At 71.0% G+C, this 112,535-nt stretch carries 108 protein-coding genes and 4 pseudogenes (1 of these 112 only partly in view); 44 read left to right on the top strand and 68 right to left on the bottom strand.

The window, feature by feature from the left end:
• Window positions 1-33: 33 nt before the first annotated feature.
• Complete coding sequence (locus tag QSK32_RS32605; RefSeq protein ID WP_045746680.1) at window positions 34-900, bottom strand: peptidylprolyl isomerase; 867 nt, start codon at window positions 898-900, stop codon at window positions 34-36.
• Between the two features lie 144 nt (window positions 901-1,044).
• On the opposite strand from QSK32_RS32605, the gene QSK32_RS32600 reads away from it, so the two are divergent.
• The 3 genes from QSK32_RS32600 to QSK32_RS32590 all read left to right on the top strand — a co-directional run bounded on the left by QSK32_RS32600 (window position 1,045) and on the right by QSK32_RS32590 (window position 4,092).
• On the top strand, window positions 1,045-1,731 hold the full coding sequence (locus tag QSK32_RS32600; RefSeq protein WP_045746679.1) for an MBL fold metallo-hydrolase: 687 nt from the start codon (window positions 1,045-1,047) through the stop codon (window positions 1,729-1,731).
• Between the two features lie 8 nt (window positions 1,732-1,739).
• Window positions 1,740-3,062 (top strand): histidine--tRNA ligase, encoded by a 1,323-nt coding sequence (hisS, locus tag QSK32_RS32595; protein ID WP_285474008.1) that lies wholly within the window; start codon window positions 1,740-1,742, stop codon window positions 3,060-3,062.
• A gap of 829 nt (window positions 3,063-3,891) precedes the next feature.
• Entirely contained in the window at window positions 3,892-4,092 is a 201-nt protein-coding gene (locus QSK32_RS32590) for a hypothetical protein (protein WP_285474007.1), read from the top strand.
• Window positions 4,093-4,479: 387 nt separating this feature from the next.
• Here the strand turns inward: QSK32_RS32590 and QSK32_RS32585 are convergent, their stop codons facing one another.
• From QSK32_RS32585 to ruvC, 8 genes are all read right to left on the bottom strand, one after another.
• Window positions 4,480-6,879, bottom strand: a complete 2,400-nt coding sequence (locus tag QSK32_RS32585; protein ID WP_045746213.1) for a RelA/SpoT family protein — start codon at window positions 6,877-6,879, stop codon at window positions 4,480-4,482.
• 180 nt (window positions 6,880-7,059) lie between these two features.
• The gene (locus tag QSK32_RS32580) at window positions 7,060-7,620 is read right to left on the bottom strand and encodes an adenine phosphoribosyltransferase (RefSeq protein ID WP_045746212.1); all 561 of its coding nucleotides are present in this window, start codon (window positions 7,618-7,620) and stop codon (window positions 7,060-7,062) included.
• 68 nt (window positions 7,621-7,688) lie between these two features.
• A complete protein-coding gene (gene secF, locus QSK32_RS32575; RefSeq protein WP_045746211.1) occupies window positions 7,689-8,873 on the bottom strand; it encodes a protein translocase subunit SecF in 1,185 nt (394 codons plus the stop codon).
• Between the two features lies 1 nt (window position 8,874).
• Complete coding sequence (gene secD / locus QSK32_RS32570) at window positions 8,875-10,761, bottom strand: protein translocase subunit SecD (protein WP_045746210.1); 1,887 nt, start codon at window positions 10,759-10,761, stop codon at window positions 8,875-8,877.
• 165 nt (window positions 10,762-10,926) lie between these two features.
• A complete protein-coding gene (gene yajC, locus QSK32_RS32565; RefSeq protein ID WP_045746209.1) occupies window positions 10,927-11,334 on the bottom strand; it encodes a preprotein translocase subunit YajC in 408 nt (135 codons plus the stop codon).
• A gap of 146 nt (window positions 11,335-11,480) precedes the next feature.
• A complete protein-coding gene (gene ruvB, locus QSK32_RS32560) occupies window positions 11,481-12,524 on the bottom strand; it encodes a Holliday junction branch migration DNA helicase RuvB (protein ID WP_045746208.1) in 1,044 nt (347 codons plus the stop codon).
• Entirely contained in the window at window positions 12,521-13,123 is a 603-nt protein-coding gene (gene ruvA, locus QSK32_RS32555) for a Holliday junction branch migration protein RuvA (protein ID WP_045746207.1), read from the bottom strand. The genes ruvB and ruvA overlap by 4 nt, the downstream gene beginning before the upstream one ends.
• Window positions 13,120-13,635 (bottom strand): crossover junction endodeoxyribonuclease RuvC, encoded by a 516-nt coding sequence (ruvC, locus tag QSK32_RS32550; protein WP_045746206.1) that lies wholly within the window; start codon window positions 13,633-13,635, stop codon window positions 13,120-13,122. Before ruvC ends, ruvA begins: the two co-directional genes overlap by 4 nt.
• A 116-nt stretch (window positions 13,636-13,751) precedes the next feature.
• Here ruvC and QSK32_RS32545 point away from each other — a divergent pair, with 116 nt between their 5' ends.
• Window positions 13,752-14,270, top strand: coding sequence for a SigE family RNA polymerase sigma factor (locus QSK32_RS32545; RefSeq protein WP_285474006.1), 519 nt, complete (start codon window positions 13,752-13,754; stop codon window positions 14,268-14,270).
• Window positions 14,271-14,319: 49 nt separating this feature from the next.
• On the opposite strand, the gene QSK32_RS32540 is transcribed toward QSK32_RS32545, so the two are convergent.
• Together QSK32_RS32540 and pdxT are read right to left on the bottom strand one after the other, a co-directional pair.
• Window positions 14,320-15,072, bottom strand: coding sequence for a YebC/PmpR family DNA-binding transcriptional regulator (locus QSK32_RS32540; RefSeq protein WP_045746204.1), 753 nt, complete (start codon window positions 15,070-15,072; stop codon window positions 14,320-14,322).
• 15 nt (window positions 15,073-15,087) lie between these two features.
• Entirely contained in the window at window positions 15,088-15,693 is a 606-nt protein-coding gene (gene pdxT / locus QSK32_RS32535) for a pyridoxal 5'-phosphate synthase glutaminase subunit PdxT (protein WP_045746203.1), read from the bottom strand.
• Between the two features lie 121 nt (window positions 15,694-15,814).
• On the opposite strand from pdxT, the gene pdxS reads away from it, so the two are divergent.
• On the top strand, window positions 15,815-16,711 hold the full coding sequence (gene pdxS / locus QSK32_RS32530) for a pyridoxal 5'-phosphate synthase lyase subunit PdxS (protein ID WP_285474005.1): 897 nt from the start codon (window positions 15,815-15,817) through the stop codon (window positions 16,709-16,711).
• A 118-nt stretch (window positions 16,712-16,829) separates the two neighbouring features.
• On the opposite strand, the gene QSK32_RS32525 is transcribed toward pdxS, so the two are convergent.
• The 4 genes from QSK32_RS32525 to pgsA are packed head-to-tail and all read right to left on the bottom strand — an operon-like array spanning window position 16,830 to window position 20,040.
• Entirely contained in the window at window positions 16,830-17,381 is a 552-nt protein-coding gene (locus QSK32_RS32525) for a hypothetical protein (RefSeq protein ID WP_045746201.1), read from the bottom strand.
• Window positions 17,382-17,417: 36 nt separating this feature from the next.
• Window positions 17,418-18,548 carry a glycosyltransferase family 4 protein gene (locus QSK32_RS32520; protein WP_045746200.1) on the bottom strand — a complete coding sequence of 377 codons (1,131 nt, stop codon included), beginning with the start codon at window positions 18,546-18,548 and terminating at the stop codon, window positions 17,418-17,420.
• Window positions 18,549-18,556: 8 nt separating this feature from the next.
• Entirely contained in the window at window positions 18,557-19,423 is an 867-nt protein-coding gene (locus QSK32_RS32515) for a phosphatidylinositol mannoside acyltransferase (RefSeq protein WP_045746199.1), read from the bottom strand.
• Window positions 19,420-20,040, bottom strand: coding sequence for a phosphatidylinositol phosphate synthase (pgsA, locus tag QSK32_RS32510; RefSeq protein ID WP_285474004.1), 621 nt, complete (start codon window positions 20,038-20,040; stop codon window positions 19,420-19,422). The genes QSK32_RS32515 and pgsA overlap by 4 nt, the downstream gene beginning before the upstream one ends.
• A 176-nt stretch (window positions 20,041-20,216) precedes the next feature.
• Here pgsA and QSK32_RS32505 point away from each other — a divergent pair, with 176 nt between their 5' ends.
• On the top strand, window positions 20,217-22,379 hold the full coding sequence (locus QSK32_RS32505) for an elongation factor G-like protein EF-G2 (RefSeq protein WP_045746197.1): 2,163 nt from the start codon (window positions 20,217-20,219) through the stop codon (window positions 22,377-22,379).
• Between the two features lie 264 nt (window positions 22,380-22,643).
• On the opposite strand, the gene QSK32_RS32500 is transcribed toward QSK32_RS32505, so the two are convergent.
• From QSK32_RS32500 to QSK32_RS32490, 3 genes are all read right to left on the bottom strand, one after another.
• Window positions 22,644-23,099, bottom strand: a complete 456-nt coding sequence (locus tag QSK32_RS32500; RefSeq protein WP_245674213.1) for an HIT family protein — start codon at window positions 23,097-23,099, stop codon at window positions 22,644-22,646.
• Between the two features lie 134 nt (window positions 23,100-23,233).
• Window positions 23,234-25,231: a threonine--tRNA ligase gene (gene thrS / locus QSK32_RS32495; protein ID WP_285474003.1), complete on the bottom strand. Its 1,998-nt coding sequence runs from the start codon at window positions 25,229-25,231 to the stop codon at window positions 23,234-23,236.
• Between the two features lie 93 nt (window positions 25,232-25,324).
• The gene (locus QSK32_RS32490; RefSeq protein ID WP_285474002.1) at window positions 25,325-26,242 is read right to left on the bottom strand and encodes an ADP-ribosylglycohydrolase family protein; all 918 of its coding nucleotides are present in this window, start codon (window positions 26,240-26,242) and stop codon (window positions 25,325-25,327) included.
• A gap of 96 nt (window positions 26,243-26,338) precedes the next feature.
• Between QSK32_RS32490 and QSK32_RS32485 the strand changes: the two genes are divergently transcribed.
• The 4 genes from QSK32_RS32485 (at window position 26,339) to QSK32_RS32470 (ending at window position 31,089) form a co-directional block, all read left to right on the top strand.
• Window positions 26,339-27,028 (top strand): response regulator transcription factor, encoded by a 690-nt coding sequence (locus tag QSK32_RS32485; protein ID WP_045746194.1) that lies wholly within the window; start codon window positions 26,339-26,341, stop codon window positions 27,026-27,028.
• Window positions 27,029-27,030: 2 nt separating this feature from the next.
• Window positions 27,031-28,452 carry a HAMP domain-containing sensor histidine kinase gene (locus QSK32_RS32480; protein WP_285474001.1) on the top strand — a complete coding sequence of 474 codons (1,422 nt, stop codon included), beginning with the start codon at window positions 27,031-27,033 and terminating at the stop codon, window positions 28,450-28,452.
• A 386-nt stretch (window positions 28,453-28,838) separates the two neighbouring features.
• The gene (locus QSK32_RS32475) at window positions 28,839-30,911 is read left to right on the top strand and encodes an RICIN domain-containing protein (RefSeq protein WP_285474000.1); all 2,073 of its coding nucleotides are present in this window, start codon (window positions 28,839-28,841) and stop codon (window positions 30,909-30,911) included.
• A gap of 19 nt (window positions 30,912-30,930) precedes the next feature.
• Window positions 30,931-31,089, top strand: a complete 159-nt coding sequence (locus tag QSK32_RS32470; protein WP_169792521.1) for a hypothetical protein — start codon at window positions 30,931-30,933, stop codon at window positions 31,087-31,089.
• Here QSK32_RS32470 and QSK32_RS32465 read toward each other — a convergent pair.
• On the bottom strand, window positions 31,079-32,098 hold the full coding sequence (locus QSK32_RS32465) for an adenosine deaminase (protein WP_285473999.1): 1,020 nt from the start codon (window positions 32,096-32,098) through the stop codon (window positions 31,079-31,081). The two genes, QSK32_RS32470 and QSK32_RS32465, sit on opposite strands and share 11 nt — an antisense overlap.
• 19 nt (window positions 32,099-32,117) lie before the next feature.
• Window positions 32,118-32,888, bottom strand: coding sequence for a trans-aconitate 2-methyltransferase (locus QSK32_RS32460; protein ID WP_285473998.1), 771 nt, complete (start codon window positions 32,886-32,888; stop codon window positions 32,118-32,120).
• A gap of 72 nt (window positions 32,889-32,960) precedes the next feature.
• On the opposite strand from QSK32_RS32460, the gene QSK32_RS32455 reads away from it, so the two are divergent.
• Both QSK32_RS32455 and QSK32_RS32450 read left to right on the top strand, forming a co-directional pair.
• On the top strand, window positions 32,961-33,938 hold the full coding sequence (locus QSK32_RS32455; RefSeq protein WP_045746190.1) for an aldo/keto reductase: 978 nt from the start codon (window positions 32,961-32,963) through the stop codon (window positions 33,936-33,938).
• 41 nt (window positions 33,939-33,979) lie between these two features.
• Window positions 33,980-34,180, top strand: a complete 201-nt coding sequence (locus QSK32_RS32450) for a hypothetical protein (RefSeq protein WP_245674210.1) — start codon at window positions 33,980-33,982, stop codon at window positions 34,178-34,180.
• 226 nt (window positions 34,181-34,406) lie between these two features.
• Here the strand turns inward: QSK32_RS32450 and QSK32_RS32445 are convergent, their stop codons facing one another.
• From QSK32_RS32445 to QSK32_RS32415, 7 genes are all read right to left on the bottom strand, one after another.
• The gene (locus QSK32_RS32445; RefSeq protein WP_013732668.1) at window positions 34,407-34,610 is read right to left on the bottom strand and encodes a cold-shock protein; all 204 of its coding nucleotides are present in this window, start codon (window positions 34,608-34,610) and stop codon (window positions 34,407-34,409) included.
• 348 nt (window positions 34,611-34,958) lie between these two features.
• A complete protein-coding gene (locus tag QSK32_RS32440; protein WP_045746188.1) occupies window positions 34,959-35,231 on the bottom strand; it encodes a DUF4235 domain-containing protein in 273 nt (90 codons plus the stop codon).
• Entirely contained in the window at window positions 35,231-35,527 is a 297-nt protein-coding gene (locus QSK32_RS32435; RefSeq protein WP_045746187.1) for a DUF3618 domain-containing protein, read from the bottom strand. Before QSK32_RS32435 ends, QSK32_RS32440 begins: the two co-directional genes overlap by 1 nt.
• Window positions 35,524-35,958 (bottom strand): phage holin family protein, encoded by a 435-nt coding sequence (locus QSK32_RS32430; protein WP_045746186.1) that lies wholly within the window; start codon window positions 35,956-35,958, stop codon window positions 35,524-35,526. Before QSK32_RS32430 ends, QSK32_RS32435 begins: the two co-directional genes overlap by 4 nt.
• 85 nt (window positions 35,959-36,043) lie before the next feature.
• Window positions 36,044-37,219 (bottom strand): mechanosensitive ion channel family protein, encoded by a 1,176-nt coding sequence (locus QSK32_RS32425; protein ID WP_425394681.1) that lies wholly within the window; start codon window positions 37,217-37,219, stop codon window positions 36,044-36,046.
• Between the two features lie 133 nt (window positions 37,220-37,352).
• Complete coding sequence (locus tag QSK32_RS32420; protein WP_045746185.1) at window positions 37,353-38,177, bottom strand: DUF1206 domain-containing protein; 825 nt, start codon at window positions 38,175-38,177, stop codon at window positions 37,353-37,355.
• A 77-nt stretch (window positions 38,178-38,254) separates the two neighbouring features.
• Window positions 38,255-38,581, bottom strand: coding sequence for a hypothetical protein (locus QSK32_RS32415; protein WP_045746184.1), 327 nt, complete (start codon window positions 38,579-38,581; stop codon window positions 38,255-38,257).
• Between the two features lie 43 nt (window positions 38,582-38,624).
• On the opposite strand from QSK32_RS32415, the gene QSK32_RS32410 reads away from it, so the two are divergent.
• Entirely contained in the window at window positions 38,625-38,912 is a 288-nt protein-coding gene (locus QSK32_RS32410) for a GNAT family N-acetyltransferase (protein WP_045746183.1), read from the top strand.
• Between the two features lie 70 nt (window positions 38,913-38,982).
• Here the strand turns inward: QSK32_RS32410 and QSK32_RS32405 are convergent, their stop codons facing one another.
• Complete coding sequence (locus QSK32_RS32405) at window positions 38,983-40,542, bottom strand: glycoside hydrolase family 3 protein (protein ID WP_045746182.1); 1,560 nt, start codon at window positions 40,540-40,542, stop codon at window positions 38,983-38,985.
• A gap of 136 nt (window positions 40,543-40,678) precedes the next feature.
• Here QSK32_RS32405 and QSK32_RS32400 point away from each other — a divergent pair, with 136 nt between their 5' ends.
• Window positions 40,679-40,807: a hypothetical protein gene (locus QSK32_RS32400; protein ID WP_281179112.1), complete on the top strand. Its 129-nt coding sequence runs from the start codon at window positions 40,679-40,681 to the stop codon at window positions 40,805-40,807.
• Window positions 40,808-40,865: 58 nt separating this feature from the next.
• Complete coding sequence (locus QSK32_RS32395) at window positions 40,866-42,521, top strand: RecQ family ATP-dependent DNA helicase (RefSeq protein ID WP_045746216.1); 1,656 nt, start codon at window positions 40,866-40,868, stop codon at window positions 42,519-42,521.
• Between the two features lie 101 nt (window positions 42,522-42,622).
• Here the strand turns inward: QSK32_RS32395 and QSK32_RS32390 are convergent, their stop codons facing one another.
• Complete coding sequence (locus QSK32_RS32390) at window positions 42,623-43,204, bottom strand: helix-turn-helix domain-containing protein (RefSeq protein ID WP_285473997.1); 582 nt, start codon at window positions 43,202-43,204, stop codon at window positions 42,623-42,625.
• Between the two features lie 66 nt (window positions 43,205-43,270).
• Here QSK32_RS32390 and QSK32_RS32385 point away from each other — a divergent pair.
• Together QSK32_RS32385 and QSK32_RS32380 are read left to right on the top strand one after the other, a co-directional pair.
• Window positions 43,271-43,882 (top strand): annotated as a pseudogene (locus QSK32_RS32385) (SAM-dependent methyltransferase); the annotation flags it as partial.
• Complete coding sequence (locus QSK32_RS32380; protein ID WP_342669814.1) at window positions 43,865-44,392, top strand: DinB family protein; 528 nt, start codon at window positions 43,865-43,867, stop codon at window positions 44,390-44,392. The pseudogene QSK32_RS32385 and the gene QSK32_RS32380, both read left to right, overlap by 18 nt.
• A gap of 51 nt (window positions 44,393-44,443) precedes the next feature.
• Here QSK32_RS32380 and QSK32_RS32375 read toward each other — a convergent pair whose 3' ends face one another.
• Window positions 44,444-45,475 carry a LacI family DNA-binding transcriptional regulator gene (locus QSK32_RS32375; protein ID WP_045746179.1) on the bottom strand — a complete coding sequence of 344 codons (1,032 nt, stop codon included), beginning with the start codon at window positions 45,473-45,475 and terminating at the stop codon, window positions 44,444-44,446.
• 100 nt (window positions 45,476-45,575) lie between these two features.
• On the opposite strand from QSK32_RS32375, the gene QSK32_RS32370 reads away from it, so the two are divergent.
• The 7 genes from QSK32_RS32370 to QSK32_RS32340 are packed head-to-tail and all read left to right on the top strand — an operon-like array spanning window position 45,576 to window position 53,096.
• Window positions 45,576-46,799 carry an amino acid ABC transporter substrate-binding protein gene (locus QSK32_RS32370; RefSeq protein WP_285473996.1) on the top strand — a complete coding sequence of 408 codons (1,224 nt, stop codon included), beginning with the start codon at window positions 45,576-45,578 and terminating at the stop codon, window positions 46,797-46,799.
• Between the two features lie 7 nt (window positions 46,800-46,806).
• Window positions 46,807-47,694, top strand: a complete 888-nt coding sequence (locus QSK32_RS32365; protein ID WP_045746178.1) for a branched-chain amino acid ABC transporter permease — start codon at window positions 46,807-46,809, stop codon at window positions 47,692-47,694.
• Window positions 47,678-48,712, top strand: a complete 1,035-nt coding sequence (locus QSK32_RS32360; protein WP_045746177.1) for a branched-chain amino acid ABC transporter permease — start codon at window positions 47,678-47,680, stop codon at window positions 48,710-48,712. The genes QSK32_RS32365 and QSK32_RS32360 overlap by 17 nt, the downstream gene beginning before the upstream one ends.
• Window positions 48,709-49,437: an ABC transporter ATP-binding protein gene (locus QSK32_RS32355; protein ID WP_285473995.1), complete on the top strand. Its 729-nt coding sequence runs from the start codon at window positions 48,709-48,711 to the stop codon at window positions 49,435-49,437. The genes QSK32_RS32360 and QSK32_RS32355 overlap by 4 nt, the downstream gene beginning before the upstream one ends.
• Window positions 49,427-50,167 carry an ABC transporter ATP-binding protein gene (locus tag QSK32_RS32350; protein WP_045746175.1) on the top strand — a complete coding sequence of 247 codons (741 nt, stop codon included), beginning with the start codon at window positions 49,427-49,429 and terminating at the stop codon, window positions 50,165-50,167. Before QSK32_RS32355 ends, QSK32_RS32350 begins: the two co-directional genes overlap by 11 nt.
• Window positions 50,164-51,012, top strand: a complete 849-nt coding sequence (locus tag QSK32_RS32345; protein ID WP_285473994.1) for a LamG-like jellyroll fold domain-containing protein — start codon at window positions 50,164-50,166, stop codon at window positions 51,010-51,012. The genes QSK32_RS32350 and QSK32_RS32345 overlap by 4 nt, the downstream gene beginning before the upstream one ends.
• Window positions 51,013-51,059: 47 nt before the next feature.
• On the top strand, window positions 51,060-53,096 hold the full coding sequence (locus tag QSK32_RS32340) for a PQQ-dependent sugar dehydrogenase (RefSeq protein WP_285473993.1): 2,037 nt from the start codon (window positions 51,060-51,062) through the stop codon (window positions 53,094-53,096).
• Window positions 53,097-53,204: 108 nt separating this feature from the next.
• Here QSK32_RS32340 and QSK32_RS32335 read toward each other — a convergent pair whose 3' ends face one another.
• From QSK32_RS32335 to QSK32_RS32315, 6 genes and pseudogenes are all read right to left on the bottom strand, one after another.
• A complete protein-coding gene (locus tag QSK32_RS32335) occupies window positions 53,205-53,879 on the bottom strand; it encodes an MBL fold metallo-hydrolase (protein ID WP_285473992.1) in 675 nt (224 codons plus the stop codon).
• Between the two features lie 32 nt (window positions 53,880-53,911).
• Complete coding sequence (locus QSK32_RS32330) at window positions 53,912-55,126, bottom strand: tetratricopeptide repeat protein (RefSeq protein ID WP_285473991.1); 1,215 nt, start codon at window positions 55,124-55,126, stop codon at window positions 53,912-53,914.
• On the bottom strand, window positions 55,123-57,369 hold the full coding sequence (locus QSK32_RS32325; protein ID WP_285473990.1) for a CHAT domain-containing protein: 2,247 nt from the start codon (window positions 57,367-57,369) through the stop codon (window positions 55,123-55,125). Before QSK32_RS32325 ends, QSK32_RS32330 begins: the two co-directional genes overlap by 4 nt.
• Before the next feature lie 20 nt (window positions 57,370-57,389).
• Window positions 57,390-57,551 (bottom strand): annotated as a pseudogene (locus QSK32_RS45590) (effector-associated constant component EACC1); the annotation flags it as partial.
• A gap of 24 nt (window positions 57,552-57,575) precedes the next feature.
• Complete coding sequence (locus tag QSK32_RS32320) at window positions 57,576-58,655, bottom strand: tetratricopeptide repeat protein (protein WP_285473989.1); 1,080 nt, start codon at window positions 58,653-58,655, stop codon at window positions 57,576-57,578.
• A 48-nt stretch (window positions 58,656-58,703) separates the two neighbouring features.
• Entirely contained in the window at window positions 58,704-61,295 is a 2,592-nt protein-coding gene (locus QSK32_RS32315) for an ATP-binding protein (RefSeq protein ID WP_285473988.1), read from the bottom strand.
• Window positions 61,296-61,392: 97 nt separating this feature from the next.
• On the opposite strand from QSK32_RS32315, the gene QSK32_RS32310 reads away from it, so the two are divergent.
• Entirely contained in the window at window positions 61,393-62,448 is a 1,056-nt protein-coding gene (locus QSK32_RS32310; protein WP_285473987.1) for a class I SAM-dependent methyltransferase, read from the top strand.
• 80 nt (window positions 62,449-62,528) lie between these two features.
• On the top strand, window positions 62,529-63,032 hold the full coding sequence (locus QSK32_RS32305; RefSeq protein WP_045742113.1) for a hypothetical protein: 504 nt from the start codon (window positions 62,529-62,531) through the stop codon (window positions 63,030-63,032).
• A gap of 18 nt (window positions 63,033-63,050) precedes the next feature.
• Here QSK32_RS32305 and QSK32_RS32300 read toward each other — a convergent pair whose 3' ends face one another.
• Window positions 63,051-64,214 (bottom strand): FAD-dependent monooxygenase, encoded by a 1,164-nt coding sequence (locus QSK32_RS32300; RefSeq protein WP_285473986.1) that lies wholly within the window; start codon window positions 64,212-64,214, stop codon window positions 63,051-63,053.
• A 329-nt stretch (window positions 64,215-64,543) separates the two neighbouring features.
• On the opposite strand from QSK32_RS32300, the gene QSK32_RS32295 reads away from it, so the two are divergent.
• Window positions 64,544-64,975: a VOC family protein gene (locus QSK32_RS32295; RefSeq protein WP_285473985.1), complete on the top strand. Its 432-nt coding sequence runs from the start codon at window positions 64,544-64,546 to the stop codon at window positions 64,973-64,975.
• 840 nt (window positions 64,976-65,815) lie between these two features.
• On the opposite strand, the gene QSK32_RS32290 is transcribed toward QSK32_RS32295, so the two are convergent.
• The 5 genes from QSK32_RS32290 to QSK32_RS32270 all read right to left on the bottom strand — a co-directional run bounded on the left by QSK32_RS32290 (window position 65,816) and on the right by QSK32_RS32270 (window position 70,662).
• Window positions 65,816-66,469, bottom strand: coding sequence for a response regulator (locus QSK32_RS32290; protein WP_285473984.1), 654 nt, complete (start codon window positions 66,467-66,469; stop codon window positions 65,816-65,818).
• Window positions 66,466-67,719 (bottom strand): sensor histidine kinase, encoded by a 1,254-nt coding sequence (locus QSK32_RS32285; protein WP_285473983.1) that lies wholly within the window; start codon window positions 67,717-67,719, stop codon window positions 66,466-66,468. The genes QSK32_RS32290 and QSK32_RS32285 overlap by 4 nt, the downstream gene beginning before the upstream one ends.
• Before the next feature lie 13 nt (window positions 67,720-67,732).
• Window positions 67,733-68,473 carry an ABC transporter permease gene (locus tag QSK32_RS32280; protein WP_045742109.1) on the bottom strand — a complete coding sequence of 247 codons (741 nt, stop codon included), beginning with the start codon at window positions 68,471-68,473 and terminating at the stop codon, window positions 67,733-67,735.
• Window positions 68,470-69,369 carry an ABC transporter ATP-binding protein gene (locus QSK32_RS32275; RefSeq protein ID WP_045742108.1) on the bottom strand — a complete coding sequence of 300 codons (900 nt, stop codon included), beginning with the start codon at window positions 69,367-69,369 and terminating at the stop codon, window positions 68,470-68,472. The genes QSK32_RS32280 and QSK32_RS32275 overlap by 4 nt, the downstream gene beginning before the upstream one ends.
• 87 nt (window positions 69,370-69,456) lie before the next feature.
• Window positions 69,457-70,662 carry a glycosyltransferase gene (locus QSK32_RS32270; protein ID WP_045742107.1) on the bottom strand — a complete coding sequence of 402 codons (1,206 nt, stop codon included), beginning with the start codon at window positions 70,660-70,662 and terminating at the stop codon, window positions 69,457-69,459.
• 125 nt (window positions 70,663-70,787) lie between these two features.
• Here QSK32_RS32270 and QSK32_RS32265 point away from each other — a divergent pair, with 125 nt between their 5' ends.
• Complete coding sequence (locus QSK32_RS32265; protein ID WP_045742106.1) at window positions 70,788-71,234, top strand: SRPBCC family protein; 447 nt, start codon at window positions 70,788-70,790, stop codon at window positions 71,232-71,234.
• Here QSK32_RS32265 and QSK32_RS32260 read toward each other — a convergent pair.
• A complete protein-coding gene (locus tag QSK32_RS32260; protein ID WP_285473982.1) occupies window positions 71,225-72,814 on the bottom strand; it encodes a phytoene desaturase family protein in 1,590 nt (529 codons plus the stop codon). The two genes, QSK32_RS32265 and QSK32_RS32260, sit on opposite strands and share 10 nt — an antisense overlap.
• 86 nt (window positions 72,815-72,900) lie before the next feature.
• Between QSK32_RS32260 and QSK32_RS32255 the strand changes: the two genes are divergently transcribed.
• Window positions 72,901-73,365, top strand: a complete 465-nt coding sequence (locus QSK32_RS32255; protein ID WP_045742104.1) for an SRPBCC family protein — start codon at window positions 72,901-72,903, stop codon at window positions 73,363-73,365.
• Between the two features lie 119 nt (window positions 73,366-73,484).
• On the opposite strand, the gene QSK32_RS32250 is transcribed toward QSK32_RS32255, so the two are convergent.
• On the bottom strand, window positions 73,485-74,081 hold the full coding sequence (locus tag QSK32_RS32250) for a hypothetical protein (RefSeq protein WP_245673923.1): 597 nt from the start codon (window positions 74,079-74,081) through the stop codon (window positions 73,485-73,487).
• 241 nt (window positions 74,082-74,322) lie between these two features.
• Between QSK32_RS32250 and QSK32_RS32245 the strand changes: the two genes are divergently transcribed.
• Window positions 74,323-74,532 carry a hypothetical protein gene (locus QSK32_RS32245; RefSeq protein ID WP_045742102.1) on the top strand — a complete coding sequence of 70 codons (210 nt, stop codon included), beginning with the start codon at window positions 74,323-74,325 and terminating at the stop codon, window positions 74,530-74,532.
• Here the strand turns inward: QSK32_RS32245 and QSK32_RS32240 are convergent.
• A complete protein-coding gene (locus QSK32_RS32240) occupies window positions 74,520-74,903 on the bottom strand; it encodes a hypothetical protein (protein ID WP_045742133.1) in 384 nt (127 codons plus the stop codon). The genes QSK32_RS32245 and QSK32_RS32240 overlap by 13 nt on opposite strands.
• 424 nt (window positions 74,904-75,327) lie before the next feature.
• Here QSK32_RS32240 and QSK32_RS32235 point away from each other — a divergent pair, with 424 nt between their 5' ends.
• Entirely contained in the window at window positions 75,328-75,684 is a 357-nt protein-coding gene (locus QSK32_RS32235; protein ID WP_045742101.1) for a DUF6401 family natural product biosynthesis protein, read from the top strand.
• A gap of 277 nt (window positions 75,685-75,961) precedes the next feature.
• Here QSK32_RS32235 and QSK32_RS32230 read toward each other — a convergent pair whose 3' ends face one another.
• Together QSK32_RS32230 and QSK32_RS32225 are read right to left on the bottom strand one after the other, a co-directional pair.
• On the bottom strand, window positions 75,962-77,329 hold the full coding sequence (locus QSK32_RS32230) for a mechanosensitive ion channel family protein (RefSeq protein ID WP_045742100.1): 1,368 nt from the start codon (window positions 77,327-77,329) through the stop codon (window positions 75,962-75,964).
• A gap of 530 nt (window positions 77,330-77,859) precedes the next feature.
• Window positions 77,860-78,975, bottom strand: a complete 1,116-nt coding sequence (locus tag QSK32_RS32225; RefSeq protein ID WP_285473981.1) for a cellulose binding domain-containing protein — start codon at window positions 78,973-78,975, stop codon at window positions 77,860-77,862.
• Window positions 78,976-79,163: 188 nt separating this feature from the next.
• Between QSK32_RS32225 and QSK32_RS32220 the strand changes: the two genes are divergently transcribed.
• The 7 genes and pseudogenes from QSK32_RS32220 to QSK32_RS45780 form a co-directional block, all read left to right on the top strand.
• Window positions 79,164-81,395 carry an ATP-binding SpoIIE family protein phosphatase gene (locus QSK32_RS32220; RefSeq protein ID WP_083448970.1) on the top strand — a complete coding sequence of 744 codons (2,232 nt, stop codon included), beginning with the start codon at window positions 79,164-79,166 and terminating at the stop codon, window positions 81,393-81,395.
• A 22-nt stretch (window positions 81,396-81,417) separates the two neighbouring features.
• Complete coding sequence (locus QSK32_RS32215; RefSeq protein WP_045742097.1) at window positions 81,418-82,668, top strand: cation:proton antiporter; 1,251 nt, start codon at window positions 81,418-81,420, stop codon at window positions 82,666-82,668.
• Between the two features lie 84 nt (window positions 82,669-82,752).
• Window positions 82,753-83,529, top strand: a complete 777-nt coding sequence (locus tag QSK32_RS32210; protein WP_353051001.1) for a VOC family protein — start codon at window positions 82,753-82,755, stop codon at window positions 83,527-83,529.
• Between the two features lie 24 nt (window positions 83,530-83,553).
• Complete coding sequence (locus QSK32_RS32205) at window positions 83,554-83,763, top strand: DUF3072 domain-containing protein (protein WP_285473980.1); 210 nt, start codon at window positions 83,554-83,556, stop codon at window positions 83,761-83,763.
• A gap of 103 nt (window positions 83,764-83,866) precedes the next feature.
• Window positions 83,867-84,103 carry a hypothetical protein gene (locus QSK32_RS32200; RefSeq protein ID WP_045742095.1) on the top strand — a complete coding sequence of 79 codons (237 nt, stop codon included), beginning with the start codon at window positions 83,867-83,869 and terminating at the stop codon, window positions 84,101-84,103.
• A pseudogene (locus QSK32_RS45585) lies at window positions 84,104-84,313 on the top strand (Clp protease N-terminal domain-containing protein); the annotation flags it as partial. It lies immediately after the preceding gene.
• Window positions 84,314-84,487: 174 nt separating this feature from the next.
• Window positions 84,488-84,715, top strand: a pseudogene (locus QSK32_RS45780) (Clp protease N-terminal domain-containing protein); the annotation flags it as partial.
• A 37-nt stretch (window positions 84,716-84,752) separates the two neighbouring features.
• Here QSK32_RS45780 and QSK32_RS32190 read toward each other — a convergent pair.
• Window positions 84,753-85,220: a GNAT family N-acetyltransferase gene (locus QSK32_RS32190; RefSeq protein ID WP_045742093.1), complete on the bottom strand. Its 468-nt coding sequence runs from the start codon at window positions 85,218-85,220 to the stop codon at window positions 84,753-84,755.
• A gap of 66 nt (window positions 85,221-85,286) precedes the next feature.
• Here QSK32_RS32190 and QSK32_RS32185 point away from each other — a divergent pair, with 66 nt between their 5' ends.
• On the top strand, window positions 85,287-85,727 hold the full coding sequence (locus QSK32_RS32185; protein ID WP_045742092.1) for a MarR family winged helix-turn-helix transcriptional regulator: 441 nt from the start codon (window positions 85,287-85,289) through the stop codon (window positions 85,725-85,727).
• Between the two features lie 155 nt (window positions 85,728-85,882).
• Window positions 85,883-86,833: a pirin family protein gene (locus QSK32_RS32180; RefSeq protein WP_045742091.1), complete on the top strand. Its 951-nt coding sequence runs from the start codon at window positions 85,883-85,885 to the stop codon at window positions 86,831-86,833.
• Window positions 86,834-86,845: 12 nt separating this feature from the next.
• On the opposite strand, the gene QSK32_RS32175 is transcribed toward QSK32_RS32180, so the two are convergent.
• On the bottom strand, window positions 86,846-87,130 hold the full coding sequence (locus tag QSK32_RS32175) for a hypothetical protein (RefSeq protein ID WP_045742090.1): 285 nt from the start codon (window positions 87,128-87,130) through the stop codon (window positions 86,846-86,848).
• Between the two features lie 186 nt (window positions 87,131-87,316).
• Window positions 87,317-87,442 carry a hypothetical protein gene (locus QSK32_RS32170; protein ID WP_281179057.1) on the bottom strand — a complete coding sequence of 42 codons (126 nt, stop codon included), beginning with the start codon at window positions 87,440-87,442 and terminating at the stop codon, window positions 87,317-87,319.
• A gap of 84 nt (window positions 87,443-87,526) precedes the next feature.
• On the opposite strand from QSK32_RS32170, the gene QSK32_RS32165 reads away from it, so the two are divergent.
• Window positions 87,527-89,062: a phospholipase D family protein gene (locus QSK32_RS32165; RefSeq protein WP_045742130.1), complete on the top strand. Its 1,536-nt coding sequence runs from the start codon at window positions 87,527-87,529 to the stop codon at window positions 89,060-89,062.
• On the opposite strand, the gene QSK32_RS32160 is transcribed toward QSK32_RS32165, so the two are convergent.
• From QSK32_RS32160 to allB, 4 genes are read right to left on the bottom strand one after another with little or no spacing between them, the layout of a single operon-like run.
• Window positions 89,011-90,111 (bottom strand): protein-L-isoaspartate O-methyltransferase family protein, encoded by a 1,101-nt coding sequence (locus QSK32_RS32160; RefSeq protein WP_285473979.1) that lies wholly within the window; start codon window positions 90,109-90,111, stop codon window positions 89,011-89,013. The genes QSK32_RS32165 and QSK32_RS32160 overlap by 52 nt on opposite strands.
• 5 nt (window positions 90,112-90,116) lie before the next feature.
• Entirely contained in the window at window positions 90,117-91,289 is a 1,173-nt protein-coding gene (locus QSK32_RS32155; RefSeq protein WP_285473978.1) for an aminoglycoside phosphotransferase family protein, read from the bottom strand.
• Complete coding sequence (gene alc / locus QSK32_RS32150; RefSeq protein WP_285473977.1) at window positions 91,286-92,272, bottom strand: allantoicase; 987 nt, start codon at window positions 92,270-92,272, stop codon at window positions 91,286-91,288. Before alc ends, QSK32_RS32155 begins: the two co-directional genes overlap by 4 nt.
• A complete protein-coding gene (allB, locus tag QSK32_RS32145; protein ID WP_285473976.1) occupies window positions 92,272-93,576 on the bottom strand; it encodes an allantoinase AllB in 1,305 nt (434 codons plus the stop codon). The genes alc and allB overlap by 1 nt, the downstream gene beginning before the upstream one ends.
• 95 nt (window positions 93,577-93,671) lie before the next feature.
• Between allB and QSK32_RS32140 the strand changes: the two genes are divergently transcribed.
• A complete protein-coding gene (locus QSK32_RS32140; RefSeq protein WP_045742085.1) occupies window positions 93,672-94,097 on the top strand; it encodes a glutaredoxin domain-containing protein in 426 nt (141 codons plus the stop codon).
• Here the strand turns inward: QSK32_RS32140 and QSK32_RS32135 are convergent.
• Window positions 94,094-94,387: a hypothetical protein gene (locus QSK32_RS32135; RefSeq protein WP_083448968.1), complete on the bottom strand. Its 294-nt coding sequence runs from the start codon at window positions 94,385-94,387 to the stop codon at window positions 94,094-94,096. The two genes, QSK32_RS32140 and QSK32_RS32135, sit on opposite strands and share 4 nt — an antisense overlap.
• Before the next feature lie 249 nt (window positions 94,388-94,636).
• Here QSK32_RS32135 and QSK32_RS32130 point away from each other — a divergent pair, with 249 nt between their 5' ends.
• Window positions 94,637-94,963 (top strand): hypothetical protein, encoded by a 327-nt coding sequence (locus tag QSK32_RS32130; protein ID WP_285473975.1) that lies wholly within the window; start codon window positions 94,637-94,639, stop codon window positions 94,961-94,963.
• A 4-nt stretch (window positions 94,964-94,967) separates the two neighbouring features.
• Here QSK32_RS32130 and QSK32_RS32125 read toward each other — a convergent pair whose 3' ends face one another.
• From QSK32_RS32125 to uraD, 6 genes are read right to left on the bottom strand one after another with little or no spacing between them, the layout of a single operon-like run.
• Window positions 94,968-96,104, bottom strand: coding sequence for a DUF6986 family protein (locus tag QSK32_RS32125; protein WP_285473974.1), 1,137 nt, complete (start codon window positions 96,102-96,104; stop codon window positions 94,968-94,970).
• Window positions 96,105-96,112: 8 nt separating this feature from the next.
• Complete coding sequence (gene aceB, locus QSK32_RS32120) at window positions 96,113-97,648, bottom strand: malate synthase A (protein WP_045742129.1); 1,536 nt, start codon at window positions 97,646-97,648, stop codon at window positions 96,113-96,115.
• Between the two features lie 25 nt (window positions 97,649-97,673).
• Window positions 97,674-99,017: an 8-oxoguanine deaminase gene (locus tag QSK32_RS32115; RefSeq protein ID WP_285473973.1), complete on the bottom strand. Its 1,344-nt coding sequence runs from the start codon at window positions 99,015-99,017 to the stop codon at window positions 97,674-97,676.
• A complete protein-coding gene (gene pucL / locus QSK32_RS32110) occupies window positions 99,008-99,859 on the bottom strand; it encodes a factor-independent urate hydroxylase (RefSeq protein ID WP_245673925.1) in 852 nt (283 codons plus the stop codon). The genes QSK32_RS32115 and pucL overlap by 10 nt, the downstream gene beginning before the upstream one ends.
• A gap of 12 nt (window positions 99,860-99,871) precedes the next feature.
• Entirely contained in the window at window positions 99,872-100,204 is a 333-nt protein-coding gene (uraH, locus tag QSK32_RS32105; RefSeq protein ID WP_045742080.1) for a hydroxyisourate hydrolase, read from the bottom strand.
• On the bottom strand, window positions 100,194-100,691 hold the full coding sequence (gene uraD / locus QSK32_RS32100) for a 2-oxo-4-hydroxy-4-carboxy-5-ureidoimidazoline decarboxylase (protein ID WP_045742079.1): 498 nt from the start codon (window positions 100,689-100,691) through the stop codon (window positions 100,194-100,196). Before uraD ends, uraH begins: the two co-directional genes overlap by 11 nt.
• Window positions 100,692-100,779: 88 nt before the next feature.
• Between uraD and hrpB the strand changes: the two genes are divergently transcribed.
• On the top strand, window positions 100,780-103,254 hold the full coding sequence (gene hrpB, locus QSK32_RS32095) for an ATP-dependent helicase HrpB (RefSeq protein WP_285474023.1): 2,475 nt from the start codon (window positions 100,780-100,782) through the stop codon (window positions 103,252-103,254).
• 8 nt (window positions 103,255-103,262) lie between these two features.
• Here hrpB and QSK32_RS32090 read toward each other — a convergent pair whose 3' ends face one another.
• The 7 genes from QSK32_RS32090 to treY form a co-directional block, all read right to left on the bottom strand.
• Window positions 103,263-105,680 carry a putative bifunctional diguanylate cyclase/phosphodiesterase gene (locus tag QSK32_RS32090; RefSeq protein WP_045742126.1) on the bottom strand — a complete coding sequence of 806 codons (2,418 nt, stop codon included), beginning with the start codon at window positions 105,678-105,680 and terminating at the stop codon, window positions 103,263-103,265.
• A 55-nt stretch (window positions 105,681-105,735) separates the two neighbouring features.
• Window positions 105,736-106,458 (bottom strand): PP2C family protein-serine/threonine phosphatase, encoded by a 723-nt coding sequence (locus QSK32_RS32085; RefSeq protein WP_045742078.1) that lies wholly within the window; start codon window positions 106,456-106,458, stop codon window positions 105,736-105,738.
• Between the two features lie 81 nt (window positions 106,459-106,539).
• Complete coding sequence (locus tag QSK32_RS32080) at window positions 106,540-107,568, bottom strand: hypothetical protein (RefSeq protein ID WP_045742077.1); 1,029 nt, start codon at window positions 107,566-107,568, stop codon at window positions 106,540-106,542.
• Window positions 107,565-108,752 carry a transporter substrate-binding domain-containing protein gene (locus QSK32_RS32075; RefSeq protein WP_052720400.1) on the bottom strand — a complete coding sequence of 396 codons (1,188 nt, stop codon included), beginning with the start codon at window positions 108,750-108,752 and terminating at the stop codon, window positions 107,565-107,567. The genes QSK32_RS32080 and QSK32_RS32075 overlap by 4 nt, the downstream gene beginning before the upstream one ends.
• A 46-nt stretch (window positions 108,753-108,798) precedes the next feature.
• The gene (gene yidD, locus QSK32_RS32070) at window positions 108,799-109,023 is read right to left on the bottom strand and encodes a membrane protein insertion efficiency factor YidD (RefSeq protein WP_045742076.1); all 225 of its coding nucleotides are present in this window, start codon (window positions 109,021-109,023) and stop codon (window positions 108,799-108,801) included.
• 4 nt (window positions 109,024-109,027) lie between these two features.
• Window positions 109,028-110,752 (bottom strand): malto-oligosyltrehalose trehalohydrolase, encoded by a 1,725-nt coding sequence (gene treZ / locus QSK32_RS32065; RefSeq protein WP_045742075.1) that lies wholly within the window; start codon window positions 110,750-110,752, stop codon window positions 109,028-109,030.
• Window positions 110,749-112,535, bottom strand: partial view of a malto-oligosyltrehalose synthase gene (gene treY, locus QSK32_RS32060; RefSeq protein ID WP_285473972.1) — the 3' portion only. It continues 484 nt past the right edge of the window; 1,787 of the gene's 2,271 nt are visible here — the last part of the coding sequence; its start codon lies off the right edge, out of view; the stop codon is at window positions 110,749-110,751. The genes treZ and treY overlap by 4 nt, the downstream gene beginning before the upstream one ends.

The following is a 112,535-nucleotide window of genomic DNA, read 5'->3' as shown; positions in this document are numbered from 1 at the left end:
GTTCCTCCTGCTGGGTCTTAAGCCTTCACGAAGTCAGGACTGGGCGCTGGCCGACGGGGCCGCACCGGCGGCGCTCGCGCCGACGGTCAGAGTCTGGATGGTGATCTTCTCGGACGGCTTGACCTCGTCACCGGCGCTGTTCGCCTCGGTTTTGATCTTGCCGATCTTGTCCAGGGTGGCGACACCGCCGGTCACGTGACCGACGATCGAGTACTCCGGCTCGACGTCGGCGGCGGGCGCGAAGTCCTTGAAGAAAACGAGGAACTGGCTGCTGTTCGCCCCCGGCGGGTTGCCGATCAGGGCGACGGTGCCCTTGGGGTAGAGCACCGTGTTCGTCGTGCCCGTCGCCGCGCTCGCGCTGGGCTCCGGGCGCACCGGCACGTTCTCGTCGTAGAACGAGTAGGTCGGACCGCCCTGACCGGTGCCGGCCGGGTCGCCGCAGCGCAGCGCGCCGTCGGCGGTGATCTCGTGACACTCGGTGTTGTCGTAGAAGCCCTTGCCCGCCAGGTAGGACAGGCTGGCCGCCGCGCACGGCGCGCTCGCCACGTCGAGGGCCACCGAGATCGGCTCACCCTTGTCCGTGGAGATCGTCATGGTCTCGGTTCCCGTCTCCGGGATGTCCTTGGTGGGCGGTTCACCGACGTCCTTGAGGGCCGGGTTGCTGCCCGCGTCCTGTGGCGTCCAGGCGCAGATGTCCACCGCCTCGGTGCTACCGCTGTCGTCGCTGTCGAAAGCGCCACCGATCCAGGCGCCACCAGCCGCGATGAGCACGACGGCGAGGCTGATGCCGACGCCCGCCGTGACCCTGCGACGGCGGCGCTCCCGCTCGGCCCGGCGGACCTGTTGCCGGTCGAATTTCGCGCGCGCGAGCTTGCGCTGCCGGTCCTTGCTGGAAGCCACCGAACGCTGTCCTTCCCTGTGCATGTCAAGGGGTGCGGCACGCCACACGCCCGCAAGAGTGTACGGGTACCTCCTGAGAAAGTGGTGTGCGGCCGCCCGGCTAGGCTCGTTACGATTTGCACCCGCTCCAGAGAGGTCGCCACCGTGCTCGTCACCGGCTTCCCGGCCGAGGCCTTCGGCACCAACTGCTATGTGGTGGCCGCAGGTCCGGGCGAGCAGTGCCTGATCGTCGATCCGGGCATCGGCGTGCTCGACCGCCTCGACGAGGTGCTGGCCCAGCACCGGCTGTCCCCGGCGGCCGTGCTGCTCACCCACGGCCACCTCGACCACACGTTCTCGGTCGCCCCGGTCTGCGGCGCCCGCGGAGTCACCGCATACGTGCACCCGGCCGACCGGGAGATGCTGGCCGACCCGTCCAAGGGGCTGAGCGCCGACCTGAGTTCACTCTTCGGTGGCCGGCTGGAATATTCCGAACCCGACGACGTCGCCGAGCTGACCGACGGCGCGACGCTGTCGATCGCCGGACTCGAGATCACCGTCGACCATGCGCCCGGCCATACCGGCGGGTCGGTGCTGTTCCGCCTGCCCGGCGACGAGGAGTCCGAGGTGTGTTTCTCGGGCGACGTCCTCTTCGCCGGCTCGATCGGGCGCACCGACCTGCCGGGCGGCAGCACCCCGACGATGATGACCAGCCTGCGGGACAAGATCCTGCCGCTGGCCGACGACACCGTCGTGCTGCCCGGCCACGGACCGGCCACCACCATCGGCCGTGAGCGCGCGTCTAACCCGTACCTGCGGGATCTGACCGCCGCGCCCGGCCGCTTCCTGTAGGAGTTCCAGTGCCCATTTCCGGTTTCCCCGAGTGGCTGCCGTCGCAGCGCATGATCGAGCAGTACACGCTCGACAAGATCCGTTCCACCTTCGAGCTCTACGGCTTCGCACCGCTGGAGACCCGGGCCGTCGAGCCGCTGGACACGCTGCTCTCCAAGGGCGAGACGTCCAAGGAGGTCTACCTCCTGCGCCGCCTGCAGGAGGACTCCGGCGCTGCGTCGTCCGGCTCCTCCGATGATCAACTCGGTCTACACTTCGACCTGACCGTCCCGTTCGCACGGTTCGTCACGGAGAACCACGGGAAGCTGCAGTTCCCGTTCCGGCGCTACCAGATCCAGAAGGTGTGGCGGGGCGAACGCCCGCAGGAGGGCCGCTACCGCGAATTCCTGCAGGCCGACATCGACGTGATCAACCGGGACACCCTGCCGTTCCACTTCGACACCGAGATGCCGCTGGTGATCGGGGACGCGTTCCGGTCGCTGCCCATCCCCGCCGCGACCATCCAGGTCAACAACCGCAAGGTGTGCGAGGGCTTCTACCGCGGACTCGGACTCGCCGACACCGCCCAGGTGCTGCGCACCGTCGACAAGCTGGACAAAATCGGCCCGGACAAGGTCGCGGCCGCTCTGGTCGAGACGGCCGGTGCGACCGACGCGCAGGCAGCGGCATGTCTGAAATTGGCCGAGATCTCGGCATCCGATGGTTCGTTCGTGGACCGGGTGCGGGCGCTCGGCGTCGACGACCCGCTGCTCGACGAGGGACTGTCCGAGCTGCTCCAGGTGGTCGAGACCGCCGCCGAACACTCCCCCGGCCTGGTCCGCGCCGAGCTGAAGATCGCGCGCGGGCTGGACTACTACACCGGCACCGTCTACGAGACCCAGCTGCAGGGATATGAGCGTTTCGGCTCCATCTGCTCGGGTGGACGCTACGAGAACCTCGCCTCCGTCGGCAACACCCGCTTCCCCGGCGTCGGCATCTCCATCGGCGTCTCCCGCATGCTCGGCCTGCTCTTCGGCCAGAACGCGCTGACCGTCTCCCGCTCCGTACCGACCTGCGTGGTCGTGGCCCTCCCCAGCGAGGACAAGCGCACCGACTGCGAGCGCATCGCCACCGCCCTGCGCCGCCGCGGCATCCCCACCGAAGTAGCACCGTCAGCCGCCAAATTCGGCAAGCAGATCCAGTTCGCCGACCGGCGCGGCATCCCCTACGTCTGGTTCCCCGGCGACCCCGACACCGTCAAGGACATCCGCACCGGCGACCAGCTCGAGGCCGACCCGGCAACCTGGACCCCGCCGACCGCGGACCTCCACCCCAGCATCACCGGAGCCTGACCCCTTCCGGTCCAGCAAGGCGCGCTTCTCCCGCTCCTCATCCTGTACGCCCACACCCACCACAAACGCATCCGAGCCGTCGCGGGGCTACCCGCGGCGGCTCGTCCCGTACCACGACCACAGGCCGGACCGCCGTCCCGCAGACGGTGCCGCTCTCTGCCCGTGCCCAGCCGGCGGCCGGACGGCTGCGTTCCCACGGTCGAATACCGGAGCAACTGGTCAGCGGCACACGGTGACGTCACGTCCAGTCCCGGCCTACGCGGCAACACGGCACAGCGGCGGCGCGGCGCGGGGCGCGGCACCGCAGCGCGGGGCGCGGCACCGCAGCGCGGGGCGCACGGCGTGGCACGCAGCGCGGGGCGGCACGGGGCAAAGCAGCACGGCACGGCACGGCACGGCACGGCGCACGGCACGGCACGGCACGGCGCGGCACAACGGCGCGGCACGGCGCGGCACAACGGCGCGGCACGGCGCGGCACAACGGCGCGGCACGGCACAGCGCCCCCGGAGCCGCCGCCAAGATCGGAAGAGGTCAAGTGGCGTTCCGGCCATCCCGGCCGTCGCCCACGGTCCACCCGAGAGCCGAAAACAACCGCAGACGACGGCCGGGTGACCCCGAGCCGTCGCTCACGGCTGATTCCCACCCTCCCGAACAGCCGTGTCCGACGGCTCGACCAGCTCGGCCGTCGGCTGTGGTCCATCCGCGAGCCGAAAACAACCCTGAGCGACGGCCCAGCAGCCGCACCATGCCACCCAGCAAAAGTTGACCTTGGACGTGACCACGCGCTGCGACAAACGGCTGAGCTGCGCTAATGCGACCGCTGGGGGATTGCTGGAAGTAGGGCAGGAAGTCGCCACCACCACCGCCACCGCTGTCGCCACCACCACCGCCACCGCTGTCACCACCACCACCGCCACCGCTGTCACCACCACCACCGCCACCGCTGTCACCACCACCGCTGTCGCCGCTGTCACCGCTGTCACCGCTGTCACCGGCCGACGACTTGCCACGGCGAAGGGGACCGCATAGTTACTGGTCACGGCTTTGATCAACTTAAACCAAGCGGCATTGTCGGTGCGCCGACCACCGTCCCCGGTGGCAAGAGCACCACGATCGGCGACTGGGGTGGGCCGTCGCACCACGAACAATCAGCCGAAGCGGGGAGCGAAGGCGGCGACCCTATTCACGCCGACGAGCGCCGACGAGCGTTGACGAGCGTTGACGAGCGCCGACGAGCGTTGACGAGCGCCGACGCAAGGCACGCCGCCGCCCACCAACAGGAGCCGCGTAGTGCCACCAGGAGGAGGTCAGCCGGCCCACCCCGGGAAGGTACCGAAACGGCCGCTTACCCCGTACAACGGAAAGAGCGTGCGGAAAGCACGCACCTCGACCGAGATGCGCGCTTTCCGCGACAGGTCAGGCCCCGGACGTCACCCGGTACGCGTCGAACACGCCGTCCACCTTGCGCACCGCCGCGACCAGATGCCCGAGGTGTTTGGGGTCGGCCATTTCGAAGGTGAAGCGGCTCACCGCCACCCGGTCGCGGGTCGTGGTGACCGTGGCGGACAGGATGTTGACGCGTTCTTCGGAGAGCACCCTCGTCACGTCCGCCAGCAGTTTGTGACGGTCGAGGGCTTCCACCTGGATGGCGACCAGGAACGTCGACGCGGACGTCGGTTTCCAGCTGACTTCGACGACGCGTTCGGCCTGGTCGCGCAGGTCTTCGGCGTTGGCGCAGTCTTCGCGGTGGACGCTGACACCGCCGGAACGGGTGACGAAGCCGAACACGGCGTCGCCGGGCACCGGGGTGCAGCAGCGGGCCAGTTTGACCCAGACGTCGGAGACGCCCTTGACGACGACGCCCGGGTCCTGCGCGGAGCCGCGGTTGCGGGGCGGGCGGGTCGCGACGGCCGTCTCGGCGATGTCCTCGACCGCGCCCTCCTCGCCGCCGAACCCGGCGACGAGTTTCTGCACCACGGACTGGGCGGAGACGGTGCTCTCACCGACCGCGGCGTAGAGCGAGGCCACGTCGGGCAGGTGCAGGTCGCGCGCGATGGTGTTGAGGTTCTCGCTGGTCAGCATGCGCTGCAGGGGCAGGCCCTGTTTGCGCATCGCCTTGACGATCGCCTCCTTGCCGACCTCGATCGCTTCTTCGCGGCGTTCCTTGTTGAAGTACTGCCGGATCTTGGTGCGGGCGCGGGGGCTCTTGACGAAGCCGAGCCAGTCCTGGGTCGGGCCGGCGGTGGCCGATTTCGACGTGAAGATCTCGATCACGTCGCCGTTGGAGAGGGTCGACTCCAGCGGGACCAGTTTGCCGTTGACCCGGGCGCCGATGCACTTGTGGCCGACCTCGGTGTGCACCGCGTAGGCGAAGTCGACGGGCGTGGACCCCGTCGGCAGGGGAATGACGTCGCCCTTGGGGGTGAAGACGTACACCTCCTGGCTGGACAGGTCGAAGCGCAGCGCGTCCAGGAACTCGGACGGGTCGCTCGCCTCGCGCTGCCAGTCGAGCAGCTGCCGCAGCCAGGTCATCTCGTCGATGTGCGCCGGCGGGCCGACGATCGTCGCGCCCTTCTGCTCCTTGTACTTCCAGTGCGCGGCGATGCCGAACTCGGCGGTGCGGTGCATCGCGAAGGTGCGGATCTGCATCTCGACCGGCTTGCCGGTCGGGCCGATGACCGTCGTGTGCAACGACTGGTACATGTTGAATTTCGGCATCGCGATGTAGTCCTTGAACCGGCCCGGCACGGGCTGCCAGTTCGCGTGGATGACGCCCAGCGCGGCGTAGCAGTCGCGGACCGTGTCGACCAGGATGCGCACGCCGACCAGGTCGTAGATGTCGTTGAAGTCGCGGCCCCGCACGATCATCTTCTGGTAGATCGAGTAGAGGTGCTTGGGGCGGCCGGTGGTCTCCGCCTTGATCTTCGCGGACTTGAGGTCGAGGCTGACCCGGTTGGTCACCTGGCGCAACAGCGCCTCACGCTGCGGCTGGTGCTCCCCGATCAGGCGGTTGATCTCCTCGAACCGCTTCGGGAACAGCGTGCCGAAGGCGAGGTCCTCGAGCTCCCACTTGATCGTGTTCATGCCGAGGCGGTGGGCCAGCGGCGCCAGGATCTCCAGCGTCTCCTTGGCCTTCTGCTCCTGCTTGGCGCGGGGCAGGAAGGTCAGGGTGCGCATGTTGTGCAGCCGGTCGGCGAGCTTGATGACGAGCACCCGTGGGTCCTTGGCCATCGCGACGACCATCTTGCGGATCGTCTCGGCCTTGGCGGCGTCGCCGAGTTTCACCCGGTCGAGTTTCGTCACGCCGTCGACGAGCAGCGCCACCTCGGGACCGAAGTCGGCGCGCATGCTCTCCAGGGAGTAGTCGGTGTCCTCGATCGTGTCGTGCAGCAGCGCCGCCACCAGCGTCGTGGTGTCCATGCCCAGGTTGGCCAGGATCGTCGCCACGGCGAGCGGATGCGTGATGTACGGGTCGCCGGACTTGCGGTATTGCCCCGAGTGCCAGCGGGCGGCCACGTCGAACGCCTTCTGCAGCGCGCGGGCGTCCGCCTTGGGGTGGCTGGCGCGGTGCGTGGCGATCAGGGGCTCGAGGACCTCGCTGACCTGGGTGCTCTGCCACGGCGCGTTGAACCGGGCCAGACGGGCCCGGACCCGGCGCCCGGTCGGCGCGCTGGCCAGACCGAAGCCGCTGCCCGAGTCGTCGGAAGGTGACAGAGGCTGAGTGCTCTCGTCATCGGGGCGGGCCTGATCACCGGTCCGCGCGTTCTCGGTCGGTTGCACCGTGCCCTCCGCCGGAGGGGCGACGTCGCTGGACACCGGTCTCCTCACACCATCGCCGCGTGCCCCGTCGCCAGGATCCCCAGCCGGGGACGGCCCGTTGCCAGAGCCAGGGTTAGTCACCTTGGAACGTCCATCCTACCCGCACCGCCCTACGGAGTGGCCCGGCCGAACCTACGAATAAGCAGGCCCGACCGGGCGAAGAACATCGAAGACGGATCAAACGGTCAGCAGCGCGTGCACACCGCGCGGGCTGAGCCGTTCCCGCCCGTTGAGGAAGCCCAGCTCCATCAACACCGTGAAGCCGCTGACGGTTCCGCCGGCCTGCTCCACGAGGTCCATCGTCGCCGCCGCGGTGCCGCCGGTCGCCAGAACGTCGTCGACGACCAGAACGCGCTGTCCGGCCACGAAAGCGTCCTCGTGCACCTCCAGGGTGGCCTCGCCGTATTCCAGCGCGTACGAGGCGGAGAAGGCCGGTCGCGGCAGCTTGCCGGCCTTGCGGACCGGCACCACGCCGGCACCGGTGGCGTAGCCGATGGCGGCCGCGATCAGGAAGCCGCGCGCCTCCACACCGGCCACCACGTCGAAGGATCCGGCGCCGTGGTGCGCGACGATGCCGTCCACCACCTTGCGGAAGGTCGGCCCGTCCCCGAACAGCGGCATCAGGTCCTTGAAGAGGACGCCCGGCTTGGGGAAGTCCGGCACGTCGACGGTGCCGGAGGCCACCAGCGCGGCCAGCTCCGGCCCGCTGTCCCCGGTCACCTGAATCTCGGTAGTCACGGCGAACAGCGTAGTGAAAGACGAACGGCCCGCCACTCGAAGGTGGCGGGCCGTACCGACAGTCACTCTCAGCGGCGCTTGCCGCCCCCGCTGGGACGGTTGCCGGCGCCGCCACCACGGTTGGTGGTGTTGCGCTTGACGGCCGGGCGGGCGCCCGGACGCGGGGTGGTGCCGCCGACGAACGCCGGCTCGTCGGAGTCGGTCGCGTCGGCCGAGCGGGTCCGCTCGGCGCGCGGCGCCACGTCGTCGGAGCGGGACGCCCGCTTGGCCAGCACCCGGGCGTTGTGCGCCTTGATCTTCGGCTCCTGGTCCTTCAGCGCGCTGAGCACCGGGGCCGCGAACACGATCGAGGAGATGACGCCGAGGCCCATACCGACGAAGAGCACCAGGCCGAGGTCCTTCAGCGTGCCGGCGCCGAGCAGGCCGGCGCCGATGAAGAGCAGACCGCCGACCGGCAGCAGCGCCACCAGGCCGGTGTTCAGCGACCGCATCAGGGTCTGGTTGACCGCGAGGTTGGTCGCCTCGGCGTAGGTGCGCCCGGAGCCCGCCGTGATGCCGCGGGTGTTCTCCTGCACCTTGTCGAAGACCACGACCACGTCGTACAGCGCGTAGCCGAGGATCGTCAGGAAGCCGATCACCGTCGACGGGGTGACCTCGAAGCCGACCGCCGAGTAGATGCCGGCGGTGAGGGTGAGGTCGAGCAGCAGGGAGGCCAGCGCACCGACCGCCATCCGCCACTCGAACCGGACGATGAGGTAGGCGACCACCAGGATCAGGAAGATCACCAGACCGAGGATGGCCTTCTCGGTGACCGCCCCGCCCCAGGCCGACGAGACCTGGTTGTCGCTGACCTGGTCGGCGGTGAGGCCGAGCTCGCCGACGATCGCGGTCTTGGCCTTCTCGACCTCGGGGGCCGACAGGGCCGAGGCCCGCACCGTGAAGCTGGAGCTGTCGCCGGTGCCGATCTGCTGGGCCGCGAGGACCGTGGCGTCCGGCTGGACGGCGTGGATCGCCCGGGTGACGACGTCTTCGGCGTCGTCCTGGGTCAGCGTCTTGCCCGCGGCCGCGGCCGGGAGCGTGAACGAGGTGCCGCCGGAGAACTCGATGCCGAGGTGGAAGCCGCGGATCGCGATGGTGCCGATGGAGAAGACGACGAGCAGAGCCGCGACGAGGAACCACGTCTTACGGCGCCCGACGATGTTGATGTTCGCCTCGCCCTGGTACAGGCGGGTGGCGAGACCCGGACGGGCCATCTCAGGCCTCCTTCACGCGCGAGGAGGGGGTCTCCTCGGTCTGGGCCGTCCGCAGGACGCGGCCGAGGCCACTGACCCGCGGCGACATGAACGCCTTGGTGTTCGCGAACATCGTCATGATCGGGTGCCGGAAGAGGAACACCACGAGCAGGTCGAGGACGACGGAGAGACCCATGGCGAAGGCGAAGCCCTGCACGGCGCCGATCGAGACGATGTAGAGCACCGCGGCACAGAGGATCGTGATCGTGTTCGCCGAGATGATCGTGCGACGGGCCCGGTTCCAGGCACGCGGCACCGCACTGCGCGGCGACCGGCCCTCGTGGATCTCGTCCTTGAGTCGTTCGAAGTAGATGACGAACGAGTCGGCCGCGACACCCAGTGACACGATGAAACCGGCGATGCCGGCGAGCGTCACGGTGAAGCCCATCGTCCGGCCCAGGAAGACCAGCGCGCCGAAGGTGAGCAGCGCGGAGAGGCCGAGGCTGAGGAAGATGACCGAGCCGAGCAGGCGGTAGTAGAAGAACGCGTAGACCGCCACCAGGCCGAGGCCGATCGCGGCGGCCAGCAGGCCCGCCTCGAGCTGCTCGTAACCGAGGGTCGCGGAGACGGTCTGCGCCGGGCCGGCCTCGAAGTTGACCGGGATCGCGCCGAAGTTGAGCTGGTCGGCGAGCTTCTTGGCGGAGACCGCGTTGAAGTCACCGGTGATCTGCGAGGAGCCGGTCAGCACACCCTGGATCTGCGGTGCGGAGAGGATCTCCTTGTCCAGCACCACGGCCACGGCGCAGTGCTCGGCGGTGCCGTAGAGCGAGGTCACCGCGGTGTAGCAGGCGTCGGTGGTGGTCGCGTTGAACGCCTTGCGGGTCAGCTCGGCCCACTTGGTCTGGCCCTCGCTCTTGAAGTCGAGGGAGACGACCCACTGGTTCTGCGTGGTGTCCAGCTGCGGGCTGGCTTCCTTGATGTCGTCGCCGATGACCTCGGCCTTGTCCAGCGTCACCTTCGCGGCGCCCTGGTAGCAGGCCACCACCTCGGAGCTGATGTCGTCGATCGAGCCGTTCGGCCGGGCGTTGAGCTGGGCACAGCTGATCGTCGGCACGTTGAACTGCATCTGCGGCGACAGCGCGGCCACCTCGGGCCCGCTGAGCGTCGAGAACGCCTTGAACGGCAGGCCCGCCTCGGGGTCGGTGCTCAGGTCGACCGGCGCGGACAGCTTCTCGGCGAGGGCCCAGGTCTCGGCGCCGACCTTCTCCTTCGCGGCCGCGAGGTTCGCGGCCATGTCCCCGGTCTGCGGCGCGGGCGCGGCGGCCGGCGCGGAGGCCGAGGTGGACGGAGCGGGGCTCGGGCTGCCGCTCGGCGCCGGCGCTCCACCGCCCTGGCCACCGGTGGACGGGCTGGCGCCGACCTCGGGCGCCGCACCGCTGGCCGCCGCCGACGGTTCGGCCGACGGGGCGGCACTGCCGCTCGCCGACGCGCTCGGCGTGGGCGAGGCCGGGTTGAGCGCCGACGCGGAGACGTCGCCGGTCACACCGGTGAGCAGGCGGAACCGCATGTTCGCCGCCTGCGAGAGGTCCTTGAGCTGGTCCTCGGCCTCACCGGCGAGCGAGACGACGATGGTGTTGTTGCCCTGGATCACGACCTCGGCCTCGGAGACGCCGAGAGCGTTGACGCGGCTCTCGATGATCTCCTGTGCGGTCTTCATCGCCTCCTGCGTGGGCGGGGCGCCCGCCTGGGAGGCGATGTAGGTCGCCTGGGTGCCACCGACCAGGTCGAGGCCGAGCTTCGGCTTCAGACGGTCGGTGAAGCTCCCGGACGCGCCGCCCGCGAAGAAGACGGCCAGATAGAGGACGACGAAGACCAGACCGAGCACGGCGAGTTGCCGTCCAGGATGCATCTGTCCCTGTGGTGGTCGTGCCACGGCGTTAGGTCTCCCTGTGTTTCGGCCGCGGGGTGACGCGGCGATGTCTATCGGTGACCGCCGTCGACGTCCGAACAGCGGCCTGACAGACCGACCCGCCGGCGGGAGGCCGCGGGCCGGTCCGGGGTGGAGCTATGCGGGTCAGTCCTTCTTGCCGGTCTCGGTGACCGGGTTCTCCGGCTCCTTCACGTCCGCCGCGACGACCTCGGGCTCCTCGACCTCCGGCTCGACGACCTCGGGCTCCTCGACGATCGCGTCAGCCTTGCGGTGCACGGTCGCGATGGCCGGGCGCGCGAAGCGGACCTGCACGTCGGGGGCGATCTCCAGCACCACGTCCTGATCTTCGATGGCGACGACGGTGCCGTGCAGGCCACCGATGGTGCGGATCTCGTCGCCCGGGCCGAGCGAGTTCTGCATCTCGACCGCCTCACGGCGGCGCTTCTGCTGCGGACGGATCATCACGAAGTACATGAACCCGAAGAGCAGGACGATGATCAGCAGAAACGAGAAATTGCCGCCGCTTGCTTGTTGCTCAGCTGCGTGGAACACGAAGAAAGCCTTCCGTAAGCCACGGGCGCGGGCGTGGGCGGGCGCCGGGGCGATATACAGATTTGCGGTTGAACCGCGGCGAGTCTAATAGGTCAACCTGGAGATAACGAATGCGGCACACGTCACGTTCAGATCACGAGCGATTATCAAGCGTCACGAGCGAACAGGTCGCCCTGGAAGACCCCGGAACGGCCGTCTGCCGGGGGCGTTCTGCCCAGATGTGCCCATCCTGCCTCGGTCGCCACCCGGCCCCGCGGCGTACGCGCCAACAGCCCCGCCCGGACCAGGAACGGCTCGCACACCTCTTCCACCGTGTCGGACTGCTCCCCCACCGCGACGGCGAGCGTGGACAGCCCCACCGGACCGCCCTTGAACGAGTCGATCAGCGCCCGCAGCACCGCCCGGTCCAACCGGTCCAGCCCCAGCGCGTCCACATCGTAGACCTGCAGCGCGGCGCGGGCGACGTCTTCGGTCACCACACCGTCCGCCCGGACCTCGGCGAAGTCCCGGACCCGGCGCAGCAGCCGGTTGGCGATCCGGGGCGTGCCCCGGGACCGGCCGGCGATCTCGGCCGCGCCCTCCGGGGTGATCGGCACGCCGAGGATCTTCGCCGAGCGGTGGAGCAGAGCGTCCAGGTCGGCCGGTGAGTAGAAGTCCAGGTGCGCGACGAATCCGAACCGGTCACGCATCGGGCCGGACAGCAGGCCCGCCCGGGTGGTCGCGCCGACCAGGGTGAACGGTTCCACGTCGAGCGGGATCGCGGTGGCGCCCGGGCCCTTGCCGACCACCACGTCGACCCGGAAGTCCTCCATCGCGCTGTAGAGGAGTTCCTCGGCCGGTTTCGCGATCCGGTGGATCTCGTCGATGAAGAGCACGTCGCCGGGGGCGAGGCCGGTCAGGATCGCCGCCAGGTCACCGGACCGCTCGATCACCGGGCCGCTGGTGGTCCGGATGCCGGTGCCCAGCTCGGCGGCGACGATGTTGGCCAAGGTGGTCTTGCCCAGACCGGGCGGGCCGCTCAGCAGGATGTGGTCGGGTGGGGTGCCCCGGCCCATCGACGCCTTGAGCAGGAGTTCCAGCTGGTCGCGGACCCGGTGCTGTGCGATGAAGTCGGCCAGCCGGCGCGGCCGGACGCTGGCCTCGGCGTCCAGCTCCTCGTCGCGGGCCTCGGGAGAGAGGTCCTCGGTCATCGGTTCTTGCCCAGCAGCCGGATCGCCTGGCGCAGCAGCGCCGGCACCGGCGGCACCTCGCCGTCGATGGTCTCGCCGATCGCGGCGACCGCCTGGTCGGCCTGGGTCGCGGACCAGCCGAGCGCGAGCACGCCCTGGCGGACCTGCTCCTGCCAGGCGCCGTTCAGCACGCCGGCCGCACCGTTCTCGCCGATCGGCATCGGGCCGATCTTGTCCTTGAGCTCGACGATCAGTTTCTCCGCGCCGCGCTTGCCGATGCCCGGCACCTGGGTGAGCACCGCGAGGTCGCCGCCGGCGATCGCGCGCCGCACGGTCTCCGGCTGATGCACCGCGAGCACCGCCTGGGCGATCCGCGGGCCGACGCCGTTGGCGGTCAGCAGCAGGTCGAACAGCTGGCGTTCGGTCTCGTCGGCGAAACCGAACAGGGTCAGCGAGTCCTCCCGCACGATCAGCGTGGTGGAGAGCCTCGACTCGGCACCGACGCGCAGGCCGGCCAGCGTGTTCGGCGTGCAGAGCACCCGCATGCCGACACCGCCGACCTCGACGACGGCGCTGTCCGGAAGGATCGCGGTGACCACACCGCGCACACTTGCGATCATCGGAGACTCCTGCGGGCTGCGGCCTCGATCTTCGCACGGGTGCCCCCGCGCCAGATGTGGCAGATGGCGATGGCGATGGCGTCGGCCGCGTCGGCCGGCCTGGGTGGCGCGGCCAGCCGCAGCAGGCGGGTCACCATCGCGGTGACCTGTGCCTTGTCGGCCGTGCCGGACCCGGTCACGGCCGCCTTGACCTCGCTCGGGGTGTAGGTCTGCACCGGCAGTCCGGCCCGCGCGCCGGCCAGGATCGCGATGCCGCTGGCCTGCGCGGTGCCCATCACCGACCGGGCGTTGTGCTGGGCGAACACCCGCTCGACGGCCACGCTGTCCGGCTTGTGCTCGGCGACCAGCGCGGTGAGGCGCAGGTCCAGGTTGAGCAGGCGCAGGGCGATGTCCTCGTCCGGCTCGCTGCGCACCACGTGGTAGTCGATCAGCGTGCCCGGCCGGCCCGGCATGCCCTCGACGACGCCGACACCGCACCGCGTCAGCCCCGGATCGATGCCGAGCACCCGCACCACGGACCTCCCCTTCGCGAACGCGTGTTCGACACCCTAATACGACTGTCACTTGCGCCCGCCGCCGACACGCCTCGACGATGGGCCGGGAGGCCGCCGTGTACCTCATCGCGCCCATGGACGACGATCCGCCGCCGGACTACGTCGCCTTCGTCACCGAGCACCGTCGTGACCTGCGCGGGGAGGCGTCGCGGCTGGTCGGCGGCGACGCCGTGGCGGCGGAGATCTACAGCGAGGTGCTGATCGATCTGGCCGCGCACTGGCGGCGGCTGCGCTGGTGGGGCCGCATCACACGGACCGACGCGACGAGCGCCTATCTACGCCGGCGGCTCGTCGGCCGGGCCGGCCGGTGGCGCGACGAGCAGATCTATCCGGTCGAGGTCCTCGGCCTGCGCCCACCACCCCCGGTGGTCCCGCCGATCATCGAGGGCGGCAGCCTGGCACTGCGCAAAGCCGAGATCCTTCGGGGTACGACCGGAGCACCGCGGGACGCCGTCGCGGATGCCGGAATAGCCTGGGTGCACGCCTGGCGCCGCAGTCAGTGGCGGCAGATCGTGCTGCGGGCCGTCACCGGAACCGTGCTGATCGTCGGGATGCTCCAGTACTTCACCTGGCTCGGCACCCACGGCCCCTGAGAACACGCCGGGCCGGCCCCGCAGGACCGGCCCGGAACGCGAGGAGGGATCACTCCTCGATGGCCGCCATGACCTCGTCGGAGATGTCGAAGTTGGCGTAGATGTTCTGCACGTCGTCGCAGTCCTCGAGCGCGTCGATCAGCTTGAACACCTTGCGGGCCGGGTCCTCGTCGAGCGGGACCGTCATGGTCGGCACCAGCGACGACTCGGCCGAGTCGTAGTCGATGCCGGCGCCCTGCAGCGCGGTGCGCACCGCGACCAGGTCGGTCGGCGCGGTGACCACCTCGAACGAGTCGCCCAGGTCGTTGACGTCCTCGGCACCCGCGTCCAGGACGGCGAGCATGACGTCGTCCTCGGTCGTGCCGTCCTTCGGGACGATGATCACGCCCTTGCGGTTGAACAGGTAGGACACCGAACCCGCGTCGGCGAACGTGCCGTTGTTGCGGGTCAGCCGGGTCCGGACCTCGGTGGCGGCCCGGTTGCGGTTGTCGGTGAGGCACTCGATCAGGATCGCCACGCCGTTCGGGCCGTAGCCCTCGTACATGATCGTCTGCCAGTCGGCGCCGCCGGCCTCGAGGCCGGAGCCCCGCTTGACCGCGTTGTTGATGTTGTCGTTCGGAACCGACGACTTCTTCGCCTTCTGGATGGCGTCGTAGAGCGTGGGGTTGCCGGAGGGGTCGCCGCCACCGGTCCGGGCCGCGACCTCGATGTTCTTGATCAGCTTCGCGAACATCTTGCCGCGCTTGGCGTCGATGACGGCCTTCTTGTGCTTGGTCGTCGCCCACTTGGAGTGGCCGGACATGCGTAACCTCCGTGTCTACCGAACGGGTGCGGCCTGGCGGACCATCGCGACGAAGTACCGGTGGACGCGGAGGTCTCCGGTGAGCTCCGGGTGGAAAGCCGTGGCGAGCAGGTTCCCCTGCCGAACGGCGACAATCCTACCGGCGGCGGCCCCGTCGGCGACGCGGCCCAGCACCCGCACGTCCGTGCCGACCTCCTCGACCCACGGCGCGCGGATGAAGACGGCGCGAAAATCACCGCCCGCGATGTCGTCGATCGCCACCGGCGCCTCGAACGAATCGACCTGCCGGCCGAACGCGTTGCGCCGCACGGTCATGTCGATCCCCCGGAACGACTCCTGGTCGGGACGCCCGTCCAGCACCGTCCCGGCCAGCATGATCATGCCGGCGCAGGAGCCGTAGACCGGCATCCCGCCGGCGATCCGCTCGCGGATCGGGCCGGTCAGGCCGAAGGCGACCGCCAGCTTGCTGATCGTGGTCGACTCCCCGCCCGGGATCACCAGGCCGTCGACGTCGTCGAGCTCCTCGGGTCGCCGGACCGGCCGGGCCAGCACGTCCGACTCGGCCAGCGCCGCCAGGTGTTCGCGCACGTCGCCCTGCAGAGCGAGCACTCCGATGTTCACGACGCCACTCTAGGCAGGGGTGTTCGAGCAGGCCACCGGGAGGTCGATTGGCTATCGGCGGGCGGGTCACGGCTTCGTAGGATTCCGTTGACCATCACCCTGCGTAAGGAGCCGATTGCTCATGTCCGAAAACCAGTCCGCCGTAGGCACCGCACGCGTCAAGCGCGGCATGGCCGAGATGCTCAAGGGCGGCGTGATCATGGACGTGGTCACCCCGGAGCAGGCGAAGATCGCCGAGGACGCCGGCGCCGTCGCGGTGATGGCGCTGGAGCGGGTCCCGGCCGACATCCGCGCCCAGGGCGGCGTCTCCCGGATGTCCGACCCCGACATGATCGACGGGATCATCGCCGCGGTGTCCATCCCGGTGATGGCGAAGGCCCGGATCGGCCACTTCGTCGAGGCCCGGGTGCTGCAGGCACTCGGGGTGGACTACGTCGACGAGTCCGAGGTGCTGACCCCGGCCGACTACGCGAACCACATCGACAAGTGGCAGTTCACCGTCCCGTTCGTGTGCGGGGCGACGAACCTGGGCGAGGCGCTGCGCCGGATCACCGAGGGCGCTGCCATGATCCGCTCGAAGGGTGAGGCCGGCACCGGGGACGTCTCCAACGCCACCACGCACATGCGCCGGATCCGGGCCGAGATCCGCCGGCTGCAGACGTGCGCGGAGGACGAACTCTACGTCGCCGCCAAGGAGCTGCAGGCGCCGTACGAGCTGGTCAAGGAGGTCGCCGAGGCGGGCCGCCTGCCGGTCGTGCTGTTCACCGCGGGCGGGATCGCCACCCCGGCCGACGCGGCGATGATGATGCAGCTCGGCGCCGAGGGCGTGTTCGTCGGTTCCGGCATCTTCAAGTCCGGCAACCCGGCGCAGCGGGCCGCCGCGATCGTCAAGGCGACCACCTTTCACGACGACCCGGACGTGCTCGCCAAGGTGTCGCGCGGGCTGGGCGAGGCCATGGTCGGCATCAACGTCGAGGCCGAGCCGGTCCCGCACCGCCTCGCCGAACGGGGCTGGTGACCCACCCCGCGCACCTTCCGGTGTGTTGATTCAAGGCGCGCTCCGCGCCCCGAATCAACACACCCCCAACAGCGTGACGACTTCGGGCGCGCTACGCGCCCCAAGTCGACACACCCCGTCAGGCGCCGGAGGCCACCACGGTGGGCGGGTCGGACGGGGAGGCCGGGGCGGGCACGGTCAGCGGCGGCAGGTCGGGCAGCACCGGCTCGACGATGTCGAAGTACTCCGGCTTGCGGTACCGCCGGTTCAGCAGGAGCATCCGGACCAGCACCCGGTCGCGGGCGGTCTGCGCGTCCCGGACCTGGTCGGTGTGCACCTGCCGGGCCAGCACCACCCGGCGGCTGGTGTTGATCAGCGCCCGGGCTGCCGGGTCGGACGGGTCGAGGGTGACCGCCTGCAGCTGGCGGGTCAGGTCGTTCTCCGCGGTCTCCCGGTCACCCGGTTCGGCGTCCAGCGCCAGCCGCGCCGCGGCGTAGAGCTCGACCGACTCGTTCTGCTCGGCGACCACCGCAGCCGCGGCGGCCCGGCGCACCAGGTGCGCGTCGAGGGCACGTTCGGCGGACTGCGCCCGCATGTGCACCCGCTCCACCCGTTGAGCCGTCCAGCCCAGGTACGCCGAGAAGATCGCCGTCAGCGCGACGACTCCCACCACCCACCACATGCCGGGCATCGTAGTGCCCGGCATGTGGACTCACCGTGGTCAGGTTCACTCGTCGTCGAAAACCCGTCCGTCGGTGGCTTCGATCGCCGTCGCGTACACCTCGAGGACCCGGGTGGCCACGCTGGGCCAGTCGAACGCGCCGACTACGATCCGGGCGCACGATGACAGACCGTCCCGGCGTACGGGATCATCCAGCAGCTCGCCGAGCAGGCCGGTGAGGGCGGTGACGTCCCCGTTCGGGAACAGTGCCCCGGCCCGGCCGCCGTCCAGGACCCGGCGGAACGCGTCCAGGTCGCTGGCCGCGATGGCCGCTCCGGCCGCCATCGCCTCGGTGAGGATCATGCCGAAACTCTCGCCGCCGGTGTTCGGTGCCACGTACACGTCGACGCTGCGCAGCATCCGCGCCTTGTCAGACTCGGACACCAATCCCAGGAATTCCACCCTTTCGTGGAGTTCGGGAGGTATGTCCGAGTAGAGCTCGTCGCGGTCGCCCGGCCCGGCCACGAGCAGCCGCAGCCCGGGCCGCTCCTTCGCCAGCCTCACGTACGCCGTACGCAACAGCGGGAAGCCCTTGCGCGGCTCGGTGAAGCGGCCCAGGAAGCCCAGCGTCCCACCCTCGCCGGGCCATCCCGGCAACGGCGCAGCCGAGGCGAACTTGGCCACCGCGACCCCGTTGGGGATCTCCACCGCGCCGCCGCCGAGGTGCTCCACCTGCACCTTGCGGGCCAGCTCGCTGACCGCGATCCGCGCGGTGATCTTCTCGATCACCGGTTGCAGGAACGTCTGCGCAGCCGACAGCGCCCGCGACCGGGTCATCGCGGTGTGGAAGGTGGCCACCACCGGCCCGCGCGCCGAGACCACCGCCAGGAACGACAGGCTCGGCGAGAGCGGCTCGTGCACGTGCAGCACGTCGAACTCGCCCTTGCGCAGCCAACGGCGTACCCGGGCGGTGGAGACCGGGCCGAAGGCGATCCGGGCGACCGAACCGTTGTAGGGCAACGGCAGCGCCCGCCCGGCCGGGACGACGTAGGGCGGGTGCTCGGCGTCGTCGTCGGCCGGTGCCAGCACGCTGACCTCGTGCCCGAGACCGATCAGCGCCTCGGCGAGGTCCATGATGTGGTTCTGGACCCCGCCGGGCACGTCGAACGAGTACGGGGACACGATCCCGATACGCACCGTGCCCCCTAGAGCCAGAGCTTCTGGAGCATGTGCCAGTCCTGCGGGTGCTCGGCGATGCCCGCCGCGTAGGCGTCCGCGAGCAGCTGCGTCGTCTTCTTGACCCGTTCGTCGAGCGGGCCGTCGGTGGGCGGAACGACCTCCCGGGTCCGGGACATGACGCGGTTCTCCTCGAACCAGCAGTCGACGGCGTAGAGCGGCGCGCCGGTGCGGATGGCCAGGATCGCCGGGCCGGCCGGCATCCGGGTCCGCCCGCCGAAGAACTCCACCTCGACGCCGGACCGGGACAGATCACGGTCGGCGAGCAGCGCCACCACCCAGCCCTCGGTGAGGTGTTCGCCGAGCACGTCGAGCGCGGGCCGCTCGCCGCCGGTCAGCGGCAGGACCTTCATGCCGAGCTTCTCCCGGTACGCCAGGAACTGCCGGTACACCGCCTCCGGCTTGAGCCGCTCGGCGACGGTGATCAGCGGCCAGTCGTGTGCGCAGACCCACGCCCCGGCGGCGTCCCAGTTCGCCACGTGCGGCAGGGCCAGGATCGCCCCGGTGCCGCCCTCGGCCGCCTTCTTGAGCTTCTGGTAGCCCTCCGCCTCCATGAAGAAGCCGTCGAGGAAGTCCCGCCGGTTCTTCGACGGCAGGCGGAACGCCTCCATCCAGTAGCGGGCGTAGGAACGCAGCGCGTCCCGGACCAGGTCGTCCGGGGCGTCCGACCCGACCACCTGGCTCAGGTTGCGGCGCAGCCGCTGCACACCCGGCCCGCCACCCCGGAACGCCCGGTCGGCGCCGGCCCGGAACAGGGCCTGGGCCGCGGGCAGGGGCAGGGCGCGGACCAGGCGCCATCCGGCGATGAAACCGAACTCGGTCAGACGTTCCTTCACGCGGCAGGCGCCTTCACATCGGAGCGGGCCGCACTGATCAGCCGCTGCAGGACAGTGACCAGGGAGAGGACGGCGAGGATCCACAGCGCCGCGGGCAGGCCCCAGGTGAGGCCGGCCGCGCCGAGCAGACCGCCGACACCGACGATCAACAGGCGTTCCAGACGTTCGGCGATGCCCACGTCGGCGTTCAGGCCGAGGCTCTGCGCGCGAGCCTTGACGTACGACACGACCTGGCCGGCGACCAGGCTGATCAGGGCGGCGACGACGCCGCCGTACGGGTTGCCCTCGGTGGCGAGGTAGTAGACGGTGGCGCTGAACACGGCACCGTCGGCCAGCCGGTCCATGGAGGAGTCGAGGAGTGCCCCGAATTTGCCGGAACCTCCCCGCATCCGGGCCATTGTGCCGTCCAGGGCGTCGGTGAGAGCGCAGGCGGTTACGATCACGGTGCCCGCCAGAAGATGGCCCAGAGCTCCGAAATACGCCCCGATGAGAACTCCGACGGTGCCCGCGACGGTGACCGCGTTGGGTGTGACGCCGATTCGTAGAAGGAGACGGGCGACCGGCTCGATGCCGTACGCAGCGAAGGCCCGCGCGGTGGTTTGAACGATCTTTGCCATGGCCGTCTCACCATAACGGCGCGCGACCAGCGGCGGTACGGCTCGCCCCCCGGTTGGCCGGATCGTCACCATCCGGCACAGTTCTGGTGCCGGTGGTCCTTGCCGCCGGTACATCCCCGGGTGTGGGATTCAGAGAACAGCGGTGTAACAAACTGGAAACGACAGGAGCGCTCGGCATGGCGCAGAAAACTTCGGAGAGAGGACTTACCGGCGCGAACGCGCCGGTGGTGACAGATCCCGGCAGAGTTCGCAACGTGGTGCTGGTCGGCCATTCCGGCGCGGGGAAGACGACGTTGGTCGAGGCGCTGCTCGCCGCCACGGCCACGATTCCGCGAGCCGGCACGGTGGCCGACGGCACCACGGTGACCGACCACGACCCGGCGGCGGTGCGGCAGCAGCGGTCGGTGGCGCTGTCCTGCGCGCCGCTCGTCCACGAAGGTGTGAAGATCAACCTGCTCGACACACCGGGCTACGCCGACTTCGTCGGGGAGTTGCGAGCCGGCCTGCGGGCCGCGGACGCCGCGCTGTTCGTCGTCTCGGCGGTCGACGGGGTGGACGACTCCACCGTGGCACTCTGGGAGGAGTGCGCGGCGGTGGGCATGCCGCGGGCCGTGGCGATCACCCGCCTGGACCACCCGCGGGCGGACTACGAGCAGGTGCTGCAGGAGTGCCAGGACGCGTTCGGCGAGAACGTCCTGCCGATCTACCAGCCGATGCTCGGCGACGACGGGCAGACGTTCGCCGGGCTGCTCGGGCTGGTCACCCTCCGGGTGCTGGACTACTCGCAGGGCTACCCCCCGCGGACCGGCGAGGCGGAGCGGGAACACATGAACCCGGTCGCCGACGACCGCAACACCCTCATCGAGGCGATCATCGCCGAGAGCGAGGACGAGAGCCTGATGGACCGGTACATCGGCGGGGAGCTGATCAGCACCGAAGCGCTGGTACCGGACCTGGAGAAGGCGGTCGCCCGGGGCAACTTCCACCCGGTGATCCCGGTCAGCGCGGACACGGGCCTCGGGCTGGACGCGCTGCTCGACGGGCTGGTCGCCGGAGCGCCGTCGCCGCTGGAACACGAACCGCCGGTGGTCACCGGAGTGGACGGCTCGCCACGCCCGCCACTCGCCTGCGACCCGGACGGCCCGCTGGTGGCCGAGGTGGTGCGGACCACGATCGACCGGCACGTCGGACGGGTCTCACTGGTCCGGGTCTTCTCCGGCACGCTGCGGCCGGACCAGACACTGCACGTCTCCGGCCACGGCATGGCCGAACGCGGGCACCCCGACCACGACGCCGACGAACGGGTGGCGCACGTCTACGCCCCGCTCGGCGCCCAGCTGCGCGAGGTCGGGTACGCCCTGGCCGGCGACATCTGCGCGATCACCAAGTCGGGTTCGGCGGAGACCGGCGACACCCTCTCCGCCAAGGACGACCCGCTGCTGATGGAGCCGTGGTCGATGCCCGAGCCGCTGCTGCCGATCGCGGTGGTGGCCAAGACCCGCTCCGACGAGGACGCCCTGGCCAAGAACCTGGCCCGGCTGGTGGCCGGCGACCCGACACTGCGGCTGCAACGCAATCCGGAGACCCACCAGTTGGTGCTCTGGACGATGGGCGAGTCCCACGCCGACGTGGTCCTCGACCGGCTCCGCGCGGGCGGCGTCGACCTGGACACCGAGCCGGTCAAGGTGGCGTTGCGGGAGACGTTCGGCGCGAGCGCCAAGGGCCACGGGCGGCACGTCAAGCAGTCCGGCGGCCACGGGCAGTTCGCCGTCTGCGACATCGAGGTGGAACCCCTCGGCCGGGGCGAGGGCTTCCAGTTCGTGGACAAGGTGGTCGGTGGCGCGGTGCCGCACAACTACATCCCCTCCGTGGAGAAGGGGGTGCGGACCCAGCTGGAGAAGGGCCTGACGGCCGGGTGCCCGGTGGTCGACGTGCGGGTCACCCTCTACGACGGCAAGGCGCACAGCGTGGACTCGTCGGACGCCGCCTTCCAGACGGCCGGCGCGCTGGCGCTGCGGGCCGCGGCGGAGAACGGCCGGGTCACCCTCCTGGAGCCGGTCGACGAGATCGAGGTACGCGTCCCCGAGGCCTACGTCGGGGCGGTCATGAGCGACCTCTCCGGCCGGCGCGGGCATCCTCTGGGCAGCGAGTCCGGCGGGGCGGGCGAGGCCAGCGTGGTGCGGGCCGAGGTCCCGGCGACCGAACTGGTCCGGTACGTCGTGGAGTTGCGTGCGATCACCTCGGGGACCGGCACGTTCACCCGGCGCTACCTGCGTCACGAGCCGATGCCGGCGAACCTGGCCGACGTGGCCCGCAAGGAGCACACCGCGGTCAGATAGTGATGGCGTTCGCCGCCTCGTACATCGGCGCGAGGACCCGGCCGCCGGTATGCGGGCGCCAGACACGTCTCGTGGTCTGGGTGCGAAGCCCGTCCGCGTGGTGACTTCAGGCGCGCTGGGCACCCGAAGTCACCACACCCGCGGTGGGGTGTGGTGATTACGGCCGCACTGAGCGCCCCGAATCACCACACCCGCCGTGGAACGTGGTGACTACCGCCGCGCTGAGCGCCTCAAATCACCACGGGCGCTGACCACGAGACGTGTCTAGGCGGCGGGCCACGCCTTCAGGAGCAGCTCACGGGTGTCACCGAGCAGCTGCGGCATCACCTTGGTCCGCCCGATCGTCGACATGAAGTTCGCGTCGCCGCCCCACCGCGGCACGATGTGCTGGTGCAGGTGCTCGGCGATGCCGGCGCCGGCGATCGCGCCCTGGTTCATCCCGATGTTCATGCCGTGCGGGCTGCTCACCGACCGGATCACCCGGATCGCCGTCCGGGTGTACGCGGCCAGCTCCCCCGTCTCGGCGTCGGTCAGCTCGGTGTAGTCGGCGACATGCCGGTACGGGCAGACCATCAGGTGCCCGGGGTTGTACGGATAGAGGTTGAGCACCACGAAGACCAGCTCGCCGCGCGCCACCACCAGGCTGGACGCCTCCGGCAGACCGGGTGCCAGGCAGAACGCGCAGCCGGCCGGACGGCTCTCACCGGTGACGTAATCCATCCGATGCGGCGCCCAGAGACGCTCCAGACCGTCCGGTTCACCCGCCCGATGCTCATCCACGATCCGCATCCTAAACGCTGCCCCGCCGTCCGGCCCGATGCGAAGGAGCCGGGCCGGACGGACGGGAGCACAGGTCAGGCTGCGGAGGGCCCGGTGTTGACCCGGGACTTGACGATCTCCACGACGTGCGCGACGGCCTCGTCGATCGAGACGCCGTTACGCTGCGAGCCGTCGCGGTAGCGGAACGACACGGTCCCGCCGTTCACGTCGTCGTCGCCGGCGATGGCCATGAACGGGATCTTCTGCTGCTGGGCGGTGCGGATCTTCTTCTGCATCCGATCGGTGGAGTGATCCACCTCGGCACGGATGCCTTTCTTACGAAGAAGCGTGACGAACTCCTCGAGGTACGAAGCGTGGTCGTCGCGGATCGGGATGCCGACCACCTGCACCGGCGCCAGCCAGGCCGGGAACGCGCCCGCGTAGTGCTCGACCAGCACACCGAAGAACCGCTCCAGGGAGCCGAACTTCGCCGAGTGGATCATCACCGGCTCCTGGCGGGAACCGTCGGCCGCCTGGTACTCCAGACCGAACCGGGCCGGCATGTTGAAGTCGTACTGGATCGTCGACATCTGCCAGGTCCGGCCGATCGCGTCCTTCGCCTGCACGCTGATCTTGGGGCCGTAGAAGGCCGCGCCGCCCGGGTCGAGGACGAGTTCCAGGCCGGACTCGGTGGCCACATCCTCGAGGACCTTGGTGGCGGTCTCCCACTGCTCGTCCGAGCCGATGAACTTGTCGCTCTGCGGGTCCCGGGTCGACAGCTCGAGGTAGTAGTCGTCCAGGCCGAAGTCGTCGAGCAGCGACCGCACGAAGTTCAGCAGGTGCTTGATCTCGCCCGGCGCCTGCTCGGCGGTGACGTAGGAGTGCGAGTCGTCCTGGGTCAGGCCGCGCACCCGGGTCAGGCCGTGCACCACGCCGGACTTCTCGTAGCGGTAGACCGTGCCGAACTCGAAGAGCCGCATCGGCAGCTCACGGTAGGACCGCCCGCGCGACCTGAAGATCAGGTTGTGCATCGGGCAGTTCATCGCCTTGAGGTAGTAGTTCGCCCCCTCCAGCTCCATCGGGGGGAACATCGTGTCCTTGTAGTAGGGCAGGTGGCCCGACGTCAGGAACAGGTTCTCCTTGGTGATGTGCGGGGAGCCGACGTACTGGAAGCCCTCCTCGATGTGGCGGGCCCGGACGTAGTCCTCCATCTCCCGCTTGATCACACCGCCCTTGGGGTGGAAGACCACCAGGCCGGAGCCGATCTCGTCGGGGAACGAGAAGAGGTCCAGCTCGGTGCCGAGCTTGCGGTGGTCGCGACGCTCGGCCTCGGCGAGCCTGTTCAGGTACGCCTTGAGCTCGTCCCGCGACGGCCACGCCGTGCCGTAGACCCGCTGGAGCTGCGGGTTCTTCTCCGAGCCCCGCCAGTACGCCGCCGCCGAGCGCATCAGCTTGAACGCCGGGATGAGCCGGGTCGTCGGCAGGTGCGGACCGCGGCAGAGGTCGCCCCAGACCCGCTCGCCGTCCTTGTTCAGGTTGTCGTAGTGGGTCAGCTCGCCGGCGCCGACGGCCACCGCCTCGGGGTCCACGTCACCCTTGATGTCGACCAGTTCGAGCTTGAACGGCTCGTCCTTCAGCTCCGCCTTGGCCTCGTCGAGAGACGAGTACTCCCGGCGGCGGAAGGTCTGCCCGGCCTTGACGATCTCCTGCATCCGCTTCTCGAGCTTCGTCAGGTCCTCGGGCTGGAACGGCTTCTCCACGTCGAAGTCGTAGTAGAAACCGTCCCGGATCGGCGGGCCGATGCCCAGCTTCGCCTCCGGGAAGACGTCCTGCACGGCCTGGGCCAGCACGTGGGCGGTGGAGTGCCGCAGCACGTCCAGGCCGTCCGGGGTGTCGATGGCGACCGGGGTGACCTCGGTGTCAGCGGCCGGCGCCCAGTCCAGGTCGCGCAGCCGGCCGTCGGCCTCACGGACCACGACGATCGCCTTCGGCCCGTTCGCAGGGAGCCCGGCGGCGGACACCGCGTCGGCCGCCGTAGTCCCGGCCGGGACGACTAGGGGGTCGGCCACAGCGGGTGTACGGGGTGCAGACACGGTGTTCTCCATTCACGAAGGAACGGCCCGGTCGTCCGGGCCGTCACCGATGCTATCCGCCGGGTTCAGGCCGGGTTCGGGCGGCGCGCGAGGTCACCCGCCGCCCGTCACCGGCAGCCAGCCGGGCAGCGGCTCCCGGGCGGCGAGCCAGGCGGCCGGGATGCCCTCCACGCCGGTGTACGCGCTGACCACCCCTCCCGCGATGGCCGCGGTGGTGTCCACGTCCCCGCCGGCGATCACGCACGCCGCCACGGCCGCCGGATAGTCGTCCAGGTAGCGGGCCGCCGCCCAGAGCGCGTAGGCAACGGTGTCCTGGGCCAGTGCCCGTGCCCCGTTCCCCAGCCGGTGGGCCGCCTCCTCCAGGCCTCCGGTGATGCCGGCGGCCTCGATCAGGCCGTCGTGCACCGATCCCGCGGGGGTGTGCGCGGCGGTGGCCAGCAGCAGCTGGGCGGGTTCCGGCCGGCGCCCGTCGAGGCGGCCGGCCGCGGCGACCGCGGCGGCCACGCTCACCGCCACCCCGCCGGCGATCCCCTCCGCGTGCGCGTGGGTCACCTCGGCGGCGCGGGCGCCCTGGGCGGCCGCGTGGGCGAGCGAGTCGGCGTGCCAGGCGCCCAGCGGGGCGGCCCGCATCGCCGCGCCGTTGCCGCAGGAACCCTGTCCGTCGAACGCGCTCGCGGCGGCGATCGGCCAGGGCAGGCCCTCACGGATCTCCCGGAGCATCACCACCGCGCCCGGTCCGTACCCGCGGTACGCGTCGAAGCGCCGGGCCAGCGTCTCGGCGAACCCGTCCCGGTCGAAGTCGCCGTCGCCGAGCGCGGTGACCAGGCAGCACGCCTGTTCGGTGTCGTCGGTCCACTCCCAGGGTGCGGCCGGCACCCGGGCCCGCAACAGGTCGGACGGGTGGTTTCCGGGCACGAAGTACTGGGCGCCGAGGGCGTCGCCGACACTGAGGCCGGCCAGGCTCTCGAGGGCCAGGGCGAGGCGTGTACTGGGGAACAGAGTGAATGACATCAGCACTTCGGATCGTATTCCATCACTGAGCGTCATCAAAGAATCTCGCTGCATCACCCTTTGGGTTCTCACCACGCCAGACGCTACGGTCTTCGCATGGCCACGGTGTTGCTCGTCGAGGACGATCATGTCGTGCGCGGCGCCATGCTCCGGTCGTTAGCCGACCGGGGGCACGCCGTGCACGCCGTCGGCACCGCGCTGGAAGCGCTGCGGCGCGTCGCCGCGGAGACCCCGGATCTGGTCGTGCTCGACCTGGGGCTGCCCGACCTGGACGGTTCCGACGCGCTGCGCATGCTGCGCGGCATCACCGACGTGCCGATCATCATCGCCACCGCCCGCGACGACGAGCAGACCGTGGTCCGCCTGTTGCGGGCCGGGGCCGACGACTACATGGTCAAGCCGTTCACCGGCGCCCACCTGGACGCCCGCATCGCCACCGTGCTGCGGCGGGTGGGCCGGGCCAGCCGCGCCCAGCAACCCGCCGTCTACGAGGTCGGCGAGCTGCGGGTGGACGTCGGCGAGCGCAGTGCCAGTCTGGCCGAGCAGCCACTGGCGCTCACCCGTAAGGAATTCGATCTGCTGGCCTATCTCGCCGCCCGTCCGGGCCGAGTGGTCTCCCGTCGCGAGCTGTTGGAGGAGGTATGGCGACAGCCATCGGTCGGCGAGGACCAGACCATCGACGTTCATTTGTACTGGCTGCGCCGGAAGCTGGGCGAATCCGCGGCGAAGCCCCGCTACCTGCGCACCGTGCGGGGGGTCGGATTCCGGTTGGTGGCACCGGACTGAGGTTGCGGCTGGCGTACACGACCGCCGCCACCACGGCGGTCGCCTCGCTGGTCTTCCTGCTGCCTCTGGGCTGGGGTCTGCGCAACGACCACCGGGACGCCGCGGTCGCCGACGCCGCCGCGCGGACCGCGACGGTGGCCGGCGCGATCACCGCCGGAGCGGGCGAGAAGGGTGTCGCCGCCGCGATCGCCGCGGCCGGGGGCAACCCGGTCGTGCACACCCCGGGCATCGCCCCCAGCGAGGGTGGCCGGGCCGGTGGCGCGCTGATCGACCGGGCCGCGACCGCACCCGAGCCGACCGTGGCCGACGTCCCCGGTGGTGTGGTCCGGCTGCAGTCGGTCACCGCCGGCGGCCGCACCCTGGTGGTGGAGGCGTTCGTCCCGGACGCCGACCTCGACGAGAACACCGCCCGGGACTGGTGGCTGCTGCTCGGTCTCGCGGTGTTCCTGGTCGGCTGCGCGGTGTTCGTGGTGGACCGGCTGGCCCGCGGGGCGGTCGACTCGGCCCGCAACCTGGTCGACGCGGCCCTCGCGGTGGCCGACGGCGACCTGGCCGTGCGGATCTCCCCGTCCGGCCCCCGTGAGCTGGCCGAGGCCGGGTACGCGTTCAACCGGATGGCCGACCGGCTGGTCACCTCCCGGACCGACGAGCGCGAACTGGTCGCCGACCTGTCGCACCGGCTGCGGACCCCGCTGACCGCGCTGCGGCTGGACGCCGAGGCACTCGACCCGGACGACACCCAGATCATGAGCCTGTCCGCCGACGAGGTGGACCGCCGCCGGGGCATCCGGCGCATCCGGCAGGCGATCGGCACCCTCGAGGACGAGGTCAACCACCTGATCAACACCACCCGGCAGGCGGTCGCCGCGCAGGTCGCGGCCCCCGAGGACGGCCTGTGCGACGCCAGCGAGGTGGTCCGCGAGCGGATGATGTTCTGGTCCGCGCTCGCCGGTGACCAGGAACGGCAGTACCGGGTGGTCGGTGCGCACCTGCGGATCCCGGTCCCGGTGGCCCGGGCCGAACTGGCCGCCGCGCTGGACGCGGTGCTGGGCAACGTCTTCCGGTACACCCCGCAGGGCACCGCGTTCGAGGTCGGGATCTCCCGGCGGGACGGCTGGGTGGCGTTGCGGGTGGACGACGCCGGACCGGGCATCCCGGACCCGGCGGGCGCGATCCGGCGCGGCCAGAGCAACCAGGGCTCGACCGGACTGGGACTCGACATCGTCCGGCGGGTGGCGCAGGCCACCGGCGGGTCGGTGAGCCTGGACCGGGCGGCGATGGGCGGCGCGAGCGTCGTCATGCTGCTGGCCGACGCGGACGCGACGCCCAAGCAACCGAGCCGCTTCGGCCTGGTCGGCCGGGGCCGGATCGGACGCGACCGCGATCCGGAACGACGGCGCCGGGGCCGACCAGGCCGCGAATAGGACGCGATCACCGGTGTCCCGGACCGGCAAGTGCCGATGGGCCCTTGTCACCCGGCCGGGACAGCTCTTGCTTATATCTTCATGAAGTTCGTTCCCCTGGGGCCCCAGGACTGGCAGTGTTCCCTCCGATCCCATCCGGCTTCGACGGTTCGCAACCCGCAGCGCGTCCCCATCGCCCCGCGACCGACGAAGCCCTGCGCGGTGGGAGGTGGCCACCCCATGGGCTCCTCCCACCGTCACCCGCACGACAAGGAGACGCAGTGTCCGCGCATCGCCGGCCAGCGTTCCGCGAGGCGTCACCGGAGAGGCGGCGCCACGCGGCAGCCGAACGATCCGGCTCTTCGGCACGCTCGGCAACTGTTCGACTCCTTCCCGTGGTGCTCGGCATGGTTCTGCTCGGTGTCGGAGCCGTCGTCGGCCCCCACGTGATCGGCACTGACGACACCGACGGCCGTTCCACGATGCCCGCGGTGCCGGAGGACGTCCCGGATCAGGGACTGGTCTACAGCGGACTCGCACTGGCCGCCGCCGGGACGCTCTGCTCCGGTGCGTACCAGCTCTATGAGGAGACCTGCACGTTCGGTCCGGACACCGCCCCGGCCGGCCTCGCGGTGCGCCGCGACGTCGCCCCGGTGACCGAGGGCATCCGCGAGGTGACCACGGTCAGCCGCGAGTCCTCCGCCGTCCCGCCGGACGCCGAGATCGCCCGTGACCTGGGTGGCAGCGCGCTGACCGCGGACGCCCCGGCACTCGTCCCGGACGCCGCTCCCGGCCAGGCCGACTTCATCCTCGGACCGGACGCGGTGGCCTGCGCCGGCGACGGCCGCAGCGGCAAGCGGGTGCAACTGCTCTACCTGCACGAGGCGGGCACCGAGAGCCGCTACGCGAAGTTCCTCAACTCGTTCCGCACCTGGGCGGCCGGCGTCGACGCGATCTACGACGCGAGCGCCGCGGAGACCGGCGGCTCCCGTCACATCCGCTACGTGACCACGCCCGAGTGCCGGCCGGACGTCAGCGAGATCCAGCTGCCGGCGGGCTCGCTCGACTCGTTCGTCGCCACCGTCGACTCGCTGCGCAACCTCGGCTACAACCGGACCGACCGGAAATACCTGATCTTCTCCGACACCAACGTCTACTGCGGCATCTCCACCTACGTGGCGGACACCCGGCCCACCCGGGGCAACCGCAACAACGGCGGCCCGTCGTACGCCCGGGTCGACTCGGGCTGCTGGAGTTCGGCGGTGGCCGCCCACGAGCTGACCCACACGCTGGGCGCGACGCTGATCGGCTCGCCGAACTCCACCGGCACCGGCAGCTGCACCGACGAGTACGACCTGCTCTGCGGCGAGGACCGGTCCGGCAGGGCGATGCGCGAGGAGTGCCCCAAGAAGCACAGCATCCGGCTGGACTGCGGGCACGACGACTACTTCAGCACCGACCCGGAGCCCGGCAGCTACCTGGACAAGAACTGGAACGTCGCGCTCAGCGAGTTCCTGCTGCGCAGCGACGGCGGCGACGACATCCCGGACGCCCCCGGCGCCACCGTGCCGGACGCCGGCGGCACCACCTCGGCCGCGCCGGTGCCCGCACCGGACTCCGCGGCGAGCGCCGTCGCGTCGCCGAGCGCCACCAAGTCGGCCGGCCCGCTGGTCTCGCTGCCCGGCGTCGACATCTCGGTCGGCGCGGACCTGCCGGGGCTGGACGCGGTGGCCTTCGGGGACGACGACGAGCAGACCCTGGAACACGAGGACGGCGGCGTGATCGCGTCGCCCGGTGTGGCCAACAACGGGGTGCAGGCGGTTCTGGAGATCCGTGAGGCGACCAGCAGCTCGGTCCGCCTGCTCTGGAGCGCGGCCGACAAGGACGCCACCTATCAGGTGTGGGTGGACGGCAAGCCGGTCGCCTCGACCAAGTCGACCCGGGCCCGGCTGATCGGTCTCAAACCCAACGCGAAATACACGGTCGAGGTCAAGAACAAGGCTCTGGAGTACGCCGCCAAGGGTGTCGCGGAGACCGCCCCGGCCGCAAGCCCCGTGCAGAACTCCTGGTTCGTGCTGAGCAACGCGCTGACCGGTGGCGCCGCCGACCTGTACGCGGCGCGTACCGCCGACGGCAGCCCGGTCACCCTCGCCGACGACGAGGGCGGCACCCAGCAGCAGTGGCAGCTCGCCCCGGCGGAGAACGGCACCTACTCGCTGATCTCCAAGGCGAGTGGCCGGTGCGTGGTGCCGCTGGACGGCACGGCGACGGCCGGCACGCCCCTGGTGCAGGGCGACTGCCAGGCCGAGGCGGGGGCCCGCTGGACCCTGCAGGCCTCGGACTACGGATTCACACTGCGCAGCGCGACCGCCGACCTGGTGGTCGGTGTGGGCGCCCAGCGATTCGGCACCCACCGGGTGCTGGTGCTGCAGCCGGACAGCGGCCAGCGGCACCAGAGCTGGACGGCGGTGCCCGAATGACGAGCGAGGGAGTGCGGTCATGCCTGATCTGCTGAGTCACCGCGAGACCGAGCCGGCCGAGGAGCCGGCCCGGTTCAACCGTCGCAAGATGGTGCGCTGGATGACCATCCTGATCATCGGCACCGCGGCGATGGTGGCCCTGTGGGCCGACCCGCTCTATCCGAACGTCACGCCGTAGCCGCGTAGGCGTCGATCTCGGCGGTCAGCGCGGCCTTGCCGGCCGTGGGCAGGAAGCTGTGGCTCACGGCGGCGCGGGCCAGGTCGGCCACTCCGGCCCGGTCCAGCTTCAGCAGGCGGGCCGCGGTGGCGTACTCCTGCTCCAGGGTGGTGCCGAACATCGGCGGGTCATCCGAGTTGACGCTGATCGGCACGCCGGCGGCGACGAGCCTCGCGATCGGGTGCTCGTCGAGGTCGGCCACCGCCCGGGTGCGCAGGTTGGAGGTCGGGCACACCTCCAGGGGGATGCCGTTCTCGGCCAGGTACGCCATCAGACGCTCGTCCTGGGCCGCCGAGATGCCGTGCCCGATCCGTTCGGCACCGAGTTCCCGGATCGCGTCCCAGATGGTCTCCGGTCCGGTGGTCTCGCCGGCGTGCGGCACGCTGTGCAGCCCGGCCGCCCGCGCCTTGTCGAAGTACGGCTTGAACTGCGGCCGTGGCACCCCGATCTCCGGCCCGCCGAGTCCGAAACTGATCAGAGAATCCGGGCGGTCCTCGAGGGCGATCCGCAGCGTCTCCTCGGCTGCGGCGAGTCCCGCCTCGCCCGGAATGTCGAAACACCAGCGCATGTCCACCCCGAAGTCGCGGGCCGCGCTCGCCCGGGCGTCCTCGATCGCCTCGCAGAACGCCGGTGACGGGATGCCCCGTCGCACACTGGAGTACGGCGTGACGGTCAGTTCCGCGTACCGCACCTGCTGACGGCCCAGCTCCCGGCCGATCTCGTACGTCAGCAGGCGCACGTCACCGGCGTCGCGGATCAGGTCCACGACGCTCAGGTAGACGTCGATGAAGTGGGCGAAGTCGCGGAACTCGAAGTATTTCGCGAGCTGCTCCGGGTCGGCCGGCACCGGGGTGCTGCCCTCGTGCCGGGCGGCCAGTTCGGCCACGATCCGCGGCGACGCCGAACCCACATGGTGGACGTGCAGCTCGGCCTTCGGCAGGCCGGCGATGAACGAGTCCAGATCGGTCACAACACTGCTCCTCAAGAGATCACGAAACCCGTGCCACGACGAAGATACGGCGAAACGAGAGGGCGACGAGGCCGTCCCCGGCGGTATGGGTGGCGGCGATCCGTTCGCCCAGCTCGGCACGGAAGGCGGTCCACGCCTCGTCGTCGAGGGCGGCACGGACCGGGCGCAGCGCGGTGCCCTCCATCCAGCGCAGCACCGGGTGGTCCGGTCCGTCGTCCGGGAGCAGGTGCAGGTAGGTGGTCTCCCAGGCGTTCACGGTCGCCCCGGCGGCGGTCAGCAGGGCCGCATAGTCCTCGGGGTCGTCGACCGGGTTCGCGCGCACCACGCCGGCCAGCCGGTCCGCGTAGGGCGCCTCGCCGGCCAGGTCGCGCAGGGCCCGGTGGCCGGGGCTGTCGAAGTTGCCGGGGACCTGCATCGCGATCCAGGCGCCGGAGATGAGTTCGCCGGCCCAGCGGACGAGCAGCTCACGGTGCTCCGGAACCCACTGCAGGGCGGCGTTGGTGACGATCACGTCGACGTCCGGTTCCGGGTGCCAGTCGGCGATCCCGCCGAGCTCGAAGCCGACCGGGCCGCCCTGGGCGGTGGCTTTGCCGATCATCTCCGGCGAGTTGTCGATCCCGGTCACCCGGGCTAGCGGCCACCGCTCGGCGAGCGTCCGGGTCAGGTCGCCGGGTCCGCAGCCGAGGTCGGCGACGGCCCGCGGATATCGGGCGCCGATCTGGGCGACCAGGTCGAAGAACGGGCGGGAACGTTCGGCGCCGAAGCGTCCGTACAGCGCGGGATCCCACATGGCGCCTCCTGCTTCTTTAAAACCGTACGTACGTACTGTTTCAACCTACCAGGCGGGCGGTAGGGTCTCGACGTGGAAAATCGCAGCTTTCGGAGGATGGGACGGTCGGCCGGTGTGGTCGGCCTCGGCGCGTGGCAGCTCGGCGCCGACTGGGGTGAGGTCAGCGAGGAGGACGCGCACGCCACCCTGCAGGCGGCCGTGGACGCCGGCGTCACGTTCATCGACACCGCCGACGTCTACGGCGACGGCCGCAGCGAGCAGATCGTCGGCTCCTTCGTCAAGGACAAGCCCGGCCTGACCGTGGTCACCAAGATGGGCCGCCGCCTGCCGCAGGAGCCGGCCAACTACCACCTGGACAACTTCCGGGCCTGGACCGACCGCTCCCGCCAGAACCTCGGCGTGGACACCCTGGAGCTGGTGCAGCTGCACTGCCCGCCCACCCCGGTGTTCTCCTCCGACGAGGTGTTCGACTCCCTGGACACCCTGGTGCAGGAGAAGCGCATCGCGGCGTACGGCGTGAGCGTCGAGAAGGTCGAGGAGGCCCTGGCCGCCATCGCCCGTCCCGGGGTGGCCAGCGTGCAGATCATCCTGAACGCGTTCCGCCTCAAGCCGCTGGAGCGGGTGCTGCCGGCCGCCGCGGAGGCCGGTGTCGGCATCATCGCCCGGGTCCCGCTCGCCAGTGGCCTGCTCTCCGGCCGCTACGACGAGAACACCACGTTCTCCGCGGACGACCACCGCAACTACAACCGGCAGGGCGAGGCGTTCGACGTCGGCGAGACGTTCTCCGGTGTGGACTTCCGGACCGGACTGGAGGCGGTCTCCCGGCTGCGCCCGCTCGTTCCGGCCGGCGCCACCATGGCGCAGTTCGCACTCCGCTGGATCATCGACCAGCCCGGCGTCACCGTGGTCATCCCGGGTGCCCGTAACCCGGAACAGGCGCGTGCCAACGCGGCCGCCGCCGATCTTCCGCCGATCTCGGCGGAAAGCCGAGAAATGATCGCTGCGACCTACGATGAGCTGATTCGCCCCCAGGTGCACGACAAATGGTGAACAATGAAAACGAGACGCCGCGTTTACGAGGCTGGCTTCCGATGTCACTCGGTCTGCTGGCACTCGTGGTGGGCGCGGTGTGGACGCTTCAGGGATTGAACTACCTCACCGACAGTCTTCTGCACGGTGAGATCGTGATGGCGGCGGCCGGTGGCGGGTCGGCCGTTGCCGGACTCGTTCTCATAGTCATCGGGATGCGCCGCCGGACAGCCGCTCGTGAGGCTTCCGCGGCCCTGCCCTGAACGCCCGGCGCTTCGGAAGAAGCTGCGCTGACGCTTCAGGAAAGGCCGCGCTGACGCTTCAGGAGAAGCTGCACTGACGCTCCAGTAGAGGCTGCACCGACGCTTCAGGAGAAGCTGCGCTGACGACGAAAGAGGCCCCGCACCCTCGACGAGGTTGCGGGGCCACGGTCGGGCCGACCTCCGCCAGGCGGTCGGCGTGCCGGTCTCACGACCGGCGGATAAGGTCTCAGAGCGGGCGAACCTGCTCCGCCTGCGGGCCCTTCTGGCCCTGGGCGATCTCGAACTCCACCCGCTGGTTCTCCTCCAGAGTGCGGTAACCACTGCTCTGGATGGCCGAGAAGTGGACGAACACGTCAGCACCCCCGCCGTCGACGGTGATGAAGCCGAAGCCCTTGTCTGCGTTGAACCACTTCACGGTTCCTTGCGCCATGCTGAACTCTCCTTCTGAAAATGCCGGCCCGCAGAACCACGGCAGCGGAACGCGGGGCCGATGACCGTTTTCGAGCAGCGGCGCCGCGAGGCGGCCCTTTCAGAGGACGTCCCCTCCACTCGAACCACTTGACACCTGGCATCCCACCCGGGAGGGAACCGGTGCCCCGCAGTCAAGCGGAAGCAGCGAACCACGTACGCAAAAACTGGGCACACTGTACCCGAAAAACGGCCTGCAAAGCTGCCCCTCGAAGGAATCCAACAATGGGTGACCGATATGGAAAAGGTCCCCCACTTCGTGACCACGAAGCGGGGGACCGGCAAGACTCCTGTCGATACACAAGATGATCTAGTCGGGCCACTGTCCGGTCAGTTTGCGGGTCCCGATGTTGCCACCACGTTGGACCGCGGCCCGGACGAGCGAGAAGATCGCACCCTGTAACGCCGCGGCGGCGAGGACCTCGCCCCAGCCGCGTTCCTCGTCGTTCGCATCCGGCGCGTCACCCTCGCCGGCGACGAGCTTCCACGCCTCCTTGAAGACGAGCCCGGCCACCGCGCCGGCCGCGAAGCCGAGCGCCATGTTCACCGGCTTCATCGCAGTCTTCTGAATACGCCCCGCCATCAACGCCTCCCCCGCACGATCAGAATCACCCCGGCGACGGCCGCCAGGCCGGCGACCACCAGCACCATCGGCAACGGGTTCGCGCGTACCTCGGTGGAGGCACGCCGGGTGACCGCCGACGCCTGGGTGAGCACCCGCTGCCGGGTCTGTTCCACCTGTTCCCGGGCGCGCGCCTTGACGTCCGCGCGGGCCGCCAGGGCCTGCACGGTCTGGCCCAGCTCGGCCCGGGTCTGCCTGATCTCCTCGCGCAGCGCCACCAGATCGGGTTTCGCCGCGGAGCCGTTGTTGTCCGTCATGCCCGGCTACGCTCCTTGACCGCGTGTTTGACCTCGTCCACATCCGCCTTGACGCTCTGGATCGCGGACTGCGGCTCGGGCGGGACCGCCCGGCTCAGCTGCCCCTTGCCCAGCAGTGCCAGCACCCCGGCGACTCCGAAGATCACGACGGTGACGATCAGGGCGGCGAGCCAGAGCGGCAGGATCAGGTCGAGCGCGATGACCACGGTGGCGATGAGAGCGCCCACGCCGTACGCGGCAAGCACGCCCGCGCCGCCGAACAGACCCGCACCGATCCCGGCGCGTTTGCCCTTCTCGGCCAGTTCCGCCTTGGCCAGGGTCATCTCGTCCCGGACCAGGCGGCTCAGCTGCTCGCTCGCGCGTTGCACCAGTTCCGCGGTGGACTGCTCGGCGATCGGCCGGGCCGGAACCTCGTGCGCCACATCGGCCATCGTGTCCCCCTCTCCGTTGGCACGGTGTATGCCCTGATCACACTCCACTCAATCCTGGATGCACCACGGAAGAGACGGTAAGCCGTCAGTTGCGGGCCGGTTCGGGTTCCGGCCCACTGAACGCGGCTCCACGGGCCTCGCCGTCGTCGCCGCCGCCGAACACCCGGGCCGCGTCCGAGTTGGCGTCCAGGTCCGCGTGGTGCAGGGGACGCGAGTTCACCGGCCGCGGGTCGCGCAGCTTGTCGCCCACCTCGGCACGCAGACGCGGCAGGGCGGCACGCTGGTTCTCCCAGATCCACGAGACCAGTCCCTCCCGGACCAGGCAGCGCAGGTCCCAGAGGGCCGCCGCGTCGGCCGCGCTGACCAGCGCCCGCAGCCGGATCCGGCCGTCGGTCGCCTCGGTCACCTGCAGCACGCAGACCCGTTTGTCCCACAGGTCGGAGCTTTCACATACCCGCTGCAACTCGCCGCGGAGCGCGTCGACCGGGGTGGACCAGTCCACGTCGATCTCGGCCGTACCGAGCACCGCCGAGGTGGTCCGGGTCCAGTTCTGGAACGGCTTGGTGGTGAAGTACGAGGTCGGCAGGATCAGCCGCCGGTCGTCCCAGATCTGCACCACGACGACGGTCAGGGTGATCTCCTCGATCCGGCCCCACTCCTGCTCCACCACGACCACGTCGTCCACCCGGATCGCGTCGCTGAACGCGAGCTGGATGCCGGCGAACACGTTGCCGAGGGTGGTCTGGGCGGCCAGTGCCGCGACGGCGCTGATCAGTCCGGCCGAGGCGAGCAGGCTCGCGCCGACCGCCCGGACCCCCGGGAAGGTCATCAGCATGATCCCGGCCGTGATCACCACGATCGCGGCCACGGTGACCCGGCGCAGCATCACCACCTGGGTCTTGATCCGTCGCCGGCGCCGGTTGTCCGGCACGTCGGTACGCCAGCGGGCCAGCGCCACGTCCTCCAGGACCAGCGACAGCGCGCCGATCAGCCACGCGAACGCGGCGATGCAGAACAGGACCAGGCCGTGCATGACGCCGGCCCGGCCGGGGAAGTCTCCGGCGTACACCCGGATCGCCTGTTGCGCGGCGAGAAGGATGACGGCGGTGAGAAACGGTCTGTGTATCGTCTTCGCCAGGTCCGCTGCCAGCACGGACGTCCGTCCGGCTCGTTTCATCAGCCGGTGGATCACCTCGACGAGGACGATCGCCGCGGCGGCCGCCACTACCACGGCGACCACGGCAGTCATGACGTCGGACACGAACTTACCTCCACGATCGGTGCTCGTTGCCGACGTTCCACGTTGCCCATCAGAGGCGGCGGAAACACCGGTGGCGGCAGATGTCGGAGAAACCTCACACCTGCCGCCTCGGCCGGACCGTGGTACCGAAAGGTCAGATCTTGCGGTATTTCGCCTGGGCGATGCAGTAGACGCCGAAGGCCGCGATGCCGGCCGCGATCAGCGCCAGCACCCAGACGCCCCAGGAGTACCCCGCCAGCGTCTTGAGCGCCGCGTCCAGGCCACGGGCCTTGTCCGGGTCGTAGTTCAGCGCGGCGCTGACGACCAGCAGACCGGCGATCGCGTACGCGGTGCCCTTGGCCATGTAACCGGCCATGCCCAGCCGGATGATCGGCTTGCGGGTGCCGGCCTGCATCTCCTGGGTGTTCAGGTGCTTGGTGAACTTCCGCTTGTAACCGTAGTACGCCATGCCGACGCCGACGCCGAGGACGACCAGGCCGATCACGCCGACCAGCAGACGGCCGCCGCTGGAATCCATCAGCTTCGCGGTCATGCTCTCGTTGCTGTCGCCCATCGAGGAGCCGGCGCCCTGGACGATCTTGATCGCGTTCCAGGCCAGGTAGGTGTAGAGGACGGCGCGGACGCCGGAGAGGACCCGCTCGGCCATCGCGGTGCGGTCCTGCGGGCCGCTCTCACCGATGGCGGCCTCGAAGGCCTGCCAGATCGCCATCGCCCCCAGGCCGACGGCGATGACGATCAGCAGGGTCTTGCCGAAGGACTGCTGGGCGATGGTCTGCAGTGCCCCGGACTGGTCGCTGTCCTGGCCGGAGCCGCCGAAGGCGACCTGCAGCGCGATCCAGGCGAAGAGCAGGTGGATGATGCCGTAGCCGATGAAGCCGCCCCGGGCGAGGTACTCCAGTGGCTTACTCTCGGCCGCGCGCGACGCGGTGTTCTTGACGTTCGAAGCTGCGGTGGACATGGCCCTCATGTCACCGAAAGCGACGTTCGTCAAACGTCGTGTGTCAGCGCCGGTGATGTGCTACCGCTCGTGTCCCGTCAGCGGGAGACCTCGATCTGGATCTGGTCCTGCGTCACGCTCTCCAGCTGGACCTGGAGCCCGGCCACCTCGGTGGCGGCTCCGCCGGTCGTGAGGCTCACCTGTTCGCCGGCGACGTCCAGGGTCACCGAGTTGTCGTCGGCGCTGACGAACTTGGCCTCCACGCCGAGGACGCTCACACTCGCGTTGGTCTCGCGGGCGATGGAGACGGTGCATTGGTCGAGGCCGCAGCTGACGTCGTCACCGCATGCGGTGAGCAGCGCTAGGCCGAGGGTGGCCGAGGCGAGTGCGGCGGCCAGACGCGGTCGGGGCTTGAAGATCAACACCCTTATCAGGGTACGCGGTGAGCACAACCCTAAGCTGTGCCGGATGAGCGACTACCAAGTGCTGGACAACGCCGCCGAGCACCGCTTCGAGCTGGTCGTGGACGGGGAGGTCGGCGCTCTGGCCACCTATCACGTCCGCGACGGGGTCCTGATCATCCTGCACACCGAGACGGCCCCGGAGAAACGTGGCCAGGGCCTCGCCGGCAGACTCGCCGCGGGCACCCTGGAGATCATCCGCGGTCGCGGGCAGAAGGTCGTGCCCGCCTGCCCGTACTTCGCCCGGTACATCGAGGAGTACCCGCAGTACGCCGACCTGGTCGCCCGTTCCTGACGGACCGGGGCCCACATCGAAGTGGGAGACGGGCGGCGACGTGGCCCGGCCGCCCACTTCGATACAACCCCTAGGCGGCCAGCGGCTGGGGCGCGGGCACCGGCGATCCGGCGATGATCTCGGCGGCCGCCCGGCCCAGCGCCCTGGTCGCGCCGTGCGTGGCGATGTGCACGCCACCGAGCACGGTCACCGGGATGCCCATCTCCACCACGATCGCGTCCGGTCGCCGGTGCAGGACCCCCGCCAGGACCGCCGCGATCCACGGGTGCCGGTGCACGTCGCGGACCACCAGCACCAGTGGGCGCTCGCCGCCGCCGGCCAGCACCCGGCCGGCCGGGTCGGCCAGGCCGGCCAGGTCCGCCTCGTCGAACCGGACCGCCGTGGTGCCGGGCAGCAGCTCGGCCAGCGGCGCCCCGATCCCCCACGGCGTCTCGCTGCCGATCGCGATGTTGCGTTCCGGCGCGAACTCGACCACGTGCGGCGCCCCGGACAGCGGCAGCGCGGGCCCGGCCGGCGTGCTGGTGACCAGCACCGCGCGCCGGGCCGCCGCGAACCCGATCGTCGACCCCAGCACCGCCACACCGGTCCGCGCCGCGTCGGCCACCGCCCGCGCGCCGGTCTCGCGCTGCCGGGCGGTCGTCCAGGCACCGAGCGCACGAACCCGGTCCACCGCGTCGCGCAGCCGGTCCTCGCTCAGCTCCCCGGACCGGACCGCGGCCACGATCGCGTCACGCAGCTCGATCGCGGTCCGCTCGTCGTCGTATCCACCGCCGACACAGATCGCGTCGGCGCCCGCGGCCAGGGCCCGGACGGTCGCGCCGGCCAGCCCGTACTTACGGCTCACCCCGCGCATCTCGATGCCGTCCGTGACGATCAGGCCGTCGAAGCCCAGTTCCCCGCGCAGCAGCCCGGTCAGGATCCGCGGGCTCAGCGTGGCCGGCAGCTCCGGGTCGTACGCCGGGACCACCAGGTGGCCGGTCATCACCGAACGGGCGCCGGCCCCGATGGCGGCCCGGAACGGGACCAGCTCGCACGCGTCCAGCTCGTCCAGGCTGCGGGCGATCACCGGCACGTCGTGGTGCGAGTCGACGCTGGTGTCACCGTGTCCCGGGAAGTGTTTGGCGCAGCCGGCCACCCCGGCCGACTGCAGGCCCCGCAGGAAGGCGGCGGTGTGCCGGGCCACCAGGTGCGGCTCGGCGCCGAACGAGCGGACGCCGATCACCGGGTTGCCGGGGTTGTTGTTGACGTCGGCGTCCGGCGCGTAGTTCAGCGTGATGCCGGCGTCGGCCAGTTCACGGCCGAGGTCCCGGGCGACCGCCTCGGTCAGCTCCGGGTCGTCGATGGCGCCGAGGGCCAGGTTGCCCGGACGGGAGCTGCCGTGACGGGACTCGAACCGGGTGACGTCACCGGCCTCCTCGTCGATCGCGACGATCACGTCCGGGTTCTCCGCGCGCAGCTGGGCGGTGAGGGCCGCGATCTGGGCGGGCGACTCCACGTTGCGGGCGAACAGGGCCACCCCGCCGAGACCCGAGCCGAGCCACCGGCGGACCCAGTCGGGCGCGGACGTGCCGACGAATCCCGGTTGCAGGACCGCGGCGGCGAGTTCCGGCAATTCGCCGTGAAGGGACATTCCCCCGTACCTCCGATGCATTCACGTACACCTATGTGAACGTTCTCCCTCGTCCGGGGACCAATGCTCACACCCGATCCGCTTTTAGTCAACAAACCTTTCTATTAGCTGTGACTGATCCCGGTACGATGTCGGCGTGTCCCTCACACCACTGGCACAGGCCACCGTCGACTGGTCGGAGATCCACGCGGTCCGCCTCCTCGGCGTGGCCCTCGCCGTGCTGTTCCTGCTCTGGGCCATCCGCCGCATGTTCGGCGGCAAATAGGGGTACCGAGGGCCCACCCCGTACATCCCCACACCGATCGGACGGCACCGCCTCGATGATGAAGCTCCCCATCTACGGCCCCCGTCTGCGCCGTGTCGCCCGCACCCACTTCGGATGGCGCAAACTGCGCCCCGGCCAGTTCAAGCCGATGCGCGCCGTGCTGCGCCGCAAGGACGCACTGGTGGTGCTCCCGACCGGCGCCGGCAAGTCGGCGATCTACCAGATCCCGGCCGTACTGCTGCCCGGCCCGACCGTGGTGATCTCGCCACTGCTCGCCCTGCAGCAGGACCAGATCGCCGCCCTCAACGAGCGCGACGACTCCAAGATCCGGGCCGTCCGGATCAGCTCCGCGGAGACCCCCCGGGAGCAGCGCGAGGCACTCGAGGCGCTGCGCAACGGCGAGGCCGAGTTCCTCTTCATCACCCCCGAGCAGCTCAGCGACCCGGAACGGGTGGCCGAGGTCCGCGCCCTCCAGCCCGGACTCGTCGCCGTCGACGAGGCACACTGCATCTCCGCGTGGGGCCACGACTTCCGCCCGGACTACCTGTCGCTCGGCGAGATGATCAAGCAGATCGGCCGGCCGCCGATCCTGGCACTCACCGCCACCGCGTCCCCGCCGGTCCGCGACGACATCATCGCCCGGCTGCGCCTCAACAAGCCCGAGATCCACGTGTCCGGACTGGACCGCAGCAACCTCTTCCTCGAGGTGGCGTACTGCCCCGACGAGGACTACCGGTGGCGGCGCCTGACCGGCATGCTCGACGAGGAGCAGCGGCCCGGCATCATCTACGTCGCCACCCGCCGCGCCGCCGAGGAACTCTCCGAACGCCTCACCGACGCCGGCTACCCGGCCGCCTACTACCACGGCGGCATGCCCGCCGGCCTGCGCGAACAACGCCACGAGGACTTCACCAACGACAAGATCGACATCATGGTGGCGACGTCCGCGTTCGGCATGGGCATCGACAAGCCGAACATCCGCTGGGTCGCCCACATGGCCCTGCCCGACTCCCCGGACAGCTACTTCCAGGAGATCGGCCGCGCCGGCCGCGACGGCAACCCGGGCCGCACCGTGCTGCTCTGGCGCTCCGAGGACGAGGCCATCCAGCGCTTCTTCCAAGGCGGCGGCCCCGACGTCGAGGAACTCACCCGGCTCGCCGGCGAACTGCACAAGGGACCGCTCTCCAAGACCGCCCTGCAGAAGGAGACCGGACTGGGCCCCCGCAAACTCGGCCAATACCTCGGCCTGCTGGAACAGGTCGGCGCGGTCCGCACCGGCACCGGCAACAAACTGTCCGTCCCGCCCGGCGCCCCGATGCCCGCCGAGGCCGCCCAGGCCGCCGCCGACGAGTACGAACGCCAGCAGGTGGTGATCCGCTCCCGGACCGACATGATGCGCGGATTCGCCCAGTCCCGCCAGTGCCGCACCGAGACCCTGCTCGCCTACTTCGGCGAAGACCTGAAGCACCCGTGCGGCCACTGCGACAACTGCGCCGACGGCACCGCCCACGAGGTCGCCGAGGCGGAGGCCGCCGCCGACACCCCGTTCCCGGTCCACTGCCAGGTCCGCCACGGCGAGTGGGGCACCGGCACCGTGATGAACTACGAGGAGGACAAGATGACCATCCTCTTCGACGAGGTCGGCTACAAGACCCTGTCCGTCCCGGTCGTCGTCGAGAAGGAGTTGCTGGTCGCCGTCGAGCCGGCTCGCTGACCGGTGGTCCTCCCCATCGGACCGGCATCACCGCTGTGAGCAGTGGCGGAACACCCGGGTTCCGGCCACGGCGAAGCACCGGCCACGAGCCCACCCCCGCCTCAATCGCGGCCGGGCGGGGCGAGGTGGGCGCGCTCGCCCTGCGGGCCGAACAGGGTCAGCAGTTCGGCGGGTTGTGGACCGGCACTGCCGATCCAGTGCGGGGTACGGGTGTCGAACTCGGCCGCCTCGCCGGGACCCAGCAGGTACTCCTGGTCGCCGAGCACGAACCGGACGGCGCCGTTCAGCACGTAGAACCACTCGTACCCGTCATGGGTCTGCCGGTGGTTCGCGGGTGAGTGACCCGCCGGTGGATAGATCACCTTGTAGGCCTGGACGCCACCGGGTCGGCGGGTCAGCGGCACCACGGTCAGGCCGGAGCGCTGCACCGGGCGCAGGTGGATCCGCGGGTCGCCGGTCGGGGGCGCGGCGACCAGGTCGTCGAGCGGCACGCCGTGCGCCCGGGCCAGCGGCAGCAGTTGTTCCAGGGTCGGGCGCAGCCGGCCGGTCTCCAGGCGGGACAGCGTGCTCGCGGTCAGGCCGGTCTCGGCGGCGAGGGCGGCCAGCGAGACGCCGCGGGTCTGGCGCAGGGCTCGCAGGCGCGGCCCGACGGCGGCGATGACGTCCTCTTCGTCGCTGGTCACGACCCCTATCGTGCGGATCCGCAACGTTTCTTGCAAGGCGGGAAGGGTGGCTCGCATGCTGCGGGGGTGACGAACGATCCCGCCTCCTTCTGGGAGGACCTCTACCGCGGCCGGCCCGCGGACGCCTCGCGGGTCAACCCGCTGCTCGCCGAGACCGCGGAGCGGCTGAGTCCCGGCCGGGCTCTGGATCTGGGCTGCGGCCCGGGCGGCGACGCCCTCTGGCTGGCCCGCCGCGGCTGGCGGGTCACCGCGGTGGACATCTCCCGCACCGCCGTCGACCGGGTGATCGCGCAGGCCCGGGACGCCGGTCTCGGCGAGTTGGTCGCCGGCGAGCGGCACGACCTGGCCGAGACGTTCCCGGCCGGGGAGTACGACCTGATCTCCGCGCAGTACCTGCAGACCCCGTTCGCCCTGGACCGGGCCCGGGTGCTGCGGGCCGCCGCGCAGGCCCTGGCGCCGGGCGGCCGGCTCCTGGTCGTCGACCACGGCTCGATCGCGCCCTGGTCCTGGAACCAGGATCAGGGCACCCGGTTCCCCACGCCCGAGGAGGTCGCCGGTGAACTGGCCCTCGACCCGGAGGGCTGGTCCGTCGTCCGCGCCGACCGGCCGCAACGGACGGCGACCGGGCCCGGCGGGCAGACCGCCACCGTCACCGATCATGTGCTGCTGATCCAGCGTGCCGCGGCGAAACCCGCCCCGAGGAGGGCCCGCAGACGCAGGGACACCGGGCCGGCCTGGACCGGCCCGGACGAGAGGTCCACTCTGGTGGGTTTCCTCGGCTACCTGCGTACGGCGATCGCCGAGAAGGTGTCCGGCGTGCCGGAACCCCAGGTCCGCACACCCGGCGTGGACTCCGGCACCAACCTGCTCGGTCTGGTCAAGCATCTGACCGCGGTGGAACGGTTCTACTTCCTCGAGGAGCCGATCACCGACCTGCGCCGGACCTTCCGGCCCACCGCCGGGGAGACCGTGGAGAGTCTGCTGGCCGCTTACCGGGAGACGACGGCCCGCGCCGACGAGGTCGTCGCCGGCTGGACCGACCTGGCCGGGCCCGCGCCACGGCCGCCGGGCCGCTCGCTGCCGCCGACGCGACGCTGGGTGCTCACCCACATGATCGAGGAGACCGCCCGCCACGCCGGTCACGCCGACATCCTCCGTGAACAGATCGACGGCACCACCGGGCGTTAGAACTGTGTCGAAGTGGTGGCGGAGCGAGGCGTGGCCCCACTTCGGCACGGCCTAGGCGGACACCGGGCCGGTGGAGTCGCGGATGATCAGCTGGTGTCCGGTGGGGCGCTTGCGCGGGCGGGCTCCCCGCGGTTTGAGGGCCATCTCCAGCGCCATCCGGCCCATCTCGGTCATCGGCAGGCGGATGGTGGTCAGGCTCGGGGAGAGGTCGGCCGCGACCGACACGTCGTCGAAGCCGACGACGGACATCCGCTGCGGGACCGGGATGCCGCGTTCGCGCAGGGCGGCCAGGACGCCCATCGCCATCGCGTCGTTCAGCGCGACGATGGCCGTCACCGACGGGTGCTCGCGCAGGATGCGGTCGGTGGCGACCCGGCCGCCCTCACGTACAAAATCAGTGTAGATAACCGAGATATCGGATAAAGCCATTTGATACGCCGGCAGCGCCGACGCGAATCCGGCCAACCTGTCGGCGATCGTGTTCAGCGCGGGCGTTCCCGCTATCACCGCGATCCGGCGGTGCCCCAGACCCAGCAGGTGATCGGCCAAGGCCCGGCCACCGTCCACGTTGTCCGGCAGCACCGCGTCGGCGCCGAGCGCGTGCCGGCCGATCACCGCCACCCGGCCGCCGGCCCGCTGGTAGGCGGCCAGCACGTCACGGGCCTCCGCCTCGGCGCGCGGGTCGCCGTACCCGGAGCCGGCCACGATCAGCACCGCGACCCGCTGGGCGATCAGGTTGCGGATCTGGCGCAGCTCGTGACCCGGGTCGCGGCCGGAGTGGCAGATCTGCACCAGCAGGCCCTGCTCGTCGGCGAGTTTGATGACGCCGCCGGCGATCTCCGAGAAGTACGGGTCGTCGACCTGGTGCACGATCAGGCCGACGGTGGTGCTGGAACCGCCGGCGAGGGTGCGGGCGAACGGGTTCGCCACGTAGCCGAGCTCCTCGGAGACCCGGCGGACCCGGTCGGCGACCTCGGCGCTGACGCCGTCGCGGCCGGCGAGCGCGCGGGACGCGGTGGCGAGCGAGACACCAGCACGTTGAGCGACGTCGATGAGGCGGAGCCCGGGTCCCGGTTTCGGCATCGTTAACTCCGGAGGTATTGCCCGTGATTGATGTCACAGCTTAGAGTACGCAAGCGCTTACGGAAGCGCTTTCGTGCTCGGTACAGAGGGGTGTCCGAGGATGTCGATCACGTCTTTCCGCGCAAGATTCTCCACCGGACTCCTGGCCACCAGCCTGATGATCTCCCTGGGCGCGTGTTCCGGAGACAGCGACGACAGTGCCGGCGACGGGCCGATCACCATAGGGATCTCCCTCCCGCTGACCGGCGACTTCGCCGAACCCGGCAAGGGCGTCCAGCAGGGCTACGAAGCCTGGGCCAAGATCGTCAACGACAACGGCGGCCTGCTCGGCCGCCAGGTCGAACTGACGATCCTGGACGACCAGTCCAATGCCGACCGGGTCGTCGCCGACTACGAGCAACTGATCGGGCAGGACCAGGTGGATCTGGTCGTCGGCCCGTTCTCCACCCGCCTGGTGGTGCCCGCCGCCCGGGTCGCCGAGGAGTACGACATGCTCTTCGTCGAACCGGCCGGGGCCGCCAAGGAGGTCTTCGAGCAGGGCTTCGAGAACCTCTTCTACGCCGCCCCCGCGGTGGCGAACGACCACTACAACCACCTGGCCGAGAAGATCCTCGCGCTGCCCGCGGACCAGAGGCCGAAGACCGCCGCGTACGCCGCGATGGACGACCCGTTCGCGCAGGGCACGGCGTACGGCCTGAAGGAGAAACTGGAAGCCGGCGGCATCGAGACCGTGGTGGACGAGGTGTACCCGCCGAACACCACCGACTTCAGCGGGATCGCCGCGAAGATCGCCGACGCGAAGGCGGACGTGCTGGTCGGCGGTTCGCAGTACCAGGACGGCGTGAACCTGATCGTCGCCCTGCAGCAGCTCGGGTACCAGCCGAAACTGGCGGCGTTCTCCACCGCGCCGACCAACCCCGAGTTCGCCGCCGCGATCGGCGACAAGACCGAGGGCGTGCTCTCCCCCACCGGCTACAGCCAGGACGCGCCGTATCCGTCGAACTCCGAGTTCGTCGAGAAGTTCACCGCGCAGTTCGGTGTCCCGCCCGAGGAGGACCAGGCCAACGGCTACACCACCGGCCAGGTGGTGGCCGCCGCGGTGACCGCGGCCGGCTGCGCCGAGCAGGGTGAGTGCCAGCAGAAACTGATCGACTGGCTCCGGGCGAACACGGTGGACACCGTCGTCGGCCCGCTCTCCTGGGACGAGACCGGCAAACCGAAGGGCGCACACATGATCCAGCAGTGGATCGGCGGCGACATCAAGATCGTGCTTCCGGAGGACGTCAAGGAGGCCGACTTCCTGTTCCCGAAGCCGGCCTGGTGAGGCGCGCATGCCTTCCGGCGCCCTGCTGTTCCAGAGCGTCATCCTGGGTCTGCTGCTCGGCGGTCTCTACGCCCTGCTCGCTTCGGGACTGACCCTCTACTTCGGCATCATGCGGGTCGTGATGATCGCCCATTCGGCGTTCCTGATCCTCGCCGCGTACCTCGCCTGGTGGTTGCACGAGAACATCGGGCTGGACCCGCTGCTCTCGATGATCGGCACGGTTCCGCTGTTCTTCGGCGCCGGGCTGCTGCTGCAGCGGGGTCTGCTGTCCCGGCTGCGCCCGGCCACCCTGACGATGATGTCGGTGCTGCTCACCTTCGCGGTGGCGCTGCTCGTCGAGGGCCTGCTGGGCTACGCCTTCTCCGGTACGCAACGCCGCATCAACCTCGGCTACGGCTCGGCCGGCCTGGACCTGTTCGGGGCCCGGATCGCCGTGGTCAAACTGATCGCGTTCGGTCTGGCGGTGGTCGCGCTCGGCACGCTCTGGCTGCTGATGAAGCGGACCCGGTTCGGCTGGGCGCTGCGAGCGACCATCCAGCACCGGGACGCGGCCCGGCTGCTCGGCATCGACACCGAACGGGTGGCCGGTTACGGCTTCGGCCTGGGGCTGGCCACCGCGGCGATCGGCGGGACCGCGCTGTCGCTGGACACCACGATCTATCCGTCGCTGCACTGGCACTGGATCGGCCCGCTGATGGCGATCATCGTGGTCGGCGGGCTGGGCAGTGTGCCCGGCGCGGCCATCGCCGCGTTGCTGCTCGGACTGGCGCAGAGCCTGCTGCAGATCCCGATGGGCACCACCTGGGCGCAGACGATCTTCTATCTGGCGCTCTTCGTCACCCTCGCATTCCGGCCACAGGGATTCTTCGGAGGCCGCCTTGCCCAGCGTTTCTAGAGTCCTCAAGATCGCCGCGATCGTGCTGGTCGCGGCCGCGATCCTGGCCTTCCCGAGCCTCGCGCCGAACCCGTACGTGCTGTCCGCCGGCGTGCTGGTGCTCAACTACGCGGTACTCGCCACCTCGTGGAACTTCGTCGGCGGCTTCACCGGGTACATCTCGCTCGGGCACGGCGCGCTGGCCGGACTGGGCGGTTACGCCACCGGTCTGCTGGTGGTCAAGGGCGGCCTTCCGGCCTTCGCCGCCCTGCTGGTGGGCGCCGCGCTGGTCGCCGCGGTCGCGGTCCCGGTCGGCTTCGCCGCTCTTCGGGTACGCGGGGCGAGCTTCGTGATCGTGTCGATAGCCCTCGTGTTGATCCTGCTGCTGGTCTTCCAGAGTTGGGCGTCGTTCACCGGCGGATCCCGTGGCCTGGTGGTACCCCGTCCGTTCGACCTGAGCCGGCCGGAGCATCACCGGGTCTTCTACTACCTGTTCGCCGGCCTGCTCGCCGTGGCGCTGCTGGTCTGGTGGCTGATCGACCGGTCGGTGTTCGGGCTGGGCCTCAAGTCGATCCGCGAGGACGAGGACAAGGCGGAGGCTCTGGGGACGGCGACTTTCGCGTACAAGCTGATGGTCTTCGTCGTTTCTGCGGGTTTCACCGCGCTGGCCGGTGGTCTGTACGCGCTCTGGTTCGGCGACCTCGACCCGGTGTTCCAGTTCTCCATCCTCACCGGCTCCTACCTGGTGCTGATGGCGCTGCTCGGCGGGGTCCGCCAGCTGTTCGGACCGCTGACCGGCGCGATCATCGTGGGCGTCGCCCTGGAGTACTTCAAGGTCGAATACGGCGACACGCCCCTGCACCTGGTCGCCACCGGTCTGCTGCTGGCCCTGGTGGTGCTGTTCATGCCGGACGGGGTGCTGCCCGCGATCGGCGACCTGATCAGGCGGTTCACCCCCGGCGACCGGACGTCGATCCGTGAGGTGAGCGCCGCCGAACTGCGCGACCAGCGCCTGCAGAACGCGGGAGGCACCCGATGACGCTGACCGTCACCGACCTGCGGAAATCCTTCGGCGGCGTCACCGCGCTGGACGGCGCGACGGTGGCCTTCCAGCCCGGCCGGATCAACGCGCTGATCGGGCCGAACGGCTCCGGCAAGACGACCTTCTTCAACTGCGTCACCGGCATGATCAAGCCGGATTCCGGCACGGTCGTCCACCGGGGCCGGGACCTCACCGGTAAGGCGCCGCACACGATCGCCCGCAACGGGCTGGGCCGGACCTTCCAGCTGTGCCGCACGTTCCCCCGGATGACGGCTGTGGAGAACGTGCTCGCCGCCGTACCCCCCAAGGGCTTGATCTCGGGTCTGCGCAGCGCGCGGCGGCGCGAGGAGACCGACCGGGCGATGGGCTGGCTGACCCGCCTCGGCATCGAGCATCTGGCCCACGCGGAGGCCCGCGACATGTCCTGGGGCCAGCAGAAACTGCTCGAACTGGCCGGCGTGCTGATGGCGGAGCCGCAGACGGTACTCCTGGACGAGCCGGCCGGCGGGGTCAACCCGGCGCTGCTGGACCGGATCGGCGCACTGGTCCGCGAGCTGAACGCGGAGGGCCGCACCTTCGTGATCGTCGAACACAACATGGACCTGGTGATGAGCATCAGCGATCACATCGTGGTCTTCGACCGGGGACGGCCGATCGCCGAGGGCCCGCCCGCCGCCATCCGCACCGACGAACGCGTTCTGGGGGCCTACCTTGGCGTCTGAGCTGTCCCTCACCGACGTGGTCGCGGGCTACGGGCGCGCGGCACCGGTCCTGCGCGGCTTCGACGTCGAGGTCCCGGCCGGCAAGATCGTCTGCCTGGTCGGGCCGAACGGCGCCGGCAAGTCCACCGTGCTCAAGGTCGCCGCCGGCCTGCTCGCCCCGCGCGAGGGCGCGATCCGGATCGGCGACCGCGAGGTGACCCGGCAGGGTCCGCAGGCCCGGCTGGCCGCCGGGGTGTCGCTGGTGCTGCAGGGGCACAGCGTCTTCCGCGAGATGACCGTCGCGGAGAACGTGCTGCTCGGCGGCTACACGCTGCGCGACAAGGCGGTTCTGGCGAAACGCGCCGCGTTCGTCAAGGAGGTCTTCCCGGTGGTCGCCGACCGCTGGGGATCGCTCGCCGGCCTGCTCTCCGGCGGGCAGCAGAAACAGGTGGAGTTCGCCCGCTCGATGATGGTGGACCCGAAGGTCGTCCTGCTGGACGAGCCGTCGATGGGACTGGATCCGAAGGCGACGAGCACCATCTTCGACCAGGTCGTACGGATGCGTGACGCCGGCACGGCGGTCCTGCTCGTGGAGCAGAACGCCCGGCGCGCGCTGGAGACCGCCGACCTGGGGTGCGTGCTCGACCTGGGGCGCGTGCACATCTCCGGGCCGGCCCGGCGACTGCTGGCCGATCCGCAGCTCGGGGAGCTCTACCTCGGCGCATCCGCACCGTTGAAAGGTCATCCATGAGACTTGCCGTGGCTGTCTCCGTGGCACTGAGCCTGACCGTCGGCGTCGTCCCGCCGTCCCCGCGATCCGATGTGGTCGCCTACTACGATTTCGACCATCCGATGCCCGGTGATCCCGCTCGGGAACGCGACCTGGGCAGGTCCTCCACCGAGATCGAACTGATCGGCGGTGGCGCGGCGCAGCGGGTCCGGGACGCCGCGTACCCCGGTGCCGGCCGGGCCCTGCAGACCCGCCCCGGTTTCAAAGCCGGCGTCTGGTCGGCCACCGGCGTACGCACGCTGCACGCCTTCAACGCGGTTCGGGGCACGACCGTGTCGGGCTGGTTCAAGCTGTCGATGGACTCACCGGCCACCGGGTTCAGCGCGATCGGGCTGGCCGGCATCCTGAGCGGCACCTCCGACGGGCACACGGTCCGCGCCCTGATCGAGGTCATGGAGGTGGACGACACGCTGCGGCTGGTGGCCCTGGGCCGCCGGATCGACGGCGGCGCGTCACAGATCTACGCGGCGTCCGAGGACTGGCGGACGCTGCTGCCCAAGGACCGGTGGGTGCACCTGGCCGCCACGTTCGACTTCGGCACCGGGCGGATCGCGCTCTATCGCAACGGGGTGCCGATCGCCGGTGTCTACACCGAGGCCGGCGACCCGTGGCAGGTGTCCGGGCCCGGTCCGCACGTCACCAGTGCCACCGACCCGCGCGGCATCAAGATCGGTGGGAGTTTCCCGCAGAACGCCGTCGAGCGGAATCCGTGCGACTGCCGCATGGACGCGCTCACGTTCATCAGCCGGTCCCTGTCCGCCCGGGACGTGGCACGTCAGTATCACTCCTTCCTCAGACGGGGGTAATCGTGTATCGCCGCATTCTTGCCGTCCTCCTGCTATTACTGTCCACAGTGGCCTTTGCGCCCGGCCGGGCCTTCGCCGCTCCGGCCGGTGATCCGATCGACGATCCGGTTCCGGTCGAGCCGGTCGCCTCACGACTCGGACTCGTCCTCTCCGAATACGCGTCCTTCCCGCAGTCCTTCACCACACCCGCCTTCACCGACCAGCGCCTGAACCGGTGGGCGCGGATCAACACCATCTCCGAACTCCCGGACGGCTCCGGGCGGCGGGCGGTGCCCGACCTGAACGGCAACCTCTACCTCGTCGAGAACGGGGTGCCACACGTCTACCTGGACGTGGCGGCCACCTTCGCGCCACAGTTCTTCTCCGGGCGCGGCCTCGGCCAGGGCTTCGGGTACGTGACGTTCCACCCGGACTTCGCGACCAACGGGCTGTTCTACACGATCCACACCGAGCAGGCGCCCCTGGTCTCCCTCACCCCGGACTACGAGCAGTCGTCGACCACGCTCTTCCACGGCGTGATCAACGAGTGGAAGGCGACCGACCCGGCCGCTGACACGTTCGCCGGCACCCACCGTGAGCTGCTGCGGATCGGCTTCGGCGGCCAGATCCACGGCATCCAGGAGATCAACTTCAACCCCACGGCCAAGCGTGGGTCACCGGACTTCGGCAAGCTCTACCTCGCGGTCGGCGACGGCGGCATCGGGGTACGCACGACCGACCCGCAGAACCTGTCCATCCCGCACGGCAAACTGCTCCGCATCGACCCGTCGGGATCGAACTCGCCGAACGGCAAGTACGGCATCCCGGCCGACAACCCGTTCGTCGCCCAGACCGGGGCAGCCGGCGAGATCTGGTCCTACGGATACCGCGACCCGCACCGGTTCAGCTGGGACCGGGCCACCGGCAAGCTCTACCTCGGGCACATCGGCGAGAAGTCCACCGAGTCGATCTACGAGGTCCGCAAGGGCGACAACGCGGGCTGGAGCGAACGCGAGGGCTACCTGGTCTTCGACCGCGACGCAACGAACGTCTGCGACCGGCTCTACCCCCTGCCGGCCGACGACGCCGCCAACGGATACGACTACCCGGTCGCCGTCTACGACCACAACCCGGCGCCCGGCTGGAACTGCACCGACGACGTGGGTGTCGCGGTGGCCGGCGGCTTCGTCTACCGGGGCACCGCGATCCCGGCCCTGCGCGGCAAGTACGTCTTCGGCGACCTGGTGGCGGGCACGGTCTTCTACACTGAGACCAGCGAGATGAAACGGGGCGGGCCGCCGGCCACCATCCACCGGCTGCACCTGTTCACCCCGGCCGGCGAATCCGTCCGCATGCAGCAACTGTCGTCGCCCGGCGCCCCTGGCAACCCGGAACGGGTCGACCTGCGGTTCGGCACCGACAACCAGGGCGAGCTCTACATCCTGGCGAAGGCGAACGGCAAGGTGTGGAAGGTGACCGGGCTGCGCACGTTCGCGGCCGGGCCGGTCGGCACGACCCACGTCGTGGGCGGTGCGACGGCCGCCGACTGGGCGCCGGTCACCCCGTCGAAGTGGCAGTTCACCGGCGGTCAGGTCATCCTGGCCGAGGCGGGGGCGGAGCGTCCGGGGCCGCGGCGGCCGTTCGAGTACGCGACGCTGTCGCGGGGGCCGGCATTCTCGTCGGTGCAGGTCGACGCGGACGTACGGTTGGACACGCCGGTGACGGTGCCGGATCGCGATGTCATCATCGTGTTCGGGTATCAGTCGGATACGCAGTTCTACTATGCGCACTTGTCTTCTGATAACACGATTTATCCGCACAACGGCATCTTCAAAGTGGACAATGCGGACCGGGTGCGGATCGACTATCAGTGGAACGGGCGGTCGCGGGGCGCCAACCCGGCGATCAGTGACACCGCGTGGCACCACGTTCGGGTCAAGCATCTGCCGTCGACCGGGGAGATCGCCGTATACGTGAACGGCGACCACGACCCGATCATGACGGCACGGGACACCACGTTCACGTCGGGACGGGTGGGGTTCGGGTCGTTCGACAACATCGGGCGTGCTCGCGGCTTCACCGTCACCGGCACGCCGGCAGCATGACTCGTCGTTTCACTGTCACTCCGGCAGCGTGACTCGCGGCTTCACTGTCACTCCGGCAGCGTGATCTGAAGAACGGGCGTCCGCGTGGGCGCCCGTTCTTCCATTCTTTTACGGTCTGAGCTGGCGGAACTGTTCGGCGGCACCACCGATGATCGGTTGACCGTGCCCGAACACCGCGTTCTCGAACTCGAGCCCGGCCAGCCGGGTGAGACTCTCCGCGGCCCGCTCGGCATCGGCGGTGGCCGGGCCGGGCGGCGGCCCGCTCAGCACACCCTTCAGGTGGGTCGCGGCATCTCCGGCGAACAACACCCCGCCGGCACGATCCAACAGATAAGAGACGTGTCCACGGGTACGCCCGGGAGTGTGCACAGCGACGATCCCCGGCACCACCTCACCCCCGTCGCCGGTCACCAACTTGTCAAGCTTGGTCGGTTCGGGGGTGCCGATCGCCCGGGTGACCAGCTTCGCCATGAACCCGGTCGGCCGGGCCTGCGGAATCGCCCCGGTCAGGTGCGGCGCATCAGCGGCGTGGGCGACGGCGGTGGCCCCGGCCCGAGCCCGCACCACGGCGAGACTCCCGGCGTGATCCGGATGGTGATGCGTGATCAGCACCATGGTCACGGCGTCGAGGGTCCGCCCGATGCTCCGCAACGACCGTTCCAGCACCTTGACGCCCTTGGGCAGCCCGGTGTCGACAAGCACCAGCCCGTCGTCGGTCACGATCACGTGCACGTTGACGTACCCCAGGGCCAGCTCAAAAACCCCGTCCACCACTTCCCGCATCCACCCATCCTCCCTCCCCGGTCACGCCCTGATCATCCGGGCACGATGGGGGCGGAACCGGCGGCTCGCTGCGCCTTGCCGCGTGCTTCGCGGACAGAATCGAGAAGCGCGGTGTCCTGAGCAAGATCGGGGTCGCCGATCTCCTTCTCGAGCGCCACGACGCGTTCGAGTTCACTGATCGCCTGATCGAGGTCGTTCAGCAGCAGGTAGCTCCCGGCCATGTTGTAGCGGGTCACCACCTCACCGGCCCGGTCGCCGACCTCTTCGCGGATGGGCAGCGCCTGCCGATAGTTGTCGAGGGCCTCCCGGGGCCTGTTCATCTCCTCGTGGACCAGTCCGATGTTGGTCAGTGTGGTGGCCTCACCGGCCCGGTCGCCGACGTCCCGTTGGAGGAGCAGCGACTGCCGGTAGAAGTCGAGAGCCTCCTGTCGCCTGCCCAGGATGCTGTGCGCAAGGCCGATGTTGGTCAGTGCGGTGGCTTCGGCGGCTCGGTCGCCGATCTCTCGTTGGACGGTCAGCGCCAGCTGGTAGCAGGCTAATGCCTGATGCTGATCGCCGAGTCTGCCGTGAGCCAGCCCCATGCTGTTGACCGTGGCGGCCTCGCCGACCTGGTTGCCGACCTTCTTGTGGAGAGGGAGGGCCTGCCCCAGGTAGTCGAGTGCGCGCTGCTGATGACCGAGATCGCTGTAGAGGATGCCGATGTTGGTGAGCGTCCCGGCCACACCTCCGCTGTCCTTGATCCTCTGCTGGATGTCCAGAGCCTGCTGGTAGTGATGAAGAGCCTGCTTCCGGTCACCGAGGTGCTGGTAGGCGACCCCGATGTTGCCGAGGATGGTGGATTCGCTCGCCCGCTCACCGAGATCCCGCCAGATCCGCAGCGCGGGCCCATAGTGATCGAGGGCTTGCCGTAGTTCGCCCAGAACGCTGAACGCGGCTCCCATATTGTTGAGAGCACGGGCCTCACCCACCCGGTCCCCAGCCCTCCTGACGAGCCTCAGAGCCTCCCGGTAGTCGTCCAATGCCCCTCGTGGCCGGCCGGTGGAAGCGCGCGCCCGGCCACGGTGGTTCAGAGTGCCGCCGTTCGCGCCGAGCGTCAGAGTCGCGGTGGCGACCGCCTCGGCGGCGGCGAACGCGCAGCGGCTCAGCAGGATCTCGCACACCTCGTCGCCGACATGCCTGGCGATGGCGGTCTCCTGTCCGAGGACGGCGAGCCGGTGGATCTCGGTCCAGCGCTGGAGAGTGGTCATGGCGTGACCCGGGGCGCAGCCGGATCGAGAACCCAGTGCTGAAAGAGTGACCTCGCAGCGGCAGCGCAGGTCCGGGCGTACTCATCATCGGTGAGGTACATCCGGACCAGGGGACGCAGGACGTTGGAGACGTGGTAACGCGGCTCCGAGGTTCCGGAATCGGTGCCCTGCTCCAGCAGGCCGAGCTGGACAGCACGGTCGATGTGGCGGGCCGCGTCGACGTGGTCGTGCAGGGCGTGGACGGTGGCGGCGGGCACCGGAAGCTCGATCACATTGACCTTGGCGAGCATGGTGCGCAGCTCGATCGGCTGGGACTCGAGCAACTTGCCGGCAAGGACGGCCTCCCGGAACCGGTCGGCCTCCGCCTCGATCGCGGCGAGCAGGCCGCCGACATCGAGCGACCGATCGGCGACGATCCGGTCGAGCCAATCGAGCAGGCGGGGGTTTCCAGCCGCGGCGTCGATCGCCCGGTCGCGGATGGTGGTGTCGAGCGACGATTCACGGTTCAGGTTCTTCAGATTCGCGAGCTTCTTCTCCAGTTCGAGGTCGGTGAGGCTTTCCAGGGACTCGGTGACGAGGCCGGTGCCCGCGGGGGCGGGAAAGCGGTAGCGGCTGGTGATGATGACCCGGCTGGGGCTCTCGGACTCCCGGATGGCGGTGAGCAGGGCGGTGAGGATCTCGCTCATCGCGGCGGTCGTCACGTGACCGTCATCGCCGAGGGGGTCGAGGTTGCCCTGTTCGAAGTCGTCGAACACGAACAGGCAGGGCGTCGTGGCCAGCGGACCGTCGAACAGGTACCGCAACCGGACGGCCAGCGGAACCTGGTCGTCACCGAGGATCTTCGTGGCCTCGATCTGTTGGCTCAGCGAATCAAAATGAATCTTGGTGGTCAGCTCACGGAACCTGGTGAGGTCCACTCGCCCGTACCAGACGGCACGCTGGTGGTCGTGCATCCGCTCCAGCAGCCGCGACGCGAGACTACTCTTGCCCAGCCCGCCCATGCCGTGCAGCACCAGGGCCTGACTCACGGATTCCGTCAGTACGCGCAGGCAGCGCTGGACGACGCGTCGCCGGCCGACGAACTCGGTCCGGGACGCGACCCGGGAGACCTGGGTCTGTGGATCCAGGAACTGCTGGTCCACGGCCCGGATTCTCGGGCGTGCCCGTCTCGGCGTACGAAGCGGGGTCACCATCGGGGCAAGGGGTGCCCGGTCGGCGAAAACCCGCAGCAGATGCCAGTTCGGACTCCGTCTCTTCTGATGCAGATGGCGCCGGGCATCGGTGACCGCCTCATCCAGCGGTCTGCCGTCCGCCAGCGAGGCGTAGAGCTCGGCGGCGAAGGCGGTGGCCGTGATGTCGCCGACCGGCAACGCCCACCCGAGCACCGCCGGGGCGCCGGCCTCCACCAGGCTCTCGCTCATCGAGGGAAGCGCACCGGCATCCGGAGCGTCGCCGGTCAGACAGCCGGACAGGAAGACCAGCCGAGGCCAGTTCCCGCGCATCGCCTCGGCGATGTCCTCGGCGGTGGCCGTCGCGGGCGCACCGTACTCGTTCTCGACGACGAACACCGGGCGCCCGCCGTCGGTGGTGGCGTGCCCGCTCAGATGCAGTATGTCGAAGTGCCCATTGTCGTAACTGCGCGAGAGGATCCGCAGACCTTCGAGAGTGCCGCTCTCCTCGACGACCAGATCGGTGCCGGTCCGCCGGGTCGCCGTCAGGATGGCCGCCTCCTCGGCCTCGAAGCTGAGCACCGGTTCGACGCCTTCGGGCGACGTGGCCATGAACAACACACGCAGCGGCCGGTTCGCGGGCACGACAGGGGCGGCCGGCGGCCGGTCACCGGCGACCGCCCGGACCGGCAGCACCGGGGACCGTCCGGCAGTGACGAGGAACGTCCCGTTCTGGACGAGTAGCTCCCAGGGCAGATGCCGTAGCCGCTCCTCTGCGGTGATTCTCAGAACGGCGCCCTCCGGCCGGGACAGGACCCGGCTCAGCCACCGTTCCTCACCGTCGAGGAATCGCGCCAGCCGCTCCCCCAACTCGGTCAGCCGGGTCGCGCCGAAGACCTTCTGCGCGGTGGAGTGCGGGCCGTAGTCCCGGTCGACCAGCGTGATCAGTTCGTCGACCGCACCGCGTTCCAGGCCACGGGTCAACGGCGGTCCGTCACCCGTCGAGAGCCGCAGCTCGCAGTAGGTCGAACTCTGCTCGAAGATCTCTAACTCGAGCACGGCCATCCGGTTCATCGGGGCGTCCCCGTCTCTATTCAGCGGTTGCCGGATTCGCTATGACTCATGACGATCTCCAGTTGGACCTGGGTGGCATCGCTCACCTCGACCCGGGTGCCGTCCGCCAGGAAGACGGTGACAGTCGCCCCGTCCTTGCGACGGGACCGCCACCACTCGGTAATGATTTTGGCCGCTTCGACTCCGGTGAAACCTCCACCGTCGCGTTACCCATCCGACTCCGCCTCTCCTCGTAATACTCGCTCCAAGTGAGCGAGGAACAGCCGCATCTCGGTCGACCAGGGATGGCCGATCCGATCGGCCAGCTCGATCGCCTGCAGCACGGACACGACAGCAGGTCCCGTCCGCCCGGTCTGATCGAACAGAAGCGCCATGCTGTACAGCGTCACCGCCTCGGCGTACCGGTCCTCCGTTGATCGCGCTATCGCGAGCACATCGTCCAATGTGTCTCGGGCTCCGTCCAGATCCCCCGACGCCGCCTTGACGGCGCAGAGGTTGTGGAGTGCGGCGGCCCGGCCGACCGGGTCACCGATCTCCCACAGGATGTCGGCGGCCTGCTGGAAGTGGTCGAGCGCCTGCGGGAGTTCTTCCAGGCCGTAGTAGGCCGCCCCGATGCCGGCCAGGGTCGCGGCCTCTCCCGCGCGGTCCCCGGTCTCCCGCCGAACCGGAAGGATCTGCTGGAGATGGGCGAGCGCGCGCTGATGGTCGCCCATCTGGGAGTACACGGAACCGATTCGGCCGAGCGCCACAGCGGCGCCGTAGCGGTCACCGTCCTCCTGCCGTAGAAGCAGCGCCCGGTGGAAGTGGTCGAGTGCCTGCCGCGGATCCCCCAGCCTCTCGTAGACCGCACCGATCGTGTTGCGGACGGCGGCCTCGCCGTCCCGATAGCCGGCGTCCTCAGCCATGCGCAGGGCCGGTTCGAGGAACTCGAGCGCCGTGGACTGATCACCCGACCCGCTGTGGACAGAGCCGATCTGGGTCAGCACGGCCACCTGCCCGGCACCGTCGTCCGCTTTCCGGTACAGGGCCAGCGCCTGCTCGGAGTCCTCCAGCGCCAGTCGCGGGCGTCCGGTGGACGACCGTGCCCAGCCACGCCGATAGAGGGCTCCCGGATCCGGGCCGAAGGTCAGGGTTCTGGTGGCGAGTGCCTCAACGTCGGCGAACCGGGACCATCTCAACCACACCCGGCCCACCTGGCTGTCGACGTGCCGGGCGATGTCGGCCTCCGCACCGATGACCGCGAGCCGATGAACCTCCACCCATCGCGCGAGCCAGGCCGAATCCACAGTGGGCATGATAGGGAGTGAGGGCGAGCCGCGTCCGGCCGGCGGTGATCAGAGGGTGGCGGCCGGGAGCAGGCCCAGTGCTCGGGCGCGGGTGACCGCGTCGCGGCGGGAGTGGGCGGCCAGTTTGTCGAGCACCGCCGCCACGTGGGCGTCGACCGTACGAACCGAGAGGACCAGGCGGGCGGCGATCTCCGGGTTCGTCAGGCCCTCGCCGAGCAGGCGCAGCACCTCGGACTGGCGACCGGTCAGCCCCGCCGCGTTGTGGCGGGCGGCCGCCTGCGGTCCGCGCGGGATGCGGGGCACGCCACGGTCGCGCATCGTCGAGCGGAGACGACGGGCCAGCGGGGCAGCGCCGATCCGGTCGCACAGAACCAGAGCGGCGCGCAGGTCGTCGGGGCGGTCACTGTGGCCCAACGCCAGCGCCTGCTCGTAAGGGCTTCCGGCTTCGGCGAACAGTCGGACTGCCTCTTCCGTCCGGTTGAGAGCGAGTAGCGCGTACCCCGACGTGGTTGAAGTGAGCGGGACCTGCGCGCCCAGCTTGCGCAACCAGTAGGCGAAGCCGGCCAGCCGGCGGCCGCCCTCGGCCGCGAGTGTCTGCTGGTAGACCGGGGTGAGGCGGGCTGCGACGGTGTGGTCGCCGCGCAGCCAGGCCGCTTCCGCGAGGGCCGCGCCGGCCGGGCCGAGGCGTTGAGCTTCGCCGATGCGGCGGGCGTGGTCCCAGGCGCCGGCCAGGTGTTCGTCGCCGCCGGGCAGTCCGCGGCGGATCCGGGACAGGCCCAGCACCACCAGTGCGGGTGGGCGCATGTTCGGGGACGCGTTCTCGGCCCAGCGGGCGCGGCGTTCGGCGTCGTCCCATTCGGCGCGGGCCAGGTGTACCACCGAGCGGGTGATCTGCAGGTAGCGGAGGAAGCCGAGTACTTCGGTACGTTCGGCGAACCCGATCCCCTCGTCGAGCAGTGCCGCCGCCTCGTCGAGGTGCAGGTCGTCGATCAGGTGCCAGGCGTAGTTGGCGTAGGCGCGGCAGGCGTGGTCGTCTTCGCCGGACGCGAGCGCCACGGACAGGCTCTCGGTCAGCATCTTCCGGCCTCCCGGGTCGCCGAGATCCCAGAGGGCGTAGCCGACGTTGTTCAGCGCGTGGGACAGCACCGCCGCGTCACCGGCGGCGCGGGCCAGGGTGATCGCGCGGCTGCCAGCGGTGACGGCTGCGGTGCTCTGCCCGGCCAGGACCAGTAGTTGTGCCTGGTTGCTCAGCCCGAATGCGAGGGCCGGTTCGTCGCCGGCCTGTTCCAGTACGGCGACCGCCTCGTCGCCGGTCTCCTCGGCGGCGGGACGGTCGCCGGCGTACCAGTGCAGGCGGGACAGCCTGCGCAGGGCCAGGCCGAGCGCCACCTGGTCCGGCAGGGTCCGTCGCAGCGTGACCGCTTCGCGCTGGGCGGTGGCCGCCGGGTCGGCGAGGCCCAGCATGTACGCCTCCTCGGCGTAGGCCTCCAGCAGTCCGGCCCGGTCGGCCGGCCCGAACGCGTCCCGATGATCCAGCACCAGCCGGTAGTGCGCGGCGGCCTCCCGGTGGGATCCGGCACCGGCGGCCTCGGCGGCGGCGGCCGGCGCGTACGCCACGATCACGTCCGCGTCGCCGGCCTCGGCGGCGTGGTGCACCAGCCGGGACAGGTCGGCTCCGCCGTGCGCGAGCAGCGCGGACAGCACCGCCCGGTTGGCGGCGATCCGCCGGGACGCGGTCAGGGTGGACGCCACCGCCCGGCGCATCAGCTCGTGCCGGAACAGCACCCGGGACGGTGTCACGGTCAGCATGCCGCGCTGCTCGGCCGGGCCCAGCACCGGCAGCCCACCCGGCACGATCGCGTCGATCAGCCAGTGTTCGACGGTGGTCGGCACCACCGCGAGCCCGCCCAGCGCCTCCCGGCAGGCCGGGTCCAGCAGTTGGAGGCGGGCGTGGACCGCTTCGGTGACGGTCACCGGCACCGCTTCGGTGTCGCCCGCGCCGAGCACCTGGGTCACGAAGAACGGGTTGCCGTCGGTGACGGTGAAGACCCGGTCCGGGTCGAGCCCGTGCTCGCCGACCATCCGGCGGACCGCCCCGGCGGAGAGCCGGGACAGCGGCAGCCGCACCATCGGGGCTGCCGCGGCCAGCCCGAGCAGCGACCGCACCGGGTGGTCGGCGCCGATCTCGTCGTCGCGGTACGTCACGACCAGCACGACCGGCAGGTCGACGATCCGGCGGACCAGGAACCGCAGCACGTCCAGGGTGGCCTCGTCGGCCCAGTGCAGGTCCTCCAGCACCAGCACCGCGGGGTGGCCGGGCCAGTCCAGTTCGGCCCGGAACGCCTCGAACACCCGGGACCGGTCGCCGGACGCGAGCGCCTCGGTCAGTCCGGCACCGATCGAGCCGACCAGGTCCCGCAGCGGTCCGAGCACCCGCGGGGTGGCCAGGTCGTCGCAGTATCCGACGAGGAGCCGGCCCTCGGCCGGCAGCACCGGGCGCAGCGCGGACACCAGACTGGACTTGCCGATCCCGGCCTCGCCGGTGACCAGCACGACGCAGCCGTGACCGTCCCGGGCCCGCCGGGCCGCCGCCCCGAGCTCGGCGAGCTCGTGCTCCCGTTCCAGGAGTGGCCGCCCCATAGCAGCGACCCTAGGTTCCGATCCGGGTAGCCGCCCGCACTGAGCTAGGTAGCCGACACGGATTCCCCCGGCCGTGCCGCACCGTAGAACCGAAGGTATGACAGTCAACGAGCAGAAACTCATGGACTTCGTGCACCGTTTCGTCGGCGACCTGGGTGCCGCCGTCGCCGCCGGGCACATCGTGATCGGCGACCGGCTGGGCCTCTACCGGGCGCTCGCCACCGGGGCCGCCCTGCCGGAGGAGCTGGCCGAGCGGACCGGCACCGCACCCCGTTACGTCGAGGAGTGGCTGCGGGGTCAGGCGGCCGGCGGCTACGTCGAGTACGACCCGGCCGACGGGCGGTACTCGCTCACCGAAGAGCAGGCGTTCGCCCTCACCGACCCGAACGGCCCGATCTTCGCCCCCGGCGCGTTCCAGCTGGCGCTGGGTGCGTTGCGGGCCCAGGACCGGGTGGAGCGGGCGTTCCGCACCGGCGAGGGGCTCAGCTGGGGCAGCCACGACGAGGACGTCCACGCCGGGTGTGAGCGGTTCTTCCGTCCCGGGTACAGCGCGCACCTGATCGCCGAGTGGCTGCCCGCCCTGGACGGGATCCTGCCACGGCTCGGCGACGGGATCCGGGTGGCCGACGTGGGCTGCGGGCACGGGGCGTCGACGGTGCTGATGGCGCAGGCGTACCCCGGATCGTCGTTCACCGGATACGACTGCCACACCGCCTCGATCGAGCAGGCGCGCAAGCGGGCGTCCGACGCGGGACTCGACGGCCGGGTCGGCTTCGAGGCGTCCAGCGCGCAGGACTTCGGCGGCGGACCGTACGACCTGATCACCACCTTCGACGCACTGCACGACATGGGTGATCCGCTGGCGGCGGCCCGTAACGTGCGGTCCCGGCTGACCGGCGACGGCACCTGGATGATCGTCGAGCCGGCCGCCGGGGAGACGGTCGCGGACAACCTCAACCCGGTGGGGCGGGTGTACTACTCGTTCTCGGCGTACCTGTGCGTCCCGGGCGCGCTCGCCCAGGAGGGCGGCTGGTCGCTCGGCGCGCAGGCCGGCGAGGAGCCGATCCGGCGGCTGGTCACCGAGGCCGGATTCACCCGGTTCCGGCGTGTCGCGCAGACGCCGTTCAATCACGTCTACGAAGCTCGCCCGTAAGCGCTACGCCCGGTGCAAGGCCGACGGCAACGGGGTAGGTAAGAATGCTGTCAGCCTGACACAGGGAAAGAGGACCGCGCGTGACGGACGAACCGCTCTACGCACAGCTGGGCTACACCGACGCCGAGTGGGGCCTGCTCACCGGGCTTCCGCAGTCGGTGATCACCGCAGCCAGCGCCGCCACCCCGGACAGCGCCCGCAAGACCCGCGCCGAGAACCAGGCCGGGCTGGACCGGATCTCCGACGCCCGCGCGTCGGCGAGCGCACTGGTCTCGACGGTCGCCGGTGCGGCCGTCGCCGAGGCCGGTGACCCCGAGATCGGCGAGGAAGCCCCGATCATCGAACCGAACGACCCGGAGGCCTACGTCCAGGACGTGTTGTCCCGGGCGGGCGAGGCAGCGGCGTTGCTCTCCGCCAAGGCCACGGTGGCCGACGCCGAGACGTACCGTCACTGGCTTCTGGAGATCACCGACGCGGTGGTGGGTGCCGCCTCGACCGGTGGTCTGCTGGGTATCGGCGCCGAGACGGTCACCGAGGACGAACAGTCGTTCCGGGACCATCTCGCCCAGGCGCTGGCTGCCTGATCTCCTGGCGGCCGTCCCTCACCGGGGCGGCCGCCAGCTCAGGACCGGGTCCATCTGTCGGAGGACCAGGTCCGGGCCGAGCATGCCGGCCAGCTTCATCCCGAGATTCCGGGAGAACACGGCGAGCGGGTGGCTGAGGCCGGCCACTCTGCCCACTCTGCGTGAGGCTTCAGAGACTTTTCTCGTACGCGTGACGCGCTCTGCCGAGTAAAGAGGTAATTCGCCTGCTCGGGCCGCGACGACCAGTGCATCCTCGAGTGCCTGGCAGGCACCTTGCCCCAGATTCGGGGTCATCGCGTGCGCGGCGTCACCGACCAGCGCCACCTTCCCGCTGTGGAACCGGGGAAGCGGCTCGTCGAGGCAGCGGATGTCGGTGCGGGTCACCTCGTCGGCGGCCGCGATCAGTGCCGGGATCGGCTCGTGCCAGCCCCCGAAATGCCGCAGCATCTCGGTCCGCTCGTCGCCGGCTCCTCCCGCCGTCGCGGGCGCGGCATCTCCCGTCGTCGCAGGTGCGGTATCTCCCGCCGTCGCAGGTGCCGTGGCGTAGCAGTAGACCCGCCCGTCGCCGAGCACCATCACTCCGAACACCTTCCCGGCGCCCCACGTCTCGGCCGGGTCCAGCCTGCCCCCGGGATGCGGCACCACGATCCGCCAACTGGTCACCCCCGTGTACACCGGGCCGGGATGCTCCGGGAACAGCGCGGCCCGGATCGGCGACCGCAGCCCGTCGGCCGCCACCACCAGGTCGGCGGTGAGCGTCCCGTCCGCGGTCGACACCCGTCCCGCCTCGGCATCGACCGCCCCCGCAGGCATACCGAGTCGTACCGTCCCCGGTGCGAGAGCACTCGCAAGCGCGTCGACGAGCGTCGCCCGGTGCACCACGATCACCGGGTCGCCGTACCGTGCGAGTGCCCGGTCCGCATCGGTCCGGGTGATCCAGCGGCCGTCCGGGCGCTGGATCCCGGCCGTACCCCGCAGCCCGGCCAGCCCCCGGATCCGCTCGCCGACGCCCAGCACGTCGAGCGCCCGGAGCGCGTTGGGCGCCACGGCCAGCCCGGCACCGACCGGTTCCAGCGACGAGGCCCGTTCCAGCACGGTCACGTCCCAGCCGCGCCGCTGCAGTGCCAGCCCCGAGGCCAGCCCGCCGATCCCCGCCCCGACCACGACCGCCCGTCGTCCCATACCCCTCATCCTGCTCCCCCGCAGTCACAGCCGTCTGCATGCAGCCGTCCCGCCGCTGCCTCACTCACGCGCTGTCTCCGGCCGATGCCGCACGATCGTTCGTGCTGTCCGGTTTCCATCTCGGGCGGTCACACCCGGTTCCGTCTCAGGCGGTCACACCCGGCTTCCGTCTCGGCGGTCGTACCCGGCTTCCGTCTCGGCGGTCGCACCCGGCTTCCGTCTCGGCGGTCGCACCCGGCTTCCGTCTCGGCGGTCGCACCCGGTTTCCGTCTCAGGCAGTCGCACCCGGTTTCCGCCCCGGAAACGACGAGTCCAGCCACGATGAAGGCATGACGGACACGACGACGACGCCCCCTCCGCCGCAGGTCTGGCCCAGCCTGCGCGCCAAGGACGCCCGGGCGTTGATCCGCTTCCTCGTCGAGGCGTTCGGCTTCGAGGAGACCGTGGTGTACGGCGACGGCGACCAGGTGGACCACGCCCAGCTCACCTGGCCGCTGGGCGGCGGCATCATGCTCGGTTCGGCCCGCGACGACCCGTTCGACCAGTGGCCCCTACGAGCCGGAACCTTCGGCGCGTACGTGGTCGCCGAGGACATCGACGCCCTCCACGAACGAGCCGCCAAAGCCGGTGCCGAAATCCTGAAGCCCCCTTTCGACACCGACTACGGCTCCCGCGATTTCACCGCCCGAGACCCCGAGGGCAACCTGTGGCAGTTCGGCACCTACCGCGGTGAGTCCCCCGTACCCGCCCCCACCGACTGACCCACCCACTCCTCCGCTCAGCAGCTGGTCAGCTCATCCGCTCCTCCGACCGCTTGTCTACCTTCATGCCGTTATCTCCAATTATTCGACTTCCCATCCGCATATCCGCCCGTCCGCCCACCTATCCGCCCGTCCACTCGTCCGCCCTCCCTGTCAGCCCATCCGCCCCTCAACCCGGCAGCCCGTTCGCCCGACTACTCGGCAGCCCGTTCGCCCGTCTACTCGGGGTCCAGCCGTCGCTGATGGCTGACTCCCGCCGCCCGAACAACCGTGCCCGACGGCCCAACCCGCTCAGCCGTCGCCCACGGTCCACCCAAGGGCCGAAAACAACCCTGGACGACGGCCGGACGACCCCAAGCCGTCGCTGGTGGTCCGTCCACGAGCCGAAAACAACCCTGGACGACGGCCGGACAGCCCCAAGCCGTCGCTGGTGGTCGATCCACAAGCCGACAACGACCGTGGACGACGGCCGGCAGTTCCCAGCCGTCGTCCACGGTCGGCCGGCGTTTCCGGAGAGCCGTGGGCGACGGCTGCCACGGCTCGACTCCGCGCGGCAGCCATGAACGACGGCTGGACCCCGAGTGGACGCGCGAACGCGCGAACCGGCGAACCGGCGAACCGGCAAACGAGCAAACGAGCGAACGAACGAACGAACGAACGAGCGAACGAGCGAACGAGCGAACGAGCGAGCGAGCGAGCGAACGAGCCGAATCGTCGCTACTCGCGGGGAGGCTCACGGATGGCACACACGGGGTGAGGCTCTCGCGGCAGGTCAGCCCGGAGGCGGCGGCACAAGGCCGAGTGGGCAGGTGGCCGCGTGGTAGCGCGGGAGGTGTGGCGTCAGGAGGGGCCGTCGACGCGTACCCCCAAAGGGAGAAGGCCGCGCTCGAAGGCCGCGCCTACCGCCGACGCCCGGTCCCGCACGCCGAGTTTCGCGTAGATGTGCAGCAGGTGGGTTTTGACCGTGGCCTCGCTGATGAAGAGGCGTGCTGCGGTCTCCCGGTTGGTGCAGCCCTGGGCGGTGAGGGCGAGGACTTCCCGTTCGCGGGGGCTGAGGGACTCCTTGACGGGGGTGGGGGCGCGCAGGCTGCCCATCAGGCGGCCGGCCACCGCCGGGGAGAGGACCGGTTCGCCGCGGTGGGCGGCGACCACGGCGCGGAAGAGTTCTTCGCGGGGGGCGTCCTTCAGGAGGTAGCCGGTGGCGCCTGCTTTGATCGCGGGCAGCACGTCGCCGTCGGTGTCGTAGGTGGTCAGGACCAGGATGCGGGCGGGTGAGCCGGCCGCTTTCAGCTCGCGGATCGCGGTGACGCCGTCCATCACCGGCATGCGCAGGTCCATCAGGACGACGTCGGGGGTGACCGCGGCGGCGACCGTCAGCGCCTCGCGGCCGTCGGCGGCCTCGCCGAGGACGGTGAAACGGCCGTCGCCGGTGAACATGCCGCGCAGGCCGTCGCGGACCACCGGATGGTCGTCGACGATCAGCAGGCCGATCATGCGAGGCCGCCGACCGGGATGGCCGGGACGCAGGCGGAGATCGCGGTGCCGGCGCCCGGTTCGGATTCCACGTCGAGGGTGCCGGCTATCCGGGTGAGGCGTTCGCGCATGGCCCGCAGGCCGAAGCCGCCGGTGTCGGAGACGGGGCGGGGCAGGTGCGGGTCGAAGCCGGCGCCGTCGTCGCGGACGTCCAGGGTCACCAGGTCCTCCATGTAGGAGAGGGTCAGTGCGACCCGGCGGGCGTGGGCGTGCCGGGCCACGTTCGCCAGGGTCTCCTGGGCGGTACGCAGCAGTGTCGCCTCGATCTCCGGCAGGAGGCGGGCGGGTTCGCCGGTGACGATCAGTCGGGCGTCGGTGGTGGTGTGCAGGCCGGACCAGCCGCGTACCACGTCGGCGAGGACGTCCGGCAGGGGCGCGGCGTCGAGTTGCTGGGGGCGCAGCGCCTGTACGGATCGGCGGGCTTCGGACAGGCTCTCCCGGGCCAGGCGCTTCGCGGTGGCCAGGTGCCGGTCGCGGTCGCCGGGGTCCGCCTCGGCAGCCTCGGCCGCCTCCAGTTGGGTGACGATGCCGGTCAGGCCTTGGGCGAGCACGTCGTGGATCTCGCCGGCCATCCGCTGGCGTTCGTCGAGCACCCCGGCTTCGCGGGCCTGGACCAGCAGCTGGGCGTGCAGGCCCGCGTTCTCCCGCAGCGCCTCCTCGAGTTTCGTGTTCGCCTCGGCCAGTTCGTCGATCATGCGGACGCGGCGGCGGGCGTCCCGCTCGTTGCGGGTCTCGACGTAGAGCATCACGCCTGCGATCAGCAGGTTGGCGGCGACCACGACCAGGAAGGCGATGACCCCGCCGAAGACGGCGAGTGTGCCGAATCCGCCGACCTGGGAGAGCCCGGTGATCGCGGCGCCCGGGACGGCCCCGGCGATCCGCCACCGGCCGGGCAGGGCGTAGATCACGAAGAGGTTCGCGGTCCAGGTGAAGAAGCCGAAGAACGGGCTGCACCAGACGAGGAGCAGGTTGCAGCTGAGCAGACCGACGAAGAAGACGGTCATGTGGACACGGCGGGTGGCCCAGTGTGGATGCAGGGTCACCCACCAGAGGATCCAGGCGGCGGTGAGGGCCACCGCCGCGAAGATCTCCGGCGCCGGGCGGTGGGTGATGTGCGGCGCTTTCACCACGAACGCCAGCGCGGTGGCGATGCCGAGTGTGGTGAACGGCAGCCAGCTCCGCCAGGCTTTGCGTTCCGGCGCTTCGGTCACGTCCGTCAGTCTCTCAGGACCACTGGAACAGGCGGGAGGCCGCGACGCCACAGATCAGCAGATAGCCGAGGAGGACCGCGACGGACAGCGGGTTCGGCCAGGAGCCGGTCATCGCCTCGTGCAGGGCCCGTTCGGCGGCGCCGAGCGGCGTGAAGTCGCCGATCCGCTGTACCGTGGCCGGCATCGATTCGCGCGGCGCCCACAGTCCGGCGAAGAACATCGACGGGAAGAACAGCAGCGTGCCGACGGCGTTGCCGGCTTTGCCGGTGGGGACGAGGGCGGCGACCAGCAGGCCGATCGCGAACACTCCGGCGCCGCTGAGCAGGAACGCGATCAGGAAGGCCGGCATGTTCGCGGCGGGCTGCACGTCGTAGACCAGGTAGCCGACCGTGATGCACAGGGCCGCGGCCACCACCGCCACCAGCAGGTTCGCGACGAGTTGGGCGCCGAGCAGGGCGACCGGGTGGACTGGGGTGGTCGCCAGGCGGCGCAGAACACCCTTCTCCCGGTACGTGGCGAGCGCCGCCGGCAGCATCTGGAGGCCGAGCATCGCGAGCACCAGGGTGACCGCGATGCCGACGTACAGGTCGATGATCCGCAGGCCGCCGAGCTCCGGCACCGGTTCGCGGAATACCCGGATCGCGCCGAGGATCACGACCAGGGCAGTCGGGAACAGTACGGCGAAGAAGATCGCCAGGGGTTCGCGGACGAGCAGCCGGAGTTCGGTCGTGGTGAGCTTGACGAAGACGGTCACGACTCCTCCCGGCCGGTGAGGCGGACGAAGGCGTCGTCCAGGGTGGCCTGTTCCAGGCGCAGTTCGACGGCGACGATCTGGTTGAGGGCGAGCGCGGACACCACCGCGTGCAGCAGGTTGCCGTTTCCGGACACTTCGATCCGGTCGCCGTGCCGGGTCAGGCGGCGCACCTCGGGCAGGGTGGTGAGCAGTGCGTCGGCGAACGGCACGGACGGCCGGAACCGGATGGTCTGCTCGTCGGAGGTCTGCTGGACGAGGCCGGCCGGGGTGTCCAGGGCGACCACCTCACCGCGGTCGATCACCGCGATCCGGTCGCAGAGGCGTTCGGCCTCCTCCATGAAGTGGGTGACCAGCAGGACGGTGACGCCCCGGCCGCGGATCTGCGAGATCAGCTCCCAGGTGTCCCGGCGGGCCTGCGGGTCCAGGCCGGTGGTCAGCTCGTCCAGGACGGCGATCCGCGGGTTGCCGATCAGGGCGAGGGCGATGGAGAGGCGCTGTTTCTGGCCACCGGAGAGTTTCGCGTACCGGGTGGTCAGCTTCTCGGTGAGGCCCAGGTCACCGGCGAGCTGCCGCCAGTCCGCCGGGTCCGGGTAGAACGTCCGGTACAGCTCGAGGGCCTCCCGGACGGTGAGCCGGTCCGGCAGCTCACCCTCCTGCAGCTGCACGCCGACCTCGGCGCGCAGGCTCCGGTCGGCCGGTGGGCGGCCCAGCACCGTGATCCGGCCGGAGTCCGGGGTGCGCAGGCCGCCGATGCATTCCACCGTGGTGGTCTTTCCGGCGCCGTTCGGACCGAGGATCCCGAAGATCTCGCCGGGTTCCACCGTGAACGACACGTCCCGCACGGCGACGGTGTCGCCGTACCTCTTCGCGAGCTTCTCGACCTCGACGACTGGCATGCACCAAGCGTGGCGGACCGGCAGGGGTGCCCGGATCGACCGGTGGGCGGCCGAACGGATCCACCGATCGGTGGATCCGGACTACTCCTACGCCGCCGCCTCACTGCCGGCGCTGGTACGCCGCAGCCCACTCACCGCCGAGTAGATCGAGCCGATCTGAGCGGCGACACGCTTCCACGAGTACGCCTGCCGGGCCCGGTCCAGTGCCGCGGTCCCGTACGTGAACCGGCGGACCTTGTCGTTGACCAGCCGGCGCAGGGCCCCGCCCAGGGCCCGCGGGTCGCGGGCCGGCACCAGGTCGCCGGTCAGCCCGTCCACCACGGTCTCGGTCAGCGCGCCCACCGAGGTCCCGATGATCGGCACTCCGCACGCCATAGCCTCCAGGGCGGCCGGGTCGAACCGGTCCGACGCGGCCCACGGGGCGGCGACGAGCAGGTCGGCGGAGCGGTACCAGTTCGGCATGTCCCGGTACGGCACCTGGCCGACCAGGCGGAGACGGTCGGACACCTTGAACTGTTCGGCCATCGCCCGCAGCAGCCGGGCGCCCGGGTCGGCGGTCAGCTGCTCGGCCGGTGGGCCACCGACCACCACCACCTCGGCGCCGGGCACGTACCGCATCGCCTGGATGACGTCGCCGAAGCCCTTACGTTCGACGAGCCGGCCGACGGACAGGATGCGGGGTCGTTCCGGGTCGCGGTGCACGGCCGGCCCGTCCGGGCTGAATCGTTCGCTGTCGACGCCGGCGGGCACGACCGACAGCCGGGCCCGGGGGACGCCGATCCGGACCAGTCCGCGGACCTCGTCCTGGGTCTGGGCGACCACCCGGTCGACCGCACGGCCCAGTGCGCGTTCGTAGCCGGCGCGGGACGGGCCGTTCGCGGTCTCCCGGTCGTCGTCCCGGGCGCCCAGTTCGTGGAAGGACTGCACCACCGGGATGCCGACCTGCCGTGCCGCGGTGACCGCGGCCAGGCCGCTCGTCCAGAAGTGGGCGTGTGCCACGTCCGGGGTCCAGTCCTCGTCCCGCCACTGTTCCCGGAGTCGCCGGGCGAACTCGCCCATGTGGGGCAGCAGCAGGCCGGGTGGCGTGGGACGGGAGGGCCCGGCCGGGATGTGGACGACCCGGACGCCGCTCGGGGTGGGAACCACCTCGGCCACGTCCGGATCCTCACGACGGGTGTAGACACGGACGTCATGTCCAAGCTCGGCCAGCGCGGTGGAAAGCCCGGAAACGTGGGCCCCCTGGTCCCCGCCTCCGAGCGGGCTGGCGTGCTCGGAGATCATTGCAATTCGCACAGAGTCTCCTCTACCGCTTGTATCGCAGGCGACGAGTTCGGATACCCGGTGCCGATTGCCCCACTGCCCGAGGCGTAAACATGACCCGGCCGTTACAAGCGTCCTGAGCAGGGTAATCAGCTGTCGTGGCCACCGTCTCGCGCACTGTCGCAGCACCACCCGATCGGGTTTTCGCCGTCCTCGCCGACGGCTGGACGTACAGCGACTGGGTGGTGGGCACCGCCCACATCCGGGACGTGGACGAGGAGTGGCCGCAACCGGGCTCGAAACTCCACCACAAGGCCGGGCCGTGGCCGCTGTCGCTGCACGACTCGTCGACCGTGCTGAGCTGCCTGCCGGACCGGCGGCTGCGGCTGGAGGCCGGGTTGTGGCCGCTGGGGTCGGCGGTGGTGGACATCATCCTGGAGGCCACGGCCGGCGACCAGACCCGGGTGATCATGCATGAGGAGTTCGAGCAGGGGCCGTTGAGCTGGGTCCAGAACAAGATCAACGACCTGCTGCTGCACCGCCGCAACGTGGAGACACTCAGCCGCCTCGCCGACATCGCCGAACGCTGGGACGGTCAGCGGTAGACAGCCCGGTGCGCACCGTCGATCAGCGCCCGGTAGGCCCGGCCCGTCACGGCACGGTCCCGGGCCAGCGCCGCCCGGGCCGCGTTCGCCCCCGGCGCACCGTGCACCCCGCCGCCCGGGTGCGCCGAGGCGCTGCCCAGGTAGAGCCGGTCCACCGGGGTGTCCGGCCGGCCCAGCCCTGGGATCGGCCGCAGGAACAGCTGCTGGAACGCCGCCGACGTGCCGCCGCCGAGCGCCCCGCCGACCAGTGACGGGTTCTCCCGTTCCAGGTCGCCGGGGGCGAACACGTTGCGGCCCTCCACTATGCCGAGGAAACCCGGCGCGTGCGACTCGACCACGGCCTCCATCCGGCGTACGTGCTCCGCGATCTCGTCGGCGTGCCAGGACTGGCGGTGCGGCAGATGCGTGTACGCCCACATCGCCTCCGTCCCGGCCGGCGACCGGCTAGGATCCGCCGTGGTCATCTGCCCGAGCAGCAGGAACGGGTCGGGGGGCAACTCGTCGACCGCGATCCGGGCCGCGTACCGCGTCAACCCGTCGAGGTCCGCGCCCAGGTGCACCGTCCCGGCCCCCACCGCCGCCGGGTTCTTCCACGGCACCGGGCCACGGACCGCCCAGTCGACCTTCAGCGTCGCGCCGTCCCAGCGGAAGTGCGCCAGGTCCTCCACCATCCGCGGCGGCAGCCACCGGTCACCGACCAGGTCCAGGAACAGGGCCGGGGCGGGCAGGTCGGCGATCACCGCGCGACGGGCCCGCCAATCCCGGCCGTCCACCGTCCGCACCCCCATCGCCTGCCCCCGGGCCACCAGCACCCGGGCCACCGGCGACGAGTACACGATCTCGCCACCGCGGGCGGTCAGGCGCCGGACCAGGGCGGACGTGAGCTCCTGGGCGCCGCCGCTCGGCACCGGCCAGCCGTACTCCTGGCCGAGCATGGCGAGCAGCCAGCCGTACACCCCGCCGCCGGCGTCCTCCGGTGACAGGTCGGTGTGCAGGGTGCACCCGGCCAGGGCCAGTTTCGCCCCCTCACCGTCGAACAGTTCCGAACCCAGCTCGCGGACCGACAGCACCAGCCGCCGGGCCAGGCGCAGGCCGCCGCCGACCCCGAGCCGGCGGGCCAGGGCGAGGCCGTTGCGGACCGGCGGGAACGGGTCGAACAGCGTGGCCAGCATCGGTGCGGAGACGTCCCGCCAGTCGTCGTACGCGTGCTTCCACCGCTCCCCGTCGCCGGGCGCGAACTGCTCCACCGACGCCATCGTGGTCGCCAGGTCCCGGTCCAGGCTCACCGCACGGCCGTCCGGCAGCAGGTGGGTGAGGACCTTCGGGGCGTGCTTCCAGCTCAGTCCCTGCTCGTCGAGGTCCAGGCCGCGCAGCACCGGCGAGGTGTAGCCGAGCGGGTAGAACGCACTGAACAGGTCGGAGAGATAACCCGGCGCGGTCACGTGACCGGAACGCACCGCCCCACCCGGATGTGGCGTGGCCTCCAGCACACGCACCGACCAGCCGGCGTCGGCAAGCAGGTTCGCCGCCACCAGACCGTTGTGACCTGCACCGACGATGATCGCGTCCACGGTCTCCACACCAGCACGCTACCCACCTGTGCGTTTGGCACGCCATTTCCCGGGCACCGGTAGTGCCGAGAGCAGAAAACAGAAGGGAGATCCTCGTGAGCACGGTTACCGAGTTCGTCGACGTGAACGTACCGGTGAGCACCGCGTACAACCAGTGGACCCAGTTCGAGGAGTTCCCGCGCTTCATGGACGGCGTCCGGGAGATCCGGCAGATCGACGAGACCCGCATGCACTGGGAGACCGAGGTCGGCGGGGTGCACCGCGAGTTCGACGCCGAGATCACCGAGCAGCTGCCCGACGAGCGGGTCGCCTGGCACACCACCGAGGGCGAGAAGCAGGCCGGCGTGGTCACCTTCCACCGGCTCGACGACGCCCACACCCGGGTCACCGTCCAGATGGACTTCGAGCCGCAGGGTTTCGTCGAGATGGCCGGCGACAAGCTCGGCGTGATCGACCGCCAGGTCAAGGGCGATCTGAAGCGCTTCAAGGAGTTCATCGAGAGCCGCGGCGGCATCGAGACCGGTTCGTGGCGCGGTCACGTCGATCGCCCCGGAGCCTGAGAATCCACCACCTGAAGATCACAACAATCATCTTGTACGACCTACGCAGAAGTACCGTGCCTGAACGCCGGGTGGGTGCCGCACCGGCCCTCACCCGGCTGCCGGGCTGAGATCGGTGGTCACCCCTCGGGCGTACCCAGCCGGCGTTCGTCCGCTGTGGTCGCCAGCCGCCGCAACTCCAGGCTGCCGACCCCGGACCGGGCCCGCACCGAATACCGGTCTCGGGTGCCGCGATAGCCCGGCTCACGGAGCACCCGCCCCGCGGCGGTCCCGTTGTTCGCCGTCCACGGTGTGGTGACCGACCCCGCGCCCTGGTCGAACCGCAGCCGGAACGGCGCATCGGTGTCGGCCGCCAGCACCGCCGTGCCGATCCCACCGGTGAACGTGACCGTGACCGTCCCGTCCGGCGCCGGCAGCCACACCTCGGCCAGACCGGACGTGCCCAGGTCGAGACGCTCGACCCGCCCGTGCCGGAGGTTCACCTGCTGCTCGCCGGCCCCGTCCGGCAGTGCGATCCCCCACCGGACGTCCCGGTTCAGCACGATCCGCACCTCGTCCAGCCCGTCGCCGCCGGTACCACGCAGGCCCACCACGACCCGCCCGCCACGGCGGGTGACGACCGGCGCCACGCCCGCGTCCGGTTCGGTGCTGATCCGGTACAGCAGTCCGGGAAGGGTCGCCGTCTCGACACGTACGCGACTCGCCGCGTCACTCACCGTGAGCCATGCTCCGGTGCGGTCGAGTAACGGACCGGCCTGGACCCGATCCGGCGCCGACGGCTGCGGCCGGGGCGGCGCAGGCGTGGGCGGGGTGCACCCGACCGCTCCGACCAGCATCGACAGACACGGGACGAGCACGCTTGAGTGACGGCGACGCAAGGCGAGGGGCACCATCGGACAACGGAGAATCGGCCGAACGGGTGACGGCGTTTCGTCCTGATCGAGACACACTTTCCGAGTGCGATCTGCCGGATTCCTGTCTGAACGTCAGCGCCGTTTCGCCTGGGTGGCCTTCTTCCTCTCGGCCTTCCAAGCGCCACTGGCGGCGAAGCTCGTCGATGACGCCTCATGGTTCTTCGCCATAGTCGTGTCACTCGTCGTAGCCACCGTGATCATCGCGGACGACTCTCAGCGTCGCCGCCCCCAGGCGGTCGACTACCCGGAGTGACCGGGTAACGCCTCGTGGCCGGGCCGCCCGCGTGTCCGGCGGTGTTCTTTGAGTTCCGCCTCGTACAGATGACGGCGCCCGCCGGCCAGACGATCCCGGGCGTCGCGTTCGACGGCGCGGAACTCCGCGTGGTACCCGTCGTCGAACTCCTCGACGATCTGGAACGTCCAGCGTCCCGGGACGACGTTGCGGCCGATCAGATCGTTCCGGATCCGGTCGGCCACCTCACCGTGCCCGGCCTCGGCGAACAACGTCACGGCCTCGTCCAGGGCGAAGTCGGCGCTGCCGATCAGCTGGTGCATCGTGTAGAGGTGGCCGCGGGCCCGCTCGACCGTCTCGAGCGCCTCGCTGAGCTTGCCGAGCGCCAGCACGGTCGTGTCGTCGAGCCCGTCCGGCCGCCGATGCTCCCGATCCGGCCCGTCGGCCGTCCGCTCACCCGCCGGGCGGTCCGCTGCTCGCGTCCCCGCCGGCCCCGCCGCGGCCCGCCCGCCCACCGCGCGCTCGCCGGTCTCCGCTTCTGCCACGGCACCTGTGTTCCCCGCGCTGCCCGCCTTGAACCGATCCGAGCGCTTTTCCGGACCGGTTCACCTTTCCGGGGTACGGCCACGGGCCCATTCGAGTCCGGGCACGGCCGCGGGCCGGTTCGCGCCCGGGCACAGCCGCGGGCCCGTTCGCGTCCGGGCACAGCCGCGGGCCGGTTCGCGCCCGGTACGGCTGCGGGCCGGTTCGCGCTTCAACCGATCCGCAACGGTGCGAGAAACGTTCGGGCACCCCGGGCTACCTAACGTTCTTCTCATGAATGGCCTGTTCAGCAACGCCGCCGCCCGCGCTGCTCAGCGCTCCGCCCACTCGTCGCTCGCCGACCTGACCGCCGTGGTCGGCATCAGCGGTTTCGCCGCCGCCGACGCCAACCCCGGCCTGATGTCGATCGTCGACCAGCACTCGGCCGGAGTCCGCGACAGCCTGTCGGCCGACAAGCGCCCGCTGACCGCGGTGCTGCTCGCCGCGTACGCCGAGGGTGTCCGCGACGCCGCGTTCCAGCACGGCTGGACGGCCCCCGAGGGCGAGATCGACTGGTCCGAGGACGACTGGGTACTCCGTCGCCTGCTCGCCGTCTGCGCGCTGGCCCGCACGCTGCCCACCACCCGCTGACCCGCCCCGACCGCACCGGGTCCGCCGCACGCTGAACCGGCACTCCTCCGACGACCGGGCTGCGTCCGCGTCCGGCCATCACTTCCCCGATGACCAGGCTCCGATCCGCCCCCGACGGCACCTCCCCGACGACCAGGCTCCGATCCGCTCCCGACGGCACTTCCCCGACGGCCGGGCTTCGGCCCATCCCTGAACGACCGACTCCCGACCGCCAGGGGCCGGCACCCACCAGGTGCCGGCCCTCAGTCGTACCCGCATCGCGCCGTAGGTCAGATGTTCATCTCGGCCTGGGCTTGTCCCGGGGCAGAGGCAGCGTCTCCGTCTCGTCGGTGTCCGGCAGGGGAACCACCTGGGTCCGGTCCCCCTCGTCGGTGTCCTCCACGTTCACCGACGCGTCCGGCTCCGGATCCGTGATCACGGTCGTCTCGCCGCTCCCCGGCCCCTGGGTGATCACCGCGTTCTCCGTCTCCCGGGTAGTGGCGGATCCGGCATCCCCGGTGGTGGTGTCCTCCGGCCCCTGAGCGGTCCGGCTCTCCGGCCGGACTCCGGGGGTGAAGACCGTCGGGCCGGCCGGGGCGGGCGCGATCGCGTCCGTGGTGATCACCTGGGTCTCGTCCGCCGACCGTTCCCGGGCTTCCGCCTCCGCGCGCTCCCGCTCCGCCCGGCGCGCCTCCTCGGCACGACGGTTCTCGGCGATCCGGGCCTCCTCGGCACGATGCGCCTCCTCCGCGGCTCGGGCCTCGGCGAGTCGGGCCACCTCCACAGCCCGTGTCTCCTCCTCGGCGAGGCGGGCCTCCTCGACTCTGCGGGCCTCCTCCGCGAGGCGGGACTCTTCGGCGAGACGGGCCTCCTCGACGATCCGTGCCTCTTCGGCCCTGCGGGCCTCCTCCGCGAGACGCATCTCCTCGGCTCGGCGGGCCTCCTCCTCGGCCGCGGCCCGGGCGCGTTCCTCCGCGCGGGCGCGGGCCTGTTCGCGGATCGCCGCCGATTCGGTCGCCGCCCGCTCCAGCCATCCCTCCCAGCGCTGCTGCATCGGCCGGACCAGACCGCCGCCGACCCCCACGATGATCACGCCGGCCACCGTGGCCAGGACGGTGATCAGCAGCGGACGGGTGACCGCCGTCGCGATACCCACCTGGTCCAGTGCCGCGATCACGCCTAAGGTGACGATCACGCCGGCCGCCACGCGGGCCAGCAGACGGGCCGTCCCGCCCACGCCCAGTACCGTCCGGATCAGGTCGTGGGCGGCACCGGCGATCGCGGCCGCCACCACCAGCACCACGACCGCCACGAACAGCTGCGGCAGCCACGAGATCAGGCCGGTCAACAGGTCGCTCACCGGGTTCGGTCCCCACAGCCCGAACGCCAGCTGGAGGGCGATCAGCATCACCGCCCAGAAGACCAGGCGACCACAGAAGTCGGTGGCCGCGGCGGTCCGGTCCTTCAGCAGGCGGCCGGCGATCCCCCGCTCGACGGCCCGGTCGAACCCGGCGCGGCGCAGCGCCTTCACGGTCAGCGTTCGCGCCAGCCACGCGAGTAGCCAGCCCACCAGCAGGATCAGGGCGAATGCCACCGCGTACGGCAGGAACAGCACCACCGATCGCCACATGTCGCTCAGCCCACGGCTCAGCCCGTCCCCGGTCATCCGCCCTCCTCAAGATCCTCGAGACGCCTTCCACGCCTCAACGAATCACCGGCCGGAGGATTACCCCGTAGCCGCCCGTGAATATCGACCGACGGCACTCCGAATACGCGGACACGGAAAAGCGACCGCCACGCCCCGTCCGGTGGATCACGCGGGAAGCGGGGCATCCCGGAGCACCGATGCCGCTCAGCTTGAGTTGATCAATGCCGTGACCGGTAACCATGCGATCGCTTCGCCGCGGCGACTCGTCGGCCGTGGACGGTGGTCGCTTTCAGCTCACGGATGAACCACAGCCGACGGCCGAGCCGGCCGAGCCGTCGGACACGGCTGTCGACAGGACGCGAGTCAGCCGTGAACGACGGCCCGGGAACACCCAGCCGTCACCCACAGGACGAATCGACGAGGCGAAGCGCCTCGCACCAGCACGCATGGTCGAGTAAGCAGCCCAGTCCATGACCGACGTCGCGCAATGACCGGCGGCGGTCGGCGGTCGGCGGTGCGGGCCGCCCCGGTCGGGACTCAGCCGGCGACTATGCGCAGGCGGTGCCGTCGATGGTGCAGCCGGTGGGCAGTGCGGAGGGCGCCCCGCCCAGCGTGAAACTGAACGTCGAGGAGCCGCCCGCCGCGACGGACGAACCGTGGAACGTCACCCGGGTTCCGGACTGGGACACCTGGACACCGCCGGACGCCGCCACGTTCTCGCCGCCGGGCACGGTCATCGTCACGGTCCAGTCGTCGGCGGCGGCGTCGCCCGCGTTCACCACCTGCACCGTGCCGACGAAGTCCGTGTCCGCCGAATAGCTGTAGAAGGCGCTGAGCACCGCGGCTCCGGAGTCCTCCGGGGCTGCCGAGGTCGCTTTCCGGGTGGGCGTACGCGACCCCGCGTGCACCGCCGGCCTGGTGACCACCGTGGAGGCGGACGGCGACGGCGACTTCGACGGGGTGGGGCTCGCCGACGCGGAGGCGCTGGGGCTCGCCTTCGACGGCGAGGCCGGGGTCAGGTCGGGCACTTCGACCTCGGTGGTGGACGGCGTGGCGGGGGCCGCGACCGGGGTGGTGGTCTCCTCCTGGTCGCCGCCGGTCAGCAGGAACCCGGCGCCGATCAGCGCGGCCACGGCTCCGGCGGCGACCGCCACCCGGATGCCGCGGCTACCCATTCCGGGGCGTCGGTGGCGGGCGTCCAGCAGCGGGTCACGGCCGGCGTGCGGTGCGGGTTCCTCGAACAGTGACAGTGGCGCGGCCTGCCCCCACGGTGAGTAGTCCGCGGGTTCGTCCTGCTGGTACGGCGGCAGTCCGTACCCCGGGGCGAAAGAGTCGGACTCAGTGCCCTGGGGCGAGGAAGGCGAGGAAGGCAAGGAAGGCGACGAGGGCGAGGAGGGCGACCAGGAGGAAGAGGGCGACGAGGAGGCGGGCGGCGAGGAGGCGGAGGACCGCCGCGGCACCGACGGCAACATGATCGTCTCGCCGGACTGTGCCCAGTCGGCGAGTGCCGCGTACCCGTCATCGGCGTGCCGGTCGTCGGCCGACGGGCCGTGCCCTGGATGGCCGGGCGGCACCGAGTGATCGACGACTCGGCGATCGGCGCCTGCCGTCGCCTGCTCCTGCTCCCCGGAGGAGCGCGTCACCCCGTGCGGTCGTTCGATCACGGCCGCGATGATAGGGGAACACGAATGATCTTCACCAAGATCAAACGGTAGTTGACCAGCAACTTTAAGTGATCTGACACGTCAAACGGGTACACCTCGCCGACACCCGATCCCCTCGGTTGGTCAATAACCGGACGGTCGGCCGGTGGGGCATCGTACAAACGGATTAGTCGGGATAGGCTTTCTGCATGGTCGGCTCGGCAGGAACAAGCTCGAGGGATCTCGGGTCCGACGGTCTGGGGACCGGCGGGCTCGGGTCTGGTGGGCTCGGGTCCGGCGGGTTGATCCCGGCCGGCATCCGGCCCTCCGGGATCTCCACTCTCCCCCTACAGGCCGCCGGTTCGCCGCACACCGGCATCGCCTGCGCCTCGATGGTGCACGCGTTCGACTGGTCGCGCACCGCCCTGGGCCCGATCACCACCTGGGACCCGGCGGTCCGCGCCGCCGTCGAGCTGATGCTCGCCTCGCCGGTGCCGATGATGCTGGTCCACGGCGACGCGTTCCTGGTCCTCTACAACGACGCCTACGCCGAGGTGCTCGGCGACCTGCACCCGGCGGCGCTGGGCCGTCCGGCCGCGCAGGCGTTCGGCGACGCGTGGGACCAGCCCGGCATGCGCGACGTGATCAGCCGGGTGCACCGCACCGGGCGGGCGGTCCTCGAGCCGGAGAGCCAGGTCGCCATCGCGCCCGGGCGCACCGAGCCGGCGTTCTACACCCGCGGGCATTCGGTGGTCCGCGACTCGCGCGGCGCGGTCGCCGGGGTCCTCACGGTCGCCGCCGAGACCACTCAGGTGATCCACCGGCTGCAGAGCCTGGGTGACCTGACCGCACGGCTGGCCGGCGCGCTCACCATCGACGATGTCACGCGCGTCGTTCTCTCGTACGCGATGGAATCCTTTGATCTGGATCATTGTGTGCTCGCGGTGGACGACGGCGGCACCTATCGCTTCGTCCGGCGGATCCGGGGGGAGATGCTCGACGAGGCCGACGAACGCCTGCCCCCGGTCTGGCGGCGTGTCAGTGACGACACCGCGCCGCTGGTCGAGGCGGCCGAGAGCGGCCGGGCCAGTTTCGTCGCCGACGGTGAGCCGCTGGCCGCCGTCGCCACCGACCGGCACGAGCGCCGGGTCCGCGCGCTGGCCGTGCTGCCGCTGCGCACCCCGTCGCTGCGCGGTGCGTTCACCGTCGGTTTCACCCGTGCGCACGCCTGGCTGCCCGCCGAACGCGCCCTGCTCACCGCCGCCGCCGCCCTGGTCGCGCAGGCCGCCGAGCGGGCCCGCCGGTTCGAGGCCCAGCACGGCACCGCCCAGCTGTTGCAGCGCAGCATGCTGCCGGAGCACCTGCCCGAGTTGGACACCTTCCGGATCGCCGCGCGCTACGACGTCGGGGTCGACGGCAATGCCGCCGGTGGTGACTTCTACGACGCGTTCCGGCTGCTCGACGGCCGTCTCGCGATGGTTCTCGGCGACGTGGCCGGGCACGACGTGCGGGCCGCCGCGGTGATGGGCCAGGTCCGGGCGGCCCTGCGCGCCCTGGCGCTGACCGATCCGTCGCCGCCGAGCGTGCTCGCCGGGCTGGACCGGCTGGTCGGTTCACTCGGTGCCGAGTCCCGCAACGAAGAGATCTTCGTGACCGTGGTGTACGGCGTGCTGGACCCCGCCGACGGCACGATCACGCTGGCCAGTGCCGGTCATCCGCCGCCCGTGCTGCGCCGGGCCGGGCAGGGTGGCGAGCCGGCCACCGCCGAACTGGTCAAGGTGCCGCCGGGTGCCCCACTGGGCCTGGGTGGGCGCTGGCAGACCGGTTCGCTGCTGCTGGAGCCGGGCGACACGATTCTGATGTTCAGCGACGGCGTGGTGGAACGCCGCGGGCGCCCGCTCAACGACGGCCTGGACGACCTGGTCGCCGCGGCGGCGCATTCGGCCAGTGGTGACCCGCGCAACATGTGTTCCCTGGCCACCTCCGCGGTCGAGGGCACCACCGACGACGACGTGGCGGTGCTCGCCGTGGAGCACGCGCTGGCGATGAGCCGGGCCGCGACCATGCTGGTGGCCGCCGAGCCGACCGGCCCGAGCCGGGTCCGCCAGTGGATGACCACCCGGCTGCGGGAGTGGTCGGTGCCCGAGGCGGTGATCGGCGCGGCCATCCTGTGCACCAGCGAGCTCACCACCAACGCGCTGCTGCACGCCGGCACCCCGGCCCAGGTCCACATCGACCTCAACGCGGAACGCCTGCTCGTCTCGGTCGCCGACACCGGCACCCGGGGCAGCGTGATCCGGGCCCGGACCGACACGATGGCCAGCCGGGGCCGGGGTCTGGGGCTGATCGAGGAGCTGAGCGACTCGTGGGGCACCGACCCCACGGTCCGCGGATCGACGGTCTGGTTCGAGATGTTGCTCGGGGGTAATGGGCGGGCATGATTGCCGCCCCTGACTTCCACCCATGGAGCTGACGCTCTCCGACGGGCTGTTCGCCCTGGCCGGCGGGAGTGCCCTGCTGGCCGGCATCCTGCCCCGCATCCTGGAACGCCGCCCGATCTCGATGCCGATCGCCTTCCTGGCCCTGGGCCTGCTCGTCTTCGGCCTGCCGCTGGGCCTGCCGGACGCCGATCCGCTCGCGCATCCGACGCTGACCGAGCACCTGACCGAGATCGGCGTGATCGTCGCGCTGATGGGCGCCGGGCTGAAGATCGACCGGCCGTTCGGTCTGCGCCGCTGGGCGTCGACCGGGCGACTACTGATCATCGCGATGCCGGTGACGATCGCGGCGACCGCCCTGCTCGGCTGGTGGTGGGCCGGGCTGGCGCCGGCGGCCGCGCTGCTGCTCGGCTCGGCGCTGGCCCCGACCGATCCGGTGCTCGCCGCGGACGTGCAGGTCGGCGAGCCGACCGACGAGGAGGACTCGGAGGACGAGGTGCGGTTCGCGCTGACCTCCGAGGCCGGGCTCAACGACGGGCTGGCGTTCCCGTTCGTCTACGCCGCCGTCGCGATCGCCACGCACGGTCTCGACCCGGCCGGCTGGCTCGCGGAGTGGGCGCTGAAGGACGTGCTGTACAAAGTGGCCGTCGGTGTCCTCGGTGGCGCGCTGATCGGTCACGGGCTGGGCAAGCTGTTCTTCCGTGCCCGGCGGGACTCGCTGCGGCTGGCCCGGCATTCCGAGGGTTTCCTCGCCCTGGCTGCGACCTTCCTGGCGTACGGGGTGGTCGAGGTCGCCGGAGGCTACGGCTTCCTGGCGGTGTTCGTGGCGGCGCGGGCGATCCGGGCGGCGGAGCGGTCGCACGAGTACCACCAGGTGCTGCACGATTTCGCCGAGCAGACCGAGCGCCTGCTGACCGTGCTGCTGCTGATGCTGCTCGGTGGCGCGGTGGTGGGCGGGTTGTTGACGGCGTTGACGTGGCAGGCCGCCCTGACCGGACTGGTCCTGATATTTCTGATTCGCCCGCTGACCGCCTTCGCATCCCTCCGCGGCACCCCGGGGTCCACATCGGAACACTGGGTGATCGCCGCATTCGGTATCCGTGGCATCGGATCCTTTTATTACTTAGCGTACGCAGTTACACACGCCGACTTCCCGGGTATGGAGATCGTCTGGGCGACGGCCGCATTCGTGGTCGTCGTGTCCGTTGTGCTGCACGGAATCGCGGCCACTCCGGTGATGCGTTACCTGGATCACTCAACCGCTCACACTGTGTAGTATTTTTACCTCGCAAATCGGACAATGGACCGTCCGGTAGTGACGAAGAGTTATCAGTGCCGTAGAGTGCTCAAGTAACTGGGGATGTCCACCATGGAGCGGCTCATGCGGATCAGAGGCTATGCACCGTTGACACCTTGCTGGGTGGAACTGGCGAGCGCGGACCCTGCGCGCGCGTCACAGTTCTACGCAGAGTTGTTCGGATGGGAGTCAGCGGGTGATCGGTTCAAGCTCGGGGGACGTGCCGTCGCCGGCCTCACCCGGAGTGGGCCCGACCGGCCGGAGGGCTGGCTGACCCACCTCAGCGCACCCGACCTCGAGGAGGCGCTCGAGCAGGTCGCCCTCTCCGGCGGCCACCTGCTGAGCCACCCTGCCGAGGCACACGGCGGACGCCGGGCGATCATCGCCGACCCGTCCGGCGCGGTGCTCGGCCTCTGGGAGCCCCGCGAGTTCGGCGGCTCGCAGGCGCGCGACGAGCCCGGCACGATGTCCTGGCCCGAGCTGATCACCGACGACGCGAACACCGCGGCCCGGTTCTACGGTTCGGCGTTCGGCTGGCTGCTGCGCCACGAGTTCGGCACCGGCGAGTGGCTCAACCAGGCACACGACGCCATCGCCGGACTGTCCGCGGGTTACCGCGGCGGCTGGTGGCGCGCCGCCTTCCAGGTCGAGGACATCCAGTCCGCGGCCGACTACTGCGAGCGCCTCGGCGGCGCGGTGCTCTCCGAGCCGGTCGAGACCGGGCTGAGCGCCTTCGCCGAGCTGCGTGACCCGTTCGGCGCGCGTTTCACCGTGGTGGCGCCGGTGCATCACCCGGTCGAGTTGACCGTCTCGTTGGGGGCTCTCCCGGCATGGGAGTGACCCACCACGGGTAATGACGGTGTCATGTCCGATCAGACGAACGCCGACACCGGCAACACCATCAAGGATCCCAGCGACTGGACGACCGGCGAGGAGCCGGCCACCGGAGCGCAGGAGTCCTACCTGCACACCCTCGCCGCGGAGGCGAAGGAGGATGCACCGGAGGGCCTGACGAAAGCCGAGGCCTCCCGGCGGATCGACGACCTGCAGGAGAAGACCGGCCGCGGCAGGTGAGCGGCCCGAGGAGCGACCGGCCCGATCAGGGCCGGTCTTCTTTTTTGCCCGGCGAGCGTCAACCCGGGTTGACGGGCGCCGACTGTCAACGTACGTTGACAGCATGACCGAAGCGACCGACCTCGCCGCCGCCGCGAGCAGCACCGACCCCCGGGTGGGCCTGCGGGCGGTCGTGGCGTTGCGCCGACTGCTGGAGGGCCTCGAGCATCTGCAGGTGGCCAACGCCCGCCGCAAGGGCTGGTCCTGGCAGGAGATCGCCGACGCGCTCGAGGTGACCCGCCAGGGCGTGCACAAGAAACACGCCAAGCTCGTTCCGCCGCACGACCCCCGGGAGGGCTAGATGTTCGAGCGATTCACACAGGGCGCCCGCACCGCGGTGATCGGCGCCCAGACCGAGGCCCGCGAGCTGGGACACCCCGTGATCGGCACCGAACACGTGCTGCTCGCCCTCGTCGCCGACGAGGCCGGCCCGGTCGCCGCCACCCTGCGCCACCACGGCGTCGACCGGGCCGGCGTGCGCTCCGCGATCATCCGGCACCTCGGCGACCAGAGCACCGAGGCCTCCACGGTGGCCGATCGTGACGCCGAGGACGCCGCCGCCCTCAAAGCCATCGGCATCGACCTCGACGCGGTCCGCGCCGCCATCGAGGAGAACTTCGGGGCCGGTGCCCTGCGACTCCCGCACCCCGCGCCGAAGAGGAGGGGACTCTTCGGCCGCTTCCACGCCGGCACCGGCCACATCCCGTTCTCGCCGCGGGCCAAGAAGGTGCTCGAGTTGTCCCTGCGCGAGGCCGTCCACCACAAGCACGACTTCATCGCCCGCGAACACATCCTGCTCGGCCTGCTCCGCGAGGGTTCCGGGCTGGGCGCCCGCATCCTGACGGAACGCAACGTCGACGTGGCGGCCCTGCGCGCCGAACTGACACGGTCCCTCAACACCAGGGCGGCATGAAACCCACGATGGGGTACGCGACCGAGCACAGTCCCGGTCAGACCAGCCGCAGGCGCATCGACGGGTCAGCGGTCCGGGCGAAACCGAGCGAACGGTAGAGCGGCTCGGCCTCCCCGGAGGCGCGCAGGTCCAGGGTCCGGAGGCCCTGGTCGCGGTACCACTGGAGCAGCCCGGTCATGCACGCTCGCGCATAGCCCCGCCGCCGCATGTCCGGATCCGTCGCGACGCTCATCACGTAACCGACGCGCCCCGACGGGTCGACCGGATTACCCAGCCGCTCCTCGATCAGGCCGACCGCGCAGGCCGCCAGCCCACCCCCGTCCGGACGGTCCACCACGTAGGCGGCAAGCGCCGGCACCGGTTCGGCGAGCCGCCGGGCGAACGACTCGCGAACCGGCTCCCGCCAGTCGTCGTTCCAGCCCTCGCGGTAGGCCTGGCTCAACATCACGGCCCGGAGACGGACCAGTTCGGCGGCATCATCGGGAACAGCTCGGCGACTCGACACAACGGCACCCTAACGCGCGCCTCCCCGGGCTGGGCTTCTTTCAGATTTGAAGGGTATCGTCGGGGTATGGCCGAACAGCTCAGCGCGAACCAACTCGAGCACTGGCGCACGTTCATCGAGGGTTCGTGGGCACTGCACACCCGCCTCGAGGACGAGTTGCGCGCCGCCACCGGCTTGAGCATGAACGACTACCACGTCCTGGTCGCGTTGACGGAGGCGCCGGGCCGCCGCATCCGGATGGGCGAACTGGCCAACCGGCTGGTGCTCTCACCGAGCCGGATCACCTACCAGATCACCTCGATGGTCAAGCGCGGGCTGGTCCGCAAGGAGAACTGCTCCGACGACGGGCGGGGCCAGGAGGCCGTGCTCACCGACGAGGGCTTGGAGACGTTGCGGGCGGCGGCGCCCGCCCACCTCGCCACCGTCCGCGCAAGCTTCATCGACCACGTCGACGACGAGGAGCTGGCCGCGATCGGCCGCATCTTCGCCAGAGTCCGAAAGGCGTGACCGGCAGGCCACCCTCATCGTCACGGAGCAGTCCGGGACCGCTCCGGCCGGACCTCGATGACACGGCTCACTGATTCTTCAGATTTAAAGCAGCACCCTATTATTTCAGATTTGAAGGAGCTATGCTGGGGCCCTCGAAGTCAGGAGGGCTTGAGATGCCTGCAATCACCGTCGATGACGTTCTCGTTCTGCCGCGACTGCCGGAGCTGGATCCGGTCGCGACGGAGTTCCGGGCGGTCCGCCGGCTCACCACCGCGCCGCAGGGATACGAGGGTGAGGGTTTCCCGGTCCGGCGGGCCTTCGCCGGGGTGCCGGTCACCGAGCTCGACCCGTTCATCCATCTCGACCAGATGGGCGAGGTGGATTACGCGCCCGGCGAGCCGAAGGGCACGCCGTGGCATCCGCACCGCGGGTTCGAGACGGTCACTTACATGATCGACGGGATCATGGACCACCAGGACTCGCTGGGCAGCGGCGGCTCGATCGCGAACAGTGACACGCAGTGGATGACGGCCGGCAGCGGGATCCTGCACATCGAGGCGCCGCCGGAGCACCTGGTCACCAGCGGTGGACTGTTCCACGGCCTGCAGCTGTGGGTCAACCTGCCCAAGGCAGCAAAGATGATAGACCCGAAATATCAGGACATCAGGGGTACGGCTGCCGCCCTCCTCACCACACCGGACGGCGGCGCACTGATCCGCGTGATCGCCGGTGAGATCGCCGGACACGCCGGACCGGGGTCGACGTTCACGCCGATCAACCTGGCGCACATCACCATGGAGCCGGGCTCCCGCCTCGACCTGCCGTGGCAGCCGGACTACAACGCCCTGGTCTACGCCCTGTCCGGCGAGGGCTGGGTGGGCACCGACATGCGGCCGATCCATCTGGGACAGCTGGCCACATACGGCCCCGGTGACGCGATCCGGGTCGAGGCCAAGACGGCACTGGACCTGTTCGTGATGGGCGGCCGGCCGATCCGCGAGCCGGTGGCGCAGTACGGGCCGTTCGTGATGAACACCAAGGCCGAGCTGAAGCAGGCGTTCGAGGACTTCCAGAAGGGGCGCCTCGGCGTCATCCCGGCGACGAAACTGCCGCACACCGACTGAGCATCGGTTCTCTCACCGCGCGGGCGGGTGTGGCTGATATCGGCGCACCCGCCACTCGCCGCCCTCGGCGGTGCCGGCGTAGATCTGTTCGATGCGGTTGCGGGCCGCCGCCTCGGTGGCGAAACGTCCCCGCTCCTGCGTGCCGAGCCGCAGATCGCGGTCGAGGATGACCTCCCAGCCGCCGGATCCGGCCGCCTTCTCCAGGCGCAGGAGCGACACCGGCCCGGGGTAGACGCCGGGAAAGTGCAGCCAGGCCGCTTCGTGGAGTTGCGGGGCACCCCGCGGTCGCCGTTTCATTCGCACAAGTGTACGAATCAAGCGATCTTTGTCGACCCCGGCCGTCGCGTACGCCCGTGGGCCCGGACGAGGTGACCGGTGCTCAGTGATCGGGGCCCGGGAATCCTGGGGCAGGCAGGAGAGGTGTGGCGGAAGGCGGGGAGTAGTGGCTCGTACCCCCTGACAAGTGTGAGAAAGACGCCTGGATCAGGACATCAGGAGCATCGCGGCGGTGCCCATGACGACGAGGAAGAGGACCGCTATGAGCAGTCCTTTCTCAGCGGCGTCGGCGGTCTCGGTGACGGGCGTGCTGACCAGGGGCTCGGCGCTCATGGGGTCCACTCCTGATGACGAAGGGATGCGGGGTGCGTGCGGGAGGCTTACGGTGAGGGCGTCGTCGACCTCGAAGGGGCTGCTTTGCCGCTGCACGAATGGCTTCTCACCGCTGCCGAGCGCGGCAACCCGGACACCTCCATACCCACATGGAACACCGGAAACACTGCCGAGCCTCTGATTCATGGGCGAAAGTACTTCGATCGGCTGGTGAGTGAAGTCGAGGCTCTTTCGGAGGGCGACCACCTGTTCTTCACCGACTGGCGGGGCGACCCGGACGAGCTGATGCGTGACGACGGTCCGTCGATCGCGGAGCTGTTCGCGGCGGCCGCCGCCCGCGGGGTGATCGTCAAAGGACTGTTGTGGCGCTCGCACATGGACAAACTCGCGTACAGCGAGGAGGAGAACCGGAACCTCTCCGACGCGATCGAGGAGTCCGGCGGTGAGGTGCTGCTGGACCAGCGGGTCCGCCGGGGCGGCTCGCACCACCAGAAACTGGTGGTGCTACGGCATCCGCGACACCCGGAGAGGGACGTGGCGTTCGCCGGGGGCATCGACCTGTGCCACAGCCGGCGCGACGACGCCGAGCACCACGGCGACCGGCAGGCGGTGCAGATGGCGAAGGCCTACGGCCCGACGCCGCCCTGGCACGACGTGCAGCTGGAGTTGCGCGGCCCGGTGGTCGGCGCGCTCGACCACACGTTCCGGGAGCGCTGGAACGACCGGGTGCCGCTGGACCAGAACGGTCCGGTGTCCACGGTCGTCGACCGGCTCAAGCACGAGGACATGAGCCCCGACCCGCTGCCCGAACAGCCGCCGGACCCGCCCGCGTGCGGTCCGCTGACCGTGCAGGTGTTGCGCACCTACCCGGCGATGCGGCCGCCGTACGGTTTCGCGACGAAGGGCGAGCGCAGTGTGGCCCGCGGCTACACCAAGGCGATCAAGCGGGCCACCCGGCTGATCTACCTCGAGGACCAGTACCTGTGGTCCAAGGAGGTGGCCCGGCTGTTCGCCGAGGCGATGCGGGAGAACCCGGAGCTGCACCTGATCGCCGTGGTGCCGCGGTACCCGGACGTGGACGGCGCGTTCGCCCTGCCGCCCAACGAGGTCGGCCGGGAACAGGCGATCGACCTGTGCCGGCAGGTCGACGCGGACCGGGTGCACGTCTTCGACCTGGAGAACCACGAGAGCACGCCGATATACGTGCACGCCAAGGTGTGCGTCATCGACGACGTCTGGTGCAGCGTCGGCAGCGACAACTTCAACCGTCGATCGTGGACGCACGACAGCGAGCTGTCCTGCGCGGTCGTCGACGAGGACGGGCGTTTCCCGCGGGACCTGCGCCTGCGGCTGATGCTCGAGCACCTGGACCGCAAGGACGGCGACGACGAGGACCTGATCGACCCGGCGTCGGCGGTCCGGGTGATGGCCGACGCGGCGGACCGGCTGCGGGAGTGGCACGACGGCGGCGGGCAGGGGCCGCGGCCACCGGGCCGGCTCGTCGCACACCGGACCGGGAAGCTGCCGTGGCATCAGAAGCTGTGGGCGGTCCCGGCGTACCGGATGGTCTACGACCCGGACGGGCGGCCCTGGCGGGACCGGCGTTCCGGGACCTGGTGACGCCACTCGACCGGCACCAGGATCGGGCCCGCCTCGGCCAGCCGGACCGTCCAGGCGCTCATCGGCGGCCGGCCCAGTGACTCCCACCGGCTCACCAGCGCGTCGGCGACCGCGGCATACCGGTCCGGCTCTTCTCCGGTGGCCAGCACGGCGCCGGCGGGTGTGACGACGGCACCGCCCGTGCCGGTCCCGTCGAGCACCACGACGTCGTTCGACGCGTGCGTCACGCGGCGGTGCCAGGCGCCGGCCGCGTACCAGAGATCGCGGTAGGGCAGGCCGGTCAGCGGCGGATCCCAGCGCGGCGGGACCGCCTCGACCAGGTCGGTCAGCCCGGCGACGGGCGCGGGATGGCTGCCCGGGTGGCGGGCGGTGAGCGGGCCGGCGGCACTCATGAAACCGGCCGGGCAGATCACGGTCGCGGTCAGCCCGGTGCGGTCCGGGCGGACCGCCAGCACCGGGTGCACGCCGGCGTGCTCGACCGGCGCGATGATCAGGCCGTCCGGGGCCAGCCGGTCCAGCCAGTGCGGGGAGATCCCGGCGACGCCCACGGTCACGATGATCCGGTCGTACGCCCCGGCCGGGCCGCCGGTGTAGCCGTCGGCGATCTCGACGCGGACGCCCGTGGTGCCGGACCGGGCCAGGGCGGCACGTGCCCGTTCGGCGACGTCGGCCTGCACGTCCACCGTGGTCACCGCCGCACCGAGGGCGGTGAGCAGCGCGGCGTTGTACCCGGTCCCGGCGCCGATCTCCAGCACCCGCATCCCCGGGCGCACCTCGAGTGCCGCCAGCATCACCGCCATCAGTGACGGCTGGCTGGACGAGCTGACCGGGCGGCCGTCGCTGAGCTTGGTGACCAGCACCTCGTTGCTGTAGACCGCGGGCAGGAACTCCGGGTCGGCGGGCATCACCAGGCGGCCGTCCCGGCGGTGGAAGCCGTCCGGCACGAAGACCTCGCGGGGCACCGCGGCGAACGCGGCCGCCAGCTCCGGGCTCAGCGTCACCCCGTCGTGCCGGATCAGGTCCAGGTAGTGCCGGCGGGCATCGTCCATGAATGTCAGTCTGCCGCCGCGGCCACCGCGGCGCTCAGTCGTTCCGGGACGTCGCCCGCATGGTACGGCCATTCGGCCGGTTCGATCTCGTCGAGGAAACCGGCGTAGGTGACCGCCGCCTGCAGTGCCGCGACCGGCCGGATCAGGGCGGCCGCCCCCACCGGGTCGCTGCCCGGACGGCTGTCCCGCCACCGGTCCGCCCAGGCGGTCAACGGTCCGGACGCGTCCGCGGCGGAGTCCAGCGAGTCGACGAGACGCAGGATGTCGTACGCCGGATTGCCCACCCCGGCATCCGCCCAGTCCATGATCACCGGTGGTCCGTAGTTGTCGATCCGGATGTTGCCCGGGTGCAGATCGCCGTGGATCAGGGTGTCCGGCAGACCGCAGGCCTCGATCCGCCCGAGTCGCCGCGGCAGGCCCTCGACCAGCTGCCGCAACCCGTCGAGCCGGTCGAAGAAGGGCAGCGCGACCGCGGCGATCTGGGCGATGTCCGGCCGTTTGTCCGGCAGCCCCGCCTTGATCATCTCGTCGGCCCAGCCGGCGAAGTGCTCCTGCACCGGGTGGAACGAGGCCGCCGCCTCGTCGCACACCTCCGGCCCGGCCCCGTAACAGTCGTCGCCCGGCACGTGCGCCAGCAGCATCCGGCCCTGCTCCCCACCGGCCAGCAGGCAGGGGGAGATCCCCGGCACCACCTTGTCGACCAGGGCGAGAACGGCCTTCTCATGAGCCAGGAACGGCGGGACCTGCTTGAGCCAGGCGACCGGGACACCGTCCGGCCCGTCGAACCGCCACAGCGCGGACAGGTTCCAGGTGCGCTGCTGATGTGCGATCGCGTCGACGATGCCGATCCGGTCCAGGGCGCCGGTGGCCCAGGCCAGCGAGGCCGCCGGACCGCCGATCTCGGCGTACGGCGCACGCTTCGGATGATCGCCGAAGTCGGCGTCCACCGGCAGCAGGCCGGCCGGGCGGTCCGGCGTCACCGCGAGGTACGTGACGTGACCGCCCGGCGGACGCTCCCGGTCGGCGCTCAACAGCCGCAGCACGGTCACGTCGACCCCGGCCTCCGCCACGATCTCGCCGACCTCCTGCCACCAGGGGGCCGCGACGGTGAACGGTGGCAGGGCACCCAGCAGGTGCCCGGCCGGATCGGTCAGCACCAGAGTCACACTTCGCGTCACCGATCTATTCTCGCGCGCAGGTACGCCCGATCGGCACGGCCCAGTAAACGCAGACGGGCCATCCCCCCGTCCGGGAAGATGTCCAGGCGCACGTGGGTCACCTCGGTCCGCACCCGGACCGGGAACCGGTGCCGGGTGTCGCGGCGCAGCGCCTCCCGCGGCAGCACCTCGAACCAGGCGTCCGGGTCGACGCGGGAATCCATCCCGGTCAGCCGGGCCGCACCGGGGGCGTTGCCCTTGAAGTGGCTGGTGTCCAGCTCGGCGAAGCGCAGCCGGGCCGGGGCGGCCAACCGGACGACCACCCAGTCGTTGCCGTCGTCACGGCGGCGCGACGTCTCCCAGCCGTCCCCCATGTTCTGCGCCAGACCGGGCATCAGCATCCGCTGCGGATTGCCGTAGAACATGTCGCTGCAGTCGACCACCGTGGCGCCGTACTCGGCGGCGGCCACGTCGAACACCTTCGGCAGCAGCTCCGGGTCCGGAACCACCTCGCCGTGCACGCGCAGCCGGGCCACCCCGCCGTCCGGGAAGATGTTGAGGCGTACGTGCGTGAACCGCCGCCCGTCGTCGACCGGGAACAGGTTCGAGCTGTCCCCCTTCAGCGGCGAGCGGCCCAGCAGCGGCTGCCAGTCCGCGGCGGCCAGCTCGTCCGGGCCGGGATGGCCGGGCAGCGCGACCGCGTCGACCGAGGCGAACGGCGGGAAGTTGCCGGTGAAGAACGCGGTGTCGATGTCGAAACCGCGGATCACGCCGGGGGCGCCGAGCCGTACGACGGCGAAGTCGTGCCCGGCCTCGCGGCGGCGACGGGTCTCCCACCCGTCGTACACCTGGCCCTTGGTGTCGAACGTCCGCGGCGCGTGCCCGGGTGCGGTGGGCAGCACCAGATGGTCGGCGGCCGCGAAGAACTCGTCGTTGGCGACCACGACACCGCCACCGAAGGCACGCGAGGCGAGGTCGGGCAGGGTGGTGAACTCTTCTGGCATCAACGCTCCTGACGCACGAGGAACCTTCCACCGGCGTCGTTGCCGGAAACCGGACGCCCGCGCAGCCACGTCGCGGCGACCACGCCCCGCAGGGTCCGCCCGGCGTAGGGCGTGACCGGGTTCTTGTGGTGCAGGGCGTGCGGGTCGACCACGAACGTCGCCTCCGGGTCGAAGGCCACCAGGTCCGCATCGGCACCGGCGGCGATGCGGCCCTTCCCCCGCAGGCCCACCAGATCGGCGGGACGCTGTGCCATCCAGCTCACCACATCCGCGAGCGTGTGGCCACGGTCCCGGGCAGCGGTCCAGATCACCGGAAGGCCCAGCTGCACCGACGCGATGCCGCCCCAGGCCGCCGCGAAGTCCCCGGTGTCCTGCCGTTTCAGCTCGGGCGTGCAGGGCGAGTGGTCACTGACCACGCAGGTGATCAGGCCGTCGGCGAGGGCCTGCCAGAGCAGGTCGGCGTTCGCGGCGTCCCGGATCGGCGGGCAGCACTTGAACTCGGTCGCACCGTCCGGGACCGTGCCGGCGTCCAGGGTCAGATAGTGCGGGCAGGTCTCGGCGGTCACGCGTACCCCCGCTGACCGGGCCGCACGGATGAGAGGGAGTGCCGAGGCCGCGGAGAGGTGGAGGATGTGCACGCGGCGGCCGGTCTCGCGGGCCACCCCGATGGCGGTGGCGACGGCCGCGTGTTCGGCGGCCTCCGGGCGGGAGGCGAGGAAGTCCGCGTACGCGGGCGACCCGGCCGCCTCCCGCAGGTGATCCGGGTCCTCGGCGTGCACCACGAAGAGCGCGTCCACCGAGCGCATCGCCAGGTCCAGTCGGGCGGCGTCCACCGGCGGGAACTCCGGCACGCCGGAATCCGCGAGGAACGCCTTGAAACCGAACACCCCGTCGGCGTGCAACCCGGCCAGGTGGCCGTGGTTGCCGGGGATCGCGCCGCCCCAGAAGCCGACGTCGACGTGGCACTGACCGGTCGCCGCCTTCTGCTTGACGTGCAGCGCGGCCGGGTCGACCGTCGGCGGCAGGCTGTTCAGCGGCATGTCGATGATCGTGGTGACGCCACCGGCCGCGGCCGCCCGGGTGGCCGACGCGAACCCCTCCCACTCGGTCCGCCCCGGCTCGTTGACGTGCACATGCGTGTCCACCAGGCCGGGCAGCAGCGCGGTGTCGCCGAGGTCGACACCGTCGCCGGGATGGTGGTAGTCCTCGACGGCCACGATCCGGCCGTCCGCCACCAGAATCGATGCCGGCCGCTCCCCCTCAGGGGTGACCACCCGGCGGGACCGCACCACGAGATCAACCATGGCCGCACCCTAACCACGGTTTGTTTCCTGTTGACATCCATCATCCCGCCAGTAGGGGATGCCGTCACCGCAGGTAACCGAGTACCGTCCCCGCCATGCTGCGAAGGTGGAGGCTGGCGGCCCTGTGGGCCGTCTGCGGCGTGCTGATCGCCGCCGTCAAGTTCGGTGCCGGCGCCCCGACGACCGCCGCGGTCGTCCTGGTCGTCTTCCTGGTCCTGGCGTACCTGTTCTCACCAGGCGCGTTCCCCCGTCCCGAAAGCACCGCCGACGCCGTCGCCGACGGCCGCCCGGTGGTCTACTGGCGTCCCGGATGTCCGTTCTGCCTCCGGCTGCGGGCCCGGCTCGGACCGGACGCCGCCCAGCTGCACTGGGTGGACATCTGGCAGGATCCGGAGGGCGCCGCCGTCGTCCGTGGCATCACAGGCGGTGACGAAACAGTCCCCACTGTGGTGATCGCCGGCGAGGCCCACGTCAATCCGGACCCCGCCTGGCTCCACGACCGCCTGACCGTTCCTTCTTAGACACTCACCAGTTCACCGGTCCGGGCCGGCTGCTGCAGCCAGCCCAGGAACCGGTCGAACATGACGGCCGGCGAGGCCGGCACCAGGTCACCCATCGCCTGGTCGAGGTTGCCGGACATGTACATCGCCAGCCAGATCCGGTCGTCGCTGCCGGCCAGATCGTCCCGGGCCGGTGCGCACGGCCAACTCTGACCACACTCCCGGCAGTCCCAGGACGGTCGTTCCGCCATGTGCTCGACCGCCTGGATGACCGGGCTATCCGCGACACCCGTGCCGCGCTTCCATGTCATTCTCACTGTTGTCGATTCCTCTCCCCGCGTCCCGTCGCGCACAGTGATACTCAGTGGATCAGAGAAAGGTTCGACGCGGGTCCATCTTTGGCCTATCGCGAGCGCTTCTTAAGAGCTACCTAAGGGTACGAGCCTCAACTCCCCCACCACAGCATGATCAGCACCCCGCCTGCGGCGGCTACCGCCGGTAATCGGCACCTCCCCCACCGCGAAGACGTGACGCCACCGGTCTGACGAGAGACTTGCGGCATGACTTCACTTCCGGCGTACGCGGTCCCCGGCATCGAGCCGGCGGCCGGCACCGTGGGACAGGGCGGCGTCAGCTACCGCGGCGACCACCTGGCCGGACTTCCGGCGGTCGCGGCGGTCCTCGACCGGCTGCCGGACACCCTGATCGCCCCGGCCGGGCCGGACGAGGCCCGGACCGAGTTCCCGATCACCCGGGCGGATCTGGCCGCGCAGGTGCACCTCGGCACCGGCGACGGGCTGCGGTGGGGGCTCGGCTTCGACGACGAGGTGGGCGCCCTCGTCCACCGCGCGTACGCCCGGCACCTGGGACGTGACCTGCCCTACTGAAGCCCTACTGAAGGGCCAGCAACTCGGCGCGGGTGAACCCGGCGTCGGTCAACGCACCGCAGTCCAGCCCTCGCAGCAGATATCCGGCCAGGGCGCGGGCGGTGGCCGGTTCGTCGAGGATGCCGCTGTCCTGCCGGTCCAGGTACCGCCGCAGCCGGGTCACCGCGGCGTCCCGGCCGTCCCTGAAGAACTCGTACGTGGCCGCGTAGCGGGTCGGCAACTGGGCCGGGTGCAGGTCCCAGCCCTGGTAGTAGCCGCGTTCCAGCGAGCGGCGCACGAGCCGGCGGTGCAGCGCCCAGGCCTCGTGCACGGCGGACCGGTCGCCGACCGGGAGGATGTTCGTGGAGCCGTCGGAGAGGCGCACACCGGTCTGCGCGGCGGCGGCCTGCATCACCGCCTTGGCGTAGTCGGCCACCGGATGCTCCATCGACTGGTACGCCGCCGCCACTCCGGCCGCCGCGCTGTAGTCGTAGGTGCCGTAGTGCAGTCCGGTGCACCGGCCGTCCGCGGCGGTCAGCAGAGCCGCCACCGTGGCGGTCCCGTCGGCGGACAGGACCGCGGACGGCAACTCCACCTGGATCTCGAACGTCAGGGTGCCGGTGCTCAGGCCGTACCCCCGCTCGAGTCTCTCGCAGAGGGTGACCATGGTCGCGACCTGGACCGGGCCGCTGACCTTGGGCAGCGTGATGATGAAGGTGTCCTGATAGGAGTCGAGGAAGAGGTCGAGCGTGCGCAGCGCGCGGTGCCGGGTGGCCGCCTCCAGTGATTTGATCCGGACACCGACAAACGGTGGTCGCGGGCCTGCCGCGAGGATCCCGGCGGCCTTGCGGACCACGGCGTCCTCCTGCGCGTCGTCGCGGACGCCGTAACCGTCCTCGAAATCGACGCGCAGGTCCTCGATCGGCTCGCGGTCGAGCTTGGCCCGGATCGCCGGGTCCGACCCGGGGAAATCGTGCTCGTCCATGGCGGCCAGGGCGATCGCGCCCCAGTCGCGGAAGTCGTCCAGGCGGTCCGCCGGGACGTAGACGGTGTGCACGGGTTGCCGCCCGGCGCGCTCCCCCGGGTACCGGGATTTCAGGAACGCGTCGTGGGCGGCCAGGCGCCCGTCGATCTCGGAGTAGTCATGATCGGACAGGCGCATGGGGAACCTCAATCGATCGAGTCGTAGGCCGCGGTCGTCAGGAAGTCGGCGAAGTCGTCGGCGAGCGCGACCCGTTCGAAGAGTTTGCGGGCGTCGTCGAAACGGCCGGCGGAACCGGCCGTGGCACGGATCGTGGCGAGTTCCTCGTCCACGATCCGGGTCACCAGTTCGGCGGTGACCAGCGTGCCGTCGTCGAGGCGTACCCCGTTGTGGATCCACTGCCAGATCTGTGAGCGGGAGATCTCGGCGGTGGCCGCGTCCTCCATCAGGTTGTGGATCGCCACCGCGCCGTTGCCGCGCAGCCACGCCTCCAGGTACTGCAGGGCGACGTTGACGTTGTTGCGCAGGCCGTCCGCGGTCGGCGTGGCGCCCAGGCTCGCCACGTCGAGCAGGTCGGCGGCGTCGACCGCGACGTCCGGGCGCTGCTTGCCGAGCTGGTTGGGGGCGTCGCCGAGCACCCCGGTGAAGATCTCGGCGCAGATCGGCACCAGGTCGGGGTGGGCCACCCAGGAGCCGTCGAAACCGTCGCCGGCCTCCCGCTCCTTGTCCTGGCGCACCTTGACCAGGGCGACCTCGTTGACCTGCGGGTCGCGGCGGCTCGGGATGAACGCCGCCATGCCACCCATCGCGAACGCGCCACGGCGGTGGCAGGTGGCCACGAGCAGTTCGGTGTACGCCCGCATGAACGGCGCGGTCATCGTCACCGCGGCCCGGTCCGGCAGGATCATCGACGGATTGTCGCGGAAGTACTTGATGATGCTGAACAGGTAGTCCCAGCGGCCGGCGTTGAGCCCGGAGATGTGCGGCCGCAGCGCGTGCAGGATCTCCTCCATCTCGAACGCGGCCGGGATGGTCTCGATCAGCACGGTGGCGCGGATGGTGCCGACCGGGATGTTCAGCCGCTCCTGCGCCCAGGTGAAGACGTCGTTCCACAGCGCGGCCTCACGGTGCGACTCCATCTTGGGCAGGTAGAAGTACGGGCCGCTGCCGCGTTCCAGCAGTTCGGCCGCGTTGTGGAAGAAGTAGAGGCCGAAGTCGACGAGCGCGCCGACGGCCGGTTCGCCGTCCACCGGCAGGTGCCGCTCGTCCAGGTGCCAGCCGCGCGGGCGCACCACGATCGTCGGGTACGGCCCGCCGTTCAGCTCGTAGGTCTTCTTCTCCGTCGCCAGCGAGATGGTCCGCCGGATCGCCTCGTAGAGGTTGCGCTGGCCGTCGACCACGTTCGCCCAGTGCGGGGTGTTCGCGTCCTCCAGGTCGGCCAGCCACACCTTGGCGCCAGAGTTCAGCGCGTTGATGGTCATCTTGCGCTCGGTCGGGCCAGTGATCTCCACCCGGCGGTCCCGCAGGTCGGCGGGCGCGGGCGGGGCGGACCACTCGGCGGCCCGGATGTCCGCGGTCTCGGCGAGGAAACCGAGGGTGGCGCCCGCGGCGATCTCGGCCCGGCGGGTGGCCCGGGCCGCCAGGAGTTCGTCGCGGCGCGGCCGGAAGCGCCGGTTCAGCTCGGCGACGAACGCCACCGCCTCGTCGGACAGGATCTCGGTCATCGTCACGGCTCCTCTCGGTGCTGCTTCAGGGGACGAGCCGGCGGTGGGCCCCGCGCGCCGCACGGGTCAGGGCCTCCTCGTCGGCGTTGACCAGTCTGCCGTCCTCGACGACCGGTGCACCACCGACAAGCGCCAGTCCGATCGGGGCCGGCGGGCCGAACACCAGGGCGGCGAGGCGGTCGTCGATGCCGTCGTGCCCGGGGCCGTCGAGACGCCACAGCACCAGGTCGGCCAGCTTGCCCACCTCGATCGAACCGATGTCGTCCTGCCGGCCCAGGCAGCGGGCCCCGCCCATGGTGCCCAGGCGCAGCGCCTCCCGCGCGTTCATCGCCGTCGGACCGCCGCGCATCCGGGCGGTGTAGAGGGCCTGCCGCAGTTCGGCGCCCAGGTGCGACACCTCCTGGGAGGCCGCGCCGTCCACGCCGAGGCCGACCGGCACCCGGTGGTCGAGCAGTTCCCGGACCCGGGCCATGCCGGCGCCGAGACGGGCGTTCGAGCTGGGGCAGTGCGCGACGCCCGTGCCGGTGGCGCCCAGCTTGGCGATGGCCGCGTCGTCCAGGTGTACGCCGTGCGCCAGCCAGACGTCGTCGCCGAGCCAGCCGACGCGTTCCGCGTACTCGACCGGGCTGCAGCCGAACTGTTCACGGCAGAACTGCTCCTCGTCGTCGGTCTCGGCGAGGTGGGTGTGCAGGCGGACGCCCTTGCGGCGGGCGAGCGCCGCGGCCTCCTCCATCAGCCGGGTGGTGACCGAGAACGGCGAGCAGGGGGCGACCGCGATCTGCAGCATCGCGTCCGGGGACGGGTCGTGCCAGCGGTCGATCGCCGCCTCGGTGGCTGCCAGGGCCTCGTCGGTCTCCTCGACCAGATGGTCCGGGGGCAGGCCGCCGTCCTTGCGGCTGAGGTCCATCGAGCCGCGGGTCGGGTGGAACCGCAGGCCGATCGTCCGGGCCGCCTCGATCTCGGCGCCCAGCACGTCACCGCCGTCGCGGGGGAAGACGTAGTGGTGATCCATGCTGGTGGTGCAGCCGGAGAGGGCGAGCCAGCCCAGTCCGGCGGCGGCCGCGGCACCGACGATCTCGGCGTCCAGGCGGCCCCATACCGGGTAGAGCGTGGTCAGCCAGCCGAACAGGGTCTCGTCGAGGGCGAGCCCGCGGGTGGCCCACTGGTAGAGGTGATGGTGGGTGTTCACCAGCCCCGGGGTGAGCAGGCAGCCGCTCCCGTCGATCCGCCGGGAGAAGTCCGTGAAGTCGTGCCGGCCCACGGCGGCGATCCGGCCGTCGTCGCCGACCACCACGTCGGCGCCGGCGAGCACCGTGTCGCCGGCGTCGACCGTGGCGACGGTGGCGTTCTCGATGAGGATCACAGCCACCACTCCGCCACCGCGGCCACCGCGTCGTCGCGGACCACGGAACCCTCGATCAGACCGTAGGGCCGGTCGCCCGCGATGAACACCTCACCCTCGTTGACCAGCCCGAACGGTGCCAGATCCACGAGATAGTGATGTTTGTTGGGCAGTGCCAGCCGCACCTCGGCCACCTCGGGACGTTCCTGGAGGACCCGGCGGCCCATCGCGTACAGCGTCTGCTGCAGCGAATAGCTGTAGGTGCCGACGAACGCGCCGGTCATCGCCGCCAGCGAAGCGTCGAACGACTCGCCCCATGCGACGTCCACCCCGGAGTGCCGCCACCGCGCGTCCACCGCCGTGGCCAGGATCCGGTCGGTCGCCTCCGGCAGCGTCGTGTACTCGTCCCGGACGAAGCCGTGGAACTCCGAATCGGTGGTGTTCAACAGGACCAGGCCGGTCACCCCGGACACCACCTGCTCGCCGTCGCCGGTCACGGTCACCACCGCGGTCCGGGTGTGGTCGCCGCGCCGCCGGAACGAGTGCGGCCCCAGACGCTCCCAGCCGATCGCCTCGACCGACACCTTCGCCCCGTGCACCTGCGGCTGGGACGCGACGAAGTGCCGGGCCAGGAGCAGCGCGAACTCCTCCGGCTCACCGGTGCCGTGCTTCTTCGCGAACGCGTACACGGTGTTCTTCATCGTGTCGGTCGGCAGCACACCGGCGTTGTCCCCGGTCAGGTGCGTGGCGGCCAGGTCGCCGGAGAGCGCGACGCTGACGGTGAAGTCCACCAGACCGTGGGTGTCGCCGTCGCGGTGCACCCGCACCAGACGCGTCTCCGCCTTGCCGTACCGGTTCGGTCCGAGCACGATCGCCAACGGTCAGCTCCCTCGATAGGTGGTGTAGCCGTACCGGCTGAGCAGCAGCGGTACGTGGTAAGACCGGTCCGGATCGGACATGTGGAAGGCGACCGTGATCTCCGGAAAGAAGCAGTCGCCGCCGAGGTACGGCTCGACGTAGAAGACCAGCCGGTATCCCCCGGCCTGCCACTCGTGCACCGGGACCGGGTATCGGATCCGGCCGTCGTCGTCGGTCCGTCCCTCGCCGATCGTGCGCCAGCCCCCGGTGTCGCGGCGTTCCAGGCGTACGTGGACGTCGCGGGCCGGATCGCCGCTGACCGTGTCCAGGATGTGCGTCGAGATCTCAGAGGTCATCGAGCACCCGTTCCAGCCGCAACAGGGCGATCCTGCGGAGTTCGCCGGTCACGATCTCGCGTTCGACGGCCGGGTCGTTGCCCAGCCGTTCCCGGGCGGCGGCCAGGATCTCCGCCTGGCCACGGCCGCTCGCGAAGATCAGGAACACGTGGCCGAACCGGTCCTCGTAGTCCCGGTTGGCCGCGACCAGGGCGGCCCTGGTGTCGTCGTCGGCGCTGGACGCGGCGGCCGACTGTTCCGCCCGCGACCAGGCGGCCTCCGCGGAATCGCCGGCGGCACGCTCGCCGATCCGCGGGTGCGCGGACAGCCCCTGCAGCACGTCCGGCCAGGTCAGCGCCCGTCCGGCGGCGTCCGCCGCGGCGAGCAGCGCGGCCCGGTCGGCATACGGCCGCCCGGCGAGGATCGCCTCGCCCCAGGCCGGCGCCGCACAGCAGGCCAGCAGGTCGGCCCTCAGCCGCTCGGCGGGCAACGCGTTGAAGGTCTCCATGGTGTTGATCAGTCAATCAGGCGGATCCGCCCCCGTCAGCGCCTGAGCGAAGAATTAACAAGCGATGCGTGAGACTGGTCGGGTGCTGATCCCCGCCGACGCCCTGCCCGATCTCCCGGTCCGCCCCGTGCTGCCGCAGGTGGTCGCCGTCCTCGACGAGGCGGGCGCCGCGGTGCTGGTGGCCCCGCCCGGAACCGGCAAGACCACACTGGTGCCGCTGGCCCTGGCCGGTCCGGGACGCCGGGTGATCGTCGCCGAGCCGCGCCGGGTCGCGGCCCGGGCCGCCGCCCGCCGGATGGCCGCGCTGCTCGGCGAGAAGGTCGGCGAGCGGGTCGGCTACGCGGTCCGCGGCGACCGGCAGGTCTCCCGGGACACCGTGGTCGAGGTGGTCACCACCGGCCTGCTGGTCCGCCGCCTGCAGCACGACCCGGAACTGGCCGGCGCCGCCACGGTGATCCTCGACGAGTGTCACGAACGGCACCTCGACTCGGACCTCGCGCTGGCGTTCCTGGTCGAGGCCCGGTCCGCGCTGCGCCCCGACCTGCGCCTGCTGGCCACCTCGGCGACCGCCGACTCGGACCGGCTCGCCGCGGTGCTGGACGGCGCACCGGTGCTGACCGCGCACGCCCGGACCTTCCCGGTCGAGGTGTCCTGGTCCCCGCCGCCCGGCCCGGTCGCCCCGCCGCTCGGCCTGCGCGTCGACCCGAGACTGCTCGACCACGTCGCGGCCACCACCCGCCGGGCACTGTCCGAAGGCGACGGTGACGTCCTGGTCTTCCTGCCCGGCGCCCGCGAGATCGAGACGGTCGCGGGACGTCTGCGCGGGGTGGACGCCGACGTGGTCGTCCTGCACGGCCGGCAGTCCGGCGCCGACCAGGACGCCGCGCTGCGGGCCGGTCCGCGCCGCCGGGTGGTGCTGGCCACCGCGGTCGCCGAGAGCAGCCTGACGGTGCCCGGGGTCCGCGCGGTGGTCGACGCCGGACTGAGCCGGGTGCCCCGGACCGATCACTCGCGGGGCCTGGGCACGCTGGTGACGGTCCCGGTCTCCCGGGCCGGCGCCGAACAGCGGGCCGGCCGCGCCGGCCGGGAGGCGCCCGGACGGGTCTACCGCTGCTGGACCGCCGCGGCACACGACCGTCTCCCGGCCCGGCCGGACCCGGAGATCGCCGCCGCCGACCTCACCGGGTTCGCCCTGGACCTGGCGTTGTGGGGGCATCCGGACGGCGCCGGCCTGGCACTGCCCGACCCCCCGCCGGCCGGTGCGCTGCGGGCCGCCACGGCCGTCCTGCACGATCTGGGCGCGATCGGCACCGACGGCCGGGTGACCGCCCGCGGCCGCGCCCTGGCCGGGGTGGGCCTGCATCCGCGTCTGGCCCGGGCGCTGCTCGACGGCGCGGCCGCGGTCGGCGAACGCCGGGCCGCGGAGATCGTCGCGGTGCTCGACGAGGACCGGTCCGCGGGCGGCGACGTGGTCGCCGCCTGGCGGCGCGCCTCCGGCGAGAGTTCCTTCACCGCGGAGGTACGCCGCCTGCGCTCCGCCGTCCGCCGGTCGGAGCAGCCGCGCCCCGCCGGCACCGGCCCGCGGATCCCGGACGACCTGGCCGCCGGCCTCGTGGTCGGGCTCGCGTTCCCGGAACGGGTGGCCCGGGCCCGTCAGGCGGGCGGCCGGTCCTACCTGATGGCCGGCGGAACCGCCGCGGACCTGCCCGACGGCAGCCCACTCACCGGCCTGCCCTGGATCGCCGTGGCCAGTGCCGACCGCACCGCCGGCGCCCGGACCGCACGGATCCGCGCCGCCGCGCCGCTGGACGAGCAGACCGCCCGCGAGGTGGCCGCCGCCCTGCTCGACGACACCACCGAGATCGCCTGGCTCGACGGCGACGTGGTGGCCCGCCGGGTCCGCCGCCTCGGCGCGATCACGCTGTCCACCACCCGGCTCACCGACCCGGATCCGCACCGGGTCGGTGCGGCCCTGCTCACCGGTCTCCGCGAGTCCGGCCTGTCGCTGCTCACCTGGACCCGGACCGCCGAGGAGCTCCGCGCCCGTCTGTCCTTCGCCCACACCGCCCTGGGCGACCCGTGGCCGGACGTGTCCGACGAGGCGCTGCTCGCCACCGCCGAGGAGTGGCTGCCGCTGGAACGGGCCCGCCGCCGCGCCGACCTGGCCAAGGTGGACGTCGCCTCGGCACTACGGCGTCTGCTGCCCTGGTCGGTGGCGGGCCGGCTGGACGAGGTGGCCCCGGAACGCCTGCCCGTCCCGAGCGGCTCCCGGGTCCGCCTGGACTACTCCGACCCGGCGGCGCCGGTGCTGGCGGTCAAGGTGCAGGAGGCCTTCGGCTGGAAGACCGCGCCGCGGCTCGCCGACGGCCGCGTCCCGGTCCTGCTGCACCTGCTCTCCCCGGCGGGGCGCCCGGTGGCGGTCACCGCGGACCTGGCGTCGTTCTGGCAGCAGGGCTACCCCCAGGTACGCGCCGAGATGCGCGGCCGTTATCCGCGGCACCCGTGGCCCGAGGACCCGACCACGGCCGCCCCCACCCGCCGTCTCAACCCACGCGCCCGGTGAGGCCCGGCTCAGAGTCCCAGCCGGTCCACGGCCACCGGCGGGCCGAACAGGTAGCCCTGGCCCAGCGGGCACCCCAGACCGGCCAGCGCCGCCGACCGCTCGTCCGTCTCGATGCCCTCGGCGACCACGTCGATGCCGAGTTCGGCGCAGATCGCCAGGACCGAGCGGCAGAGCGCGCCCGCCCGGTCGTCCGGCTGGTCGCTCACGTCGGTCAGGGTGGAGTCGAGCTTGACGATGTCGACCGGGATCGCGTGCAGCTGGGCGAGCGCGTTGAAGCCGCTGCCGAAGTCGTCGAGCGCGACGCGTACCCCCTGATCACGCAGACGGCCGACGACGGCGGCCGCGGCGGGCAGGTCCGAGATGCGCAGCGTCTCGGTGATCTCCACGACGAGCCGGGAGGCGGGCAGGTCGTGGCGGGACAGCGCGGCCGCCACCGCCTCCTCCAGGCCCTGCTGCCCGAGACGGCCGGCTGACACGTTGACGTGCACCGCGATCGGGCGGCCGAACCGGTCGGCGAGGACGGCGGCGTCGGCGCAGGCCTGGTTCAGCACGAAGTCGTCGATCGCGGCGACCAGGCCGGTGCGCTCGGCCATCGTCACGAAGACGTCCGGGTGCACCTTGCCGGCGACCGGGTCGGTCCAGCGGGCCAGGGCCTCCACCGCGACCGTGGTGTGGTCCCGCAACCGTACGATCGGCTGATAGTGCACCTCGAACCCGGAGGCCGCCGGGCTGCCGCCGGTCAGGGCCCCGGCCAGCAGCTGCGGCAGGTCCGCGTTGGGGCCGGCGTCACGGGGGCCGGTGTAGCGGATCAGGGCGCCCTTGCCGCGGCGTTTCACCGCGTACATCGCGGCGTCGGCCCGGCGCAGCAGGATGTCGGCGGAGAGGCTGTCGCCCGGTTCGGCGGCGACCAGGCCGATGCTGGCGCCGACCCCGACCGCCCGGCCGTCGATGATGTACGGCTCCCGCAGCGCCGTCAGGATCCGCTGTCCGATCGCCTCCGACTCGGCCACCCAGGAGAGACCGGCGGGTTCCGGTTCGGTACGCCGCCGTTCCCGGGCCGGTGCCGAGATCCCGGACATCCGGATCCCGGCGGCCGACAGCACGTACCCCCGCTGCCGGATCACCGACCGCAGACGCCCGGGTGGACGGCTCGGCGCCGGCGGCGGTTCGGCGCCGTGGTCGAGCATCACCGCGAACTCGTCGCCGCCCAGCCGGGCCACCAGGTCCTGGGACCGGACACAGGCCCGCATCCGCTCGCCGACCGCGTGCAGCACCCGGTCACCCATGGCGTGCCCGAACGTGTCGTTGATCAGCTTGAAGTCGTCCAGGTCGGCGAAGAGCACCGCGACCGGGGCGCCGTGCTGCTCGTGCGCGTCCAGGGCGAGCACGAGGCGTTCCCGGAAGAGCGCCCGGTTGGCCAGGCCGGTGAGCGGATCGTGGTACGCCTGATGGTGCAGCCGCCGCTGGGTCTCCGCGACCCGGCCGAGCAGCGCCATGTTGTCCACGATCGTCAGCATCTGCCGGGTGACCACCAGGGCCAGGCCCAGCCATCCCAGGTACGCCTGGAACGCCGTCAGCGGGTGCCCGGTGAGGGTCCGCGCCACCAGTACCACCCCGGCCACCACCACCGGCCCGTACGGCAGGAGCAGGTGGAACCAGTCCTGGGCGATCAGCGGGGCCGGTGGGCGGGGCAGACCGACCCGGGCCGGGCTGAGCGCCGCCAGGGCGAGGAAGACCGGGCCGAGCAGGTGCCCGGCGTTCTCCAGCCAGGACGGCCCGGACCCGAGCAGCCGGATGGTGTCGCCGCAGGTGAAGGCGAGCAGCGCCATCCCGGCCAGTCGCAGCGGGCGCCGCCCGGCGGGGGTGTCCGGCCGGGTGGTGAGCAGCAGCACGACCATGGTGAGCAGCACCAGGTCGGCGACCGGGTACGCCAGCATCGCGGTCCGGGCCAGGTCGGCGGGAAGGCCGGCCGGGGCCACCGACCAGATCAGCGCCAGCAGTGACGCCGCGATCAGCACACTGTCGAGCACCAGCGCGATCTGGTCGCGCCGGGCGGAGGTGGGCATCGGCCGGGGCCGGGTCCGAGTGGCGCCGAGCAGTCCGAGCAGCATGCACACGGGCAGCACGAGGAAACCCACGTCGCCGACCGCCTCGGGGGCGGCCGGGGCGGCGCCGGTCAGGTCACGCAGCACCCACCAGAGGCGGGTCAGCGACCACACCAGCAGGCCGCCAGCGGCGAGCAGCCGCCAGCGCCGTGGGATGCCGGCGCGGCGGCGGCCGGCCGTCAGGCAGATGCCCGCGGCGGCCAGGCCGGCGATCAGTTGGGTCGTGTCCGGGTACAGCCGTGGCGGTCCGGGGACCATTTCGCCGAGAGCGACCACTCCCAGGGCGAGCGCCAGCGTGCCGATCAGTCGCGCCGTCGTCATCACCACCAAGTCCGGGCCGCGCTCGGGAGTGCGGCAGCCGAGACAAAATACCGGGTCAGTCCCGGGTGGTCACGTCGGCGACGATCACGGTGACGTTGTCGGGCCCGCCACCGCGCAGCGCGAGGTCGATCAGGCGCTCCGCGCAGGACTTCGGGTCCGGCACGGTCTGCAGTTCCTGTTCGATCACCGCGTCGCTGACCACGCCGGTCAGACCGTCGCTGCAGAGCAGCCACCGGTCACCGGGCTGGGGTTCGACGATCACGTACGCCGGGCTGACGGGCTCCCCCTGCAACACCCGGGTGACGACGGCCCGGCGTGGATGCCCGGCCGCCTCCTCGGGTTTGATGAGGCCCTGGTCGACCAGCATCTGGACGTACGTGTCGTCCTTGGTCAGCTGGTTGAGCCGGTCCTCACGCAGGAGGTAGGCACGGGAATCGCCGACGTGAGCCATCGCGGCCCGCTCGCCGTTGAAGAGAACCGCGGTCAGCGTGGTGCCCATCCCCTGGAGCGACGGGTCGGCGAGAACCTGCTCGGCGATCCGTTGGTTCGCTACTTCCAGTGCGCGGTGCAGGGAGTCCATCTGCTGGTCGGTGTCGATCACGGCGTCGAGCGAGACCATGGCTTCGACGGCGAGACGGCTGGCGAGGTCGCCGGCGGCCATCCCACCCATGCCGTCGCAGACGACGAGGAGGTTGTCACCAGCGTAGTGACAGTCCTCGTTGTTGCTCCGGACGTGTCCTTGGTCGGTGACGGCCGCCCACCGGAGGTGCAAGGTCATGGCGTGCAGCCTGCCAGGTCGATGCCAAGCTGTCTGCACGTGGTGGGCGGCATGTCGCACATGTCGTCGTTCAAAATACACTCAGCTGGGATCCAGCGGTCGTCCGAGGCACCTCGGATCGACTTCCGTCACCTTGCGTGTCGGTGCGATCCACTGGAGTGCGGAGGTCTCGACGGCCCAGCCGCGGACCGCGATTCCACTCTCGGGAGATCGGGCGGAATCAGGGCAGAGCGTCTTGGATCGGACCTCCCCGTTCGGGATGAAGATCACTTCGCCGTCGGCCGTCAGCATCGTCGTCGAGGTGTCGTCGACGGTGAGCAACTGCCCCCGGACGACATTCACCTCCCCGGTCGCCGCGATCGTCTCGACCGCACTGTCCGCGAGAACGGGCGTCCGCAGAAAGACGACACCGACCACGAACGGCATCGCGAACGCGGCCGCGATCGCCGGCCACTGGGTGGCGATCCGGGCCCAGTTCTCCGGAAGCGGACCGGTCAGCACCGGACCGAACAGCGGCGGCCCGGCCAGCAACAGCACGGTCACCCAGTTGCCGGCCCGGACGGCGGCGACCAGACCGGGCCACACGAAGATCCAGACCAGGATTCCGGTGAGCACCGGCACGCCCAGTGTGATCCATCGCATCAGCCAGGGCCCCGCCTCGACACCCTGCACCGCGGTCAGCCCCAGGATCGCCACGATCAGCATCATCAGCAGCGGGAGCAGTTGCAGCTGCCAGGAGAACGCGGCGATCACCGCGGCCATCCCGACCACCCAACCGGGCATCCGCAGCGCCGCCACGGCCAGGAACGACGAGGCGGCCCGGCCCGGCGCGCTCACCAGCAGCAGACCGCCGAGCACCCGGATCACCAGGATCGCCGCCGGGATGATCCAGCTCAGCGTGATGAACAGCGCACCGAGCATGCCCAGCGGGTTGATGTACTGCACGAGCAGCAGCATGGTCGGCAGATCCTGACGACTGAGGTACCACAGCCGCAGAATCAACATCAACAGCGGGAAGCCCGGGAGCACGGCGAGCAGCCAGTTCAGCTCGGCCCGGAAACTCGGCCGCGACGCGATCGACCGCTCCTTGAACACCGGGAACTCGTTCATCCTAGGGGGTCCTCCCAGGGCAGGCGGCTCACGTCCGGCCGCTCGGCGCGGGGCTGCGTCCGGACCGCGATCGGCGCCTGATCGGGCACCCCGGTCTCCACCTGGAGGTTCCTCTCGAAGGCCTCCTCCCAGCGGTTGTCCCGCGGATCGGCCCAGGACCGGTACAGGGTGAGGTCGACGAGGGTCTTCAGCGCCGGGTTCTCCCCGACGTTGACGCCCCAGCGCTCGGTCGGGTCCAGGCCCAGATCCCAGTGGGCGTACTTCTCGGGGAACTTGAACTTGTAACCGGCCAGGATCGCCGCGTCGGTGCTCACCGCGTCGACCCGCCGCGCGTTCAGCTCGGTGACGCACTCGCTGATCCGGTTCTTGCGGGTCACGATCGCCCCGGCGTTCTCCAGGGCGGTCAGGCTGGTCGCGGTGGAGAGCGTGCAGACCTCACGGCCGGCCATGTCCTCGAACGAGGAGAGCCGCTCGTGCGGGTTCAGGGTCAGCGCGGACTGCTCGGTGTACAGGTAGGACTGGGAGAACGTGACACCGGCCATCGCCTCGCGCTCGCCGGTGATGCTGTAGCTCGCGATCACCATCTGCACCGGGACCCGCTCGCCGGTCACCGCGTCGGTGGCCTGCATGCGGGCGCGGTCTTCGCTCTCCATGCCGTAGAAGCGCACGTCCTGCCGGCGGAAACCGAGATCCTCCGCGATCATGTACGCGATGTCGATGTCGAACCCGGACCAGATCCCGGTGGATTCGTCGTAGAACGCGGTGCCGTACTGGTCGTCCTTGACACCGACGGCGAGCTGCTTCCAGGTGTCCACACCGGACTCGGCGCGCAGCTCGTCGACCGTGGGAGGCCCGCCGGCCAGCAGCCGGACCAGGGTGACCAGCAGCACCAGCACCAGCAGCAACCCCAGTCCGGCGAGGCGCCAGACCCGGAACTGCTGGCCGCTGTTGCTGATCCGCCGATGCTCGATCTCGGAGACGATCTCCTCGATCACTTCCTGCTCGGCGATGGTCTGCGAGACGATCTCCTCGACGGTGGCCGGTTCGTCCGGGACCACCGGCCGGCCGCGCAGCCGGTTCACCTCGTTGGTGACCTGCCGGATCCAGTCCCGGTCACCGGTCCACTGTCGCGGCCAGCGCACACCCCGCGGTGGTGGTACGGACTCCTCGTTGGTGTCGTCCATGGCGCCATGCTCCCTCCCCCGGAGAGGCCATGGTGTCCCACCGATGTCACGGAACGGCGTCCGGCGTACCCGGAGGGACACGTGGCCCGCACCGCACCCAGCGCCCGAGGGCCAGCCGGAGCCCGCGGCGCAGCCCGTGCCGCTCGATCGCGGCCAGGGCGTAGGCGCTGCAGGTGGGCGTGTAACGGCAGCGGGTGGGCAGCCGCGGCGAGATCCGCCGGTAGCCGCGGATCGCCGCGGTCACGGCCCGCTGGGTGCGGTGTGGGGTCACATGGTCAGCGTACGGAGACGACGGCCGCACTCTCCGCCGGAAGCACCAGACGGTCCCGTTCGACGATCACGCCCGGGGACGTGGCCAGCAGGACCGCCCGCGGCACCGATCGCAGGCTCACCGTCTGGGTGGTCGCGGCCAGGTTCGCCGCCACCACGCACGGCCCGCGGCGGACCACCAGGTGCTGGTCGCCGTGCCACACCTCGACCTGGTGCAGCCACGGGTCGGCGAGTCCGGGCGTCTCGCGCCGCAGCCGGATCAGCCGTTTGTAGAGATCCAGGATCTCGCTGTGGCCCGGTTTCTCCCGCTCGGACCAGTCGAGCTTGGACCGCTCGAAGGTGGCCGGGTCCTGCGGGTCGGGCACCTCCGCCTCGGCCCAGCCGTGCCGGGCGAACTCGCGCCGCCGGCCGTTGCGGACCGCGTCGGCCAGGTCCGGCTCGGGGTGCGAGGTGAAGTACTGCCAGGGGCTGGAGGCGGCCCACTCCTCCCCCATGAACAGCATCGGGGTGAACGGCGAGGTGAGCAGCAGGGTCGCGCCGACCCGCAGCAGCCCCGGCGACAGGGTGGCGGTGAGCCGGTCACCGATCGCCCGGTTGCCGATCTGGTCGTGGTTCTGCAGGAACGTCACGAACCGGTGGCCGGGAACGCGTTGCCGGTCCACCGGACGGCCGTGCCGGCGCTCCCGGAAGCTGGACCAGGTGCCGGCGTGGAAGAAGGCGCCTTCCAGGACGGTCCGCAGGCAGTCCAGCGACCCGAAGTCGCCGTAGTAGCCCTGGCGTTCCCCGGTGAGCAGGGTGTGCAGGGCGTGGTGCACGTCGTCGTCCCACTGGGCGTGCAGGCCGAGGCCGCCGCCCTCCCGCGGGGTGATCATCTTGGGGTCGTTGAGGTCGGACTCGGCGACCAGCGAGAGCGGCCGGCGCAGCCGGGTGGAGAGCGACTCCACCTCGACGGCCATCTGTTCGAGCAGGTGCACCGCGCCCTCGTCGTGCAGCGCGTGCACGGCGTCCAGCCGCAGGCCGTCGAAGTGGTAGTCGCGCAGCCACATCAGCACGTTGTCGATGATGTACCGGCGGACCTCGTCGGAGCCGGGGCCGTTGAGGTTGACCGAGGCGCCCCAGCTGTTCGAGGCGCCGGTGTACGGCGCGAACATCGGCGCGTACGCCCCGCTGGGCCCGAAGTGGTTGTAGACCACGTCGAGCAGCACGCCGAGGCCCTTGGCGTGGGCCGCGTCGACGAACCGTTTCAGCGCGTCCGGACCGCCGTACGACTCCTGCGGCGCATACCAGCAGACCCCGTCGTAGCCCCAGTTGTACGTGCCGTTGAAGGCGTTGACCGGCAGCAGCTCGACCATGTCGACGCCGAGGTCGACCAGGTGGTCCAGCCGCTCGATCGCGGCGTCGAAGGTCCCCTCCGGGGTGAACGTGCCGACGTGCAGCTCGTAGAGGATCGCGCCGGGCAGCTGCCGGCCGGTCCAGCCCTGGTCGGTCCAGTCGAAGGCGGCGTGGTCGTAGACCCGGCTGAGCCCGTGCACGCCGTCCGGCTGCCACATCGACCGCGGGTCGGGCAGCGGCTGGTCGCGGTCGGGGAGCAGGAAGCCGTAGTCGGTGCCGGGCTCGGCCGGGACGTCGGCGTGCCACCAGCCGTGCTCGGCCGGCTCCATCTCGTGGTCGACGTCGCCGACCCGCAGCGTGACCGGTTTCTCCGGTGCCCAGACTTCGAAGACAGTCATTCTTTCACCAGGAGAGCGACGGGATAGGTGTGCAGGAGCTCGGCCACCGGAAGACGGGTGCCGCCGTAACCGACACCGGTGAACACTTCCGTCCAACTGTTGCCGTCGAGTGACAGTGCCGTGTCGTGCCAGCCGCCGTGCCGTGACAATCCGACCGGCAGCCGGGTGGCGACCGCCACCACGCCGCCGCGGTCGAAGGCGAGCACGTGCTCACCGACCCGGCCCTCGGCGAAGATCGGCCGGTATCCGGTGAACAGCTCCGGGCGTTGCCGGCGCAGTCGCAGCACCCGGCTGGTGACCAGCAGCTTGGCCGCGCCGGTGTCGTCCACCGGCGGCAGCCAGCCGTCGTCGATGCGGCCGAGCAGCTCCCGCCGCTCGGTGAAGTCCACCGGCCGGCGGTTGTCCGGGTCGACGAGCGAGTGGTCCCAGAGCTCGGTTCCCTGGTAGACGTCCGGGATGCCGGGCATGGTGAGCTGGATCAGCTTCTGGCCGAGCGAGTTCGACCGGCCGGGCGGCGTGATCGACCCGGCGAAGTCGGCGATCTCCCGGTGCAGGGCCGGGTCGTCGTAGATCCTGTCGACCATCGCCTTCAGCGCCGACTCGAAACCCTCGTCGGGACGGACCCAGGTGGTCCCGGTTCCGGCCTCGCGGGCGGCCTTCACCGCGTACGCGAGAAGCCTCTCCCGGGAGATCGGCCAGGCACCGACCGCGACCTGCCAGATCAGATGGGCCAGCGCCGGATCGGGCAGCGGAGCGGCCCGGACCCACCGGCGCACCACCTCGGTCCAGTCGCCGGGCACCTCGGCGAGCACCGCCAGCCGGGCCCGGACGTCCTCGCCGCGCTTGGTGTCGTGGGTGGCGAGCGAGGTCATCGAGTGCGGCCAGGACCGCAGGCGGTTCTCCGCGGCCTCGTGGAACTGGTCGGGGGTCAGCCCGAAGTCGCACGGGTCGTTGCCGACCTCGTTGCGGGCGGCGAACCGGGTCCAGCGGTAGAACGCGGTGTCCTCCACGCCCTTGGCCATCACCGCGCCGGTGAACTGCTGGAAGCGGGCGGCGAGTTCGTCGCCCGGGTTGCGCAGCCGGGCGGTGAGCTGGTCCAGCACGCCGATCAGCTGCGGGTTGCGCCGGCCGGCCTCGGAGCGGGCCTTCGCCAGGTACCGGCCGCCCTCCGGCAGGTAGGAGCGGTAGACCGGGAAGCAGGCGGCCAGCTCGGCGAGCGCCTTCGGCGCCGCCTCGATCTCCGGCACCAGGCGGGCGAGACGGGCGAGTTCCGCGGCGAGGGTACGCGTCGCGATCGCCGACTTGGTCTGGTGCACCAGGTCCTGCCAGGACGTCGTGCCGCCGGTCAGGTGGTGATCGAGGGTGTCGAAGAACGCCTCGGTGCTTCCGTCCACGAAGACGCCGCAGACCTCGGCCATCGCGTCGTATCCGGTGGTTCCGGCGACCGGCCAGTCGGGGAGCGTCTCCCCCGGTTCGAGGATCTTCTCGACCACCAGCCAGGCGTCCGGGGCGGCCTCGTGCAGCCGCCGCAGATAGTCGCCGGGGTCGCGCAGGCCGTCCGGGTGGTCGACGCGGATGCCCTGGATCAGGCCCTCGCGGTACCAGCGGAGGATCTCGGCGTGTGTGGCGTCGAAGACGGCCGGGTCCTCGACCCGCAGGCCGGCCAGGTCGACGATGCCGAAGAACCGCCGGTAGTTGAGCTCGCTGTCGCCGCGGGTCCAGTTGACCAGCTCGTAGTGCTGCCGGTCGTGGACCTCGCGGGCGGTGCCGTCGCCGGTGCCGT

The organism is Actinoplanes sp. NBRC 101535 (assembly GCF_030269225.1).
Lineage (GTDB): Bacteria > Actinomycetota > Actinomycetes > Mycobacteriales > Micromonosporaceae > Actinoplanes > Actinoplanes rectilineatus.
This window is presented reverse-complemented; position numbering and strand designations above follow the sequence as displayed.

Bases quoted from the DNA above. Each gene is read 5' to 3' on its own strand.
- QSK32_RS32435 (WP_045746187.1), bottom strand. From the start codon at position 35,527: ATGACGGACAACAACGGCTCCGCGGCGAAACCCGATCTGGTGGCGCTG.
- QSK32_RS32335 (WP_285473992.1), bottom strand. From the start codon at position 53,879: ATGCGGGAAGTGGTGGACGGGGTTTTTGAGCTGGCCCTGGGGTACGTC.
- QSK32_RS32410 (WP_045746183.1), top strand. From the start codon at position 38,625: ATGAGCGACTACCAAGTGCTGGACAACGCCGCCGAGCACCGCTTCGAG.
- QSK32_RS32500 (WP_245674213.1), bottom strand. From the start codon at position 23,099: ATGGATTACGTCACCGGTGAGAGCCGTCCGGCCGGCTGCGCGTTCTGC.
- QSK32_RS32355 (WP_285473995.1), top strand. From the start codon at position 48,709: ATGACGCTGACCGTCACCGACCTGCGGAAATCCTTCGGCGGCGTCACC.
- QSK32_RS32125 (WP_285473974.1), bottom strand. From the start codon at position 96,104: ATGCGCCTGTCCGATCATGACTACTCCGAGATCGACGGGCGCCTGGCC.
- QSK32_RS32525 (WP_045746201.1), bottom strand. From the start codon at position 17,381: ATGCCCGGCATGTGGTGGGTGGTGGGAGTCGTCGCGCTGACGGCGATC.
- QSK32_RS32300 (WP_285473986.1), bottom strand. From the start codon at position 64,214: ATGGGACGACGGGCGGTCGTGGTCGGGGCGGGGATCGGCGGGCTGGCC.
- QSK32_RS32375 (WP_045746179.1), bottom strand. From the start codon at position 45,475: ATGCCGAAACCGGGACCCGGGCTCCGCCTCATCGACGTCGCTCAACGT.
- QSK32_RS32230 (WP_045742100.1), bottom strand. From the start codon at position 77,329: ATGACCGGGGACGGGCTGAGCCGTGGGCTGAGCGACATGTGGCGATCG.
- ruvB (WP_045746208.1), bottom strand. From the start codon at position 12,524: ATGACCGAGGACCTCTCTCCCGAGGCCCGCGACGAGGAGCTGGACGCC.
- QSK32_RS32325 (WP_285473990.1), bottom strand. From the start codon at position 57,369: ATGAACCGGATGGCCGTGCTCGAGTTAGAGATCTTCGAGCAGAGTTCG.
- QSK32_RS32395 (WP_045746216.1), top strand. From the start codon at position 40,866: ATGAAGCTCCCCATCTACGGCCCCCGTCTGCGCCGTGTCGCCCGCACC.
- treZ (WP_045742075.1), bottom strand. From the start codon at position 110,752: ATGACTGTCTTCGAAGTCTGGGCACCGGAGAAACCGGTCACGCTGCGG.
- QSK32_RS32205 (WP_285473980.1), top strand. From the start codon at position 83,554: ATGTCCGATCAGACGAACGCCGACACCGGCAACACCATCAAGGATCCC.
- QSK32_RS32315 (WP_285473988.1), bottom strand. From the start codon at position 61,295: ATGGGGCGGCCACTCCTGGAACGGGAGCACGAGCTCGCCGAGCTCGGG.
- QSK32_RS32445 (WP_013732668.1), bottom strand. From the start codon at position 34,610: ATGGCGCAAGGAACCGTGAAGTGGTTCAACGCAGACAAGGGCTTCGGC.
- ruvA (WP_045746207.1), bottom strand. From the start codon at position 13,123: ATGATCGCAAGTGTGCGCGGTGTGGTCACCGCGATCCTTCCGGACAGC.
- QSK32_RS32490 (WP_285474002.1), bottom strand. From the start codon at position 26,242: ATGTCATTCACTCTGTTCCCCAGTACACGCCTCGCCCTGGCCCTCGAG.
- QSK32_RS32170 (WP_281179057.1), bottom strand. From the start codon at position 87,442: ATGAGCGCCGAGCCCCTGGTCAGCACGCCCGTCACCGAGACCGCCGAC.
- QSK32_RS32295 (WP_285473985.1), top strand. From the start codon at position 64,544: ATGACGGACACGACGACGACGCCCCCTCCGCCGCAGGTCTGGCCCAGC.
- QSK32_RS32370 (WP_285473996.1), top strand. From the start codon at position 45,576: ATGTCGATCACGTCTTTCCGCGCAAGATTCTCCACCGGACTCCTGGCC.
- QSK32_RS32130 (WP_285473975.1), top strand. From the start codon at position 94,637: ATGACTTCACTTCCGGCGTACGCGGTCCCCGGCATCGAGCCGGCGGCC.
- QSK32_RS32475 (WP_285474000.1), top strand. From the start codon at position 28,839: ATGGTTCTGCTCGGTGTCGGAGCCGTCGTCGGCCCCCACGTGATCGGC.
- aceB (WP_045742129.1), bottom strand. From the start codon at position 97,648: ATGACCGAGATCCTGTCCGACGAGGCGGTGGCGTTCGTCGCCGAGCTG.
- QSK32_RS32505 (WP_045746197.1), top strand. From the start codon at position 20,217: ATGGCGCAGAAAACTTCGGAGAGAGGACTTACCGGCGCGAACGCGCCG.
- pgsA (WP_285474004.1), bottom strand. From the start codon at position 20,040: ATGGCAAAGATCGTTCAAACCACCGCGCGGGCCTTCGCTGCGTACGGC.
- QSK32_RS32185 (WP_045742092.1), top strand. From the start codon at position 85,287: ATGGCCGAACAGCTCAGCGCGAACCAACTCGAGCACTGGCGCACGTTC.
- QSK32_RS32235 (WP_045742101.1), top strand. From the start codon at position 75,328: ATGAATGGCCTGTTCAGCAACGCCGCCGCCCGCGCTGCTCAGCGCTCC.
- QSK32_RS32140 (WP_045742085.1), top strand. From the start codon at position 93,672: ATGCTGCGAAGGTGGAGGCTGGCGGCCCTGTGGGCCGTCTGCGGCGTG.
- QSK32_RS32075 (WP_052720400.1), bottom strand. From the start codon at position 108,752: ATGGACGACACCAACGAGGAGTCCGTACCACCACCGCGGGGTGTGCGC.
- QSK32_RS32540 (WP_045746204.1), bottom strand. From the start codon at position 15,072: ATGTCCGGCCACTCCAAGTGGGCGACGACCAAGCACAAGAAGGCCGTC.
- QSK32_RS32175 (WP_045742090.1), bottom strand. From the start codon at position 87,130: ATGAAACGGCGACCGCGGGGTGCCCCGCAACTCCACGAAGCGGCCTGG.
- QSK32_RS32310 (WP_285473987.1), top strand. From the start codon at position 61,393: ATGACAGTCAACGAGCAGAAACTCATGGACTTCGTGCACCGTTTCGTC.
- pdxS (WP_285474005.1), top strand. From the start codon at position 15,815: ATGTCCGAAAACCAGTCCGCCGTAGGCACCGCACGCGTCAAGCGCGGC.
- QSK32_RS32180 (WP_045742091.1), top strand. From the start codon at position 85,883: ATGCCTGCAATCACCGTCGATGACGTTCTCGTTCTGCCGCGACTGCCG.
- QSK32_RS32345 (WP_285473994.1), top strand. From the start codon at position 50,164: ATGAGACTTGCCGTGGCTGTCTCCGTGGCACTGAGCCTGACCGTCGGC.
- QSK32_RS32160 (WP_285473979.1), bottom strand. From the start codon at position 90,111: ATGGACGATGCCCGCCGGCACTACCTGGACCTGATCCGGCACGACGGG.
- QSK32_RS32330 (WP_285473991.1), bottom strand. From the start codon at position 55,126: ATGACCACTCTCCAGCGCTGGACCGAGATCCACCGGCTCGCCGTCCTC.
- QSK32_RS32290 (WP_285473984.1), bottom strand. From the start codon at position 66,469: ATGATCGGCCTGCTGATCGTCGACGACCATCCGGTGGTCCGCGACGGC.
- QSK32_RS32485 (WP_045746194.1), top strand. From the start codon at position 26,339: ATGGCCACGGTGTTGCTCGTCGAGGACGATCATGTCGTGCGCGGCGCC.
- allB (WP_285473976.1), bottom strand. From the start codon at position 93,576: ATGGTTGATCTCGTGGTGCGGTCCCGCCGGGTGGTCACCCCTGAGGGG.
- QSK32_RS32405 (WP_045746182.1), bottom strand. From the start codon at position 40,542: ATGTCCCTTCACGGCGAATTGCCGGAACTCGCCGCCGCGGTCCTGCAA.
- QSK32_RS32135 (WP_083448968.1), bottom strand. From the start codon at position 94,387: ATGACATGGAAGCGCGGCACGGGTGTCGCGGATAGCCCGGTCATCCAG.
- uraH (WP_045742080.1), bottom strand. From the start codon at position 100,204: ATGACCTCTGAGATCTCGACGCACATCCTGGACACGGTCAGCGGCGAT.
- QSK32_RS32200 (WP_045742095.1), top strand. From the start codon at position 83,867: ATGACCGAAGCGACCGACCTCGCCGCCGCCGCGAGCAGCACCGACCCC.
- QSK32_RS32365 (WP_045746178.1), top strand. From the start codon at position 46,807: ATGCCTTCCGGCGCCCTGCTGTTCCAGAGCGTCATCCTGGGTCTGCTG.
- QSK32_RS32220 (WP_083448970.1), top strand. From the start codon at position 79,164: ATGGTCGGCTCGGCAGGAACAAGCTCGAGGGATCTCGGGTCCGACGGT.
- QSK32_RS32430 (WP_045746186.1), bottom strand. From the start codon at position 35,958: ATGGCCGATGTGGCGCACGAGGTTCCGGCCCGGCCGATCGCCGAGCAG.
- QSK32_RS32460 (WP_285473998.1), bottom strand. From the start codon at position 32,888: ATGTGGGATCCCGCGCTGTACGGACGCTTCGGCGCCGAACGTTCCCGC.
- QSK32_RS32215 (WP_045742097.1), top strand. From the start codon at position 81,418: ATGGAGCTGACGCTCTCCGACGGGCTGTTCGCCCTGGCCGGCGGGAGT.
- QSK32_RS32210 (WP_353051001.1), top strand. From the start codon at position 82,753: ATGTCCACCATGGAGCGGCTCATGCGGATCAGAGGCTATGCACCGTTG.
- alc (WP_285473977.1), bottom strand. From the start codon at position 92,272: ATGCCAGAAGAGTTCACCACCCTGCCCGACCTCGCCTCGCGTGCCTTC.
- uraD (WP_045742079.1), bottom strand. From the start codon at position 100,691: ATGGAGACCTTCAACGCGTTGCCCGCCGAGCGGCTGAGGGCCGACCTG.
- QSK32_RS32440 (WP_045746188.1), bottom strand. From the start codon at position 35,231: ATGGCGGGGCGTATTCAGAAGACTGCGATGAAGCCGGTGAACATGGCG.
- QSK32_RS32470 (WP_169792521.1), top strand. From the start codon at position 30,931: ATGCCTGATCTGCTGAGTCACCGCGAGACCGAGCCGGCCGAGGAGCCG.
- QSK32_RS32085 (WP_045742078.1), bottom strand. From the start codon at position 106,458: ATGACCTTGCACCTCCGGTGGGCGGCCGTCACCGACCAAGGACACGTC.
- QSK32_RS32080 (WP_045742077.1), bottom strand. From the start codon at position 107,568: ATGAACGAGTTCCCGGTGTTCAAGGAGCGGTCGATCGCGTCGCGGCCG.
- QSK32_RS32420 (WP_045746185.1), bottom strand. From the start codon at position 38,177: ATGTCCACCGCAGCTTCGAACGTCAAGAACACCGCGTCGCGCGCGGCC.
- QSK32_RS32090 (WP_045742126.1), bottom strand. From the start codon at position 105,680: ATGACGACGGCGCGACTGATCGGCACGCTGGCGCTCGCCCTGGGAGTG.
- QSK32_RS32545 (WP_285474006.1), top strand. From the start codon at position 13,752: ATGGACGACGATCCGCCGCCGGACTACGTCGCCTTCGTCACCGAGCAC.
- QSK32_RS32275 (WP_045742108.1), bottom strand. From the start codon at position 69,369: ATGCCAGTCGTCGAGGTCGAGAAGCTCGCGAAGAGGTACGGCGACACC.
- secD (WP_045746210.1), bottom strand. From the start codon at position 10,761: ATGCATCCTGGACGGCAACTCGCCGTGCTCGGTCTGGTCTTCGTCGTC.
- secF (WP_045746211.1), bottom strand. From the start codon at position 8,873: ATGGCCCGTCCGGGTCTCGCCACCCGCCTGTACCAGGGCGAGGCGAAC.
- QSK32_RS32450 (WP_245674210.1), top strand. From the start codon at position 33,980: ATGTCACTCGGTCTGCTGGCACTCGTGGTGGGCGCGGTGTGGACGCTT.